At 70.4% G+C, this 113,767-nt stretch carries 109 protein-coding genes, 1 pseudogene and 1 CRISPR repeat array (2 of these 111 only partly in view); of the genes and pseudogenes, 65 read left to right on the top strand and 45 right to left on the bottom strand.

The genetic code is table 11. The annotated features are described in order from the left end of the window. Positions 1-336: the end of an aminotransferase class V-fold PLP-dependent enzyme gene (locus DP939_RS19430; protein WP_113982130.1), read on the top strand. Its footprint begins 1,377 nt before the window's first position; 336 of the gene's 1,713 nt are visible here — the last part of the coding sequence; its start codon lies off the left edge, out of view; the stop codon is at positions 334-336. Positions 337-567: 231 nt separating this feature from the next. Next, positions 568-786, top strand: a complete 219-nt coding sequence (locus DP939_RS19425; RefSeq protein ID WP_113982219.1) for a hypothetical protein — start codon at positions 568-570, stop codon at positions 784-786. Between the two features lie 191 nt (positions 787-977). On the opposite strand, the gene DP939_RS19420 is transcribed toward DP939_RS19425, so the two are convergent. After that, complete coding sequence (locus DP939_RS19420; protein ID WP_147268048.1) at positions 978-1,514, bottom strand: hypothetical protein; 537 nt, start codon at positions 1,512-1,514, stop codon at positions 978-980. A gap of 161 nt (positions 1,515-1,675) precedes the next feature. On the opposite strand from DP939_RS19420, the gene DP939_RS19415 reads away from it, so the two are divergent. From DP939_RS19415 to DP939_RS19405, 3 genes are all read left to right on the top strand, one after another. Next, on the top strand, positions 1,676-2,287 hold the full coding sequence (locus DP939_RS19415; protein ID WP_113982128.1) for a cadmium resistance transporter: 612 nt from the start codon (positions 1,676-1,678) through the stop codon (positions 2,285-2,287). 212 nt (positions 2,288-2,499) lie between these two features. Then, positions 2,500-3,114: a DUF6461 domain-containing protein gene (locus DP939_RS19410; protein WP_113982127.1), complete on the top strand. Its 615-nt coding sequence runs from the start codon at positions 2,500-2,502 to the stop codon at positions 3,112-3,114. An 85-nt stretch (positions 3,115-3,199) separates the two neighbouring features. Further along, a complete protein-coding gene (locus DP939_RS19405; protein WP_113982126.1) occupies positions 3,200-4,069 on the top strand; it encodes an LLM class F420-dependent oxidoreductase in 870 nt (289 codons plus the stop codon). Here the strand turns inward: DP939_RS19405 and DP939_RS19400 are convergent. Continuing rightward, positions 4,047-4,784, bottom strand: a complete 738-nt coding sequence (locus DP939_RS19400; protein WP_113982125.1) for a carbon-nitrogen hydrolase family protein — start codon at positions 4,782-4,784, stop codon at positions 4,047-4,049. The genes DP939_RS19405 and DP939_RS19400 overlap by 23 nt on opposite strands. Positions 4,785-4,966: 182 nt before the next feature. On the opposite strand from DP939_RS19400, the gene DP939_RS19395 reads away from it, so the two are divergent. From DP939_RS19395 to DP939_RS19370, 6 genes are all read left to right on the top strand, one after another. Beyond that, positions 4,967-5,296: a PadR family transcriptional regulator gene (locus DP939_RS19395; protein ID WP_113982124.1), complete on the top strand. Its 330-nt coding sequence runs from the start codon at positions 4,967-4,969 to the stop codon at positions 5,294-5,296. After that, entirely contained in the window at positions 5,293-5,502 is a 210-nt protein-coding gene (locus tag DP939_RS19390) for a DUF1048 domain-containing protein (protein ID WP_113982123.1), read from the top strand. Before DP939_RS19395 ends, DP939_RS19390 begins: the two co-directional genes overlap by 4 nt. A gap of 224 nt (positions 5,503-5,726) precedes the next feature. Then, entirely contained in the window at positions 5,727-6,428 is a 702-nt protein-coding gene (locus tag DP939_RS19385; protein WP_199565264.1) for an XRE family transcriptional regulator, read from the top strand. Continuing rightward, complete coding sequence (locus tag DP939_RS19380) at positions 6,425-7,627, top strand: M20 family metallopeptidase (protein WP_113982122.1); 1,203 nt, start codon at positions 6,425-6,427, stop codon at positions 7,625-7,627. The genes DP939_RS19385 and DP939_RS19380 overlap by 4 nt, the downstream gene beginning before the upstream one ends. A gap of 143 nt (positions 7,628-7,770) precedes the next feature. Next, the gene (locus tag DP939_RS19375) at positions 7,771-7,959 is read left to right on the top strand and encodes a hypothetical protein (RefSeq protein ID WP_113982121.1); all 189 of its coding nucleotides are present in this window, start codon (positions 7,771-7,773) and stop codon (positions 7,957-7,959) included. Between the two features lie 99 nt (positions 7,960-8,058). Further along, positions 8,059-9,627, top strand: coding sequence for an asparagine synthase-related protein (locus tag DP939_RS19370; RefSeq protein ID WP_113982120.1), 1,569 nt, complete (start codon positions 8,059-8,061; stop codon positions 9,625-9,627). Here DP939_RS19370 and DP939_RS19365 read toward each other — a convergent pair. Continuing rightward, a complete protein-coding gene (locus DP939_RS19365; protein WP_225878360.1) occupies positions 9,618-10,046 on the bottom strand; it encodes a GNAT family N-acetyltransferase in 429 nt (142 codons plus the stop codon). The genes DP939_RS19370 and DP939_RS19365 overlap by 10 nt on opposite strands. A gap of 193 nt (positions 10,047-10,239) precedes the next feature. Between DP939_RS19365 and DP939_RS19360 the strand changes: the two are divergent. From DP939_RS19360 to DP939_RS19330, 7 genes and pseudogenes are all read left to right on the top strand, one after another. Further along, positions 10,240-10,896: pseudogene (locus DP939_RS19360) on the top strand (serine hydrolase domain-containing protein); the annotation flags it as partial. A gap of 251 nt (positions 10,897-11,147) precedes the next feature. Continuing rightward, on the top strand, positions 11,148-11,762 hold the full coding sequence (locus tag DP939_RS19355; protein WP_199565263.1) for a transglutaminase domain-containing protein: 615 nt from the start codon (positions 11,148-11,150) through the stop codon (positions 11,760-11,762). A gap of 254 nt (positions 11,763-12,016) precedes the next feature. Then, the gene (locus tag DP939_RS19350; RefSeq protein ID WP_113982118.1) at positions 12,017-12,544 is read left to right on the top strand and encodes a hypothetical protein; all 528 of its coding nucleotides are present in this window, start codon (positions 12,017-12,019) and stop codon (positions 12,542-12,544) included. A 407-nt stretch (positions 12,545-12,951) separates the two neighbouring features. Continuing rightward, positions 12,952-14,745 carry a phosphoenolpyruvate carboxykinase (GTP) gene (locus DP939_RS19345; protein ID WP_113982117.1) on the top strand — a complete coding sequence of 598 codons (1,794 nt, stop codon included), beginning with the start codon at positions 12,952-12,954 and terminating at the stop codon, positions 14,743-14,745. 102 nt (positions 14,746-14,847) lie between these two features. Next, complete coding sequence (locus DP939_RS19340; protein ID WP_147268047.1) at positions 14,848-15,720, top strand: TIGR04222 domain-containing membrane protein; 873 nt, start codon at positions 14,848-14,850, stop codon at positions 15,718-15,720. A 158-nt stretch (positions 15,721-15,878) separates the two neighbouring features. Next, on the top strand, positions 15,879-16,640 hold the full coding sequence (locus tag DP939_RS19335; RefSeq protein WP_111171153.1) for an isoprenyl transferase: 762 nt from the start codon (positions 15,879-15,881) through the stop codon (positions 16,638-16,640). 320 nt (positions 16,641-16,960) lie between these two features. Then, on the top strand, positions 16,961-18,229 hold the full coding sequence (locus DP939_RS19330; RefSeq protein ID WP_199565275.1) for a PhoH family protein: 1,269 nt from the start codon (positions 16,961-16,963) through the stop codon (positions 18,227-18,229). Positions 18,230-18,244: 15 nt separating this feature from the next. Here DP939_RS19330 and DP939_RS19325 read toward each other — a convergent pair whose 3' ends face one another. From DP939_RS19325 to DP939_RS19315, 3 genes are read right to left on the bottom strand one after another with little or no spacing between them, the layout of a single operon-like run. Next, positions 18,245-18,793, bottom strand: a complete 549-nt coding sequence (locus tag DP939_RS19325; RefSeq protein WP_113982114.1) for a hypothetical protein — start codon at positions 18,791-18,793, stop codon at positions 18,245-18,247. A gap of 5 nt (positions 18,794-18,798) precedes the next feature. Then, positions 18,799-20,253: a sensor histidine kinase gene (locus tag DP939_RS19320; RefSeq protein ID WP_225878357.1), complete on the bottom strand. Its 1,455-nt coding sequence runs from the start codon at positions 20,251-20,253 to the stop codon at positions 18,799-18,801. After that, complete coding sequence (locus DP939_RS19315) at positions 20,250-20,924, bottom strand: response regulator transcription factor (protein ID WP_113982112.1); 675 nt, start codon at positions 20,922-20,924, stop codon at positions 20,250-20,252. Before DP939_RS19315 ends, DP939_RS19320 begins: the two co-directional genes overlap by 4 nt. Positions 20,925-21,254: 330 nt before the next feature. Between DP939_RS19315 and DP939_RS19310 the strand changes: the two genes are divergently transcribed. Next, positions 21,255-22,031: an aggregation-promoting factor C-terminal-like domain-containing protein gene (locus tag DP939_RS19310; RefSeq protein WP_225878356.1), complete on the top strand. Its 777-nt coding sequence runs from the start codon at positions 21,255-21,257 to the stop codon at positions 22,029-22,031. A 139-nt stretch (positions 22,032-22,170) separates the two neighbouring features. Continuing rightward, complete coding sequence (locus tag DP939_RS19305; protein WP_113982111.1) at positions 22,171-24,144, top strand: glycosyltransferase family 2 protein; 1,974 nt, start codon at positions 22,171-22,173, stop codon at positions 24,142-24,144. Between the two features lie 168 nt (positions 24,145-24,312). Here DP939_RS19305 and DP939_RS19300 read toward each other — a convergent pair whose 3' ends face one another. Continuing rightward, positions 24,313-24,696 carry a peptidase inhibitor family I36 protein gene (locus tag DP939_RS19300; protein ID WP_113982110.1) on the bottom strand — a complete coding sequence of 128 codons (384 nt, stop codon included), beginning with the start codon at positions 24,694-24,696 and terminating at the stop codon, positions 24,313-24,315. Between the two features lie 396 nt (positions 24,697-25,092). Here DP939_RS19300 and DP939_RS19295 point away from each other — a divergent pair, with 396 nt between their 5' ends. The 6 genes from DP939_RS19295 to tmk all read left to right on the top strand — a co-directional run bounded on the left by DP939_RS19295 (position 25,093) and on the right by tmk (position 29,195). Continuing rightward, a complete protein-coding gene (locus DP939_RS19295; RefSeq protein ID WP_113982109.1) occupies positions 25,093-25,329 on the top strand; it encodes a hypothetical protein in 237 nt (78 codons plus the stop codon). Positions 25,330-25,334: 5 nt separating this feature from the next. Continuing rightward, complete coding sequence (locus DP939_RS19290) at positions 25,335-25,880, top strand: DUF6879 family protein (protein ID WP_225878355.1); 546 nt, start codon at positions 25,335-25,337, stop codon at positions 25,878-25,880. Further along, positions 25,795-26,712, top strand: coding sequence for a helix-turn-helix domain-containing protein (locus DP939_RS19285; protein ID WP_113982107.1), 918 nt, complete (start codon positions 25,795-25,797; stop codon positions 26,710-26,712). Before DP939_RS19290 ends, DP939_RS19285 begins: the two co-directional genes overlap by 86 nt. Before the next feature lie 132 nt (positions 26,713-26,844). After that, positions 26,845-28,002, top strand: coding sequence for a radical SAM protein (locus tag DP939_RS19280; RefSeq protein ID WP_113982106.1), 1,158 nt, complete (start codon positions 26,845-26,847; stop codon positions 28,000-28,002). A gap of 19 nt (positions 28,003-28,021) precedes the next feature. Then, positions 28,022-28,576 (top strand): 3'-5' exonuclease, encoded by a 555-nt coding sequence (locus tag DP939_RS19275; RefSeq protein ID WP_199565262.1) that lies wholly within the window; start codon positions 28,022-28,024, stop codon positions 28,574-28,576. Further along, entirely contained in the window at positions 28,554-29,195 is a 642-nt protein-coding gene (tmk, locus tag DP939_RS19270; protein WP_113982104.1) for a dTMP kinase, read from the top strand. The genes DP939_RS19275 and tmk overlap by 23 nt, the downstream gene beginning before the upstream one ends. Before the next feature lie 935 nt (positions 29,196-30,130). Here the strand turns inward: tmk and DP939_RS19255 are convergent. From DP939_RS19255 to DP939_RS19240, 4 genes are all read right to left on the bottom strand, one after another. Then, entirely contained in the window at positions 30,131-31,531 is a 1,401-nt protein-coding gene (locus DP939_RS19255; protein WP_113982101.1) for a class II fumarate hydratase, read from the bottom strand. 42 nt (positions 31,532-31,573) lie between these two features. Beyond that, positions 31,574-33,460, bottom strand: coding sequence for a serine/threonine-protein kinase (locus DP939_RS19250; RefSeq protein ID WP_113982100.1), 1,887 nt, complete (start codon positions 33,458-33,460; stop codon positions 31,574-31,576). 35 nt (positions 33,461-33,495) lie between these two features. Continuing rightward, positions 33,496-34,659, bottom strand: a complete 1,164-nt coding sequence (locus DP939_RS19245; protein ID WP_113982099.1) for a serine/threonine-protein kinase — start codon at positions 34,657-34,659, stop codon at positions 33,496-33,498. Positions 34,660-34,988: 329 nt separating this feature from the next. After that, on the bottom strand, positions 34,989-36,101 hold the full coding sequence (locus DP939_RS19240; protein ID WP_113982098.1) for a winged helix DNA-binding domain-containing protein: 1,113 nt from the start codon (positions 36,099-36,101) through the stop codon (positions 34,989-34,991). A gap of 307 nt (positions 36,102-36,408) precedes the next feature. On the opposite strand from DP939_RS19240, the gene DP939_RS19235 reads away from it, so the two are divergent. Continuing rightward, the gene (locus DP939_RS19235; RefSeq protein ID WP_158578621.1) at positions 36,409-37,296 is read left to right on the top strand and encodes a pentapeptide repeat-containing protein; all 888 of its coding nucleotides are present in this window, start codon (positions 36,409-36,411) and stop codon (positions 37,294-37,296) included. 44 nt (positions 37,297-37,340) lie between these two features. On the opposite strand, the gene DP939_RS19230 is transcribed toward DP939_RS19235, so the two are convergent. Beyond that, positions 37,341-39,014: a fumarate hydratase gene (locus DP939_RS19230; RefSeq protein WP_199565261.1), complete on the bottom strand. Its 1,674-nt coding sequence runs from the start codon at positions 39,012-39,014 to the stop codon at positions 37,341-37,343. 100 nt (positions 39,015-39,114) lie between these two features. After that, complete coding sequence (locus tag DP939_RS48740) at positions 39,115-40,008, bottom strand: DMT family transporter (protein WP_263972332.1); 894 nt, start codon at positions 40,006-40,008, stop codon at positions 39,115-39,117. A gap of 107 nt (positions 40,009-40,115) precedes the next feature. On the opposite strand from DP939_RS48740, the gene pdxR reads away from it, so the two are divergent. Both pdxR and DP939_RS19215 read left to right on the top strand, forming a co-directional pair. Then, entirely contained in the window at positions 40,116-41,483 is a 1,368-nt protein-coding gene (pdxR, locus tag DP939_RS19220) for a MocR-like pyridoxine biosynthesis transcription factor PdxR (protein ID WP_113982096.1), read from the top strand. 115 nt (positions 41,484-41,598) lie between these two features. Beyond that, positions 41,599-42,459, top strand: a complete 861-nt coding sequence (locus DP939_RS19215) for a TIM barrel protein (RefSeq protein WP_113982095.1) — start codon at positions 41,599-41,601, stop codon at positions 42,457-42,459. Between the two features lie 12 nt (positions 42,460-42,471). Here the strand turns inward: DP939_RS19215 and DP939_RS19210 are convergent, their stop codons facing one another. From DP939_RS19210 to DP939_RS19195, 4 genes are all read right to left on the bottom strand, one after another. Next, entirely contained in the window at positions 42,472-43,191 is a 720-nt protein-coding gene (locus DP939_RS19210) for a TetR/AcrR family transcriptional regulator (protein WP_158578620.1), read from the bottom strand. 116 nt (positions 43,192-43,307) lie between these two features. Next, on the bottom strand, positions 43,308-44,513 hold the full coding sequence (locus tag DP939_RS19205; protein ID WP_113982093.1) for an FAD-dependent monooxygenase: 1,206 nt from the start codon (positions 44,511-44,513) through the stop codon (positions 43,308-43,310). Positions 44,514-44,656: 143 nt separating this feature from the next. Further along, a complete protein-coding gene (locus DP939_RS19200) occupies positions 44,657-44,962 on the bottom strand; it encodes a hypothetical protein (protein WP_113982092.1) in 306 nt (101 codons plus the stop codon). A gap of 121 nt (positions 44,963-45,083) precedes the next feature. Then, positions 45,084-45,743 carry a TetR family transcriptional regulator gene (locus DP939_RS19195; protein ID WP_113982091.1) on the bottom strand — a complete coding sequence of 220 codons (660 nt, stop codon included), beginning with the start codon at positions 45,741-45,743 and terminating at the stop codon, positions 45,084-45,086. A 73-nt stretch (positions 45,744-45,816) separates the two neighbouring features. Between DP939_RS19195 and DP939_RS19190 the strand changes: the two genes are divergently transcribed. The 3 genes from DP939_RS19190 (at position 45,817) to DP939_RS19180 (ending at position 51,072) form a co-directional block, all read left to right on the top strand. Then, positions 45,817-46,209, top strand: coding sequence for a nuclear transport factor 2 family protein (locus DP939_RS19190; RefSeq protein WP_113982090.1), 393 nt, complete (start codon positions 45,817-45,819; stop codon positions 46,207-46,209). An 8-nt stretch (positions 46,210-46,217) separates the two neighbouring features. Continuing rightward, on the top strand, positions 46,218-47,087 hold the full coding sequence (locus tag DP939_RS19185; protein WP_113982089.1) for an LLM class F420-dependent oxidoreductase: 870 nt from the start codon (positions 46,218-46,220) through the stop codon (positions 47,085-47,087). Between the two features lie 712 nt (positions 47,088-47,799). Then, on the top strand, positions 47,800-51,072 hold the full coding sequence (locus tag DP939_RS19180) for an FG-GAP-like repeat-containing protein (RefSeq protein WP_147268045.1): 3,273 nt from the start codon (positions 47,800-47,802) through the stop codon (positions 51,070-51,072). Positions 51,073-51,165: 93 nt separating this feature from the next. Here DP939_RS19180 and DP939_RS19175 read toward each other — a convergent pair whose 3' ends face one another. Beyond that, complete coding sequence (locus DP939_RS19175; RefSeq protein ID WP_147268044.1) at positions 51,166-52,539, bottom strand: helix-turn-helix domain-containing protein; 1,374 nt, start codon at positions 52,537-52,539, stop codon at positions 51,166-51,168. A gap of 196 nt (positions 52,540-52,735) precedes the next feature. Here DP939_RS19175 and DP939_RS19170 point away from each other — a divergent pair, with 196 nt between their 5' ends. Continuing rightward, positions 52,736-53,227, top strand: coding sequence for an ATP-binding protein (locus DP939_RS19170; protein WP_113982086.1), 492 nt, complete (start codon positions 52,736-52,738; stop codon positions 53,225-53,227). An 8-nt stretch (positions 53,228-53,235) separates the two neighbouring features. On the opposite strand, the gene DP939_RS48735 is transcribed toward DP939_RS19170, so the two are convergent. The 3 genes from DP939_RS48735 to DP939_RS19155 form a co-directional block, all read right to left on the bottom strand. Next, positions 53,236-55,662, bottom strand: a complete 2,427-nt coding sequence (locus DP939_RS48735) for a serine/threonine-protein kinase (protein ID WP_158578619.1) — start codon at positions 55,660-55,662, stop codon at positions 53,236-53,238. Between the two features lie 167 nt (positions 55,663-55,829). Beyond that, a complete protein-coding gene (locus tag DP939_RS19160) occupies positions 55,830-56,627 on the bottom strand; it encodes an ABC transporter permease (protein ID WP_113982084.1) in 798 nt (265 codons plus the stop codon). Next, the gene (locus DP939_RS19155; protein WP_113982214.1) at positions 56,624-57,577 is read right to left on the bottom strand and encodes an ABC transporter ATP-binding protein; all 954 of its coding nucleotides are present in this window, start codon (positions 57,575-57,577) and stop codon (positions 56,624-56,626) included. Before DP939_RS19155 ends, DP939_RS19160 begins: the two co-directional genes overlap by 4 nt. Before the next feature lie 226 nt (positions 57,578-57,803). Here DP939_RS19155 and DP939_RS19150 point away from each other — a divergent pair, with 226 nt between their 5' ends. Continuing rightward, a complete protein-coding gene (locus DP939_RS19150) occupies positions 57,804-58,481 on the top strand; it encodes a DUF1707 SHOCT-like domain-containing protein (RefSeq protein ID WP_158578618.1) in 678 nt (225 codons plus the stop codon). A 35-nt stretch (positions 58,482-58,516) separates the two neighbouring features. On the opposite strand, the gene glpX is transcribed toward DP939_RS19150, so the two are convergent. Then, positions 58,517-59,560, bottom strand: coding sequence for a class II fructose-bisphosphatase (glpX, locus tag DP939_RS19145; protein WP_113982082.1), 1,044 nt, complete (start codon positions 59,558-59,560; stop codon positions 58,517-58,519). 95 nt (positions 59,561-59,655) lie between these two features. Here glpX and DP939_RS19140 point away from each other — a divergent pair, with 95 nt between their 5' ends. Continuing rightward, on the top strand, positions 59,656-60,261 hold the full coding sequence (locus DP939_RS19140) for a TetR/AcrR family transcriptional regulator (RefSeq protein WP_113982081.1): 606 nt from the start codon (positions 59,656-59,658) through the stop codon (positions 60,259-60,261). Positions 60,262-60,323: 62 nt separating this feature from the next. Continuing rightward, entirely contained in the window at positions 60,324-60,851 is a 528-nt protein-coding gene (locus DP939_RS19135; RefSeq protein ID WP_113982080.1) for a DUF4245 domain-containing protein, read from the top strand. An 18-nt stretch (positions 60,852-60,869) separates the two neighbouring features. On the opposite strand, the gene DP939_RS19130 is transcribed toward DP939_RS19135, so the two are convergent. Genes DP939_RS19130 through DP939_RS19120 form a run of 3 tightly spaced genes read right to left on the bottom strand, consistent with a single transcriptional unit; the run spans position 60,870 to position 63,199 of the window. Beyond that, the gene (locus tag DP939_RS19130; protein ID WP_111166552.1) at positions 60,870-61,097 is read right to left on the bottom strand and encodes an exodeoxyribonuclease VII small subunit; all 228 of its coding nucleotides are present in this window, start codon (positions 61,095-61,097) and stop codon (positions 60,870-60,872) included. Between the two features lie 9 nt (positions 61,098-61,106). Then, the gene (gene xseA, locus DP939_RS19125) at positions 61,107-62,330 is read right to left on the bottom strand and encodes an exodeoxyribonuclease VII large subunit (RefSeq protein WP_113982079.1); all 1,224 of its coding nucleotides are present in this window, start codon (positions 62,328-62,330) and stop codon (positions 61,107-61,109) included. 23 nt (positions 62,331-62,353) lie between these two features. Then, on the bottom strand, positions 62,354-63,199 hold the full coding sequence (locus DP939_RS19120) for a hypothetical protein (protein ID WP_113982078.1): 846 nt from the start codon (positions 63,197-63,199) through the stop codon (positions 62,354-62,356). A 122-nt stretch (positions 63,200-63,321) separates the two neighbouring features. Here DP939_RS19120 and DP939_RS19115 point away from each other — a divergent pair, with 122 nt between their 5' ends. Further along, positions 63,322-64,293: a 4-hydroxy-3-methylbut-2-enyl diphosphate reductase gene (locus DP939_RS19115; protein WP_113982077.1), complete on the top strand. Its 972-nt coding sequence runs from the start codon at positions 63,322-63,324 to the stop codon at positions 64,291-64,293. A 42-nt stretch (positions 64,294-64,335) separates the two neighbouring features. Here DP939_RS19115 and DP939_RS19110 read toward each other — a convergent pair whose 3' ends face one another. Then, positions 64,336-64,917: a DUF6542 domain-containing protein gene (locus DP939_RS19110; RefSeq protein WP_113982076.1), complete on the bottom strand. Its 582-nt coding sequence runs from the start codon at positions 64,915-64,917 to the stop codon at positions 64,336-64,338. A 109-nt stretch (positions 64,918-65,026) separates the two neighbouring features. After that, on the bottom strand, positions 65,027-66,346 hold the full coding sequence (gene rmuC, locus DP939_RS19105; protein ID WP_199565273.1) for a DNA recombination protein RmuC: 1,320 nt from the start codon (positions 66,344-66,346) through the stop codon (positions 65,027-65,029). An 84-nt stretch (positions 66,347-66,430) separates the two neighbouring features. On the opposite strand from rmuC, the gene ychF reads away from it, so the two are divergent. Continuing rightward, positions 66,431-67,519, top strand: coding sequence for a redox-regulated ATPase YchF (gene ychF / locus DP939_RS19100; RefSeq protein WP_113982075.1), 1,089 nt, complete (start codon positions 66,431-66,433; stop codon positions 67,517-67,519). Here ychF and DP939_RS19095 read toward each other — a convergent pair. Further along, on the bottom strand, positions 67,471-68,670 hold the full coding sequence (locus DP939_RS19095; RefSeq protein WP_113982074.1) for an MFS transporter: 1,200 nt from the start codon (positions 68,668-68,670) through the stop codon (positions 67,471-67,473). The genes ychF and DP939_RS19095 overlap by 49 nt on opposite strands. Before the next feature lie 99 nt (positions 68,671-68,769). On the opposite strand from DP939_RS19095, the gene DP939_RS19090 reads away from it, so the two are divergent. Beyond that, positions 68,770-69,228 carry a winged helix-turn-helix transcriptional regulator gene (locus DP939_RS19090; protein ID WP_113982073.1) on the top strand — a complete coding sequence of 153 codons (459 nt, stop codon included), beginning with the start codon at positions 68,770-68,772 and terminating at the stop codon, positions 69,226-69,228. Positions 69,229-69,264: 36 nt separating this feature from the next. Further along, the gene (locus DP939_RS19085) at positions 69,265-69,834 is read left to right on the top strand and encodes a GNAT family N-acetyltransferase (RefSeq protein WP_113982072.1); all 570 of its coding nucleotides are present in this window, start codon (positions 69,265-69,267) and stop codon (positions 69,832-69,834) included. A gap of 243 nt (positions 69,835-70,077) precedes the next feature. On the opposite strand, the gene DP939_RS19080 is transcribed toward DP939_RS19085, so the two are convergent. Further along, positions 70,078-71,496, bottom strand: a complete 1,419-nt coding sequence (locus DP939_RS19080) for a M4 family metallopeptidase (protein WP_113982071.1) — start codon at positions 71,494-71,496, stop codon at positions 70,078-70,080. A 289-nt stretch (positions 71,497-71,785) separates the two neighbouring features. On the opposite strand from DP939_RS19080, the gene DP939_RS19075 reads away from it, so the two are divergent. From DP939_RS19075 to DP939_RS19065, 3 genes are read left to right on the top strand one after another with little or no spacing between them, the layout of a single operon-like run. Next, complete coding sequence (locus DP939_RS19075) at positions 71,786-72,556, top strand: ArsR/SmtB family transcription factor (protein WP_225878353.1); 771 nt, start codon at positions 71,786-71,788, stop codon at positions 72,554-72,556. Further along, positions 72,553-72,852 carry a DUF1905 domain-containing protein gene (locus tag DP939_RS19070; protein WP_199565260.1) on the top strand — a complete coding sequence of 100 codons (300 nt, stop codon included), beginning with the start codon at positions 72,553-72,555 and terminating at the stop codon, positions 72,850-72,852. Before DP939_RS19075 ends, DP939_RS19070 begins: the two co-directional genes overlap by 4 nt. Continuing rightward, positions 72,849-73,223 carry a VOC family protein gene (locus tag DP939_RS19065; protein ID WP_113982069.1) on the top strand — a complete coding sequence of 125 codons (375 nt, stop codon included), beginning with the start codon at positions 72,849-72,851 and terminating at the stop codon, positions 73,221-73,223. The genes DP939_RS19070 and DP939_RS19065 overlap by 4 nt, the downstream gene beginning before the upstream one ends. A 36-nt stretch (positions 73,224-73,259) precedes the next feature. On the opposite strand, the gene DP939_RS19060 is transcribed toward DP939_RS19065, so the two are convergent. Continuing rightward, on the bottom strand, positions 73,260-74,501 hold the full coding sequence (locus DP939_RS19060) for a helix-turn-helix domain-containing protein (protein ID WP_113982068.1): 1,242 nt from the start codon (positions 74,499-74,501) through the stop codon (positions 73,260-73,262). A 480-nt stretch (positions 74,502-74,981) separates the two neighbouring features. Here DP939_RS19060 and DP939_RS19055 point away from each other — a divergent pair, with 480 nt between their 5' ends. Both DP939_RS19055 and DP939_RS19050 read left to right on the top strand, forming a co-directional pair. Next, positions 74,982-75,737, top strand: a complete 756-nt coding sequence (locus DP939_RS19055; RefSeq protein WP_158578617.1) for a S1 family peptidase — start codon at positions 74,982-74,984, stop codon at positions 75,735-75,737. A gap of 101 nt (positions 75,738-75,838) precedes the next feature. Further along, the gene (locus DP939_RS19050) at positions 75,839-76,684 is read left to right on the top strand and encodes a S1 family peptidase (protein WP_158578616.1); all 846 of its coding nucleotides are present in this window, start codon (positions 75,839-75,841) and stop codon (positions 76,682-76,684) included. Here DP939_RS19050 and DP939_RS19045 read toward each other — a convergent pair. After that, positions 76,665-77,264, bottom strand: a complete 600-nt coding sequence (locus DP939_RS19045; protein ID WP_113982065.1) for a TetR/AcrR family transcriptional regulator — start codon at positions 77,262-77,264, stop codon at positions 76,665-76,667. The two genes, DP939_RS19050 and DP939_RS19045, sit on opposite strands and share 20 nt — an antisense overlap. An 84-nt stretch (positions 77,265-77,348) precedes the next feature. On the opposite strand from DP939_RS19045, the gene DP939_RS19040 reads away from it, so the two are divergent. The 5 genes from DP939_RS19040 to DP939_RS19020 all read left to right on the top strand — a co-directional run bounded on the left by DP939_RS19040 (position 77,349) and on the right by DP939_RS19020 (position 79,861). Continuing rightward, complete coding sequence (locus DP939_RS19040; protein ID WP_113982064.1) at positions 77,349-77,810, top strand: nuclear transport factor 2 family protein; 462 nt, start codon at positions 77,349-77,351, stop codon at positions 77,808-77,810. A gap of 182 nt (positions 77,811-77,992) precedes the next feature. Further along, positions 77,993-78,754, top strand: coding sequence for a S1 family peptidase (locus DP939_RS19035; RefSeq protein WP_113982063.1), 762 nt, complete (start codon positions 77,993-77,995; stop codon positions 78,752-78,754). Between the two features lie 131 nt (positions 78,755-78,885). Continuing rightward, positions 78,886-79,101 (top strand): helix-hairpin-helix domain-containing protein, encoded by a 216-nt coding sequence (locus tag DP939_RS19030; protein ID WP_113982062.1) that lies wholly within the window; start codon positions 78,886-78,888, stop codon positions 79,099-79,101. Positions 79,102-79,122: 21 nt separating this feature from the next. Further along, positions 79,123-79,407: a putative quinol monooxygenase gene (locus tag DP939_RS19025; RefSeq protein ID WP_113982061.1), complete on the top strand. Its 285-nt coding sequence runs from the start codon at positions 79,123-79,125 to the stop codon at positions 79,405-79,407. A 43-nt stretch (positions 79,408-79,450) separates the two neighbouring features. After that, positions 79,451-79,861 (top strand): integrase, encoded by a 411-nt coding sequence (locus tag DP939_RS19020; RefSeq protein ID WP_113982060.1) that lies wholly within the window; start codon positions 79,451-79,453, stop codon positions 79,859-79,861. Between the two features lie 134 nt (positions 79,862-79,995). Next, positions 79,996-80,816: direct repeats of the CRISPR family, unit length 28 nt; unit sequence GGATCACCCCCGCGCGTGCGGGGAGCAC. Positions 80,817-81,403: 587 nt separating this feature from the next. On the opposite strand, the gene DP939_RS19015 is transcribed toward DP939_RS19020, so the two are convergent. Beyond that, positions 81,404-81,721 (bottom strand): ArsR/SmtB family transcription factor, encoded by a 318-nt coding sequence (locus tag DP939_RS19015; RefSeq protein WP_199565259.1) that lies wholly within the window; start codon positions 81,719-81,721, stop codon positions 81,404-81,406. 98 nt (positions 81,722-81,819) lie between these two features. Here DP939_RS19015 and DP939_RS19010 point away from each other — a divergent pair, with 98 nt between their 5' ends. Continuing rightward, complete coding sequence (locus DP939_RS19010) at positions 81,820-82,989, top strand: MFS transporter (protein WP_199565258.1); 1,170 nt, start codon at positions 81,820-81,822, stop codon at positions 82,987-82,989. Here the strand turns inward: DP939_RS19010 and DP939_RS19005 are convergent. Continuing rightward, positions 82,969-83,799 (bottom strand): thioesterase family protein, encoded by an 831-nt coding sequence (locus DP939_RS19005; RefSeq protein WP_113982057.1) that lies wholly within the window; start codon positions 83,797-83,799, stop codon positions 82,969-82,971. The two genes, DP939_RS19010 and DP939_RS19005, sit on opposite strands and share 21 nt — an antisense overlap. Positions 83,800-83,860: 61 nt before the next feature. On the opposite strand from DP939_RS19005, the gene DP939_RS19000 reads away from it, so the two are divergent. The 11 genes from DP939_RS19000 to DP939_RS18950 all read left to right on the top strand — a co-directional run bounded on the left by DP939_RS19000 (position 83,861) and on the right by DP939_RS18950 (position 99,490). Next, positions 83,861-84,574, top strand: a complete 714-nt coding sequence (locus DP939_RS19000) for a TetR/AcrR family transcriptional regulator (RefSeq protein ID WP_113982056.1) — start codon at positions 83,861-83,863, stop codon at positions 84,572-84,574. 362 nt (positions 84,575-84,936) lie between these two features. After that, a complete protein-coding gene (locus tag DP939_RS18995; protein ID WP_113982211.1) occupies positions 84,937-85,953 on the top strand; it encodes a conjugal transfer protein in 1,017 nt (338 codons plus the stop codon). A 109-nt stretch (positions 85,954-86,062) separates the two neighbouring features. Continuing rightward, the gene (locus DP939_RS18990) at positions 86,063-86,329 is read left to right on the top strand and encodes a hypothetical protein (RefSeq protein WP_113982210.1); all 267 of its coding nucleotides are present in this window, start codon (positions 86,063-86,065) and stop codon (positions 86,327-86,329) included. 131 nt (positions 86,330-86,460) lie between these two features. Further along, a complete protein-coding gene (locus tag DP939_RS48730; protein ID WP_113982055.1) occupies positions 86,461-89,871 on the top strand; it encodes a TcpE family conjugal transfer membrane protein in 3,411 nt (1,136 codons plus the stop codon). Between the two features lie 43 nt (positions 89,872-89,914). Further along, positions 89,915-92,401, top strand: a complete 2,487-nt coding sequence (locus tag DP939_RS18980; protein WP_113982054.1) for an ATP-binding protein — start codon at positions 89,915-89,917, stop codon at positions 92,399-92,401. After that, the gene (locus DP939_RS48725; RefSeq protein WP_263972331.1) at positions 92,398-94,842 is read left to right on the top strand and encodes a type IV secretion system protein; all 2,445 of its coding nucleotides are present in this window, start codon (positions 92,398-92,400) and stop codon (positions 94,840-94,842) included. Before DP939_RS18980 ends, DP939_RS48725 begins: the two co-directional genes overlap by 4 nt. A 3-nt stretch (positions 94,843-94,845) precedes the next feature. Next, a complete protein-coding gene (locus DP939_RS18970; RefSeq protein ID WP_113982052.1) occupies positions 94,846-95,499 on the top strand; it encodes a hypothetical protein in 654 nt (217 codons plus the stop codon). 53 nt (positions 95,500-95,552) lie between these two features. Next, positions 95,553-96,587, top strand: a complete 1,035-nt coding sequence (locus DP939_RS18965; RefSeq protein WP_225878352.1) for a C40 family peptidase — start codon at positions 95,553-95,555, stop codon at positions 96,585-96,587. A 14-nt stretch (positions 96,588-96,601) separates the two neighbouring features. Further along, positions 96,602-97,003: a (deoxy)nucleoside triphosphate pyrophosphohydrolase gene (locus DP939_RS18960; RefSeq protein WP_113982050.1), complete on the top strand. Its 402-nt coding sequence runs from the start codon at positions 96,602-96,604 to the stop codon at positions 97,001-97,003. A gap of 30 nt (positions 97,004-97,033) precedes the next feature. Beyond that, positions 97,034-97,933 carry a hypothetical protein gene (locus DP939_RS18955; protein WP_147268043.1) on the top strand — a complete coding sequence of 300 codons (900 nt, stop codon included), beginning with the start codon at positions 97,034-97,036 and terminating at the stop codon, positions 97,931-97,933. Between the two features lie 246 nt (positions 97,934-98,179). Then, positions 98,180-99,490: a hypothetical protein gene (locus tag DP939_RS18950; protein ID WP_147268042.1), complete on the top strand. Its 1,311-nt coding sequence runs from the start codon at positions 98,180-98,182 to the stop codon at positions 99,488-99,490. A 3-nt stretch (positions 99,491-99,493) separates the two neighbouring features. On the opposite strand, the gene DP939_RS18945 is transcribed toward DP939_RS18950, so the two are convergent. The 8 genes from DP939_RS18945 to DP939_RS18910 all read right to left on the bottom strand — a co-directional run bounded on the left by DP939_RS18945 (position 99,494) and on the right by DP939_RS18910 (position 107,736). Further along, on the bottom strand, positions 99,494-99,775 hold the full coding sequence (locus DP939_RS18945; RefSeq protein WP_113982047.1) for a hypothetical protein: 282 nt from the start codon (positions 99,773-99,775) through the stop codon (positions 99,494-99,496). A 67-nt stretch (positions 99,776-99,842) separates the two neighbouring features. Further along, entirely contained in the window at positions 99,843-100,601 is a 759-nt protein-coding gene (locus tag DP939_RS18940; protein WP_113982046.1) for a succinate dehydrogenase/fumarate reductase iron-sulfur subunit, read from the bottom strand. Then, positions 100,601-102,499, bottom strand: a complete 1,899-nt coding sequence (locus DP939_RS18935) for a fumarate reductase/succinate dehydrogenase flavoprotein subunit (protein ID WP_199565256.1) — start codon at positions 102,497-102,499, stop codon at positions 100,601-100,603. The genes DP939_RS18940 and DP939_RS18935 overlap by 1 nt, the downstream gene beginning before the upstream one ends. A 51-nt stretch (positions 102,500-102,550) precedes the next feature. After that, positions 102,551-103,354, bottom strand: coding sequence for a hypothetical protein (locus DP939_RS18930; RefSeq protein ID WP_113982209.1), 804 nt, complete (start codon positions 103,352-103,354; stop codon positions 102,551-102,553). 223 nt (positions 103,355-103,577) lie between these two features. Beyond that, positions 103,578-104,027 carry a response regulator gene (locus tag DP939_RS18925; RefSeq protein ID WP_113982044.1) on the bottom strand — a complete coding sequence of 150 codons (450 nt, stop codon included), beginning with the start codon at positions 104,025-104,027 and terminating at the stop codon, positions 103,578-103,580. Then, complete coding sequence (locus tag DP939_RS18920) at positions 104,020-105,561, bottom strand: sensor histidine kinase (RefSeq protein ID WP_113982043.1); 1,542 nt, start codon at positions 105,559-105,561, stop codon at positions 104,020-104,022. Before DP939_RS18920 ends, DP939_RS18925 begins: the two co-directional genes overlap by 8 nt. Next, the gene (locus DP939_RS18915; protein ID WP_225878351.1) at positions 105,558-106,775 is read right to left on the bottom strand and encodes a PP2C family protein-serine/threonine phosphatase; all 1,218 of its coding nucleotides are present in this window, start codon (positions 106,773-106,775) and stop codon (positions 105,558-105,560) included. The genes DP939_RS18920 and DP939_RS18915 overlap by 4 nt, the downstream gene beginning before the upstream one ends. Before the next feature lie 22 nt (positions 106,776-106,797). Then, a complete protein-coding gene (locus tag DP939_RS18910) occupies positions 106,798-107,736 on the bottom strand; it encodes a LysR family transcriptional regulator (RefSeq protein ID WP_113982042.1) in 939 nt (312 codons plus the stop codon). A 178-nt stretch (positions 107,737-107,914) separates the two neighbouring features. Here DP939_RS18910 and DP939_RS18905 point away from each other — a divergent pair, with 178 nt between their 5' ends. From DP939_RS18905 to DP939_RS18895, 3 genes are read left to right on the top strand one after another with little or no spacing between them, the layout of a single operon-like run. Next, complete coding sequence (locus DP939_RS18905; RefSeq protein WP_113982041.1) at positions 107,915-108,679, top strand: succinate dehydrogenase cytochrome b subunit; 765 nt, start codon at positions 107,915-107,917, stop codon at positions 108,677-108,679. Continuing rightward, positions 108,676-110,601, top strand: a complete 1,926-nt coding sequence (locus DP939_RS18900) for a fumarate reductase/succinate dehydrogenase flavoprotein subunit (protein WP_113982040.1) — start codon at positions 108,676-108,678, stop codon at positions 110,599-110,601. Before DP939_RS18905 ends, DP939_RS18900 begins: the two co-directional genes overlap by 4 nt. Further along, complete coding sequence (locus DP939_RS18895; protein WP_113982039.1) at positions 110,598-111,332, top strand: succinate dehydrogenase/fumarate reductase iron-sulfur subunit; 735 nt, start codon at positions 110,598-110,600, stop codon at positions 111,330-111,332. Before DP939_RS18900 ends, DP939_RS18895 begins: the two co-directional genes overlap by 4 nt. 42 nt (positions 111,333-111,374) lie before the next feature. Here DP939_RS18895 and DP939_RS18890 read toward each other — a convergent pair whose 3' ends face one another. The 4 genes in view from DP939_RS18890 to DP939_RS18875 are tightly spaced (at most 26 nt apart) and all read right to left on the bottom strand, a layout consistent with a single transcriptional unit that may run on beyond the window. Continuing rightward, positions 111,375-111,947, bottom strand: coding sequence for a hypothetical protein (locus DP939_RS18890; protein ID WP_199565255.1), 573 nt, complete (start codon positions 111,945-111,947; stop codon positions 111,375-111,377). Further along, on the bottom strand, positions 111,944-113,095 hold the full coding sequence (locus DP939_RS18885; RefSeq protein ID WP_199565254.1) for a hypothetical protein: 1,152 nt from the start codon (positions 113,093-113,095) through the stop codon (positions 111,944-111,946). The genes DP939_RS18890 and DP939_RS18885 overlap by 4 nt, the downstream gene beginning before the upstream one ends. Before the next feature lie 26 nt (positions 113,096-113,121). After that, positions 113,122-113,571, bottom strand: coding sequence for a hypothetical protein (locus tag DP939_RS18880; protein ID WP_147268041.1), 450 nt, complete (start codon positions 113,569-113,571; stop codon positions 113,122-113,124). Further along, on the bottom strand, positions 113,568-113,767 hold the 3' end of the coding sequence (locus DP939_RS18875; RefSeq protein ID WP_113982037.1) for a hypothetical protein. 1,240 nt of this gene lie beyond the right edge of the window; 200 of the gene's 1,440 nt are visible here — the last part of the coding sequence; its start codon lies off the right edge, out of view — the gene reads right to left on this strand; it ends in the stop codon at positions 113,568-113,570. Before DP939_RS18875 ends, DP939_RS18880 begins: the two co-directional genes overlap by 4 nt.

The raw sequence follows: 113,767 nt of genomic DNA, 5'->3' as shown, positions 1-113,767 counted from the left end.
CAGGCGGTGCACATGATCGCCGCGCATGGGTGGGCGCTGCTGCCCGAGTACCGCTTCGACGCGCAGAGCGCGCTGTGGCGGCACAAGTCGGGGGCGGCCGAGCCGCCGCCGGGGTTACGCGAGGTGCGGTACGACGCGGACGGTTCGCTTCACTATCCGCGCCGCCACGCGCGACTGCCGGAGGGCGCGCTGGGCGGCCACCTCGACGAGGCCGAGGCCCTGTTCGCCGCCGCAGGGGCGGGGTTCCACGCGGCCCATCGGGCCGAAGCCCACGTCTCGGCGGACTTCGACGAACTGCGCTGGTTCGAACTGCCCGCCGAATGCCTCACCGCCTGACCTCGGCCCGCTGCGGGGGGCATGGCGGGCGCCGTTCTCTGTTGTTCCGTACGGCAGGGCCCAGTAGACGCCGCCGCGCCGTGCCCGGTCACGCCCTGATCCCCGGCGTTTCGCATGCGCCATGGCGACTCGCCGTTCCCCACACCGGGATGACGTCCCCTGGAGGGTGGTGAGTCGCCGATCTGATCATATGGGTGGCCTTCAGTGGCTCTTAGGGCGATCGTGAAGCCTATGACTTCAAGGCAGTATGAGTTCGGCGTTATCGAGTGGTTATGGGACATCGAGCAGATCTGGATCCACCTGCCCGGTAGCGGAAGGTACGAGGAGAGGGGCGGCCACGACAAGATCACCGAAGTCCTCACCAGGCTCGGCGCTGGGGGGTGGGATGTGGCCACGTGCGCCGCATCCGGCAACTGGCTGCTATGGACGGTGCGGCGCCCGCTCGGTTGATCTGTAGCGTGGCTTTACCGCTCTGTCGGGTTCATGCCGGGCCGTGCAGATGTTCCGCCGTCCGAATCCGGGCCTGATTCAAGGACCGCGCCCACCGCCGCTTTCATGGCCGCGGGCGCGGCGCGGGCCTTACCGTGGTAGCGACGGGGGATGCCTCGGTACGGCTCCCATTGCGCCCGCCCCCAGCGAGGTCAGGGGTTGGCGCGCCAGATGGCCACGTTCGTGGCCCAGTAGCCGCCGTTGTCCCAGGTCTCCGCGTCGTTGACGTAGAAGAGGAAACGCACCGGGTAGCCGCCGTTCCACGTCTGGCACCCCTGGAAGGCCGTCGCGTGGGCCGGGTTGCCGACCCAGCCGCCCGGGTTGTTGTTGAATCGCAGGACCTCGGCGAACTGGTTGAGCCCCTGGAAGGGCCAGGTGCCCCCCTGGGCGAGGGTGCCGTTGCCGTCCGGGCCGACGTTGTAGCCCCACAGGTCCACGCGGACGCGGTCGCTGATCAGTGGACGGACCTTGAAGGCGTCGCCCGGCATGAGGACGTTCGGGGGATTTGTGCCGGTGGGGATGCTGCCGCCACCGTTGCCCAGTACGTTGGTGGCCGCGTTGTAGTCGGCCGGGGCGCCGTACTGGCAGCGGTTGAGGGCTCCGGCGGGGTCGGCCGCGGCGGCGGGGGCGGTTGCGGTCGTGAGGAGGGTGGCGGGGAGCAGCAGGGCGAGGATTGCGGAGATCTTCATCATTTGCCTCCTGGGGACACAGCCTTGATGGTGCGTATCGCCACGGAGCGCGAGAAGCCGGGGCGAGGAAGTCCGTACAAGTCCGTACAAGGCCGTACAGACAGAATCCGGCATCGGAAGTCACTGAACGGTGCCATCCGGGCGAAGGAGCATCCCCCCACATGAACTTGGGCATCATCGGGCAGGCCACCGGCCTCTTCGCCGTCACCAACATCGACGACATCCTCATCCTGGCCCTGTTCTTCGCCCAGACCGCCGGTCGGCGCGGGGCCGCGCTGCGGATCGTGGCCGGTCAGTATGTCGGATTCGTGGGGATCGCGGTGGTGGCCGTGGCGGCGGCGTTCGGTGCCACGTTCCTGCCCGCCCAAGTCGTCCCCTACCTGGGGCTGCTGCCGATCGCGCTGGGCCTGAAGGCGGCCTGGCAGGCGTGGCGGTCCTCGCGGGACGGCCGCGACGACGCGGGCGACGTGCCCGCCGCGCAGCGCCCGAGCGGGCCGGGGGCGTTGCAGGTGGCCGCGGTCACCTTCGCCAACGGCGGTGACAATATCGGGGTCTATGTCCCTGTATTCGCCACGGGCGGGGTCGGCGCGACGAGCCTCTACGTCGTCGTGTTCCTGGTCCTGGTCGGCCTCTGGTGCCTGGCCGGGCGCTACTTCGCCACCCGCCCGTTCGTCGCCGCGACCCTCAGCCGCTGGGGGCACGTCGTGCTGCCGCTCGTCCTGATCGGCGTCGGGCTGCTCATCCTCGTCGAGGGCGGTGTCATCGGCCTGTGACGCCGCTGCCCACGCCTTCTGTTCGGCACGCCCTCTTTACGGCACGCCCTCTTTACGGCACGCCCTCTTTACGGCACGCCCTCTTTACGGCATGCCCCCTCTCGCGAAGCCCCCTGCCCGGTCACCGCCCGGTTTCCAGTCTTTCGCGGGTGTCGTGGCCGGCCTGCTGCGACTCACCCCTCACAAGCTGTCCATCATTTGGAGAGGCGGCCATGCGGTCACGGACCCACCTGCACGACCTTCTGGTCTCGACGATCTTCACCGAAGGGCTCGACGCCGAGCCGGACCTGTGGGCGCTGGGCTTCAGCGCCATCTGGATCAAAGGCGCGGACCTCGACACGCTCGCCACAGAATGGCACATGGACCCCACCACCCGGACACCCTGCCACTTGAGCGAAATCCTCGATCGCAACATCGACGACGGATCGAACTGGGTGGCCGAGGTCAACGGCTGGATCGCCATCGTTCCCGGGCATGCCGATGGCGAGCGGCTGCGCGCGGCCAGCGAAGGCGGCCGGGAGGTCCTGGGAATCCGGATGGACATCACCGGTCACGAGCACTTCGAGTACGCCCGCGACGGGCGCATGGTCGCCTCCTTCGAGCCGACCTTCCCGGACCAGCGGTATGGCGAGGACCCGCACGCGCTCGACCACCTGATGGCGGGGTTGCGTTTTCAGCTCAGCGAGGAGGGCGGCCCGGACGATCGGGTGGAGCAGGATGAGAGCGTCAGTTCGGCGTTGGCGCTGATCGGACGCCATACGGGCACCGACATCGCCACCGACTGGATTCAGGCGCGGCATTCCGCCTTCAGACCCGCCGCGCAGTGAGTCGGCTTGCCTTGACGCCGGTGTCAACGTTCTACCTTGACACCTGTACTCGGCCGCCGCACCCGTCGCGAGAGAAGAGAACCGGATGAAGTTCGGGATCAGCTACAGCACGCCCTACTACGGCGTCGATCCGGAGAAGATGACGAACTTCGCCAAGCTCGCCGAAGAGTGCGGGTTCGAGTCGCTGTACGTGCCCGAGCACATCGTGTTGCATCCCGGCGCCACCGTCGGGGCGTTCGAGCTGCCCCCCGCCCTCCCTTACGCCGACCCGCTCGACTGCCTGACCTTCATGGCCGCCGCCACCGAGCGGATCCTGCTCGGCACCGCCGTACTGCTGCTGCCCTACCACCACCCGGTGACGCTCGCCAAACGGCTGGCCACCATCGACGTCCTGTCCAAGGGCCGGATGCGGCTGCTGACCGTGGGCCTGGGCAGCCTGCCGCGTGAGGCGCAGGCGATGGGGGTGGACTTCGCCCGGCGCGGGCGCAGGGCCGAGGAGGCGATCCGCGTACTTCGGGCGCTCTGGGCGGGCGGGGAGCAGGGGGCGGACCACGACGGCGAGTTCTTCTCCTTCGAGGCGGTGTGCAGCTTCCCGAAGCCGTTCGGGGTCACCACGCTGCCCGTGCACGTCGGCGGATCGAGCCAGGCGGCGGCCCGCCGGGCGGGGCGGCTCGGTGACGGCTTCTTTCCCGGGGGTGCGCTGACCGCGGAGGAGCGGGCCGTTCAGTGGGAACTGGCCCGATCGAGTGCCGCCGAGGCGGGACGCGATCCGGACACACTTGAGTACACCCGGTTCGGGTCGCTGGACATGCCTGTCGAGCGTGTGCAGGAACTGGCCGGGCAGGGTGTCACCCGTGTCGTGGTCAGTACCGCCGCCACCGAACCGGACGACCAGCGCCGGGAACTCTCGGACTTCGCCCAGCGGTTCGGGCTCACTCCCGGCGGCTCGCACTGACCTTGGCCACGACGAAGGTCCCGGCGTCGGGACCGGCCTGGGTGACGAGGCGTCCGTCCGGTGCCCAGACGCCCGAGCCGCCCGAGGTCACGGGGTACGCGCTGGTCGCCCCGGCGTAACTCGCCACGGCCACCCACACCCCGTACTCCGTCGCGATCTCGGGCATGCGCACGTCGCGTTGCGCCGCGCCCCCAGGGCTGAACAGGGCGCCGACGAGGTAGCCGTCGATGCCCAGGGCCGCCGTGTCGGCGGCGTGCCGCGGGATGCCCGAGTCGCGGCAGACCGCCAGGCCGAGCCGCCGGCCGCCGACCTCGATCGCGGCCGGGGCCGGTCCGGGCGTGAAGCGGCGGCCCTCGGCCTCGTCCGGCCACATCTTCCGGTACGCGACCCGCGCCGCCGTGCCGTCAACAGCGAGCATCGCGATGTACTCACGGCCGTCCTCTTCGACCGGCGCACCGGCCAGCGCCAGTGCGCCGGTGGCGGCGCACGCCTCGACGATGAGGGCAAGGGCACCCAAGCCGTCCCCGCCCAGGCTGATCGGCGGCGCGTCCAGTTCGTAGCCGGTCAGGGAGAGTTCGGGGAAGAGCACGATGTCGGCGCGGGCGGCGCGGATCATCTCGGCGTGCGCCGCGACGTTGGCCGGGACGTCGGCGGGCGCGCAGACGGGCTGGGCGACGGCGATGGTGATCACGCCACCTTCGGCGGAAAGGATCATGCCACCCTCCTCGGGAGTCCGTGGGCCCCACGATAGGGGGGCCACGCGGCACGGAACAGCCGGTGCAGCGGGTCCAGCCGCCCCAGCCGGCGGCCCGAGCTATTCAGTGTTGCTATATACCGCTGATCGGTATACTGTCTATCCCGTAGTCAGTATTACTGAGTAGCTAGAGAGAGTGGTCCATGGGCAAGCAGGCGACCGAGATGCTCAAGGGCACCCTGGAGGGGATCGTCCTGGCGGTCCTGTCCCAACGGCCCGCCTACGGCTACGAGATCACGGCGTGGCTGCGGGACCAGGGCTTCACCGACATCGCCGAGGGCACGATCTACGCGCTGCTGGTCAGGGTCGAGCAACGTGGCCTCGTCGATGTGCAGAAGGTCCCGTCCGACAAGGGTCCGCCGCGCAAGGTGTACTCCGTCAACGTTCAGGGCCAGGAATACCTCCAAGAATTCTGGAGGACGTGGAGCTTTCTCGCAGAACGGCTCGAACGGCTCCGCAAAGGAGACAGGTGACCATGTCCGATGCTGATGAAAAGGGCGGCCTTCTCGCAAAAGCGATCGGGCCCACGCGGCGCTGGCGGGAGTACAAGGCGCGCGTGAGGCGACTTCCGCCGGATCATTGCGCGGCGGTCGAGGCGATCGAGCAGTACATGATGCACTTCGTGCCGACCGGCGGCGACCGCGACGCGGCACACCGTGCCGCACCGGAACTAGCCTGACGAGCGAGTTCATATCGGAGGCTCGTCGGGGCTTTCTCAAGCCGTCTTGCCGCGACCGGTGATCGGACGCGCCTTGGATTTGTCATGATGGCGTCCTGGGAAGCTCCGGAATGCATTGCCAAAGGCAGAGGTGTTCGGTCATGCCTCGTCGTCCGCCGAGAGGTGAGGGAGAGGCGTCCCCGCTACGGCTGGCGCGGCTGGCGCGGAATTGGACGCTTGAGAACGTGGTCGAGGAGATCGACCTCCGGACGGCGGGGGGCCAGTCCGGGGTGACGCCGAGCATGGTCAGTGGATGGGAGCTGAACCAGCACGCCACGAGCATGGGGCACCGCAAGACGCTGTGCGAGATCTACGGGCAGCCGCCCGAGGTGCTGTTCGCCCACCAAGACCAGGGTTTGATGCGGTCGGCGCCGAAGCTGCTGGCGAGTGTGCCGGAACTACGGCGTGCGCTGCTGGCGACGGTGCAGGGCGCACGGGATTGCCTGGTGGTGATGGGGTCCCGGTCTCGCGATCTGGCGTATCTGAAGGCGATCGAGGAGGCGCTGGAGCAGCGGCCCACTCTCGTCCATTACCGGGTCCTATTCGGCCCCCCTTTCCATCAGGTCCTCGCCGATCACCTGGTCCGGCTGCTGGAACTTCGTGATCCTGCTGACCGCAGTCATGGCCTTAAGACGCTGAACATCGGGCTTGTGGACGACTTGGGGACGCCGGAGCGGTTCTTTTGCGCGAGCGAGCGGAGCGCGGTTGTTCCGATACCATCGCTCACCTCATTGGAGGCGTTCGACTCGGGGATCAGCCTGGGCCGGGCGGAGGCGAGCCGGCTGCTGGATCACGGCAGGCAGGCCTACGCCGCCGCCCGCCGCATCGAGACCCCCGAGGCCGTCGGTGTCCTCGAAGTCGTACGGAAGCGAGAGGCGACCTCATGACCCGCCAGACCGTCGCCGAAGCTCTGAAGTTCGCCGCCGACGATCGTGACAGCGTCATTGCCCTGACCCACGACCTGGTGCGCCTGCCCAGCCGCGGCGGCATCGACTCCTACGGCCCGGTGCTGGAGTGCATGGAGGCTTGGCTGCATGGGCATGGCCTGCCTACCCGCCGGCTCACCGGCACCGGCGGCGAGCCCGTGGCGTTGGTCAGCGAGGTCGTCGGTGACCCGGCCGGTCCCCGCTATGTGCTGGACGCCTGCCTGGACACCGCCCCGTTCGGCGACGAGACGGCCTGGAGCCGTCCACCGACGTCCGGTGACGTGGCCGGAGGGTGGATGTACGGCCGCGGGACCAGCGATTCCAAGGTCGGCGCGGCGATCTTCGCCCACCTGGCCGCCCGCTGGAACACCAACGTCGGCGCCCTGGGGGGGAGCCTGGTCTTGTTGTTCGACGTCGATGAACACACCGGCGGGTTCGGCGGCGCGAAGGCCTTCTTCGAGGACCCGCAGGGGCCTCAGCGGGTGGACGGCGTGATGATCGGCTATCCCGGGATCGACCATGTCGTCATCGGCGGACGCGGCGTCCTGCGAGCGCGGATCAGCGTGCACGGCGTTGCCGCGCACTCGGGCTCCCGGTCGGCGTCGCCCAGTGCGATCGCCAAGGCCGCGCAACTGGTGTCGGCGCTGCACGCCCTCGACCTTCCGGCCACGGCCGGCGAGGCGTTTCCGCTGCCCGGTAAGCTCACCGTCACCGCCATCACCGGAGGCCAGGGCTACTCCACCATCCCGGACCTGTGCGTCCTGAACGTCGATATCCGCCTCACGCCGGCCTTCACCCAGCGGCAAGCCGCCGAGGTGCTCCAGGCCCAAGCGGTCGCCATCGACACGGCATGGCCCCAAACCCGCAGCACGAGCATCGACTTCACTACCCGCTGGCCCGAATACGCCCTCCCGGCGGCCTCTGCGCTACGAGCCGCTCTCCTGGACGCGGCCCATGCCGTCCGGCTGGCGCCGACCGCGAAGATCGCCGGACCGTCGAACATCGGGAACTATCTCGCCGGCCTGGGCATCCCCGCCACGGCTGGCTTCGGCGTCGACCATGCCGGCCTGCACGCCACCGACGAGCGGATCCGCCTGGACACGATCGAACCTGTGCAGGCTGCCTACCACCTCGCCCTAGACGCACTTTTCCGTCCCTGACCGCGTGACCAGCGGGGATGGGACTGCTGACGGCAAACGGCCGCAACATCGCCGGTAAACGACCGGCAACCGGACCGCTGGAGGTTTCCGCAGGGGCGGGCGATCGTGCAGATGACAGCCCCTGACTTCCCCGGGAGGAAGTGATGAGCAGTCTGCTGCTCGACCCCGCCTTGGACGACCTCGCCCCGCCGGAGGCCACCTCCGGCGTCGCCGACGCTCTGTTCGCCGGCCCGGTCGTTCTGATCGTCCAGACCCCCATCGACGCGCACCAGACCAAGAAGCGGTCCGGTTCCTCCGATGGCGCCCAGACCTACGACACCCCCATCACCTGATCGATCCGTCGTCAACGCCCGTCGTCAACGCTCGTCTGGAGAGCGCGGGCCCGGTCGCCCCACCGGCCGGGCCCGCATCCCCTGCTTGGAGGAACGCGCGTGCTCACCTTTCGCCTCACCCCCTACGCCTCGGCCAACTGGGCCTGGACCGGAACCGCATACACCACTGCGGACCAGACCAGCCGGATCGCCCCGTTCATCCACCCAATGCTGGAGCATCTGGCCGTCACCGACGGCACCCGCACCCTCATCACCGTGCGCGAACGACTCAGCGGCCGCGGCCCGGCGCATCCCGCCCCGCGGGCCGTCGAGCCCCGCGCTTACGACCAGGCCAGGTCCCTGGCCACCAGGTGGCCCGCGGACGTCGTCCTGGTCGAGACCCGTTCCGAGCATCCTGTCGAGGTCACTGCCGGAGCCGCCCGGACCACACCTTTGTACCTCGCCGAGGACGGCGGAGTGCTGCACGGCTCGTGGGAGATGGCCGACCTCAAACCGTTCGTGACCGGGATCAGCCCGCGCGAGGCGGCGAGGCTGCTGATCTACCAGCCGCGCTACGGCTCCGAGACGCTCTTCACCGGCATCGGCCGGCTCACCGAGCGCGCAAAGGCCGTCTTCGGCGGAGCACTGCACCTGCATTACCCCGAACCGGCCCTGCACCTCCGGCCCCGCGATCTCGCCCCGGACGGCGACGTCCTGGCCGCCCTCACCCAGACCATCGATGCAGCCCTGGACCTGCGCCCGCTCGACCCGGCGGCCACCGTCTTCCATCTGAGCGGCGGGTTCGACTCCGGCGTTATCGCCACCCGCGCGGCCGTCCGCCGCCCCGGCCAGATCACCACCGCCGCGCTCCAGGTCATCGGTGCCGGCCGCGCCCAGCAGGACCGGCGCCGTGCCCAGATGCGCGCCGCTTTGCCGTTCGGCGAAACCGACCTGCTCATCGACTGCGCCGACGCCCCACCCCTGCACCCTGACTGCCCGCGCGTCCGAGGCGAGGCGATCAGCCCGTACGAGGAGCCGCTGTTCCTGCCCTTTCATCGCCTCACCGGCCTGATAGCCGATCACGGAAACGCTCTGGTGACCGGGCTCGGCGGGGACGAGATGGTCGCGCTGTCACCCGAGGAGTCCGAGGCGGTCGCCGCGGCCAACGCCCATATCACCGACCAACTGCCCTGGCTCGGCCCCGATGCCCGTACGGCCCTGCGCTACAGCGACGACGCCATCGCGCCGCCCGCGATCGTGAACGCGATCACCCTGCTGTCCCTGGAGACCACGGCGCCCCCGCTGCTCCGCGCGGGGGTCTGGCCGATCCACCCGTTCACCCACCCTGCCATGATCGGCCTCGGTGAGCAGCTCCCGCTGCACTGGCGGGAGTTCAAGAACCTCCAGCGCCGCCAGATGGCGGCACTCGGCCTCAGTGACGAGGTCTGCAACCCGGTCGAGCGCGAGTCGTTCGTCTGGCTCGTTGAACACTCCCTCAAGACCTACGGAATCCCGCTCCTGGAGCGGATGCTGGCCGACGGATCCCCGCTCATCGACGCTCGCCTGATCGACCCCGACGGGCTGAAGGCCACCATCTCCGCCGTCACCGACGAGCCCTACGACGAGGAGTTCCACGCCAAGCTCCTTCAGGTCGTCGACCTGCACCTGGCCGCGGCCGCCTATGTGTGAAGCAGCTCCGAGAGGTCGAGCCGTCCGGCCTCGCGGGCCATCATGAACAGCCGGTGGCCCTTGAAGTCGGCTTCGCGGACCAGGTCATAGCCCTGGGTCAGGTAGTACTTGGCGAGCTCGGGGAGCAGGCAGTCGCGCCGTACCCACGTGAGCCCCAGCTCCGCCGCGCGATCTACCGCCCACCAGGCCATCAGCCTCCCCGGCTTGATAGCACGAAAGGCCGGGTCCGTCACCGAGGTGCTCATGTACAGCGACGGCTCGGCCTTCTCTTGTTCTGTCCAGCCCCACGGGGGCCCGTGCTCCTGCAAGGTGGTCCGCCCGATGATCCGCTGGCCGTCCTTCTCCAGCACCCACACATCGCCGTACCGGTTGTCGCAGTGCGACACCAGGTCGTCCAGCCGTGCTCGCCACGATGGCATCCCGCGCTCCTCCATCCACGCGCACCGCGCAGAGATCATCTCCCGCGCCGCAGGACGATCAGCAGCAGTCGCGGGCCGCATCACCAACACGAACTCCATCCTGCCGTGCGGCCCGGCCGGGCACTCGCCAAACACGGTCCGGGCCCAGACCGGCGGTCGCATCGTGCGGGGAGACGAACACGCTGCCGCGGGCGAGCCGACGCCCGAGCCGGACGAGTGGATGCGCCACCTCGGCACGCTGCCGCTGATGTCTCAGCCCGAAGAGCAGTGGCAGTACCACATCAGCAACGACCTGCTGGGCGTGCTCGCCGCCAAGATCGACCGGCTGCCGCCCAGCTACGCGCCCGACCCGCGGGCCGGCGAAATGATCATCTGGGGCGAGGCCGTGGGCGGACGCTACAGTACGCCCCCGGCCTTTCAGTCGGGCGGCGGCGGGCTGACCTCGACCGTCGATGACTATCACGCGTACTTCCGGATGCTGCTCAACGGAGGGCGGCACGGACGCCAGTGGATCCTTTCCCGGCCTGCCGTCGAGTTGATGACCACCAACCGCCTCCCGGCCGAGCAACTGGCGGCCCGCGAAACCTTGGCCCGCAACTTCGTTCACGTGTCATATGGCACGGGGCAGCACGGCGGCTGGGGGTTCGGGATGGCGGTGCGCACGTACCGTGGCGACTTCGCGCTGATCGGCCAGTTCGGCTGGGACGGCGGTACGGGCACCTCCACTTACGCCGATCCGGACAACAGGCTCATCGGCATCCTGCTCACCCAGGTCGGGATGTCCACCCCGGATTCGGCACGGGCCATGCACGACTTCTGGACCACGCTCTACCAGGTGGTAGACGACTGATCCGCCGCTCGGCTCGGGGTTCTTTAGTACGGCAGGGCCCACTGCTCACCATCCCGAGCGCCGGCTACCACCATTCGCGATGCACAATGAAGGCCGGAGTTGAAAAGCCCATTGGATGAGGTGGTCTTGTGACCTCGCGATTACTCGGGCCCTGGTGTCGGCGGCGCGAGGCGGCGGCGCCCCCGACGACGGCCCAAGGCGGTATTACTCCTACCCCGATCCTCAACTGGCACCATCCGCGCGTTCGTGATTTGGCGGCCTGCGCGGAGAAGACCGCCCAGCTCGCCACGCAGGCGAATGCGTGCCCCTCTCAGCGCGACCTGCTGAAATCCGCACACCGGCTGATCGGCGAACGAATCCGCCCGGTGTATGCGGTGAACGACGAGCAGCCCGCCTCCGTGACGCTCGCCCGTGGGCGGGGCTCGTGCAGCCAGCGCATGGCCGTACTGGAAGCCGTGGCCCGTGCGCACGGTATGGCGACCCGAGTACGCGGGCGGGTCATCGACGGGACGTTCTGGTACCCGCGTTTCCCACGGCTACGAGCCGTGGTCCCGGCCGATGTCATCCTGGCCTGGCCGGAGTTCCTGATCGAGCGGACCTGGGTCCCGATCTCCGAGCTTTACGACGGTCTCTGCCTGACCACCGGCTTCACCAACAGCGGCGCCGAAACCCTCTTCGAGGCCATCACCCGAACGGCCGTGGACTGGGACGGCGCTTCCTCACCGAGCTGCGACCTGTCCGCCAACGTCCGCGCTGACCTGGGCTACTTCAACTCCCGAGACGAACTGTTCCGCACCCACGGCCAAACCCTGTGCCCACCCGCCCGCTGGCTGGCCGACCCCGTACTCAGCCTCCATTCAGCGTGATCCCTCGACAAAGAAGGCCTCCGCAGATGGCGGAGGCCCGATGGGTCTGGTGACCATGTCTTTAGTCGATCCCTAGGGCGGTCCCGGCGCGGATCGCCTTCAGGAAGGTGTCCCACTGGGCTGACCCCACGCCGGCCGCGCCAACGCCGTGCGGGCGTGCTGGCTCCCCTCGGCCATTCGCGGTAAAGCCCTCCTCTGTTCGCCATCAGCGTTGCGGGCTACCGCTTTCCGGAAAGCGATGTAATCTCGATTACATGGAAAGCGACGAAGCAATCAGTCAACTACGTGGATGGTTCACCGGCCGGTTGCCCGGCGACTGGTTCACCAGTGCGCCGGAGATCGTGCTCGATCGTGAGGAGATCACCGTCATCGGCCCGCTCGCCGTGCCGGCCACCCCCGACGGCGCTCCGGACGCTGAGCGGGCCGCCGCCGCCGAAGGGCTGGTACGGCGGTTCCGGGAGGAGACCCGGGAGCGGCGGATGGCCATCGCCCGCGAGGTCGAGCACCGGTTCCGCAAGAAGGTGTCGTGGGGGGTCTCCATCGACGGCGAGACAGTGATGTTCACCACACTTTCGGTGCCGGTGATGACCCGCCTGCGCCAGTCCGAGCGTCAGGTCCTGGACACCCTGGTGGCCGCCGGAGTGGCCAGGAGCAGGAGCGACGCCCTCGCCTGGTGCGTGCGCCTGGTCGGCCGGCACACCGATTCGTGGCTGGCCGAACTGAGGGACGCGCTCCAGCATGTGGACCGGGTCCGCGCGGCCGGTCCCGACATCGATTCCTGACCCCCTGACGACGTGCGCCGCCCCCGCGTCACCCCCCGTTCACCCTCCCGCCGAACGGCCGGTGCGCAGGCGAATCGGTGAGTCGTCTGGACTAAACCTCTTACCGGATTGGTTTAGACCGCAGCCACTGGTTTATACCAATTACTCAGCGGCTTTTCTTTAACTCGCGGACAACTGGGTAGAGTCCCCGGATCACGGTGAGGACGCCGCCGGTTCGGCGTTCTGACCTCCTGCGATGCAGGGGATGTGGCAGGAATTCGACCCAGGCAGGTTTATCGATCGACAAGGCGTTGCGAAACCCGCTGGTCGTTCCTGGCCAGACCAGGCACTGGTCTAAGCCAATTGGATCGACCGCGGAATTGTCGTTGATGATGTCTTGGCCACGCGAGTGTAGAGGAGCCGTCGCTGTGACCCTTTCCGTTGAGGCACCCGCCCCGACGACCCACGCCGAACTGGTCGCGTGGGTCCACGAGATCGCCGCGCTGACCGAGCCTGACCGCATCGAGTGGTGCGACGGGTCGGAGGCCGAGTGGACCCGCCTGACCAACCTGCTGGTCGAGCAGGGCACCTTCACCAGGCTGGCCAAGCGGCAGAACAGCTTCTACGCCGCCTCCGACCCGACCGACGTGGCGCGGGTGGAAAGCCGCACGTTCATCTGCTCCGAACGCGAGGAGGACGCCGGGCCGACGAACAACTGGGTCGCCCCCGGCGAGATGCGCCGCACCTTCGGCGAACTGTTCCAGGGGTGCATGCGCGGCCGCACGATGTACGTCGTGCCGTTCTGCATGGGCCCGCTGGGCGGGAACATCTCCCAGCTCGGCGTGGAGATCACCGACTCGCCGTACGTCGTGGTGTCCATGCGCGTCATGACGCGCATGGGCGAGCCGGCGCTGCGGCTGATCGAGGAGCGCGGCGACTTCGTCAAATGCGTCCACTCGGTGGGCGCGCCGCTCGCGCCCGGCCAGGCCGACGTGCCGTGGCCGTGCAGCGACACCAAGTACATCAGCCACTTCCCCGAGACGCGCGAGATCTGGTCCTACGGCTCGGGCTACGGCGGCAACGCGCTGCTCGGCAAGAAGTGCTACGCGCTGCGGATCGCCAGCGTCATGGCCCGCGACGAGGGCTGGCTGGCCGAGCACATGCTCGTCCTGAAGCTGACCCCGCCGAGCGGCGAGGCCCGGTACATCGCGGCGGCCTTCCCGAGCGCCTGCGGCAAGACCAACCTCGCCATGCTCGCGCCGACCATCCCGGGCTGGAAGGTCGAGACGATCGGCGACGACATCGCCTGGATGCGCTACGGCGAGGACGGCCGGCTGTACGCGATCAACCCCGAGGCCGGGTTCTTCGGCGTCGCGCCGGGCACCGGCGAGACCACCAACGCCAACGCGATCAAGACCCTGTGGGGCAACAGCATCTTCACCAATGTCGCCCTGACCGACGACGGCGACGTGTGGTGGGAGGGCCTGACGGACGAGCCGCCCGCCCACCTCACCGACTGGAAGGGCCGCTCCTGGACCCCGGAGAGCGACGAGCCCGCCGCCCACCCCAACGCCCGGTTCACCACCCCGGCCGCGCAGTGCCCGACGATCGCCCCCGAGTGGCAGGACCCGGCGGGCGTGCCGATCTCGGCGATCCTGTTCGGCGGCCGGCGGGCCACCGCGGTGCCGCTGGTCACCGAGGCGCTGAGCTGGCAGCAAGGCGTGTTCCTGGGCGCGAACGTCGCCTCGGAGAAGACCGCGGCGGCCGAGGGCAAGGTCGGCGAACTGCGCCGCGACCCGTTCGCGATGCTGCCGTTCTGCGGCTACAACATGGGCGACTACTTCGCCCACTGGCTGGAGGTCGGCCGCCGCCAGGGCGCGGACCTGCCGCGGATCTACTACGTCAACTGGTTCCGCAAGGGCGCGGACGGCTCGTTCCTGTGGCCGGGGTTCGGCGAGAACAGCCGGGTGCTCAAGTGGATCGTCGAACGGCTCAACGGCGAGGCCGAGGCCGTGAGCACGCCGATCGGGCTGGTACCGGACCGGCTGGACACCGACGGGCTGGACATCTCCGAGCAGGCCCTCGACACGCTGCTGTCGGTGGACCCGGAGGCGTGGAAGGAGGAGGCCGCGCTGATCCCGCCGCACTTCGAGACCTTCGGCGACCACCTGCCCAAGGAACTGTGGGACGAGTACCACGCGCTGGTGAAGCGCCTGGGCTGAACCCACGCCGCCGTTCTTTGTCCCGCAGGCGAACTTTTCCGTCTGCCGTGGCGTCTCACTGAGCTGTAACCGGTCCTGGCCTTTCAACTCAGGGAGACGTCGGTGATTTGGGTGTCCGCGATGCTCGCCCTCGCCATGGCGGCGATGACCTACGTCGCCACGGTGTCCACCAGGACGAAGATCCGGCGGCTGCTCCCCGCCGCCGACGTCCGCCAGGCACGGGGCGACCTGAACCACTACCAGATCGCCTTCCTGGCGGGCGGGCCGCGCAGGGTCGTGGTCACCGCGCTGGCGACGCTGGCCATGACCCGGGCGATCGAGATCGCCCGGGGCGGCCGGGTCGGTCTGGCGCGCGGCGCGGCGTCCTACGATCCGGTCGAGCTGGCCGTGCTCGACGCGGTCGCCGCGCGCCCCGGCCGGATCAAGGTGGCCGCGATCCGCGGCGAGGTGGCGCGCGGGCCGGTGCTGGAGGGCCTGCGCCACGACCTGGCGGGCCGCGGCATGCTCATCTCCGAGCAGGTGTACGCGCCGGTCGGCCGTGCGCTGCGCAGGCTGGGCAGGATCTCGCGGGCGGCTCTGGTGGTCGCCGTGATCGTCGCGGGGCTGGGCGGCGTGTCGGTGCCGTCCGTCGTGCTGGGGGTCGTCGTGCTGGGCTTCGCGCTGCACGCCCACGCCGTCGCCTCAGAGGCGAACGGCGACCGGCGCAACGCGGTGAGCGCCGCGGGCGACGCCGAACTCGCCGCGGCGCGGGACGTCTACCGCGAGGGCGGCCCGCCGGTCGCGCCCGGGGTCGTCCACGAGGTGGGGATGCCGGTCGCCCTGTACGGTCCGGGCGAGCTTCGTGACGCGAGTCTGCGCCGTGAGCTGACCCGCGACGGGCGGGACAAGTCCGGGGACGGTGACGAGGTCGGTGGCTGGAGCGACGGTGGCGACGGCGGCAGCGGCGGAGACGGGGACGGCGGGGGCGGCGAGTGACCCTTCCGGTTCCCCGCCGGGGGTGGCGGATCTCCGTCACCTGACCGATTGTGGGGACAGGAGACCCCCGGAGGCGGCGATAATTGCCTGTGTCGTATCGCCTGTCATCCGGGCGTGGCTCCGCGCGGTGAGGGCGGTGGCCGGAGGGGAGGATTCCCGTGGGCGTGCGTGATCTGCTCTACCGCCTGTACGAACGCAGGCTGGGCACCAGGCTCGCGCCTGACATGATCCCCCGGCATGTGGGCGTCATCATCGACGGCAATCGCCGCTGGGCGCGCTCGATGGGCCTGGACGACGTCAGCCGCGGCCACCGCAAGGGCGCCGACAAGATCTCCGAACTCGTCACCTGGTGCCGGGACGCCGGTGTCGAGTTCGTCACGATCTGGATGCTGTCCAGTGACAACCTGGCCCGTCCCAAGAACGAACTGGAGCCGCTACTCAAGATCATCGAGGACGTGGTGCAGGAGCTGGTCGCGACCGGGTGGCACATCAAACCCGTGGGCGCTTTGGACCTTCTGCCGGATCACACCGCACATGTCCTGAAAAATGCAAAAGAAGTCACCTCCGACCGCCCCGGGCTGATTGTGAACGTGGCGGTTGGGTATGGAGGAAGACGTGAGATCGCTGATGCGGTGCGCTCTCTCCTCCAGGAGCACGCCAGCACGGGGGCGAGTATCGAGGATCTCGTGGAGGTTCTCGATGTCGAGCACATCGCGGAGCATCTCTACACGCGCGGACTGCCCGACCCGGATCTGGTCATCCGGACCTCGGGGGAGCAGCGGCTCTCCGGCTTCCTGCTCTGGCAGAGCGCCCACTCGGAGTTCTACTTCTGCGAGGCCTACTGGCCCGATTTCCGTAGGGTCGACTTCTTGCGGGCACTCCGCTCCTACGCCGCGCGGCACCGGCGGTACGGCTCCTGAGTCGGCGTCCGTGCCGGAAACGGCACGTGAACTGCCCCTTTCAGTCCGGTTCGGCATATTGGGAACCGGCTGTTCAGGACGTACCGTAGAAGGCGGGCGGCAGCGTCCGCCCGCTTCGGAGAGGGCCCGCTGTTGCGCAACACACCTGCTGAGGGGGCCGGACTCCGGCTTCGCCGGCGGTGGAGCGCGGGGCCGGGTCCGGTACGAATCCCACCTCATCTGGTCAGGGCGTCGACCCCAAGAAGGCGCCCGGGGGAGATCGCGTGGCAGTGTCCTCGACCCATCTACCCAACGGCAGCCGCCCCGCGCGGCGCACCTACGTGCTGGACACCTCGGTCCTGCTCGCCGACCCGGCGGCGATGACCCGCTTCGCCGAGCACGAGGTAGTCCTGCCGATCGTCGTCATCACCGAGCTTGAGGCCAAGCGTCACCATCCTGAACTGGGCTACTTCGCCCGCAAGGCGCTGCGCTACCTCGACGACCTTCGGATAACGCACGGCAGGCTGGACGAGCCCATGCCGATCGGCGAGGGCACCGTGCGGGTGGAGCTCAACCACAGCGACCCGTCGATCCTGCCGGCCGGATTCCGGCTCGGCGACAACGACACCCGCATCCTCACCGTCGCGCGTTCGCTCGCGGCCGAGGGATGCGATGTGGTGCTCGTTTCCAAGGACCTGCCGATGCGGATCAAGGCCGCGTCGATCGGTCTGGTCGCCGAGGAGTACCGCGCCGAGCTGGTCGCCGAGTCCGGGTGGACGGGCATGACCGAAATACAGGTGACCGGCGAGGACATCGCCGCCCTGTTCGAGCACGGCACGCTGGAGCTGCCCGAGGCGGCCGAGCTGCCCTGTCACACGGGCCTGCGGCTGCTCGCCGCGCAGGGCTCGGCGCTGGGCAGGGTCGCGCCGGACAAGTCGGTGAAGCTGGTACGCGGCGACCGCGAGGTGTTCGGGCTGCACGGCCGTTCCGCCGAACAGCGGATCGCGCTCGACCTGCTGATGGACCCCGAGGTCGGCATCGTGTCGATGGGCGGCAGGGCCGGTACCGGCAAGTCCGCGCTGGCGCTGTGCGCGGGCCTTGAGGCGGTCCTGGAGCGCCGCCAGCACCGCAAGGTGGTGGTCTTCCGGCCGCTGTACGCGGTGGGCGGGCAGGAGCTCGGCTACCTCCCCGGCACCGAGAACGAGAAGATGGGGCCCTGGGCGCAGGCCGTCTTCGACACGCTCGGCGCGGTGACCACGCCCGAAGTGATCGAGGAGGTCATCGAGCGGGGCATGCTGGAGGTCCTGCCGCTGACCCACATCCGCGGCCGGTCGCTGCACGACGCGTTCGTGATCGTGGACGAGGCCCAGTCGCTGGAGCGCGGGGTGCTGCTGACCGTGCTGTCGCGGATCGGCGCCAACTCCCGCGTGGTGCTCACCCACGACGTCGCCCAGCGCGACAACCTGCGGGTGGGCCGGCACGACGGCGTGGTCGCGGTCGTGGAGAAGCTCAAGGGCCACCCGCTGTTCGCGCACGTCACGCTGACCAGGTCCGAGCGTTCGCCGATCGCGGCCCTGGTCACCGAAATGCTGGAGGACCTCACCGCCTGAGCGGCCGGAGGGTCGTCACGGGGGGAGCTGCGTGTCCGGCGAGGCCAGGTCTCTGAAGTCGCTGCACACGTACTCTCCCCGGGGGTGCGGGGCGCCGTCGGGCTCCATCTGGGTGATCTGCACGAGCCAGATCTCCCGGCTGCGCAGCCCGGCGGTGGTGCAGGTGAGCTGGGCCTGCGCGGTCCGGCTCAGCTCGCCCTCGCCGACGACGAAGATGTGCAGCCGGAACCCGCGCGGCATGTCGGGGTCGTTCCTGGCGACCTGGCCGTACCTGCTGAGCTGGCTGTCGCGCAGGGTGAACCCGCGCAGGTCCGAATCCATGCCGGGCGGCAGCCGGTCGCTCGCCTTGAACAGCGCGGTCACGATGTCCTCGATGGTGTTGGAGGCCGCCGACACCCTGGCGGGCGCGAGGCGCTGCCCGCGCAGCAGGTAGACGGTGATGAAGGTCGGCTCGAAGCTGACCACGGGCGCGTGCCCGTGGTCGGCGACGCCGCCCGCCTCGATGCCGCACCCCAGCGGTGCGGCCAGCAGCAGTGCCGCCGCCATCCACCGCGCCCGTTTCATGAGCCTCATGCGTTCGGCAGCCAGACCGTGAACAGCGTGCCGGGGTCCTGCCGCCGTACCGAGATCGTGCCGCCGTGCAACCGGGCGTTGGCCCTGGCGATGGACAGCCCGAGCCCGCTGCCCTCGCTGCGCGCCCGCCCCGCCTCGGCCTTGAAGAACCGGTCGAACACGTGCGGCAGGTCCTCCACCGAGATCCCCTTGCCGTGATCGCGCACTTTGACCTCCAGCCCGTTGGGCGTGCCACGGGCGCTGAGCAGTACCGGGGGCGCGCCGTGCCGCAGCGCGTTGCCCACCAGGTTGGCCACGATGACGTCGAACCGCCGCGGGTCCAGGGTGAACGCCAGCCCCTCGGAGACGTTCACCCGCACCTGGTCTCCCCAGCCGCGCACCTCCAGGCAGTCGGCCAGCACGTCGGCGATGTTGACCCGCTCGACGCGCAGGGTGGCGGTGCCCGCGTCCAGGCGGCTGGCCTCGATCAGGTGCTCGACGAGCACGCGCAGCCGGGCGATCTCGCCGAGGACCAGCCGTACCGCCTTGGCCGGTTCCGGCGGGAGGCGTTCGGCCTCCTCCTGGAGCATGTCGGTGACCGCGGTCATGGCCGCGAGCGGGGTGCGCAGCTCGTGGGAGACGTCGGCGACGAAGCGCCGCGAGATGGCCTCCAGCGAGCGGAGTTCGGTGACGCTCTTCTCCAGCGCCGAGGCCGACTCGTTGAACGTCGCGGTGAGCCGCGCCAGCTCGTCGCTGCCGTGTACCGGCAGGCGGGTGTCCAGGCGGCCCTCGCCGAGCGCGCGGGCGGCCAGGCCGAGCCGGCGGACCGGCAGCAGTACCCGCCGGGCCGACAGCAGCGCGCCGGTGAGCCCCACGATGAGTGTGATCGCGCCCGCCTTCGCCAGGCCCTCGCGCAGGTCGGCCAGGATGCGCTGCTCGTCGGCGAGGGAGACGAAGACGTACACCGTCATCCCGGTCGGCAGGATCGCGCCGTTCCTGGCCAGCCGCTGCACCTGGGTGCCGATGACCAGCCACGTCCGCCCGTCGATCATCTTGCGCTGGGACACGATCCGGTGCCTGGCCCGCACCTCCAGCTCGTAGGGCACGTCGTCGAGCGTCATGTGCTCGGCCGAGTAGATCGCCTCCTGGTAGGTGAGGATCACCTCGCGGCCGGGGGCGCGCAGCGACCTGTGCACGGCGCTCAGATCCTCGCCGGCGGGCGGCAGCTCGCCCGGCCACAGCGCGCCGATCGGGACCGAGATCTGCTCCAGGGTGTTGGACACGTCGGACACCGCGGCCCGCTCGGTGCGGTTCACCAGCGCGGTCTTGACCAGCGTGTACCCGATCCCGGCGACCAGCGCGGAGGCGCTGATCGCGACCAGGGCGAAGGTGATCACCAACCGGCCGCGCAGCCCGGTCGGCCGTTGCCGGGCCCGCCTGAGCACCCCCAGCGCGTGCCGGAGGTTCTTCACGGCGGGCTGAAGCGGTAGCCGAACCCGCGGACCGTGTGGATGAACACCGGTTCGGCGGGCACCGGCTCGATCTTGGCCCGGACCCGCTGGACGCAGGCGTCCACCAGGCGTGAGTCGGCGATGTGGGAGTGGTCCCACACCACGCGTAGCAGGTGGCGGCGGTTGAGGACCTGGCCGGGGTGGCGGACGAGTTCGAGCAGCAGCCGCAGCTCGGTGGGCGTCAGGTGGATCTCCCGCCCGGCGCGGGTCACCTTCAGCGCGCCGCGGTCGATCACCAGGTCGCCGAACGCGATCCGGTCGGAGGAGGCCGACTCCGCGCGGCGGAGTACCGCCCGGATGCGGGCGTCGAGCACCCGCGGCTCGACCGGTTTGACGACGTAGTCGTCGGCCCCTGCCTCCAGGCCCACCACCACGTCCAGGTCGTCGCCCCTGGCGGTGAGCAATATCACCGGGAGCTGGTCGAACCTGCGGATGCGGCGGCACACCTCGACGCCGTCGATGCCGGGCAGCATCACGTCGAGAATGGCGATCTCGGGGCGGCGGGCGCGTATGTGGTCCAGGGCCTCTTCGCCGGTGGTGAAGGCGGTCACCGAGTGGCCCTGCCGCGACAGGGCCAGCTCCAGCGCCGTGCGCACCGAGGGATCGTCTTCAACGAGGAGGATGCCAGCCACGCGGTCATTATGGTTCGCCGGTCAGTGCCGCCGTCGTGTGTCACGGAACTGTGACATATCACCCATGCAATGCGGATAGAGGGCGGCAAGTCTGGTGGGGGGTCCGTCCTTCGGGCTCGGGGGTTCCGAAGGGGGGACCGCTTTTCGTGCATCGGGCAGTGTTTCCTGGCGGCAGGGTAAGCATAATGTGGCGAACATCACACTCGCCGGGAAAGTCCATGTCATCGCGCGACTAGATCATCCAAGCGGTGAACGGTCGCTTGCCCGGGCGGCCCAATTCCGCCGTTCCGGTTGCGGAGTACCCCCTGGTTCACGGCATGCTCATAGGTCGTGAGTTCAGGTCCGGAGTTGAGAGAGCGCGCCGCGTCCCAAGGGACCCGGGGCCGCCGCAGGAGCACCCAGCGCTCCGGTCGCGGCGCCGCCTCCCCCGCCTCCCCGCCGCCCCCGAAACGTCCGCGCGGCGCGTCATGGCTGTCCCCGAAGCGCGTCATCATCCTCGGCGTCACCCTGGTGGTGATCGTCGGAGGCGGCGGCTTCGTCGCCTACACCGCCTACGAGAACTCCAAGCGCCCGGTGTCCGCGCCGCCGCCGCTGGAGGAATGGGCCAAGCTGTTCGGCGGCGACCCGTTCGCCCCCGACGCCGAGGCCGACGTCCAGAAGGCCGCCGCGGCCCAGGCGATGCGCCGGCGCGTCCTTGAGGACCGCAGGAAGGGCCGCGACCCGCTGGACAACGTCAAGATCGCCGAGGAGGCCCCCGGCGGCGACGGCTTCCTGCCGAAGAACTTCCCGCAGGGCTCCAACCCCGACCCCGGCAGCAACAAGGCCATCGGCAAGGAGATGAACGCCGCGGCCGGGTTCGGCGCCGAGTGGGGCTGCCTGGAGAAGCTCTGGCACAAGGAGAGCGGCTGGAACGAGCGGGCGATGAACCGCTACAGCGGCGCGTACGGCATCCCGCAGTCACTGCCCGGCTCCAAGATGGCCAGCGCGGGCGGCGACTGGCAGACCAACCCGGCCACCCAGATCAAGTGGGGGCTCGGCTACATCAAGGGCCGGTACGGCTCGCCCTGTGGTGCCTGGGGCCACTCCCAGTCGGTGGGCTGGTACTGAGGGCCGGTACTGAGTGCTGAGGCCCGGTACGCGCCGGGGGTAATTCACGGCCCAAGGGCGGGTATGCACACGCCGTGCTTCCCGCCCGGGTCGGCAAGCCGCAGTGCGCCGGGCCCCGTGCGCGCGCAGGCTTGCCGGCATGGGTGTGAAGGTCAGCGTGGTGATGCCGGTCCGCGATCCCGGGCAAGACGCGGACGCGGGCATCCGCTCGGTGCTTGAGCAGACGTTCCCACCGGACGACTACGAGGTGATCCTCGTCGATGCCGGATCGGCCCCCGGTGTGGCGTCCCGGCTCGACGCCATGGCCGTGGGCCGGCCCCACGTACAGGTACTGCACCTGCCGCGGGCGGGCTGGCCGATGCGGGCGCGCAACGCGGGCCTGGCCGCCGCCCAGGGCGAGTACGTCTACCTGATCGACCAGGGCGACCGGATGCCGCCCGGGGTGGTGCGGCTGATGTACGAGCGGGCGGTGGCGGCCGAGGCCGACGTACTGGCCGGGCGGGTCGTCAAGGACGGCGGCCTGCCGCCCGCGGTGGCCCAGGTGGACCGCGACCGCGCCGACATCCTGCGCGACCGGCTGCTCACCCAGCTCACTCCGCACAAGCTCTACCGGCGGGCCTTCCTGGAGGAGCACGGGCTGCGCTTCGACGAGCGCGGCGGCCCGCTGGCCGAGGAGACGTTCGTGCTGCGCGCGTACCTGGCGGCCAAGGTCGTCACGGTGGTCGCCGAGTCGGTGTGCTGCCGGGTCACCCCCCGGCCGCGCCGCGAGCAGCGGCCCGCCGACGCCGCCGCCGAACTCGACGCGCTGCTCGACATCGTGGACGACCACACGCCGCCGGGCAGGCAGCGCGACCGCATGTACGCCCACTGGTTCCGCACGGTGGTGCTACGGCCGTTCTCCACCGGCAGGTTCCTGGCCTCCTCCAAGGACCGGGCCGAGATGTACGGCGCGATGCGCGAACTGTCCGTACGCCGCTTCCCGTCCCGGCTGGACCCGCTGCTGCCGGTCCACCTGCGCGCGGTGGCCGTACTGCTGCGGGCCGGACGCCTGGACCAGCTCGCCATCCTGGCGGGCATCACGCGCGGCGTCGGCATGCGCGTGGCGCTGCGCGAGGCCCGCTGGGAGCACGGCGTGCTCAACCTGTCCCTCGCGGGCGAACTGACCCAGGCCGACGGGTCGCCGCTGTGGTTCCAGGTGGCCGACGAGCGGCTGTACTGGGTCCCGCCCGCCGACATCGACCCGCTGCTGCTGCCTCCGGCGCTCACGGAGGTCGGCGACGCGGTGGCGCGGGCACGGATGCACGTCTTCGTGCGGCACGAGGAGACGGGGGAGATGTTCGCGGTGCCCACGACGAGCGAGATCCACGTCAAGGGCGACGGCGACGAGGTGCGGCTGGTACTGGCCGGGGAGGCCCGCCTGGACGTCTCCACGGTCGCCGTGGGGCATCCGCTGGACCGGGGCATGTGGGAGATCCACGCGAGGATGCAGGGCGGCTCCTACCACGCCAGGGCCCGCGTCACGGGGGGCCGCCCCGGCGGGGCCACCGGCCGCCCGCACGGCACGGACGCGGGGCACGCCTGCGCGGGCGCGGTCGCCGACCACCCCAAGCGGCTCATCGTCCCGTTCTGGTCGGATAAGGGGACCCTTCAGGTGTGCGTGGACCCGCGCTCGTATGCCGAGTCCATCGCCCTGGTGTCACCGGGGTCCTCGGTCGTACGGCGGGACGGGCACCTGTTCGTGGTCGTACCGGTGCCGTACGTGCCGCCGAGCGGCGGCCCGCCCGTGGAACTGATCCTGCGCAACGGCTCCCGCGAGGTCACCGCCCCCGGCCTGGTCGAACCCGGCGAACCCGGCGAACCCGGCAGACTGGCGGGTCAGCTCGCCGCCCGCGTCCCGATCCGCCGCCTCCCGGCCGCGGGCGCCCTCGGCCCCGGCTCCTGGACCCCGGCCCTCCGCACCTCCGAACGCGAGATCCCCCTCCACTTCACCATGGACATCACTCGCACCGGCCGCCCCGCCATCCGCCCCGCCGGCACCCCGCCCCCCACCCCTTTCCACCGCCGCGTCCTCACCACCCTCAACGACCCCCGCCGCCTCCTCCGCCGCTTCTGAGCGGGGCCGGCACGGCGGCCGTCGATACGAAAGCGGCCACCGCCTGACCTTTCAGCGCCCTCACGCCTCAAGAACCAGAACGGTGGCGGCGTCTCGGTCACCCAGGGGCCTTCTACGGCACGCTATGACACCAGGCCCGAAAACGTCCGGCAGATAGCGGCGCGGCCATCAGCAAACCGACATGTATGTGGTCCATGAGCTGATACGGTCATTGAGCTCGTAAAGCCTGTCCGCCCAGCGACCCGGATCCAAGATAATCCTCACCCCGTCAAGGTTTCTGTGCTCGTAGAAGCAAACCGTCATGCTGCTGCGATTCCAGATGGAAGACGTCCTGTCGTTCCAGTCGCTGCCGACGTTCAATACCTCGCGGTCGCGCTCACCCCACGCCTTCATGGCTCCCTTGCCTTCGACGTGCTGATAGAGGCATATCATGCCCGGGTTGCAGAAGTCCCAGGCCGTGGCCTTGGCCTGAGCCGGTGCCGCGGTGCCCAAGGTGGTCATCGCGCAGGCCACCGCTATCGCGCCGGCGAGCAGGGTCTTTCGCTTTTTCACTTTTCACCATTCGCTCGTGTCCGTGCCGCATGTGGCTGGGCCATGGCTCGTGGGTGCGGGAAGTGCGCCTCGTTCATGCGTACCTACCGGCATCGTCCCGATCCTTGGGGCGCGCTCACGCCGCACGGCGCCTGTGGAGTGCGGAAAGAATGCACCCGGTGGATATCCAGCGGCAAGCCCATTTTCTGTCCATTTGATATCCACACACACTTCCTGGTCCCGTACCGGCCATCCGGCGCACGGCCCGTCGCCTCGCGTTCGTGCTCCACGACTCCTTCGGGGCCGTGGCCCGACCTCGTTCGCCCCTTTTCCGCCGTCCTGGCCATGCTTGACGCTCCCAGCTCTAGGGGGCACCATGCGGAGAACGGTTCGCTAGGTTTCTAGCAAGGAGGCTCCATGCGCGCCACCTTCCTCGGCAAGGACCCGGAGTCCCAGGAGGGACAGTCACCCACTCTGTTCGCCACCGATCGCACCGACCGCGTCACCTACATCGCGCAGGGTTGGAAGGTCATTGACCCGCAGGCACTCGCAGACGTGGGTGAGGTACCCGACCACGAGGCTCTGATCGAGATTCCGGAAGAGGTGCTCAAGATGTACGTGCTCCGCTACCTGGACGACGAGGGTCGGGGCTGAGTCGGATGATCGAGCCCGGCCCCGAGTTCGGTCGGCTCTTCCGGAGGTTCGAGCACACCGCCTTCCGATTGGAGACGCGCGACCTCTACAAGTCCGCGAACGAGGCCGAGGCGCTCGACCAGTTCACGGCGGGTGTGCCCGTGGACATGGGGTGGTTCCAGAACTGGTTGAGCATGATTCGGGAGGCGACTGCGGCGGGTCGGCGGTTCTCACGAGTCCGAGTCGTGAGTACACCACTCACCGACTACAGCCGCTTCGGCATCTTCTGCTCGGAGTACACCAACGAGGCCGGCGAGGACATCAGGTACTTGAGGCGTGACGACGCCTCTGGCCTGCCGGACTACGACTACTGGTTGTTCGACTCGTCCAAGCTGGTGCGGATGCACTTCGACGACGACGAGAACTTCCTGGGCGGCGAACTGATCGAGGATCCCGCCGAGATCGTGCAGCACAACTACTGGCGAGATGCGGCTTGGCACCGAGCCGTACGACGGGACGACTTTGCCGCCGAAGCGAACGACCAGCATCACCAGCGTTCACGAGGCACGTGATGCTCTCGGCAAACGACTCCGCGAACTCCGCACCGCCGCAGGACTCAGCGGTCGTGCGCTCGCGGAGTCCTTGTCGTGGCCACCGTCCAAGGTGTCGAAGCTGGAGAACGGCAAGCAGACGCCGACCGACGACGACATCCGTGATTGGACGCGGGCCACGGGTAGTGAGGGTGAGACCGAAGCCTTGCTCGCCTCCCTGCATACCCTCGAAGTCCAGCACGCGGAGTGGCAACGACAGCTTCGCGTCGGTCTGAAGCCGCACCAGCAAGAGATCGCGGAGATCAATGCCGAGACGCGGCTGTTCCGGGTGTTCGAGTCCACCTTCATCCCTGGCCTGCTTCAGACGGCGGAGTACGCCCGTTACCGCTTCGCGCAGAGCATCACGGTCTTCAAGGTCAGAAACGACATTGACGAAGCGGTGGCCGCGCGTGTGCGGCGGCAGGACATCCTGTACCGACCTGACAAGCGCTTCCATTTCGTGCTGACCGAGGCGGCCCTCCGATACCGGTTGTGCCCACCAGAGATCATGCTCGGCCAGCTCGATCGCCTCGTGTCGCTGTCGGCCCTGCCGAACGCGAAGCTCGGCATCGTCGCGTTTGAGACGGCCTATGTGGTCGCGCCTGCCCACGGCTTCTGGTTGCTGGACAACGACCGCGTGATGGTCGAGACCTTCTCGGCCGAGTTGAACCTTGCCCAACCGCAGGAGATCGCGCTCTACGGCGGCATCTTCGAAAGCCTGGCCGGAGCCGCCAGTTACGGCCGCGGTGCCCGAGCGATCATCAACCGGGTCATTGACGATCTCGCCTCTGAACCCCGGGAAGATGGCGACTGATTTCTGGCCATTCACCAGCCTCGAGTATTTCGAGAAACCCGAAGAAATTTTCTATCCACTACGGCCTTTTCTTCCTACTCTGCCGGTAGGGACGCCGAACCGCGTCCGCCCTCGAGGGACTTGGAGTGGCCAGTGGTGCCCCGTGTCGCCCTGCTGAGCAAGGACCAGATCGACAAGCTCCCCAGGCGTGCCCGTGAAGTCGTGGAGTACCGCAAGAGCGGTCTCAGCCTGAATCACATCCAGGGCTGCCCGCTGGACTGCGCGTACTGCATCCGGCACACCTACGGCCTGTGGGATCAGCGGGTGCCACGGGCGCTCATGTCCGACGCCCAGGCCGTTGAAGAGCTGGTCGCTCATCAGTACTTCCAGCCGCACGTGACCCCGGTGCAGGTCTTCAACCGGGCGACTGACCCCTTCCTCCCGGCCGTCCGGCCGCACACGCTGGCCGTGCTGGAGGACCTGGACGAGCGCGAGCTGACCAACCACGTCCTCGTCATCACCAGGCACCAGATGAAGCCTGGGGACTTCGAGCGGCTGAACCGGCTCCGGCACATCAAGCTCACTCTGCTGTTCACGTACTCGGGCATCGACAACAAGGACATCGAGCCCTACCCGTCGTCCGTGGCGGCTGAGTCCTTGAAGCTCATGAGCAGGCCGACGCGCCGCCGGTATCGCACAGTTCTCTACTGGCGCCCGCTGGTGCCGGGTCTGAACGACTCACCGGAACACCTGGACGCGGCCTACCAGCTCGCCCAGCACGCCGACGCCACGGTGTTCACCGGTCTGTTCTACCGGGATGAGATCGCGGGCTACTACAAGGCCAACGGCCTGCCCGAGCCGTACGAGGACACCGCCCGCCGCAAGATCGTGCCCGAGACGCTGGAACAGCGGGTGCTGGCCACGTTCGACGCTACGACACCGTTGTTCCGCAAGACCTCGTGTGCCGTCGCCTACGCGCATGGCCTGCCGGACTACAACGGGCACATCGGCATCCCGGGGCTGTGCGACATCTGCCCGCTGAGCCAGCTCGAACTGTGCCGGACCGCGCACAAGGTGCCGACACCCGACCGGTTCCGGGAGGTCGCGGCACATCTGCCTGAAGCTCGTGGTCTTGTGGTCGTGGACATCACCGAGCGGGCGGCCGTGGTGTCCGGCCTGGAGACCGAACAGCCGCGTTACCACCTGCAACACGCCCTGGGCTTCCAGGTTCACGACGTGCGCCACCCGCACCGTGAGCGCTGGCATGGTCGTGCCGACATCGGCTGGGAGGGCGAGAACGAAGATGACTGATTGGACGAGCCTGAGTTTTGTGGTGGTCGATGTCGAGGGCAACGGCCACCAGCCGCCCGACTTGGTGGAGCTGGCCGCCGTGCCGGTGATCGGTGGCATCATCGGGGAGCCGATGAGCTGGCTCGTGAAGCCGGAGACGTCCATCAAGCACTTCGCCACCCGCATCCACGGGCTGACCAACGAGGACGTGGCCGACTGCCCCACGTTTGAGGACATCACCGGCAACGTAGTGGCGGCACTGGACGCAGACATCCTTGTTGCGCACAACGCCCACGTCGATCTCGGTGTGCTCCAGCGCAAGCTCACCGGCTGGGAACCGCCCGAGGTGTTCGATACGCTCAAGCTCGCCCGCCGCTTGGTGCCGGGGCAAGACAGCTACCGGCTCGGCAATCTGACCGAGGTATTCGGTCTGGCCGAAGGGCTGCCGGGCGACCTCACGCCCCACCGTGCGACCTATGACGCGCTGGTGGCGGCCCGGCTGTTCGTCCTACTCGCCACCAAGGCGTACAGCCTGGAAGAGCTGCGCGGCGAGTCACCAGGAGGGGGCGAGGATGAGCCTCCGGCCCTTTTCTGAGCGTCAGCGGGGCCGGTTCGTCAGCGTGGACGGACCGAGCGGCGCAGGAAAGTCCACGATCGTGCGACACCTGGCACAGTTACTCGTTGCCGCTGGCGAAGACGTGCATGTCACGGCCGAACCGTCCACCGGCCCCATCGGCGCACTGTGCCGAGAACTGACCGAGACGACCACACGTCACGCGCTGGCCTGCTTGTACGCGGCCGACCGGTACCACCACCTTGAGGCCGAAGTCCGGCCCAACCTTGAAGCGGGTCGCGTGGTACTGAGTGACCGCTACATCCCGTCCGGTCTGGTGATGCAGCGCTTCGACGGCATTGACCCAATGTTCCTCTGGCGACTGAACGCCGAGGCTGACCGGCCCGACCTGGCCGTGATCCTGGAAGCCGACCCCGAGGTCATCTCCGAACGACTCCGGGAGCGTGGGCCGCACAACCGCTTCCAGCTCTCGTCCGGCAGTAGCCACGCCGAGGTTCACTTCTACCGGCAGGCCACCGAGCGGCTGATTCAGGCGGGCTACGACGTGCTGCGCGTGGATGTGAACCGCCGGCCTCCCGAGCGGTCCGCGGCACTGATTCGTGATCGGCTGCTGGCCTTCTTCGCTCCGGCTGCGGGGTGAGCCGTCCTGGTCGAAACGATCGAACTGGGGGCCGAACCCGGTTATGACTCCTGGCTGTTGGTGGGCGACACCTCGCCGGTGGGCACGGCGGTGTGGGTGAGCCGGGCCCGATGGGATCTGTTCCTGGCGCGGGTCGGGGATGCGGTGCCCGGGGTGTGGCTGCCGGTGCTGACGGCCTGGGATCACTGGAGGGAGTTTGAGGATGGGGCCAGAGGTGGCCGGTTCGACCAAGTGTAGATGCGCTCGGCGGGGGGTGCGATGGACGGTGTGATCGGGGCGAGCCATGGTGCGGGCCTGGCGGTGGAGCCGTCCGGCATGGGTAGCGCGTGGCTGCGGTCTTGGGAGCGGGCCGACCGGATGAGCGGTGCGGTTTTGGTGTCGGGCTGGGGTTCGTGGGGTTCGTCAGAGACGTACGGGCCGGGCATCTGGTGCCGGTGGCGCGCGGCGGGTTGATCGTCGTGACGGTGGGCGATGCCGATCCGGAACGTCTGGGGCAGGGTGGTGACGACGGTGGATTCGTGGCGGGCGTTCGTCACTCGCGTTCATGCAAGGGAGTTCGATCGGTTCTGCCGGATGCGAGACTTCGTGGCGGACGTGACTCTGCGACGTCCCCACTTCGGCCGGGCGATGCAGGCGGCGTCACGATTTGGCCGGCCTTCCCGGATACAAGGGAGGGTTCCCGTTTTGGGTGCTTGGACCGGCGTGTATGCGAGTTAGTCGGTGGCGCGAGCGTCGGGCGGAGCCCGACACAAGAGAAAGCGGCTGAGCGAAGCGAAGGCGATTGCGGGCGTATGCGCGGTCCCCCCCGCGCGGAGCGCGGTTCTCTACACGCGTGTAAGCGCGGGGCCTGCATGTGTGTGAGGGCGGGCCCGCCGGAGGTGGGGTGGGGCTCCGGCGGGTACGGCGGGAGGGGCCTGCAGGCCCACGGGGGTGGGTCAGTTGCCTGGGGGGCGGGTCATGGAGAGGACGTCGAGGATGGCGTCGAGTTGTTCTTCGGTGAGGGTGCCCTTGGCGACGTGGCCGCGGTCGAGGACGGCCTGGCGGATGGTCTTGCGTTCGGACAGGGCCTCCTTGGCGATCTTGGCGGCCTCCTCGTAGCCGACGTGCCGGTTCAGCGGCGTGACGATCGACGGTGAGGACTCCGCGTACTCCCGGCAGCGCTCCGCGTTGGCGGTGATCCCCGAGATGCAGCGGTCGGCGAACAGCCGGGAGACGTTGGCCAGCAGGCGGATCGACTCCAGGATGTTGCGGGCGATGACCGGCATCATCACGTTCAGTTCGAAGCTGCCCGCCGCGCCCGCGAAGGCGATGGCCCCGTCGTTACCGATGACCTGGGCGGACACCATGCACACGGCCTCGGGTACGACCGGGTTGACCTTGCCCGGCATGATCGAGGACCCCGGCTGGAGGTCGGGGAGGTTGATCTCGCCGAGCCCCGCGCGCGGGCCGGAGCCCATCCAGCGCAGGTCGTTGGCGATCTTGTTGAGCGCCACCGCCGTGACCCTGAGCTGGCCCGACAGTTCGACGATCGCGTCCCGTGCGCCCTGGGCCTCGAAGTGGTCGCGGGCCTCGGTGAACGGCAGGCCGGTCGCCTCGCGCAGTCCTGCGATGACCTTCCTGGCGAACCCCGGCGGCGTGTTGATCCCGGTGCCCACGGCAGTACCGCCGAGCGGCAGCTCGGTCACCCTGGTCAGGGCCGAGTTGATCCGCGCCACCGCGTTGTCGATCTGCGTCGCGTAGCCCGCGAACTCCTGGCCCAGGGTGACCGGCGTCGCGTCCATCAGGTGGGTCCGTCCCGACTTGACCACCTGGGCGAACTCGATCGACTTGGCCCGCAGCGCGGTCGCCAGGTGTTCGAGGGACGGGATCAGGTGGAAGACCGTCTCGGTCGTCGCCGCGACGTGGATGGAGGTCGGGAACACGTCGTTGGACGACTGCGAGGCGTTGACGTGGTCGTTCGGGTGGACCTTACGGCCGTCGCCCAGCCGGGACTCCGCCAGGGTGGCGATCACCTCGTTGGCGTTCATGTTGGAGGAGGTGCCCGAACCCGTCTGGAAGACGTCGATCGGGAACTCCGCGTCCCATTCGTTCTCCGCCACGTCCGTGGCCGCCTGCGCGATGGCCTCGGCCAGGTCCTTCTCGATCACGCCCAGCTCGCCGTTCACCTCGGCGGCGACGGCCTTGATCAGGCCCAGGGCCGCGACATGGGCGGGTTCGAGCCCTCGGCCGGAGACCGGGAAGTTCTCCACGGCCCGCTGGGTCTGGGCCCGCCACTTGGCGTCAGCGGGAACGCGTACCTCACCCATCGAGTCATGCTCGATCCGAAACTCGCTCATGTGCTTAGTCTGCGCTGCCGCCCCGAGCGAGGATTCACCGGCTCAGGTGAATGCCCGCACCACGAAGATCAGGACCACCGCGAGCAGCAGCAGACCGGCACAGACCAGGATGAACTTCCGCGCCCGGCTCTTGGAGTCACCGACCTCGGGGGGCGGCGGACCGGCGATCGCGAACAGGTCGGTGCCGAGACCGCCCCCGCTCAGCGTGCCCTCGTCGCCGCCGGGGCCCCGGCCGGGCCTGCCGGTGCCGGGGACACCGGCCACGGGGATGCCGGGATAGGAGGACGCGGGCGGGCCGGAGACGGCATTCGGCGGGGCCTGGGGGACGGGGGGGGACGGCACGCCGCCAGGAGCGCCGGGGCCGCCCTGGGGGGCGTAGGGGGGCATGGCGGCGTGGTCGCCGGTGCGCGGCATGGCCTCGTACGGCCCGGTACCGGGACCGGGGGCCTGCGGCGGCAGGCCGCCGGGAGCGCTGAACGGGCCGGTGCCGGGCGCGCCGTGCGGCGGCATGGGGGCCTGCGGGTACTGGCCGTAGCCGTTCTGTGGCGGCTGCGGGTGGGCGTTGGTCTCATGGCCCTGCGGGACGGCGGGCTGTGCGGGCTGCTGCGGCTGTGCCGGTTGCTGTGCCGGTCGCTGTGGCTGTGGCCGGGGCGGCACCGGCGGGCCAGGGGTCTTCGCCGGCGGCAGCCTGACGCCGGACGGCCTCGCCACCGCGATGGTCCGCTCCGGGTCGAAGGGCCGCTCCTCCCGTTCGTCCCGCTTGGGCCGGGTCTGCTCGGGATCGTACGGCGAGGCGTCCCGCTTGGGCCGGGTCTCCTCCGGGTCGTACGGCGGGGCGTCCCGCTGGGCCGCGGCGGCGGGCCGGGCCGCCGGAGGTTCGCCCGCGCCCTGGTCCGGACGCCCGGCGCTCGGCGCGGCCGGGTACCCCGGCGGCGGGGCCGGTGCCGAGAACGGCTCCGACAGCGCCGCGGGCAACCGCGGAACCCCCGCCCTGGAAGCACTCCCTGCCCCGGAACCAGCCCCGGCGGCGGGGCCTGCCGGTGGACGGTGGGCGGGGGAGGGGCCCCGATCGGCCCCCGAAGGGCCGGGAACCGGTTCGTCCGAGGGGGTGTCCGCCACCGCCCGTAGCATTGTCGCCGCCTTTCCGGCCGAAAGCCGTACCTTGTGGTCCTTCTCCAGCAACGCGTCCAGCACCGGCCGCAGCGGCCCCGCCTGGGTCGGCGGGTCGGCGCTCTCGGTCATCAGCGCCGCCAGCGTCGCCGCCACCGACGAACGCTCGTACGCCGGCCGTCCCTCGACCGCGAAGTACAGTGTCGCGCCCAGCGACCACAGGTCCGACTCCGGCCCCGTGTACTCGCCGCGCGCCCGCTCCGGCGCCGTATACCCCGGCGACCCGATCACCATGCCGGTCCTGGTCAGCTTGGCGTCACCCGCCGCCTTGGCGATGCCGAAGTCGGTGAGCACCACCCGCCCGTTCTCGGTGACCAGTACGTTGCCCGGTTTGACGTCACGGTGCAGGATGCCCTGGGCGTGCGCCGCGCGCAGCGCGCCGAGCAGGTCCGAGCCGATCTCGGCGACGAGGCGCGGCGGCAGCGGCCCCTCCTCGTCGATCACCTGCTCCAGCGAACGGGCCTCCACCAGCTCCATGATGATCCACGGACGTCCCTCCGCCTCGATGGCGTCGTAGACGACGGCGACGGACGGGTGGTTGATCCGCGCCGCGGAGCGGCCCTCGCGGAGCATGCGTTCGCGCAGCTCGGCCTGCTGCGGGTCGCTGAGTCCGGGCTCCTGGCGGATCTCCTTGACCGCCACGTCGCGACCGAGGGAGTGGTCGCGGGCTCGCCAAACGGTTCCCATGGTGCCACGGCCGATGGGCGAGATCAGCTCGTAACGATCGGCGAGCAGGTGGCTCTGACGATGGGGCGGCATGTGTAGACGATAGCCATTTCTGGTTACGAACCGCTTTAGCCTCGCTTGCGAAGTTCGCGCGGCCAGAAGCGGCGAGGCAGGACCATTCTGATGATCGTGGACATACGCAGCACCAATGGCCTGGGCGGCGGTGGCTCGGCCGGTTTGCGATGCACTCCCTCCGTGGCCCGGCGGTGACCGCCGCGCTGCGCTTGCGACTGGGGCGGCACGGCGGGCGCGCCGCCGGGACGATGCGGGGCCACCGGCGCGTCGCGCGGCGGCGCGGGCCGCGACTCGGCCCGGTGCACGCCGCGGTGGCCGGGCCTGCGCGCGGCCGGCGGGACGGGGATCGCCGCGCGCACGGGCTTGCGGGCGGCCTGGGCGAGCGGCTCCTCGGCCGAACCGCCCGCCGCCACCCTGGCCAGCATCAGCGACGCCCTGGCCGCGTCGAGCCGGGTGTCGGGGTCGATGCGGAGCAGGCCGCGCAGCACCGGGGCGAGCGGCCCGGCCTTCTCCATCGGGATCGGCGCGCCGCTGGTGAGCGCGGCCAGGGCGGCCGCCGCGGTACGCCGTCCGTGCAGGCCCTTGCCCTCCACCGCGGTGTACAGGGTCGCGCCGAGCGACCACAGGTCGGCGGCGGGGCTGGCCTTGTCGCCCAGCACCCGCTCGGGCGCGATGTAACCGGCGGAACCGAGCACGATGCCCGCCTGCGTGATCGACGCGTCACCCTCCAGCGCGGCCAGCCCGAAGTCGGTCAGCACCGCCCGATCGTGGGTGACCAGCACGTTGCTCGGCTTCACGTCGCGGTGCAGGATGCCCTTGGCGTGTACGGCGCGCAGCGCGCCCAGCACCTGCCTGCCGATCTCGGCCACCTTGCGCGGCGGCAGCGGCCCCTCCTCGCGGATGAACTGCTCCAGCGACCTGGCCTGCAGCAGCTCCATCACGATCCAGGGCCGGTCGTCCTCGGTCACCACGTCGAACACGGTGATCACCGAGGGGTGCGCGACCATGGCCGTCGCCCGTCCCTCCCGCTCGGTCCTGGCGCACAACTCGGAGCGCAGATCCTCGTCGAGAACGAGCGGCAGACGGACCTCCTTGACAGCCACTTGACGGTCCAGGAGCTCATCGCGTGCTCGCCAAACGGTGCCCATGCCGCCGCGGCCGACAGGTTCGCTCAGCCGATAGCGCGCGGCAAGAAGGTATCCCGAGGGCGCACGCATGGGTGGCAGCTTACCGATTTGCGTAATGCGACCTGTAGAGACAGGGCCGCTTTTTTGTCGAGATCTTCGGTCAGAGCAAGCCGGCGGGGGTGCGTCCCCTGCCCGACCATGGTCTCAGACATCGCTCGCGGCTGGTAGAGCGGGCCACTATTGCAAGTAGGTTGCATTTACGTCATCCTGGCAAGTGTCAGTTTGGTCCCAGGGGGCCTCGTGGCATACGGCCTGGTCGCAGCCGCCGCTTACCCGGCGGAGGCGACCGGCCAGGCGTTCGCCGCAGTGTTCGCCCGGCCGTGCGCCACGAGGCTTCCGACCGACTCCGACGCCCCTGGTCACTCTCCGGTGACGGATCGGGGGGCGGCGAATCGGATGTCGTGGGCGTCGCCGGGGGCCAGGAAGTTCAGCAATCGGGCACCCTCCTTGGTCAGGTCGTCGGCGTCAGGGTCGGGCAGCGGGGAGTACGGGCGCAGGGTGAGCACCGAGGTCCGGCCCTGCCTGGTGACCCGCCAGTCACCGGCCGTGAAACCGTCGATCAGGAACGAGGAGACGGCCCAGCCGTGCGGATCGTAGTTCTGCGCGTAGTAGGCGTCGGTGATGACGCGCGAGCGGTCCGCGTGTGAGCGCAGCAGGTTGTCGTAGTCGTACAGGAAACGCGCGGGGGCGGGGACGTCCGGGCCGGGGCGCGGGGCGCCGGGGAGGTCGAACAGCCGGCCGCCGTCCTCGGTGCGGAACTCGGCCAGGTCAAGGCCGGTCATCACCTCCGTCAGCCGGGTCAGGCCGGACCACTGCTGCACGTCCTGTACCGACGCGGGCCCGAACGCCGCCAGGTAGCGCAGCACCATCGTCTGCGGCGTCATCGCGTGCACGTCGCCGGCAGGACCGAGCCAGCTCTCGGCCGTGGTGTGCGCGACCGGGCCGCTGCGCCCCCACAGGCCGCGCGGAGGCACCTGGACCAGGGTGAGCCAGGCCCGCGCGCCCTGGCCCAGCGCGTGGGGGTCGTGGTCCGGCCACTCCTCGGCGAGCAGCCTGCCCAGTGCGGCGAAGGTCAGCGGGCGCTCGGCCAGGTGCGCGCGGGCGGCGGCGGCCAGCCGTACCGGATCGACCCCGGCCAGCCGCCTGCCGAACGTCGTCATCGTGGCCCGCTCGATCATCGGCTGCACCAGTGGCCGCAGCGCCAGGCAGTCGCGCGCCGAGACCAGGTGGATCGTGCCGCGCATCAGCGCCGCCCTGACCAGCTCCCGCTCGCCCAGCGGCCCCGCGGCCGACTCGCCACGGAACCCGTGCAGCCGCGACCACAGCCCCACGTACCAGGTGTGCGGGGTCTGCGCCTGCAACCCGGCCAGGTGCTCCACGGCGTCGATGACCGGCATCTCGGCCTTGTCCAGCAGCAACTGCCGGGCGAGGGTCGCCCGGTTGACCGCCCGCCTGCTCAGCACGTTCTCCATGCGCCCCACGGTAGAGGTGGTGGCGGACACCTCCTGTCACCCAGGTGACCAGTGATTGGACAGTGAATGGAGGGGCGAATGGACAACGCCGGGGTGCATGGTGGTGTGGGAGATCTCGGCCAGCGGACGACCGTTCCGCGATCAACAACAGCCATGGCAGGTACCTTCCCGAATGAGCACTCCCGACGAGCCTCTGAGCCCGTTCTCCCAGGCCGCGAGGCGACCCCGTCGATGGCGGAGGGCGGCCCGGGTCACCCCGCCCACGCAGGAGGAACTGGACTCCTTACCGATCGACAGACGGCAGGAAATGTACGAGGCCCGCCGCCAACGGCCCTGGCAGGCCCTCAACTCGATCGGGATAATCCTGGGCCTGGTCTTCACCGGCGGCGGTCTGTACTACACGGCGCTGACCTGGCAGACCGGGCAGGAAGAGCTCCGGGTCACCCAGGAACAGCAGATCACCGACCGCTACACCAGGGCCGTCGAGCAGATCGGCCCGGGCAGGTCGCTTGAGGTCAGGGCCGGCGGGGTGTCCGCGCTGGCCCGCATCGCCAAGGACTCGGCCCCCGACGCCGGGACGATCCAGAACGTCCTGACGGCGTTCATCCTGGAGCACGACCGTCCGGGCAGGCTCAAGGGCCGCGACCGCCCGGGCACGCCTAAGGGCATGGCCACCTGGAAGCCGGGCGCCGACCTGAACGCCGCGCTGCGCGCCCTCGGCGACCTCACGCGGCGTACCACGAAGGAGTTCCCGCGCCTGAAGGACGCCAGCTTCACCGGCGCTCAGTGGGGCTCCGTGGACCTGGCCGGCGCCTACCTCGCTGACGCCGAACTCGTGCAGGCCGACATGATGTACGCCGACCTGCGCGGCGCGGACCTGCGCTCCGCCAATCTGAACGGCGCGACCCTGAACGCCGCTGACCTCACCGGCGCCGACCTGCGCGGCGCGCAGCTGAAGTACACGTCCCTGTACCGGGCGAACCTGACGGGCGCACGGCTCACGGGCAAGGTGCTCTTCCCGGGAACCGACTTCACCGACGCGAATCTGACCGGCGCCGACCTCAGGGGTGCCGAGATCGGCGCGGCTGTACTGGCGGGCGCGAACCTGAGCGGCGCGGACCTCAGAGGGGTCAAGGGCATGACCCCCGACGAGATCCGCAGAACCACCAAAACCGACGCGACCACCAAGTTCTGAACCAGTGGGCCCGGTGATGGCCGGGCTTGTAACTTGTGACTCATTTACGTGCGGGGGCGGGTGGGGATGCCCATGAAGGTGGCTCCGCCGTCCTGCCGGCGTCGGTCGAAGAAGTCGTTGCCCTTGTCGTCGACCACGATGAAGGCCGGGAAGTCTTCCACCTCGATCTTCCAGACCGCCTCCATGCCCAGCTCCTCGTACTCCAGCACCTCCACCTTCTTGATGCAGTCCTGGGCCAGCCGGGCGGCCGGGCCGCCGATCGAGCCGAGGTAGAAGCCGCCGTTGCGGCGGCAGGCCTCGGTGACCTGGGTCGAGCGGTTGCCCTTGGCCAGCATGACCAGGGAGCCGCCTGCGGCCTGGAAGCGCTCGACGTAGGAGTCCATCCGGCCGGCGGTGGTCGGGCCGAAGGAGCCGGAGGCGTAGCCGGTGGGGGTCTTGGCCGGGCCTGCGTAGTAGACCGCGTGGTCCTTCAGGTAGGCGGGCATCGGCTCGCCCGCGTCGAGCCGCTCGGCGATCTTGGCGTGGGCGATGTCGCGGGCCACCACCAGCGGGCCGTTGAGGGACAGCCGGGTCTTCACCGGGTGCTGGGACAGCTCCGCCAAGACCTCCCACATCGGACGGTTGAGGTCGATCCGCACCACGTCACCGCCAAGGTGCTCGTCGGTGGTGTCGGGCAGGAACCGCGCCGGGTCGGTTTCCAGCTTCTCCAGGAACACGCCCTCAGGGGTGATCTTGGCGAGCGCCTGCCGGTCGGCGCTGCACGACACCGCGATGGCGACCGGGCAGGACGCGCCGTGCCTGGGCAGCCGGATCACCCGCACGTCGTGACAGAAGTACTTGCCGCCGAACTGCGCGCCGATGCCCAGACCCTGGGTCAGCTCGAAGACCTTCTTCTCCAGCTCCAGATCGCGGAAGCCGTGCCCGCTGGCGGACCCCTCGGTGGGCAGCGCGTCGAGGTAACGGGCCGAGGCGTATTTGGCGGTCTTCAGCGCGAACTCGGCGCTGGTGCCGCCCACCACCACCGCCAGGTGGTAGGGCGGGCAGGCGGCGGTGCCCAAAGAGCTGATCTTCTCCTCCAGGAACTCCAGCATGCGCCGCTCGTTGAGCACCGCCTTGGTCTCCTGGTAGAGGAACGACTTGTTGGCGCTGCCGCCGCCCTTGGCCATGAACAGCAGCTTGTACTCGTCGGGGTGCCCGCCGGGGTCTTCGGCGTACAGCTCGATCTGGGCCGGGAGGTTGCTGCCGGTGTTCTTCTCCTCCCACATGGTCAGCGGCGCCATCTGCGAATAGCGCAGGTTGAGCGTCGTGTAGGCGTCGTAGACCCCGCGCGAGATGTGCTCGGCGTCGTGGCCGTCGGTCAGCACGTGCCGGCCGCGCTTGCCCATCACGATCGCGGTGCCGGTGTCCTGGCACATGGGCAGCACGCCGCCGGCCGAGATGGAGGCGTTCTTCAACAGGTCGAGCGCGACGTAGCGGTCGTTGCCGCTGGACTCGGGGTCATCGACGATCTTGCGGAGCTGGGCCAGGTGGGAGGCGCGCAGGTAGTGCGAGATGTCGTGGACCGCCGCCTCGGTGAGCCGGCGCAGCGCCTCCGGCTCGACCTCCAGGAAGGACCGCCCGGCGGCCTCCACCCGCCGCACCCCCTCCGTGGTGATCAGCCGGTACTCGGTCTCGTCGGGGCCCAGCGGCAGCAGGTCGGTGTAGTCGAACTCGGGCATCGTCGCGTCGTCCTCCTCAGTGGTCCCTTTGCGAGTCGAGATTAAGCCCGCGCCGCCCTCCCCGTGTCACGGGATCGGCCACCTGTGGATAACTCGCGGTTCACCCGACCGGCTGCCTGTGGATAACTTCGGGTTCCTCAACGGACTCCCCGCCGGCCGCAGGACGAGGACGCCTGCCGTACAGGCCGATGACGATGCCCGTTATAACCAGCCCCGCCCCCACAAGGTCGGCGGGAGTGGGCGTGGCCAGGCCGAGTACCGCACCCGTGACGATCGCGCCCACCGGGATCAGCCCCGCGAACAGCCCCGCCCGCGCCGGGCCGAGCCTCGGCAGCGCCGTGTACCAGAGGAAGAACGCCCCCACGGTCACCGCGATGGACAGGTACGCGAAGCCCAGCCCTTCGGCGACCGTCGGAGTCCGCAGCATCCCCGCCGCCCCGTCCGTGACCAGCCCCAAGGTCAGGAACAGCGGCACCGCCAGCGCCGTCGTGTACGCCGACACCCGCACCGCCCCCAGCCTGGGCAGCAGCGGCAGGGCCAGCAGCGAGAAGGACACCTCGCAGGCCAGCGCCACCAGCGACCACAGCAGCCCCGGCAGGTTGCCGGTGCCCAGCCCGGTGGCGATGGTCGCCCCCGCCACCACCACGGACGCCCCCACCAGAACGTGCGGAGCCGGACGGCGCCCGCCGACCAGCGCCAGCGCCAGAGGGACCGTGCCCAGCACCGTCCCGGCCAGAGCGGGCCCCGCGTGCCTGGTGGACTCGATGACCGCGACGTTGAACAGCACCAGCCCGGTCAGCGTGAGGAGCACCAGCAGCACGGTCTCGCGCAGGCCGAGCCGTACGAACCGCTGCCCGAGCAGCCGGGCCATGGCCAGCAGCACCAGCGCGCCCACCGCGTAGCGGACCGCCTGCCCGCCGTACACCGGAAACTCGTTGATCAGGTCGGACACCCCGGCGAGCGTCCCCACCATGAACATCGCGACGGAAGCCATCACGACGTTCCGCCCGTTAGCACCCCCCATGGAACTCATAGGGGGAGATACTAGAAACCGATTGGCCCGCCTGGATGGTCCAATCGGCGACCAGAATCGAGGACCATTTGGCGGATCTCCACCTCTCCGTGGACCGTACGGCGGGCGGCGTGACCGCGCAGATCGCCGGTGAGCTGCGCGCCGCCGTACGCCAGGGCAGGCTGGCCCCCGGCGCGCGCCTGCCCGCCAGCCGCGACCTGGCCAGAGACCTCGGCGTCTCCAGGGGCGTCGTGGTCGAGGCGTACGAACGGCTGGTCGCCGAGGGCTTCCTGATCTCCCGCGTGGGCGCGGGCACCCGCGTCGCGCCCGCCGCCGTGGCCCGCGGCCCCGCCCAGGACACCATGCCCCCGCACGCCTACCACGGGGTGCGCGCCACCACCCCCGACCTGACGGAGTTCCCGCGCGAACGCTGGCTGGCCGCCCTGCGCCACGCCCTGTCCACGATGACCAGCGACGCCTTCGACTACTCCGACCCCGGCGGGGTGCCGCCGCTGCGCCGCGAACTGGCCGCCTACCTGGGACGGGTCCGCGCCGCCGACATCGCGCCCACGGACCTGATCGTGGTCGGCGGGGTCGCCCAGGGCCTGGCCATCACGATCCGGCTGCTGGCGGGGGAGTCGCCCGGGTCCCGCGTACGGCTGGCCGTGGAGGACCCGACCGCCGCCCGTCAGGTCCCGCTGCTGACCTCGTCGGGCGCAGACCTGGTGCACGTCCCGGTGGACGACGAGGGCATCGACGTCGAGGCCCTGGCCCGTACACGGGCACGAGCCGTACTGGTGACCCCCGCCCACCAGTACCCCACCGGAGTGGTGCTCTCGCCCGGACGCCGGGCCGAGCTGATGGCCTGGGCCGCCGAGACCGGCGCGCTGGTCCTGGAGGACGACTACGACGCGGAGTTCCGCTTCGACCGCGACCCCGTCGGCTGCCTCCAGGGCCTGGACCCGGGCCGGGTGGCGCTGTGCGGTTCGGTGAGCAAACCGCTGGCGCCCGGCCTGCGGCTGGGCTGGGTCGTGGCCCCGCGCGGCTTCAGCGAGCGGGTCAGGCAGGCCCGCGCCGACCTGGACCTCGGCTCGCCGGTGATCGAGCAGTACGCCCTGGCGCACCTGCTGGCGAGCGGCGAGTACGACCGTCACCTGCGGCGGATGCGCCGGGAGTACCGCAGGCGCAGGGACGCGTTCGTGGCGGCGGTCGCCGCCCACCTGCCGGAGTTCCGGGTGCGGGGGGTGGCGGCGGGCCTGCACGTCTACGTCGAGTTGCCGGACGGGATCGCCGAGGTGCGCGTCGCGGACGCGGCCCGCGACGCGGGGATCATCGCCGAGCCCGTCGCCCCGATGCGGGGGCGGCCCGGCGGCGTCGGGGCCGTCGTGGCCGGCTTCGCCCGCCTGCCGCCGCACCGCGCCGACCCCGCCGTACGCGCCCTGGCCGCCGCGCTCTGACCTCCGGCGCGAACGGGTTTCCGCGCGCCGGAAACGGGGAGAGGAAGGGATCGGGCACAATCGAGGACGCGTCGTGCGTGCCCGGATGTACGGGCCGCGTCACGGAGGTGAACCGATGAAGACCGCGGGGGCTCCCATCGCGTGGGGCGTCAGCGCGATGCCCGGCTGGGGGTACCAGCTCGACCGCGCCCGGGTGCTCGCCGAGATGCGCGATCTCGGGTTCGCCGCCACCGAGCTGGGCCCGCCCGGCTACCTGCCGCCCTCGCCCGCGCGCCGCGCCGCGCTGCTCGCCGAGTACGGCCTGCGCGGTCTGGGTGGATTCACCCCTCTTGTGCTGCACGATCCCGCGTTCGACCCGGTGCCCGACGTACGTGCGACGCTGCGCGGATACCGCGACGGCGACGTCGAGATCGCCATCTTCGCCGCCGTCGCCAACGGCCCCGACTACGACCTGCGCCCCCAGCTCGACTCGACCGGCTGGAAGACCCTCCTGACCAACCTCGGCAAGATCGTCGAGGAGGGCGAGCGGTTCGGCCGCACGGCGGTGCTCCACCCGCACGCGGGAACCGCCATCGCGAACGCCGACGAGGTGACCCGCCTCCTCGACGAATCCGACATACCGCTCTGCCTGGACACCGGCCACCTGCTGCTCGGCGGCACCGACCCGGCGGCGCTCGTCCGCGCGGCCCCGGAGCGGATCGCGCACGTCCACCTCAAGGACGTGGACGCCGAGCTGGCCGCCCAGCTCAGAGCGGGCAACCTGACCTACACCGAAGCCGTGCGCGCCGGCCTCTTCCGGCCCTTGGGCGAGGGCGAGCTGGACACCGCCGCCGTCGTGGCCGCCCTCTCCGGCACCGGATACGACGGCTGGTACGTCGTGGCCCCCGACACGGCCCTCACCCGCGAGCCCCCGCCCGGCGAGGGGCCCATGACCGCCGTCCGCGCCTCCCTCGACCACCTGGCGGGCCTCACCTGAAGCCAAGGCGGCTCACTGCTGGGGGGTCTGGCTGCGGTCGATGAGTTCCAGTACCGCCTCCCGGATCTCGCGCATCACCTCGATCGTCTCGGCGCCGGCCGCGGCGATGGCCGGTCCCTCCGGCGCGGCGGGCGGGTCGAGCAACTGGGCCAGGGTGTCGGCGAGGACCGCGTCGGGGTCGGCCGGACCGGGCGGGGCGGCGTCGGGGTCGGCGATGGCGGTGAGAAATCCGGTGGTCACGGCGTGCACCATGTAGGTCAGGTCCAGCAGCGGGCGGTCCTGGCGGATCAGCCGGTGCCGGTGCAGGATCGGCATGCCCGCCTGGCACATGGCGCTGGGCGTGGTGCGGTCGAGGAGTTCGCCGTAGCCGTCCTGCTGCGTGAACAGCCGCAGCAGGTCGGCCTCGCTGCGGTACAGGCGGCGGGCCAGCGGGAGCCTCAGCCCCGTGCGGATCAGCAGCGGCCCGAAGCGGCGCGGCAGTACGGCGGCCGGGTCGGCGACCACGCTGGCGATGGCGTCGTCCAGGAAGGTCAGCAGGTCGCGCGCGAACAACCCGAGGATCAGGTCTTCCTTGGTGGGCCAGTACAGGTAGACGGTGCCCTTGCCGACCCCGGCCACCCGGGCGATCTCGGTGACGGTGACCTTGCGCACGCCATGGTCGAGCACCAGTTCGCGCGTGCTGTCCAGGATGCGGGCGGCTTTTCGCGACTGGTGCTCGATCAGTGGGGTCACCTGGGCTCTTCCTCTGCTTTCGCGGCCGGGTGCGTGCACGGCCGAGTACATGCACGGCCGAGTGCGTGCGCGACCGAGTGTTCGCGCGGCCGAGTACTTTCGCGGTCGAGCCGGAGTCACACGGCGGCTACGTCGAACTCCTTGTTCCTCATGTCTATTATCTTGGTCACGACCGGCCGGGTGGCCGGGTTGCGCATGAGGTTGATCATCAGCTTGCGGGTGAACTGCTCCCTGCGGTCGTGCGGCGTGAACAACGTGCGCATGGCCAGTACGCCGCTCTGCTCCTTGTGAATGAACGGCCGCATCCGGTTCTCCCACGCCCGCAGTGCGCCCGGAATGTCCGCGGAGTGCCGCCGCAGCAGGGTGCCCAGCGCTTCGCCCCCGGCGATGGCGCTGGAGGCGCCCATGCCCGAGTACAGGGTCAGGCACCAGGCGGCGTCGCCGACCAGGACGACCCGCCCGCGGTGCCAGCGCGGCATCTTGACCTGGTTCACCGAGTCGAACAGGTGCTCCGGGGCATTGTCGAACGCCGTGAACAGCTTCTCCAGCAGGGGGCCCGGCCGCTGCGGGCCGAACGCGGCACGGATGGACTCGATCGCCGGCCGGCCGAACTCGGCGTCGATGTCGTTGGTGCGATAGGAGAACAGCAGGCCGGGTCCGTGGTCGCGGAACGCGAACGCCCACACCGAACGTCCCGGCTCTGCCAGGACCAGGCCGTCGTTCAGGCCGAAGCCCTCGATCGGCCCGTCCGCCACGGTCGCGCCGATCATGTAGTTCAGCGGGTGCAGGTACTTCTGCGGCCCGAAGACCAGCTCCCGCACGGTCGAACGCATCCCGTCCGCGCCCACCACCAGGTCGAACCGCTCGGTGACGGTGCCGCCGGAGACGGTGTTGCGCAGGGTGACCTCGGCGCCGGATTCGTCCTGGGTGATCTGGGTGGGCATGGTGGCGTACCGGATCTCCACATCGTCCGGCAACGCGGAGAACAGCGCCTGCTCGATGTCGCCGCGCATCAGCACCTTGGGCCTGCCGGGCAGGCCCGCCGGGCTCAGGCCGGGGGTACGCCGCCCGGCCCGGTCCACCTCGTAGGAGGCGAGCGCCGGGCTGCTGCGGTCGCCGATCCCCTCCAGCACGTCCAGCCGCCGGGCCGAGGTGATCCCGGTACCGAAGAGCATGACGAAGTACCCGCTTGAGCGGCGTTGCGGGGAACGTTCGATCACCACCGGCTCCCAGCCGATCCGCCGTAGTCGCAGCGCGGTGGCGAGGCCCGCGATCCCGAGCCCGACGACCAGCGCACGACCGCGCCCGCTTGTGTCCGCCATGACGCTTCCCTTCATCGACGTCTGTTTAGACGAACTGACCATATCGGTCACTTTGGTCAGCCGCCGACGCGGGTACGCGTAAAACGGCCGGGCCTGCCGCGCGTGCTGGTCGGCGGCACGCCCGGCAGGCCCGGCATATCGGGTTATGGGTTGTCGTAGCCGATCCAGTTGATGTGCCAGCCGTACTGCTGCGCGTGCGCGGGCGTCAGCCCCGCCCCGTCACGCCACTGCACGTAGACCCGGAAGCCGGTGGCGGTGGGGGAGTAGATCGCGCTGGGCCCCACCAGACCCCACTGGGTGCCCGTGCCGCCCACCGAGCTGACGTAGATCGGGGCGCCGGTGAAGCGGCCGGAGGTGGTGTCCACGTCGATGTAGATGCCGTTGGCCCCATAGGGCTGCCAGCCTTGCCCGGGTGCGGTACTGCCTGCGGCGATACGTGCGGTCGGCATAGCGGTCCTCTCGGATCGGAAACGACTTCGCTCACGAAGAGTGTCCGTACCATCGCCGCCTGTGTCGATACGTTAAATCCTGCCCCAGGGGCCACCTAAGCCAGGCGAAGCGGTAAGAGGGTCACTGCGATGCGGCGGCCGGCTTGATGGCGTAGTCGCGCAGGCCGTGTTCGAGCAGGGCGAAGGCATGGGTGCCCGCCCGATGCACGTCCGTGGCGATCATGCGCGGGTCCTCCAGCGAGGCCGCCCGGCGGCGGACCTCGCCGATGAGCGTGCGATGCACGCCGATCAGGGCGTTGGCCGCGACGCGCGGGCCGATGTCGTCCTCGTCCGCGCCGACCTCCTCGGCCAGCAGCCCGGCCAGGTCCTCGGTGTACCCGGCGATCACCTGCTGCTCGCGGGCCCGGAGGGTGGGACTCTCGGTGATCACCCGGTTGATCGTGCGCAGCCGGTCGAGCGCCTGGGCGTCGCCCCCCTCGATCCGGCCGAGCAGCCCGCCGACGCCGTTGAGCAGGAAGCGGCGGCAGGCGACGAGCGCGGATTCGCCGGGCTCGCGCTCGCGCACGGCCGCGATCAGGCGGTCGCCGAAGTCCTCAAGGCCGGAGAAGAACAAGCCCTCCTTGGTGGGGAAGTACTTGAACACGGTGGCTTCGGAGACCATCGCCGCGCGGGCGATCTCGGCCACCTTCACCTGCTCGAAGCCCCGGTCGGCGAACATCCGCCAGGCCGTCTCGGCCAGCAGCCGCCGCGTCTGCTCCTTCTTGAACTCCCGAAGTCCCATGCCCAATAGAGTAGCAAAGAAGGTAGAGTTACCCTATATTCAGAGTCACCCTACAAATTCTGAGGAGTGTGTGATGACCGCAGCCACCGACGTACTCGACCTCGTCCACCGCTGGGCCGCCGCCGAAGAGGCCAACGACCCCGTCGCGCTCGACGCCCTGCTCGCCGACGACTTCGTGGGCGTGGGGCCGCTGGGCTTCGTCCTGGGCCGCGACCAGTGGCTCGGCCGATTCGGACACGGGCTGGTCAACCGGTCCTTCGTGATCGAAGACCCGAAGGTGCACGAGTACGGCACCGCCGCCTATGTCGTCGGCGTGGACGTCCAGGAGACCACCGCCAAGGGCCGGGACGTCTCCGACCGCTTCCGCGTCTCCATCGCCGCCGTCTGCCCTGACGACCGCTGGCTCATCGCGGGCGTCCACCTCGGCCCGCTCAAGCCCCCCGCCGGCCACACGTCGGGCTGGTGAGGAGCGTCATGCGAGTCAGCATCAACGTCACCAACTACTCATGGCCGGGCGGCCCGGCGCGCATCCGCGAGGAACTGATCCGGCTCGCCGAGGCCGCCGACGAGAGCGGCATCGACACCCTGTGGGTCTCCGACCACCTGATCCAGGCCGACCCGAACGCCGGTCCCGATGAGACCGACATGCTGGAGGCGTACACCGTCCTCGGCTTCGCCGCCGCCCGCACCGAGCGGGTGAGGCTCGGCACGATGGTCACCGGCGTCACCTACCGCCCGGCCACCCTGCTGGTCAAGGCGGTGACCACGCTCGACGTACTGTCCGGCGGCCGCGCCTGGCTGGGCATCGGCACCGGCTACCACCAGCGCGAGGCCGACGCGATGGGCCTTCCCCTGCCCCCGCTCGCCGAACGCTACGAACGCCTGGACGAGACCCTGCGCATCGCCCTGCGCATGTGGTCCGGCGACGATTCCCCCTTCGAGGGCACCCACCACCACCTGACCGGCCCCTCCACCGACCCCCGCCCCCTCGCCCCTTCGGGCCGCCCCAAAATCCTCATCGGCGGCACCGGCGAACGCAAAACCCTCCGCCTCGTCGCCCAGTACGCCGACGCGTGCAACCTCTTCGACGTCCCGGACGGCGGCAAGACCATCCGCCACAAACTCGAAGTCCTCGCCCGCCACTGCGACGAACTCGGCCGCCCCTACCACGAAATCGAGAAAACCCTCTCCACCCGCCTCGCCTCCGGCGAATCCCCCGACTCCTTCACCCACCGCTGCACCGAGGCCGCCACCCTCGGCATCGACCACATCACCGTCATCACCCCGGGCCCCTGGACCCCGGCCCACCTCACCACCATTTCCACCGCCCTGAAGTCCCTCTGACTTGAGCGCCCCCCGGTGGTCAGAAAGTGGGCACCGGACGGACTGGTGAGTGATCATCGGCAGGCGGCAGCCGGCTCGGCCTCGTGCCGGTAAAGCCCGAAGTGCAACGGGTGCGGTGGGCGAGGCCGCTGAGGTCACTCGAATTCGTTCTGGCGTGCCCGCTGGCACGCCATCTTTCAGGGGCACTTCATGACAGGACGGTTATTGGCCGTGTCCGGCCCGCGGAAGACCCCGGCCAGGCAGGCCGGCGTTGAGCGCGGCAACTCAACCGCAGCGCGGTCGAACGGCATCCGGGGCCCTCCCGGCACAACGTGGGCAAAAAGTGAATACAAAACGGCATAGTGCATGGTCAATGAGATGGTGAACACTCGCGTCGGGTGATCGACCCACGAGGTCGTGTACGGGTCCCGCCAGAAAGGCCGGGATCAACGGCCCGATCAGAAGTTCGCACCTGTTCACCCGATCACCGTCAGCGTTCCGACTCGCGTCCCCACTCGGCTCGCCCGTGCCGTCATTTGATGGACGACCGGCGAGTACGTCTCCTGTAGCGGTCGCCGACAGGGGGGTGAACCGGTACGCCCTGGCCGGGCGAGGCTCCGCCCCGTGCCATTGACACATGATCTGTGCTGAAGGGAACGTCGTGAACCATCGTCCATCCCCCTTACCACCCCGTAGCGGGCGGGCCCGGCAAGCGACCCGGCTCATCGCGATCGTGGTCTCCGTCGCGTTGATGCTGACCGGTGTCGCCGTACCCGGGCACGCGCAGGCGAGACCCTCGCTGAACCCGTGCGAGGCACCGGCCGGCGCCACCGCACTGCCGGCGGGTGTCCTGCCGCCGGTGACCGGGCAGAAATCCGCGATACGCCTGGTCTGCGCGGCCGATGCCCCGGCCGACCTGGCCGCCCTGACGACGGCCGACGACGATGTGGTGGTGACCTTCGAGGTGGCCGGGGCCAACAGGGCCCATCTGGAGGAGGAGGCCGCCAAGATCCGCCGGGCGCAGGAGAATGGTCAGTCACTGGGCGACTACATCATTTCCAGCGTCGAGTCGCACAAGCTGGGCGTCTATCACCCCTCAACGGCGGGGTTCGGGTTCAACGGGTCCGTCAGGGTGATCGACAACGGGCTCGCGCTGGTGATACCGGCCGACCAGGTCGGCACGGACGCCAACTGGTGGCAAAAGCTCGCCGCCTTCTGGGTGGCATTCGCCGCAGGCGTCTTGATGGCGTCGTTGTGCCTGCTCACGTTCGGGGCGACGGTCCCGCCGGCCGCCGGGCCGATCTGCGGGGCCTTCGGCGGGTTCACCAAGGGCCTCACCAGCGAACTGATGTTCGCCTACTTCGACAACAGGCAATTCGACAAGGACGTCTGGACCGAGGCGTTCGCCGTGGCGCTCTCCTACGCCGTCGAAGGGGCCCTGCTGGGGAGTCTGCTGGGCTGGGTGGAGGTGTACGGGAGCACCCTGCTGACGCGGATCGCTGATGCGGTGCGAGCGACCGGGGGATGGATCGGCAAGTCGTTCGTGGAGGCGCTGATCTACGTGGGCGTGGGCGTCGTGGCCGTCGGCGTGCGAGTCGCCCGCAAGCTCAAGGACCTGCTTGAGGGCGTGGGCGCGCGTGATGAATTGCGGAAGCGGGATCTCAAGATCATGCCGCTGGGCGACTCCATCACCTACGGCATCGGCAGCTCGACCCAGTCCAGCTACCGGGCCGACCTGTGGCGGAAACTGAACGAGGAAACCGCCGCCGAGACGAAGGCCAAGGTGGCGGCGGCGCAGCGGGTGGACTTCGTCGGCTCCCAGCAGTCCGGGCAACTACCCGACCGCGACAACGAGGGCCATTCCGGCGCGATGATCGGCCAGATCGCACAGTGGGCCGACGACGCGGTCCCCGCGTGGCGGCCCAACCTCGTGCTGGTGCACGCCGGGACCAACGACATGGACCGCGGCGACGCCGGCGCGGCACCGGCCGCGCTGGGCTCGCTAATCGATGAGGTCCTGAAGGACGCGCCCAAGGCGGCGGTGGTCGTGGCCACCCTCGTGCCCTCCAAGACCCCGGCCGTCAACGCCAGGATCACCACGTTCAACGGGCGCGTCCGCGACCTGGTCGCCGAGCGGGCGCGGGCGGGCAGGCACGTCGTGCTGGCCGACATGTCCGCGGTCACGCCCGCTGACCTGGTCGATTCGCTGCACCCGAACGACAACGGGTATCGCAAGATGGCCGACGCCTTCTACGACGGCCTGCTGGAGGTCGCCGAGAACGGCTGGATATCCGATGTCGAGAAGGTGACGTGCGATGACACCCGGGGCCGGTGGATCGCGCGCGGGCAGATCGCCTCCGGCACCCGCGAGGCCAAGGACGAGTTCGTCACGTTCGCCGACATGGACGGCGACAAGCGGGACGACTACCTCAAGGTGGACATGAAGACCGGGGCCGTGCAGGCGTGGCTCAACCGCGACCAGGACGGCAAGCCCGGCTGGCATCCCCGCGGGCAGATCGCCTCCGGCACCTCTCCGGGCCAGGATGAGTTCATCCGATTCGCCGACATCGACGGCGACGGCCGCGATGACTACCTGCTGGTCAACAGCGACAATGGGTCGGTGAAGGCGTGGCTGAACAAGGGCGGCGACGTCGATGGCCGGCCGGGCTGGGAACCGCGCGGGCAGATCGCCTCTGGTACGCCGGGCAAGGGGCGGCTGGTGTTCGCCGATGTCGATGGCGACAAGCGGGCCGACTACCTGCGGGTGGACATAGACACGGGGGCCGTGCACGCCTGGCTCAACAAGGGCGGGGATGCGGGCGGTGCGCCCGGCTGGGTCGATCGGGGGCAGATCGCCGCCGGCGGGGTACTCGAGGACGGGGACTACGTCGAGTTCGCCGATGTGGACGACGACGCCAAGGCGGATTACCTGACGGTCAACGGCGAGACCGGGGCGGTCAAGGCGTGGCTGAACAAGGGCGGCGACGCCGATGGCGAGCCGGGCTGGCAGCCGCGCGGGCAGATCGCCTCCGGGATCGAGAAGGGCGAGGGCCAGGAGCGGGCGTTCGCCGACCTCGACGGCGACGGGCGTGATGACTACCTGGTCTATGGCCTCAAGGGCGGCCGAGCTCAGGCGTTCCTCAACCGGGGCGGCGACTCCGGCGGCGAGCCCGGCTGGAAGTCGCTCGGACAGATCGTTGACCGCCTCGACGAGGAGTACGTCACCTTCGCCGACATCGACGGCGACAAGCGCGATGACTATCTGAAGGTCGATCAGGCGACCGGGGCCGTGCAGGCGTGGCTGAACCGGGGCGGCGACGCCGATGGCAAGCCCGGCTGGCACCACCGTGGGCAGATCGCCTCCGGCACCTCTAGAGGTGAGGAGGAGTACATCCGTTTCGCCGACATCGATGGTGACGGCCGCGATGACTACCTGGTGGTCACCAACGGCAACGGGTCGGTGAAGGCGTGGCTGAACCGCGGCGGCGACGCCGATGGCAAGCCGGGCTGGGAGCCGCGCGGGCAGATCGCCTCGGGTACGCCGGGCAGCGGCATGCCGGTGTTCGCCGACGTCAACGGCGACAAGCGGGACGACTACCTGCGGGTGGACCAGCAGACCGGTGCCGTGCACGCCTGGATCAACTCCGGCGGCGACCAGGACGGCAAGCCCGGGTGGATCGATCGCGGGCAGATCGCCGCAGGTGTAGGACACGGGGATCTGGAGTCGATCGAACTCGCCAATGTGGACTGCGACGCCCGGGCCGACTACCTGGTGGCCAATGTGAGGACCAAGGCCGTGCGGGCGTGGCTGAACCGTGGCGGCGACCAGGACGGTAAGCCGGGCTGGGTCGAGCGCGGGCAGATCGCCTCGGGTGTCGATGTCGGCGAGGGCAAGCTGCTGACGTTCGCCGACATGGACGGCGACGGGCGGGATGACTACCTGGTGCTCGATTTCGACAAGGGCAGCGTCCAAGCCTGGATCAACAAGGGCGGCGACCCTGCCTGACGGCCATCTGACCGATGACACATGCCGGGGCGGCGCTGTCAAGGCCGCTCCGGCATGCCGGGGCAGGGCGGCGCGCCCTGCTTGGTGGCGTCGTCAGGATGCCAGCTCTTCGTGCAGGTAGGCGTGGAATTCGCGGACGTGGATGGTGGTGGCGTGGGGGTGGAGGGTGGTGGCGAAGTGGGTGAGGCGGTCGCGGAGGCGGGTGGAGGAGAGGGTTTTGGTGGCGGGTACGGCGGTGCGGGCGGAGTCGATGGCGTGGTCGAGTTCGCCCATGCCGAGGTAGGCTTCGGCGGCGCTGATCCGGGTGAGCTGGGCGGAGCGGGATCGGGCCTGGTCGTAGGCGGGGAGGATGCCTTCCAGGAGTTCGGCGGCCTTGCGATGCCGGCCGATCAGTGACCAGCAGACGGCGGCGTCGGCGACCGGCTCGGTGGGGAGGTACCAGGCCACCCAGTGTGGGTCACGGTTGGTGGTGCCCTGGGCGTAGGTGTCTTCGGCCGCGTGCAGCAGGTGGGCTACCTCGGCGCTGGTGTGCGAGTCACGCGTGTCGGACCGGGCGGCGCACAGGGCCGTGGCCCAGGCTTCGCGGTTCAGCAGGAGCGCGATCACGCGGGGTGGGGCCTCGGCGGATCTCGCCGTCGCGAGGGCGGCGCGGGCCAGGCGACTGGCCCATTCCGGTCGGCCGACATAGATGGCCTGGTGGGTCATCGCGGTCAGCAGCCAGGCGGCGGTCAGCGTGTCGCCGCCGATCTTGGCGAACTTAAGCGCCTGGCCGTAGTAGTGCTGGGCCTGTCCCTGGTGGCCGAGATCGAAGGCGGTCCATCCGGCGAGCTGGGTCATCGCGGCTGCGGCGGTCATCAGGCGGGCGCCCACCCGGGCGTCGTACCGGCCGCGTAGAAGTGGGGCCACGGTGGTGTGCAGATAGTCGATGATCGCCGGTCGTACCAGGCCCGCGCCGAACTGATGGTCCATCAGGTTGAACGCCCGCCAGGCTTCCATGATCCGATCGGCGTCGGAGACGCCCACCGCCGGGCCGCCGCCCTCGTGCGCGGCCACGGTGACCGTACGGCCGTAGGCCCACTCCGACAGCCAGCCGCCGAGCGCCGCAGGGACGAACGGCAGCGCCGCCAGGGTGTGGCGCCGCTCGGCATCCATGTCGCACCTCCACAGACGCGCGGACGCCACCACCGTACGTTCCACCGATAGGTCGGAGAAGTCGGGAATTGGGCATATCTCCGTTTCGACCGCATCGCTCGGGAAGCCGTCGTCACCGTCGAGCCAGCGTTCGATCTGGGCCGGTGGTACGTCGAAGACCTGGGCCATCCGCGCCCGGTACACCGGCCGCACCCCCTGAATCCCGCGCTCCCAGCGGCTCCACGTGGTCATCGACACCCACAACGCCTCGGCCGCCTCCTCCTGCGTCATCCCCAGCCGCCGCCGAGCCCGCCGCAACTCCACCCGCTCGCCCACCGCAGACCCCTTCGCTTCAAGTCATCGATCGATCACTCATTGTCAACGAGTGCGGGGATGGCCGGGCGTGACGACCAGAAAACGCCTACCGCCGTCGGGGTGACCGCTGACGGCGTGGATTCCTTCTGCCGTTCACGCGGCGCGCGGCGGTTTTCTGCTGCGGCCGGGACTACATACGGTCACAGGGAGAACACGCATGAGCCAGTACCTCCACGTCACCCCGCTGCCCCCCACCGGAGCGGCGGTCGGCCGGGCGCGTGCCGTACTGCGGGAGGTCCTGCTGGAGGCGACTCCAGGCGACCTCTACGACGCCGAACTGGCCCTGGCCGAGATCGCGGGCAACGCGGTGCGGCACGCCTGCCCGCCGTACGTGCTGCGCATGGTCATGGTCGGCGGCCATCCCGTGTGGTGCGAGGTCGTGGACGGTCGCCCGGCCGGGCTGGCGACGATCCTCGACGGGCTGAGCCCCGCCGACGCGCCCGGCTGTGACGAACTGTTCGCGGACGGCGGGCGGGGACTCCTGCTTGTACGGGAGCTCAGCGACGGCTGCTGTGGCGCCTATGCGCTCCGCTCCGGCCGGGCCAAGGCGGTGGGGTTCGCGCTGCCGGTGGCCGTCGGAGCGCACGGGCCGGTACGGCTGCCGCCCGGGCGGTTCGGGTGGCTCGCCCATTTCGCGGTCATGTCTTGAACCGGGCGTCACTTCGGGAGGCTGCGGCCCTCGAACTGGGTCATGCTGAGGGTGCCGGTCGTGCCGCGCAGGCCGAAGCCGTAGCGGTACTGCTGCCGGGCCTGCGGGGTGGCGAACAGGTCGGCGATGAAGGCGGTGTGGAGTCGTCGCCAGGTGCCCGCGTGCTCGACGTAGGACGTGACGCGGTCGCGGGTCAGCAGGACGGCGAGGCGGTCGCCAGGGGACAGGCCGAGCGGGATCTGATCGGGCGCGGAGCGCAACTCGCCGCCCACCCGCAGGTCGAATCCTGTGGTCTTGCGGGTGTTGTTGTACCAGGCGGTGATGTAGTCGTCGTGGTCCTTCACCCAGCCGACGAAGACGCTGTCCTCGGGCTGGCCGGTGCTCGCGAACGTGCCGATGGTCAGCACGCTGACGGCCTGGTCGGAGGGCAGGCGTGCGGGGCCTGCCAGCAGGCTGAAGTACGGCTGGGTGCTGCTTCCGCTGAACCGGCCCGCGCCGACGTTTATCTGCGGGCGGACCTCTTTGGGGTACGGCTGGTGCGCGGTGTACCGGGCGGTGGTGTCGGCGGTGAAGGCGTCGTCGAGATCGACCTGGGAGAGTGCGGTGAGGTCGAGGGTCGCGTCCGGTTCGAGGCGGACGGCCTGGGCCCGGACGCCGAGCAGCGACGGCGCGATGAGCACGCCCGCCGCGACGAGCAGTACCGCCGCCACGGCCACGATCGCGATCTTCAGCGTACGGGAGTGACCTCGGGGCGGGGTGTCCGCCGCCCCGCCCGGCAGCCCGGTGGGCACGCCGTCCAGCGCCCCGGGTGTCGGCCCCGCCCCGCCGGGCGCGACGAGCGTACCGCCGCCCGGTTCCGCCACAGCCGCCGAGCCCGGAACCGAGCCCCCGGCTCCTGGGGCCGCCGACCCCGCCGACGTCCATGCGACGGCCGGATCCGACGGCCCCGAGATCCCTGGAGTCCCCGAGGCCCACGGCCCCGAGGACGCCGCCTCGTGAGGAGGCCCAGGCGTACCGGGCACTGCCGAGATTCCCGGAGCTGCCGAAGCCCACAGCCCCGAGGGGGCTGGTGTGTCGGGACCCGCCGAGACCCCTGGCCTTGAATTCGCCGGACTTGCCGGGCTCCGTGGATCAGAGGTGGGGGGCAGTGGGACTTCGGACTCTGGAGTCGCCGGGGTCCATGGGTCCGAGAGGTTTGGTGTGTTGGGGCCCGGTGGGGCCTCTGGTGCCGAAGTCGATGGGCTTGCTGGATTCCATGGGCGTGAGGCCGGTGGTTCTGCCGAGGTCGGCGGCGTGTGGGGGGCTGCGGGGGGCTGGGGACCGGAGGCCGCCGCCAGGGCGGGGGCGCTTGCCGCGTGGGAGATGGCCGGGACTGAGGACTCCGGAGACGCGGGGCTCATTGGAGCGGCCGGAGTTGCCGAGGGCTGTGATCCGGAGAGGCGTGACTCCGCCGATCTCCCCGGGGTGTCCCGGTTCGCCGGGGCCCATGGGGCGGGGGTGGCCGCTGGTGAGTTGGGGATCGACGAGATTTCGGGCGCTGAAGCCGCCGGATTCCACGGTCCGGCGGGAGCGCCGGGGGTGCTCCATGGCTCCGCGGGCCCGGAATCGCCCGGGGGCGGTGGGAGGGGGAGGGCGGGGTTGTCGTGGCTGGTCAGGGATTGGAGGAGTTGGGTGGCGGTGGGGCGGGCCGCGGGGTCTTTGGCCAGGCAGGCGGCGACCAGGGGGAGCAGGCGGTCGGGGACGCCGGTGAGGTGGGCCTCGTCGTACGCGATGGCGTGCAGTACGGCGGGCACGCCCGCCCCCGGGAAGGCGGGGCGCCCCGTGGCCGCGTAGACCATGGTGCCCGCCCAGGAGAACAGGTCGGAGGCCGGGGAGACGGGGGAGCCGGTCAGTTGTTCGGGGGACATGAACGACGGCGTGCCCATCAGGCCCCTGGTGCTGGTGGTGTGGCCGGAGGCGCGGGCGATGCCGAAGTCGATGACCACCGGACCCTCGGGGCCGAGGATTACGTTGCCCGGCTTGAAGTCGCGGTGCAGCACCCCGGCCGCGTGGATCGACGCGAGCGCGGTGAGGGTGGCCACCGCCAGGCGTTCGAGGCCGCTGCCGGTGCGCGGGCCCTCGGTCTTGACGAACCGCTCCAGCGACGGCCCCGGGACGTATTCGCTCACGATGTACGGCCGGCCGCCGACCAGGCCGGTGCCGATGACCTTGGCGGTGCAGAAGGTCGCGACGCTCGCCGCGACCTCCGCCTCGCGCCGGAACCGCCGCCGGGTCTCGTCGTCGCCCGCGAGCCAGGAATTGAGGACCTTGATCGCCACCTGGCCCCCGGCGGCGGACTCGCCCAGGTAGACCGTGCCCTGACCGCCCTCTCCCAGCCGAGCCGAGATCCGGTATTCGCCGATCTCCGGGAACTCGGGCGCGCGGTGGTCGCTCACGGCGTCACTCCGTGTGGTCGGCGGTCGTGGTGGCCCGTGCTCAGCGTAGACCCGCGCGGGGATCCGGCACGAAGACGGCACCATATTTCACGATGTCGGATATTAACTTGTTCCGGCTGCGGAACTTTCCGTCATTTCGCTTACAGGCCGGAATTTCGTTTAATTGCTCAATCGATGAGCCGGGCGCGCATCTTCCACAGCGCCAGGCACCACATCGCGGCGGCGAAGGCGGCCAGGACGCCGACGTGGAGTAGTGAGTCGAGGCCGAGCCTGCCGAAGACCGCGCCCCGGACCAGCTCGACGCAGTGGTAGAGCGGATTGAACTGCGCCAGCGTGGCCGCCCACCCCGGGAGCTGGGCGATCGGGAAGAACGTGCCCGCGACCAGGAACATCGGGGTCAGCGCGCCGGTGATGATGTAGTCGAAGGTGTTGATCGACGGCACGATCGCCGAGACCCACATGCCGAACAGCGCGAACGCCAGCCCGGTCAGGAAGCCGATCAGCGGCACCAGCAGCATCCCCCAGCTCGGGTCGAGGCCGAAGGCCATGCCGACCAGCATGGGCGCGCAGCCGTAGACCCCGGCCTTGGCGGCCAGCCAGGACGCCTCGGCCGTGACCAGCTCGTGGACGTCTACCGGGGCGGCCAGCATCGCGTCGTAGGTGTGCTGGTAGCTGCGCCGGATGAAGGTGTTGAACATGCCGCCGAACGCGCCGATGAACAGCACGGCGGTGGAGACCACGCCGGTGGCGACGAAGTCGCGGTAGGCGTAGCCGTACATGGTGCCGATGATGGAGCCGAAGCCGTAGCCGAACGCCAGCAGGTAGATCGTCGGCTCGACCATCGCGGCGAACGACGTGGACGGCCAGTAGCGCCGGTAGAGGGCCAGCTCCCTGCGCCACACCGCGCGGACCGGGGCCCACTCGAACAGGCCAAGGCGACCACGGGCGGATGGGGTCGTGCTCATTCGACGGACTCCCCGGTGAGGACCACGAAGACGTCTTCGAGGTTGGCCGGACGTTTGATGCTGGGCGCGCCCAGCCGGTCGGAGACGGCCGCGGGCAGCCGCTCGGCCTGGAGGACCGACACCGAAGGCCCGGTACGCCGGGTCGGGAAGCCCGCCTCGTGGGCGATCTCCTCAAGCCCGGCCAGCCGCTCCGGCGGGCCGTAGTGCTCGTGGACCTCGGCCCCGGCGTGCTCGGCGATCAGCTTTTCGGGGGTGCCCCTGGCCACCACCCGGCCGTGCGACATCAGCGCGCACTCGTCGGCCAGCCGCTCGGCCTCCTCGATGTAGTGGGTGGACATCAGCGTGGTCACGCCCTCGTCGCGCAGCCGGGCCACCAGTGCCCACAGCTCCTGGCGCACCTGCGGGTCGAGCCCGACGGTGGGCTCGTCGAGCAGGACCAGGCGCGGCGTGTGGACCAGGCCGCGGGCGATCAGCAGGCGGCGGCGCATGCCGCCGGAGAGCTTGACCGTCTTGGTGTCGAGCCGGTCGGTGAGCTGGGCCAGCGCGACCGCGCGCCGCACGGCGGCCCGGCGCTCGGCCTTGGGCACCCGGTAGAGGTGGGCGAACACCTCCAGGTTTTCGCGGACGGTCAGCTCCTCGTCGAGGTTGTCCATCTGCGGGACCACGCCCATCAGCGCGCGGGCCTGCTTGGACATCTTCGGCAGGCTCAGCCCGAGCACGGTGATCTCGCCCTCGTCGGCCCTGGACTGGGCGGTGAGCAGGCGCATCGTGGTGGATTTGCCCGCGCCGTTAGGGCCGAGCAGACCGAGACAGATGCCGGTGGGGACGTCGAGATCGAGGTGGTCGACGGCGGTCACGTCGCCATAGCGCTTGACCGCGCCGACGATGCGGATGGCCGGAGCGGAATCGGTCGGTGGATCGGGCGCGAGCGGTGCGCGGAGGGTGCCCATGAAGCCAACTCTAGGGGTTTTCACCGACATTTTTTCAAACGCTTTTTCGGCAGTCGGGCGGCAGTCGGTGGAGAACACGATCTTTCAGCGACCTGGTACGCCAGCTTTTACGAAATTTCGTGACATAACTTTCCGTTACGGTGATCTAGCACCCCAACAGATGGTCAGCGGAGCCCGAGGAGTCTGCTACGGCCCTACCGAGGCGTGCGGGGCTTATTGTCGAAGCATGGAACAACGTCCGGGGGCATGGCTCCCTCGCCTGTCCGAGGTCGGAGAGCGGCTGGCCGAGGAGTGGCACGCCGTACGACGTGCGCGCGAAGGCGCGTCCGGCGCGCCGGGCGGCTCCACCCGGACGCCCGCCCCGCACGAGATGCGCGCCTCCGACGCCGACCGCGAGCGCATCGCCGAGGTCCTGCGCGAGGCGCTGAGCGACGGACGGCTCGGCATGGCCGAGTTCGAGGAACGGCTCGACGTCGTCTACAAGGCCCGCACGCTGGGCGACCTCGCGGGCATCACGGCCGACCTGCTGCCCGCCGACCAGCAACCGCTGAAGCTGGACGGCGGGCAGGTGGCGGCGATCTTCAAGAAGGAGAACCGCGAGGGCCGCTGGGTGGTGCCCGCCGAGCTACCGGTGACGGCGATGTTCGGCACCACCAAGCTCGACCTTCGCGACGCGATCATGCAGAGCCGCCGGGTGGTCATCAACGCCACGCTGGTGTTCGGCGGGCTGGAGATCCACGTCCCCGAGGGGGTCGAGGTGATCCGGGTGACCAAGGACAAGACGGTCACCTTGACCAAGAACCCGGCCGCCCCCGACGCCCCCGTCATCGAGGTCCGCACCCAGAACTTCCTGGGCGAGGTCAAGGTCAAGGAGCCCCCGCGCCGCCGCCGCGGACGCTGGTGACCAGTACGGGCCAGTAGAACCAGTACGAAAGGGCCTCAGCCCGCCGTGTCGAAGTTGATCGCGCTGTAGGCGCGCAGCTTCCACAGCCGGTGCTCGCTCTCGATCTTGCGTACCGTGCCCGAACGGCCGCGCATCACCAGCGAATGGGTGACCGCCGCGCCGCCCTGGTAGCGGACCCCGCCCATCAGCTCCCCCTCGGTGATCCCCGAGGCGGCGAAGAACACGTCGTCGGAACGCACCAGGTCATCGGTGGTGAGCACGGCGTCGAGGTCGTGGCCGGCGTCCAGGGCCCGGCGGCGTTCGGCGTCGTCCTTGGGCCACAGCTTGCCCTGGATCACCCCGCCCAGGCACTTGAGCGCGCAGGCCGCGATGATGCCCTCTGGAGTGCCGCCGATGCCCAGCATCAGGTCGATGCCGGTGCCCGGGCGGGCCGCCATGATGGCCCCGGCCACGTCGCCGTCGGTGATGAACTTGATCCGCGCCCCGGTCTCCCTGATCTCCTTGACGATCCGCTCGTGCCGCGGACGGTCCAGGATGACCACCGTGACGTCGGACGCGCTGGCGCCCTTCGCCCGCGCCACGGCGGCGATGTTGTCGGCCACCGGCGCGTTGATGTCCACCACGGACGCCGCCTCCGGCCCCGTGACCAGCTTTTCCATGTAGAAGACCGCCGAAGGGTCGTACATCGACCCGCGTTCGCTGACCGCGATCACCGAGATCGCGTTCGGCATGCCCAGCGCGGTCAGCCGGGTGCCGTCGATCGGGTCCACGGCCACGTCGCACTCCGGGCCACTGCCGACGCCCACCCGCTCGCCGTTGAACAGCATGGGCGCGTTGTCCTTCTCGCCCTCACCGATCACCACGACACCGTCCATCGACACGGTGTTGATGAGCTGGCGCATCGCGTTGACCGCGGCGCCGTCCGCGCCGTTCTTGTCCCCGCGCCCCACCCAGCGGGCCGCCGCCATGGCGGCCGCCTCGGTGACGCGGACCAGTTCCAAGGCGAGGTTGCGGTCGGGCGCGTGCTCGCCCGTGGCGAGTGCGGATGGTACGGGCGGTTGAGGTGTTTGTTCGGACATTCCGGCGAACCCTCCTGTGTTAGCACCATTCCCGGCAACTGCCTCGATCGTAGTTGGCTGCCTTCCGCCGCCCGGCGGAGGATAATGGCGCCACCATGAGCGACGACGACGAACGGCCGGTGACCGGCGTGACGGTACGCACCTCGGAAAGGGGCGCGGCGACGCGCGGCGCGATACTAGAAGCCGCCAGAGAACTGTTCATCGCCAGCGGCTTCGCCGAGGCCGCGGTCACCGAGGTCGTCGCGCGGGCGGGCGCGAGCGTCGGCAGCCTCTACCACCATTTCTCCGGCAAGGCCGACCTGTACCTCACGCTGTTCGAGGAGTTCCAGGCCCGGCAGACCCAGCGGACCAGACAGGCCGTCCAGAGCGCGCGGGCCGAGGGCGTGGACGACCCGATGCGGCTGTTCACCGCCGGGGCGAGCGCCTACCTGGCCGGGTGCTTAGCCGAGCGGGAGCTGTCGGCGCTGTTCCTGCGCGGCGACGGACCGCCCGGCTTCGACATGATCATGCGGGACCGGCTGCGCAAGTGGACCGAGCGCAACGCGGCGCTGTTCGAGCCGTACGAGCGGGCGTTGGTCGTCGTGCTCACCGGTGCGCTGGCGGTGGCCGTGTCGGAGGTCTCGCTGTCCGACGACGAGGACGCCTCGCGCCGCCTGTCGGACGAGGTCCTGGCCATCGTGGAGGCCATCCCCCGGCCATGACACCTCATGCGCGGGCCGGTCGGGAACGAGACCGGGCCCCGCAGCGGGTAATCTCGCCAACTGTGCAGCGCTTCGCCCAGGGATTCTACGGATACGCCTTCGCCGTCATCGTGTGTTTGGGGATGGTCGGCATCTTCCTGCTGATCACGCCGACCGGGCGGTCGGAGCACATTCCCCAGGTCGACTACAGGATCGACCTGTCCAACGCCCGGCGTACCGCGTCCTACCAGGTGTGGGCCCCCGCCGCCGCGCCGAAGGGGTGGATCCCCACCAGTTCGCGCATGGTCCCGAACAAGGGCACGGTGACCTGGCGGCTGGGCTTCGCCACCGCCGCGCGCGCGCACGCGATGCTGGCGCAGAGCGACGAGAAGCCGCTCGCGGAGTTCGCCGACCGGATGGCGGGGATCGCCAAGTCGGAGGGCACCCAGCGGATCGGCGAGGCCACCTGGGAGCGCCGCTTCCGGCCGGACAAGAAGCAGCGTTCGCTGGTGCGGGTGCTGCCGGAGGCGACCATCGTGGTGACCGGCACCGCCGACTGGCCCGAACTCACCACACTGGCCGCCAGCCTCAAGCCCCAGCCCGCCGCGTAAGACCGCCGCGTAAGACCGTCAGAAGGGCGAGTCGTCGGCGTCGGGCTGCCTGCGCTGGGCCATCGCGGCGGCGAGCTTCACCCGGGCCCCCTGCAGCCACTCCTCGCACAGAGCGGCCAGCTTCTCGCCGCGCTCCCACAGCTCGATCGACTGCTCAAGGGTCAGCCCGCCCGCCTCAAGGCGGCGGACCACCTCGGTCAGCTCCTCGCGGGCCTTCTCGTACGAGGGTGCGTTCTCTTCTGCCACGTGCCTACCCTAGGGCTCCTCATCGGGCCCATGGCCGTCCGCGCGGGCGGTCACCCGGGCGTCGGTGAACCTGATGGTCAGCGCGTCGCCCACCGAGACGTCCGCGGCCCGTCGTACGACCTCGCCCTCGGGGCGCTGCACGATGGCGTAGCCGCGTTCCAGCGTGGCCGCGGGGGAGAGGGCCACCAGGCGGGCGCGCAGGTGTCCCAGGGAGTCTTCCGCGCGATCCAGCGAGCCGCCCAGGCTGCGGCGGACCCGGTCCCTGAACTGGTCCACCTGCTCGGCCCGGCGCTCGATCTCGCGTACCGGATCGGCCAGCGACGGACGCGAGCGTACCGAGGACAGCCAGGCCAGCTCCCGGTCCAGCCAGCCCTTGACCATGCGGCGGCCACGGTCGCGGAGCTGGCGTACCAGGGTGAGCTGTTCGCCCACGTCGGGGACGACCTTCTTGGCGGCGTCGGTCGGCGTGGACGCCCGTACGTCGGCGGCCAGGTCCAGCAGCGGGCTGTCCTGTTCGTGGCCGATCGCGCTGACCACCGGAGTACGGCAGGACGCGACCGCCCGCACCAGCGACTCGTCGGAGAAGGGCAGCAGGTCCTCGAACGAGCCGCCGCCCCTGGCCACCACGATCACCTCGACCTCGCGGTCGGCGTCGAGCCGGGCCAGCGCCTCGGTGACCTCGCCGACCGCGTAGGGGCCCTGGACCGCGACCTCCTCCACCTTGAACCGCACGGCGGGCCAGCGCCGCCGGGAGTTCTCCAGCACGTCGCGCTCGGCGGCCGAGTCACGGCCGCAGATCAGCCCCACCGTGCCCGGCAGGAAGGGCAGCCGCCGCTTGCGGTCGGTCGCGAACAGGCCCTCGGCGGCGAGCAACTGCCGCAGGCGCTCCAGCCGCGCCAGCATCTCCCCGACGCCGACCGGTTTGATCTCCAGCGCGGTGAAGGCGAACGAGCCGCGGTTGACCCAGAAGTCCGGTTTGACGTGGACGACGACGCGCGCGCCGTCCACCGGGCGCGGGACCGTCGCCTCGTACACGCCGCGCGGGCAGGTGACCCGCGCCGAGACGTTCGCGACCGGGTCGCGCAGCGTCATGAACACCGTGCCGCCGCGCGCGGTCAGCTCGGCGATCTCGCCATCGACCCAGATCGTGCCGAGTTTGCCGATCCAGCCCGCGACCATCTGCAGCACGGTCCTGACCGGGATCGGCTGCTCGGGGGAGGTCTTCTGCGCCATGCCAGGAACCTATCGGGCGATGGCTACTCGGCTCCCGCTTCGGCGATCTTGGCGAGGCGGTTCTCGTACATCTTGATGATGTTCGGGCGGTTGGTGGTCGCCTGCTCGTAGGCGAGCAGCGCACGGACCTCATCGGCGGACCTGCCGCGCAGGCGGGCGCGCAGGGACGCCATGCTCAGCTCGGCGTAGTTGGGCATGGGCTCGATCAGGTCGGCACCGGCGGCGGGCGCGGCAGGCTCAGCAGGTACGACGGGTTCAACGACGGGTTCAGCCGCGGGTTCGGCGGCCTTGGCCTTGGCGGCGGGCTTCGCGGGCTCCGCGGGCTCCGCGGCCTTGGCGGGCTCTGCCTTGGCGGCCTTGACGGGCTCTGTCTTGGCGGGCTCGGCAGGCTCGGCGATCTCGGTGACCACCGCGGCCTTGGCGGGCTCCGGCTCCTGCGGCTCTTCGGTCTTTTCCTGCTTCTCCGGAGCCTTCTCTGCCGCCTTCTCGGGGCGCGGCGCGAAGATGACCGGCTCGCGGCGGGCCGGCTTGGGCTCCTCCGTGGCCACGGAGGTCTCCTCGCCGACGGCCGTACGGGCCGCCTCGGCCTTCACGCCCTCCGCCGTGGTGTCGGGCAGCGCCTCCTGCCCCTCGGTCTTCTCCTGCTCCTTGACGGCCTCCTGGCCCGTCTCGGCCTCGTCCTTCGTGCCCAGGCGCTTGAGCCTGGTACGCAGCCGATCGCCGAACAGCAGCGCCTGGCCGACCCCGCTGAGCGTGGTCTGGAGCACGTTCATCGGAAGGTCCTTGGCCTTCGCCTTGAGTCCGTCACGGTCGGAGAACACGTCGCGGACGGACTTCGCGACGTTACGGACGACGTCGGGTAGGGACATAACGGCTCCTCGGGAGGTCTGTCTACTGGACGGCTAGTCTGGCAAAAGACTGGCGCGTCGGGTACGCGAACGCTCGGGTACGCGAGCGGGCGAGCTCCCTCACTCCACGTAGCATGGAGACCATGACGAGAGAGACCCCTGCGAACCGACGTGTGCTCGTTGCCAAGCCTCGTGGCTACTGCGCGGGGGTCGATCGCGCGGTGGAGGCCGTGGAGAAGGCCCTGGAGCGGTACGGCGCGCCCATCTACGTGCGCAAGCAGATCGTCCACAACACCCATGTCGTGAAGACCCTGGAGGAGCGCGGGGCCGTCTTCGTCGAGGAGACCGACGAGGTGCCCGAGGGTTCCATCGTGGTGTTCTCCGCGCACGGCGTATCGCCCGCCGTACACGAGCAGGCCGCCGGCCGTAACCTGCGCACCATCGACGCGACCTGCCCGCTCGTCACCAAGGTCCACAACGAGGCCAAGCGGTTCGCCGCGAAGGACTACGACATCCTGCTGATCGGCCACGAGGGCCACGAGGAGGTCGAGGGCACCGCGGGTGAGGCGCCCGCGCACGTCAAGCTGGTCGACGGGCTCGACGCGGTGGCCGACGTGGAGGTCCGCGACCCGCGGCGGGTGGTGTGGCTGTCGCAGACCACGCTGTCGGTGGACGAGACGACCGAGACGGTCACCCGGCTGCGCGAGCGGTTCCCCAACCTGATCGATCCGCCGAGCGACGACATCTGCTATGCGACCCAGAACCGCCAGGTCGCGGTGAAGGAGATCGCCGCGGAGGCCGAGCTGGTGATCGTGGTCGGCTCGACCAACTCCTCCAACTCCAAGCGGCTGGTGGAGGTGGCGCTCGACGCCGGGGCCGACGCGTCCTACCTGGTCGATGACGCCTCCCACATCCAGGATTCCTGGCTGGAGGGCGTCACCACCGTCGGCGTCACGAGCGGGGCGTCGGTTCCCGAGTCGCTGGTGGACGGGGTGCTCGCCTACCTGGCCGCGCGCGGGTTCGGTGACGTGCGGGAGGTCGAGTCGGTGCAGGAGAGCGTGCGCTTCGCGCTGCCCCACGAGCTGCGCCGCGAGTTGCGCGCCCCGGCCCGGTAGCGCCCGGCCCGGTAGCGCCCGGCCTGGTGGTGCGGCGGCCGGTCAGGTAGTGGGCGGCTGCTCGGCGGAGTCGCGCTGCCTGCCGTACACCTTGGGCTCGAAGTAACCCTCCGGCTCGGGCACGAAGACCTGGGCCGCGGGGGCGGGCGGCTTACGCGGCTCCTCGCCGCCACCACCCCCACCGCTGTCGCCACCGCCGCCGCGGGCGGCGCGCAGCTCCTCGCGCAGCATGCGGACGTTGGCGGGCAGGCCGCGCCGCCAGGCCACGCCGAGCACCAGCGCCGACCCGGCGAACAACCAGGGCGCCCCCGCCGACAGCGACGTGAACAGCCCGAGCCCGAGCGCCTGGATCATGGACGCCGCGCCCAGCGCCCGTACCACCTCGGCGATCAGCGTGGCCGCGAAGAACAGCAGCGGCGGGGTCACCACCAGGGAGAGCAGGTCGCGCGGGTTGATCAGCAGCGCCGCCGCCAGGCAGCCCGCCACGAAGGCCGCGCCCACCGCGAACGACCAGCCGAACAGGCTCGCGAGCAGCTCACCCGCCAGCGTGGCGGCCACGACGGCGGCGATCGCGCCGCGGGCGGTCAGCCGTACGCCGGCCCGCTGCGCGGGTGTCGCGCTCATGGTCGCCCCCCTTGAGCCAAACCGCTTGCCCCCTTGCAGTCTGCACCTGTCCGGCTGTACGGACAGGTCGATGGCCAATTTACCGTCAGGGGACGGGAGGACGCGGAGGTTACGCCCTCTTCCGCCACCAGGCGTGATCCATCGCACCTACTTCGTCCGCAAGGCCCGTTTCGTCGCTCGGCCCGGGTGCGTCGGGCTCGTTCACCAGCTCCGGGCTGGCGAGCGTGCGGGGCAGGTTCTCGATCATCTGCGGCTGGTCGAGGTCGCCGTTCACCACACCGAGGTCGTTCAGGCGGCGGGCGCTGACCATGACCCGGCTCTCCAGCGAGCCGACGGTCTTGTTGTAGGCGTCCACGGAACGGGCGAGCGCGCGGCCCAGCGACTCCACGTTGCGGCCCATCGAGCCCAGCCGTTCGTACAGCTCCTTGCCCAGCTCGAACACCGCGCGCGCGTTCTCCGTCAGGGCCGCCTGCTGCCAGGCGTAGTGCGCGGTGCGCAGCATGGTGATCAGCGTGGTCGGGGTGGCGATGTGGACCCGCTTGCCCATCGCGTACTCCAGCAGCCCCGGATCGCGCTCCAGCGCCGGGGCCAGGAACGCCTCGCCGGGGATGAACAGCACCACGAACTCCGGCGTCGGGCTGAACGCCTGCCAGTACGCCTTGGCCGCCAGCCGGTCCACGTGCTCGCGCAGGTGCCGGGCGTGCGCGTCCAGCCGTACGGCCTGGGTGCCCGTGTCCGCGGACTCGGCGGCCTCCAGGTAGGCGGCCAGCGACACCTTGGAGTCGACGACGATGTTCTTGCCGCCGCTCAGCCGTACCACCATGTCCGGCCGTACCGTGCCACCGGGCGTCACCGCGCTCGCCTGCTCGTCGAAGTCGCAGAACCGCTGCATCCCGGCGATCTCGGCGACCCTGCGAAGCTGCAACTCGCCCCACCGGCCCCGGGCCTCGGGGCGTTGCAGGGCACGGACCAGCGCGTTGGTCTGGGCGCGGAGCTGGTCGGAGCTCTGGCGTACGAGCTCGATCTGCTTGCCCAGCTCCGCCTGCGACGCGCGGTGGCCGAGGTCGCTGTCCCGAAGCTGCGCCTCCACCCGCGCCAGCGTCTCCCGCAGCGGCTCGATCATGTGCTCCACGGCCTGCTTGCGCTGCTCCAGCTCGCCCGCGGCCTCGGCCCGGGAGGTCGCCAGGCGCGCCTCGGCCATCTCCAGGAAGCGCAGGTTGTTAACGTCGAGCGCGCGGGCGGACAGGGCCTGGAAGCGTTCGGCGAGCTGTTCCTCGACGTAGGTCAGCTTGCCCTCGGCCACCTTGGCGCGGGCCTCGGCGTCGGCCGTACGGGTCGCGGCCTCGGCCATCGCCCGCGACCTGCCGAAGGCGTAGCCGATCGCGAAACCGGCGGCGGTGCAGGCGATGACGAGGAGGGCGGTAGCCATGACGTCCACGTCGGCAATGATCCCAGGCCCGCTCCGCGCAGCGGCGGGCCGACACGCCCCCGGGTCCGCGTAGACTCGGCGAACGTGAGCTTGAGCATCGGCATCGTCGGGCTGCCCAACGTCGGCAAGTCCACCCTGTTCAACGCGCTTACCCGGAGCGGTAACGCGCTGGCCGCGAACTACCCGTTCGCCACCATCGACCCCAATGTGGGCGTCGTGGGCGTCCCCGACGACCGCCTGCCCAAGCTGGCGGAGATCCATGGCTCGGCCAAGATCCTCCCGGCCAAGGTCGAGTTCGTGGACATCGCGGGCCTGGTCCGCGGAGCCTCCGAGGGGCAGGGGCGGGGCAACCAGTTCCTCGCCAACATCCGCGAGACCGACGCGATCTGCCAGGTCATCCGGGTCTTCACCGACCCGGACGTGACCCATGTCGACGGCGACATCTCGCCGCAGCGCGACATCGAGACGATCAACACCGAGCTGATCCTGGCCGACCTCCAGACGCTGGAGAAGGCCGTGCCGCGGCTGGCCAAGGAGTCCAAGGGCAACAAGGACCGCAAGGCCGCCCTGGACGCGGCCGAGGCGGCGGTCAAGGTCCTCGACGCGGGCACCACGCTCTACGCGGGGGCCAAGGCCGCCGGGATCGACCTGGCCGACCTGCGCGAGCTGCACCTGCTCACCGCCAAGCCGTTCCTCTACGTCTTCAACCTCGACGCCGACGAGCTGGTGGACGAGGGGCTGAGGGCCCGGCTCGCGGGGCTGGTGGCCCCGGCCGAGGCGGTGTTCATGGACGCCAAGATCGAGTCGGAGCTGGTGGAGCTGCCCGAGGAAGAGGCGCTGGAGCTGCTTCAGTCGGTGGGGCAGGAGGAGTCGGGGCTGAGCCAGCTGGCCCGGGTCGGGTTCGACACGCTGGGGCTCCAGACGTACCTCACGGCGGGGCCCAAGGAGACCCGGGCCTGGACCATCCGCAAGGGCGCGACCGCGCCGGAGGCGGCGGGGGCCATTCACACCGACTTCCAGCGGGGGTTCATCAAGGCCGAGGTCGTCTCCTTCGACGACCTGGTGGAGGCGGGCTCGATCGCGGCGGTCCGGTCGGCGGGCAAGGCCCGTATCGAGGGCAAGGACTACGTGATGCGCGACGGCGACGTCGTGGAGTTCCGCTTCAACGTCTGAACCGTGCGGCGGTCGACGGCCCAGACGGTCAGGGCGCCGAGGGCGAAGGCGGCACCGAGGACGCTGGAGCCCGCCCATCCCGCGGCGGAGTAGATCGCGGTGGTGGCGGTCGCGCCGACGGCGGAGCCGAGGGAGTAGAAGAGCATGTAGCCGCCGATGACGCTGCTCGTCCGGTGCGAGTGGGCGGCGGTGAGCAGGTGCTGGTTGCTGACGTGGACGGCCTGCACCGCGAAGTCGAGAACGACCACGCCCGCGACGACGAGCCAGAGCGACCATGTCGCCTGGCCGGTCGCCGCCCATGAGGCCGCGAGGAGCGCCAGCGCGCTTCCGGTGACGATGCTGCCGCGTCCGGCGTCCGCCCACCGCCCGGCGCGGGCGGCTCCCAGCGCTCCGGCGAGGCCGGCGATTCCGAACAGCCCGATCTGGGCCGTGCTCAGATGCCATGGCGCGGCGGCGAGCGGCAGGGTCAGCCCGCTCCACAGCACGCCGAAGGACGCGAACAGGAAGAACGCGATCAGCCCGCGCGAGACGAAAAGACGCTCGCGGAACAGGCCGCCGAGTGAGAGCAGCACGGCCCCGTAACCACCGCGGGCATCGCGCGGGTCGGCCGGCAGGAGCCGGAGGACGAGGTACGCGAGCGCGAGCAGGAGCGCGGCGAGCGCCACGTAGATGCTGCGCCAGCCCCAGAGGGCGGCGAGCGCGCCCGCGAGCACCCGCGCTCCGAGGATGCCGAGGATGACCCCGGAGGTGACGGCCCCGAGGGTGCGGCCTCGTTCGGTCTCCGCGGAGAGGTCGGCGGCGAAGGCGACGGTGGTCTGCACGACGACCGCGAACAGGCCGGTGAGAGCCAGCCCGGCCAGGAGGAGCCACAGGTCGGCGGCGACCGCGGCCAGGGCCATGCCGGTCGCCGCCAGCAGGAGATGCCCGGCGATGAGCTTGCGCCGGTCGAACATGTCGCCCAGCGGCACCAGAAAAGCCAGGCCGATCAGGTAGCCGATCTGCCCGGCGGTGACGATCCACCCCAGGCCGGCCTCGGCCAGGCCGAGGTCGTCGCCGATCTGGGTGAGGACGGGCTGCGCCACGTAGACGGTCGCGACCGTGACGGCGCAGATCGTGGCGAGCAGCATCCTGCGGTCGAGTGTCGGCTTCATAGGACGCTCTTTCATGGAACGCTCTCAATCAGTAGCAAATTGCAACTGTTCTGACCGTAAGGCAGAATGGTTGCAATCTGCAACTCATCAGGAGGAGCGATGACCGACACGGCGACCCGCGGCGACGGCATGACCTGGACCGACCCCGGCTGCCCCGTCGCGCGCACACTGGATCTCGTCGGGGATCGCTGGACTCTGCTGATCGTCCGCGACGCGATGGACGGCGCGCGGGCGTTCACCGACTTCCAGCAACGGACCGGCATCGCGCGCAACATCCTCACCGACCGGCTGCGACGCCTGGTGGAACGGGGGATCTTCGAGCGGCGTTCGGCCCCGTCCGGACGGCGGCAGGTCTACGACCTCACGGAGGCGGGCCGCGACCTGTTCGCGGTCATCGTGGCCGCGCGCCAGTGGGGGGAGCGGCACGCGTTCGCGCCGGACGAGGCCCATTCCGTTCTCGTCGACTCCGCCGGCGGCCCCCTCCCGGAGATGCGTCCGGTCGATTCACGGGGACGGTATGTTGGTGTGGAGGAGACCTCTGTGGTCAGGCGGTCCTGAGGGAGGCGAGTGCGGATACCAGCTCGACGTTCGGACGTGAGACACCATGTTCGTCCTGCGCGGTCCTCGGATCTGGCCCCTGCGGCGGGAGTCCTCGCCGAGGCGTTCGCGGAACACGCGTGGACGCGCTGGGTTCTGCCCGCCGACGGATACGCGGAGCGCCTCGAAGAGATGCAGCGCCTGTATCTCACGCACGCGCTCGCGCATGGCCTCGTGCTGGTGGACGAGCAGGTACGAGCCGTCGCCGCATTCCTGCCGCCGGACGCGCCGGAGCCCGCCGCCCCGATTCGGCAGCGGCTGGCGGAGCTTTACGGGTCACGCCTGACAGCGCTCGCGGAGCTGGCGCTTCCTGATGCCCCGGCGGGGTCCTGGGCTCTCGAAACGGTCGGCGTGCGTCCGGCCCACCAGGGGACGGGGCTGGGAACGGCCGTGACCTCCGAAGGGCTCTCGATGATCGACGAACGAGGCGAGGCCGTCGCCCTCCGTACCTCGGATGAGCGGAACGTGCGGCTGTACGAACGGCTCGGGTTCACCATCGTCGCGACGACCGAGATTCCCGACGGGCCCATCGTGTACTCGATGGTCCGCGCGGCGGTGCCCCGGTAGTCGGCAGTGCCCTCTGTGCCGGGTATGCGGCTTCGGTTCCTTTACGGCATGGCCTCGTGCCGGCCGCTGCGCCGTACCGGGTCGCGCTCTGGTGCCCGGCGTTTCGCGTGTGTCGTGGCCGCCCGCCGTTCCCAGCACCGGCTAAGGACGGCCCTTCCAGCCCATCGCGCTCTTCGACGGCTACCGGCGTCGGGCTTGGCTCGACGCCGGTGTACGTCGTGTGCCGCGAGTTCTGCTCCTGAATCAGTCGTCGTCCCCCATGACCGTGAGGGCGAAATGGGTTGACCTGGTGGAGTCGCCGGAGGTCGCGGTGAAGGTGATGGGGTGGGTGCCCTGGGGAGCGCTGGTCAAGACGGTGATGGTCGCCGTGATGGATGGATCATTGCGGATGATGTTGACGGTCATCCCCGCAGGGAGGGGGCCGGTGGACAGGGCCACCCGCTGGACCGTCTCAGGCGACAGCTTGATCTGGACGGTGGTGGATCCGCCGGGGCTGACCGTGGCCGAGGGCGGGACGACCGTGATCCCGCTGAGAGCGGGGCCGGAAGGAAGGGGAGTGGGAGTGGGCATCGAGCAGGTCGGCTCGCCGGCCTGGGCGGGGACGTTGATGGCGGTCCACGCGGCCTTGGTCGCCTGCATCTCGGGGCAGCCGTAGAAACTCAGGGCGGCCTGTACGGTGGCCATGCGTGCCCTGCGGTACGACCAGCCATAGGATTTGCGCTGGATCCCCAGATAGAAGATCCGGGCGGCCTTCTGGATGCCGATGCCGACCAGCGGGGACGGGCCCGTGCAGACCGGGCTGGCGGGTTTGCCCGGCGGGTTGGTGCCCTCGGCGAGCAGGTAGAACCAGTGGTCCTGCGGTCCGGGGTCGACCGTTCCCCCCGGGGTTTGGACGTAGCAGTTCTGGTTACCCGTCAGTGAGGGTTTGTACATGTGAATGAGCGGCCCTCCGCCGACTATGTTCACCTCCTCGCCGATCAGATAGTCCGGTTCGTCCAGAGCAGGGGGGTGGTTGACGTAGTGCTCGGTCACGGTGCCGAAGATGTCGGAGGCCGACCTGCGGAGGGACTGCGCCTCCAGGCCGTTCCCGTCGTCGGTACCGGATTTGGCGTAGACGCCGAGGCCGTAGTGCGCGCCGACCAGGTCGAGTGAGGTGAGCTGGTTGGTGCGGGCGCTGTTGTGGCCGAAGACGGCGCGGGCGCCGTCCCAGTAGGCGTTGATGGAGTTCAGGCCGACGGACGCCGGGTAGGAGTGGCCGACCGCGTCGATGCCGTTGCGTCCCAGCCAGTTGCGCAGCATGTCCCAGTGTTTCTGCGCGGCGAACATGACGTCGACGCAGGCGGTCTCCAGGTTGGTGCCGGTTCCGTTGCCCCAGGTGTCGGTCGACTTGGTGTAGGCGGGGCCGCCGAAACCGCCGCAGCTCAGGCCGGGGCGGGTGGGGTCGTTCAGGGAGTACTGGCTCCCGGATCGGGCGGTCTGGATGGTCACCGGGTTGCCGTTGAAGTAACTGTTGCCCGAGCCCAGGAGCGCCCGGCCGGTGCTCGTGGACACCGAACTCGTGGAGACCGTGCTCATGGTCTGCGCGCCGCTCGCCGGCGCCGTCGCGCCCATGGCGACGACCGTCATGAGAGCGAACGCTCCCAGCGTGCTTTTGGGGTACATACGCGATGACTCCTTGTTCGCAAGCGCAAGGAGCCGTGGCCGGCCAGGGCTGCCCCAACGGTGACACCGACACGAGGGGCGCAGAAGCCTATGAATCCCTCATATTTCGGGCGTATGGCGTGTATGGCACTCTCGGCGGACGTACGTGCCGGGGGCCGAAAGGCGTGTTCCGGCCCTGGTGAGGGCCCGCACGGGCGCGGTCGTGGTCCTTGATCAGGAGATCCCGAAGCGGTGAGCTGCCGCCGCCGACCCGATCACGGGTTGACATGAAACCAAAAGGTTTCCTATTGTGAGTCGTGTGGAACTGGTCTTCAAGGCGTTGGCGGATCCGACGCGCAGGGAACTGCTCGACGAGCTGTTCCGGCGGGATGGGCAGTCGCTCAACGCGTTGGCGAGCCGGTTCGCGATGACGAGGGTGGCCGTGGCAAAGCACCTCCGGCTGCTCGAAGAGGCCGGCCTGGTCGTTTCGGACCGGCGGGGAAGGGAGAAACTGCACTTCCTGAACCCCGTGCCGATCCGCATCATCCACGACCGCTGGGTCAGCAAGTACACCGAGACGTGGGCCGCCGGCCTCGTCGACCTGAAACGACATCTGGAGGAACGGGTGGAGAAGATGTTCGAGATCTTCATCCGCACCACGCCGGAGCGGCTGTGGCAGGCGATCACCGATCCCGAGACGCGGGCGCGGTTCCAGTTCGGCGCGCGGGTGGAGTCCGACTGGACGGCGGGCTCCGCGTACCGGGTCACCCACCGTGGGGCCGGTGGGCTGATCGAGGGCGAGAACATCGAGGTCGACCCGCCCCGGCGGCTCGTGCAGACGTACCACGCCATCTGGGACGACGACATCGCCGCCCAGGGCACCAGCCGGGTGACCTGGGAGATCGAGCAGGTCGGCGACAGTTGCCGGCTCCTCGTCCGGCACGACCAGCTCGCCGCCGACGCCGACGCCCACCTCTACGGGGGCTGGCCGATGATCCTGTCCGGGCTCAAGACCTGGCTGGAGACCGGCACCGAACTCACCACACCCGGCTCGCTCATGTACGGAGGAGAACAATCATGACCGCCCTACACAACACCGATACGAAACTGGACAAGACCTTCACCACGACGCTGCGCAAGAGCCCGTGCAAGGGCGGCTGGACCTATGTCGTGATGCCCGGCTCCGCCGAGTTCTTCGGCACTCGTGGCCTGGTGAAGGTTCGGGGCCGGGTCGATGGCGAGCCCTTCCAGGGTTCGTTCATGGCGCTCGGGGACGGCACGCACAAGCTCGCGTTCACCGCCGACACCCGCGCCCGCATCGGCAAGCAGGCCGGCGACACCGTCACCGTCACCCTCGACGAGCGGATCGCCCGATGAGCGCGTCGGCGAAGGTCATCACCGGCATCCGGACCGTGAGCGTGCCGGTCAACGATCAGGACCAGGCGCTGCGGTTCTTCGTCGACACGCTCGGCTTCACCGTGGTGCGCGACATGCCGATCCCGACCGGCCGGTGGATCGAACTGGCGCCCGGCAGTGACGATGTCGTCGTGACTCTGGACAAGGCCACCGGCGACGTCACCCGCGGCTCGATCATCATCCGCTTCACCACCGACGACGCGGCGGCGGCGCACGCGGCGCTCACCGGCGCCGGCGTCGACGCCGACGAGATCATCGCGTGGCCCGGCGTGCCACCGATGTTCGCTTTCCGCGACCCCGACGGCAACACCTTCTCCATCACCGAGCCCTGACCCTGACCCTGACCTTGACAGTAGGGTGCGGGGCGGTCACCGCCCGCAGAACTCCCGGTAGGCGTCGCGGAGTTCGGCCGCGCTCGCGAGCCGCCGGGCCTCCACGGCGGCGATGATCTCCGCGGCACGCCAGTGGTTCGACGGCACGAGACGGCCGCTCGCCATCGATTCCATGGTGACCGCCACGGCCTCGTCGGGCTCGTCGGTGGCGAGCAGGGCCAATGCGAGATCAAGACGGGCGGACGCCGCGCGCCGTGGCCGGTGCTCCAGCCGGGCCAAGACCTCCCGGGCGTACTCCACCGCGGCCGGGTCGCCCACCCAAGCCAGGGTGGTCGCGGTGTATGCGTCGCTTTTGGCCGGGTCGTACCGGTAGTGATGCTCGGGCCGGTCCGGTACGGGCATCGGGGAGACGAGCCGCGCGACGCGTGTGAGGGCGTTCCGGGTCTGCGGCCCATCCCCGAGACGTGCCCACACGCGGCCCTCCTGGGCGGTCGCCTGAACATAGGCCGAACTTCCGCGCGGCGCGGCCTCCCGCGCGGCCTGGGCCAGGGCGAGGGCACCGCGGTGGTCCGCGTGGGTCAGCGCCTGCCACGCCCGGGTCTCCAGGCACCAGGCCGCGAGTTCCGCATGGTCGGCCTCGCGCGCGAGCCGCGCGGCGGTACGCAGGCGCGCGGCCCCGGCGGCACGCTGATCCAGGTCAATGTGGCAGGTCGCCGCGAGGAGCGATAGCCAGCCGCCCGCCACCACGAGCCGCCGGTGCTCGGCCAGTGTCTTGCGGGTCTTGTGGCCGTCGAGCAGCCGCCCCACGTAGCCGAGATGCCGGCGGGTGCGGTCCAGCAGTACGCCCGGCGGCGTCCCCTGATAGGCGGTGGCGAGGTCGTCGAATGCCGCTTCGAGCCGGTCGAGGGTGTCGGCACCGACATCACTGGCCGCGACCCTCCGGGCGAGTTCGAGTGCGTCCAATTCGTCGTCCATTACGGAATCGGTGCCCGGAGCGGTGCCGAACAGGTCCGGTACTGAGACGCCGAGGGCGCGGGCGAGCAGGGGGCGGTACTTGCGTCCCGGCATGTGCTGCCCGCTCTCCCATTGCTTGATCGAGGCGACCAGGCTTGCGACGTGGGGGATCTCGTCGCCGGGATGCGCGGCCTCGCGGATACGGCGGGCGAGGTCGGATCGGGACCAGTACGGGGGAGCCTCGCGTAGTTCGCGCAGGCGGGCGCCGAATTCGTTGGCCGCAGGATCGGTGGAATCGATGGAATCGGTGGAATCTGCGGACATGTCGCGATGTACCTCTCGCCGAAGGCGGGTGGGGCCGCAGGCTCTCCCCTTGTTCTCTCATCCTTCCTCTCGTGCGCCGTTCACCGCCACCGATTCACTCAGAGTGACCATTCTGAGGGTTTCGCTGGGTTGTGTCTGATGACTTGCATATCCGAGAGCTGTCACAGAGCGTTGTCGTGGCGTTAACGCCTTCGGCATCCCTATCTGATATCGAACCGTCATCGCAGGTGGCAGAGGCGCTACCCCGAATTCAGGGTTGGGCCGCGATATTGCGCGATCTGATCGCAGCACAATTCAGGTCGTTGCTCTCGGTCGCCGCCCCGGGGATGTGGTCAGAAAATGAACAGCGAAATGGACTGTCCTTTGGCGCCCATCTGATGAAGGATTCTCGGTGCGGAGCTTTTGTGGTTGTGAAGATCCACAGGACGTACGACCGGCCGGTCTGGTCCTGCCATGTCCCCGACACGAAAGACGATGCCGATGCGTAGACTCGCGCTGTTCGTGACCTTATGCATCTCCGCGTTCGCCGTCGCGCTGAGTGCCGCCTTGCCGGCCCAGGCGATCATCGGCGGGCAGGATGCGGCCAATCCCTATTCCTTCATGGTGTCGCTCCAGAATGAGGTGGACGGCCACTTCTGTGGCGGCAGTCTCATCACGCCCACGTGGGTCGTGACGGCGGCGCACTGCGTCCGGGGCGACGAGCCTGCGGACGTCGACCTGCGGATCGGCAGCCTGGACACCGACAGTGGCGGAGAGACGCGCGGGGTCAGCCAGATCGTGCCGCATCCGGCGGGCGAGGAGACGTACGACATCGCGCTGCTCAAGCTGGACGAGCCCGCGAGTGGCGCGCCGATCCGGATCGGGACGCGTCCGGCCGAGGGGAGCCCGGCCCGGCTCATCGGCTGGGGATGCACCACTCCGACGATGGGCCTGCCCTGCTCGCCGCCCGACGTACTTCAGGAACTCGACTCACAGATCCGGTCGTCCAGTGTCTGCGCCTCCGGTGCCGGGCCGATCGATCCGGTCTGGGAGGTCTGCACCGGCAACCCGGACACCAAGGCCGGCCCGTGCCGGGGCGACTCCGGCGGGCCGCTGCTGGCCCCGAGCGGTGACGCCTGGCTGCTGCTCGGCGCGTTCAACCGGATGGCCCTGTACTGCGACCAGGGCCCCGGGATTTACGCCGACGTGCCCGCCCACCGGCCCTGGATCGAAAGCATCACGGGCCCGCTTCCCTAGCCTTCCAGGCCACCTTCGCTTTTCTTTCCCCCATGGACGGGCTCGGCCGCCGGCCGCCCTGGCCGGCCCCCAGCGGCCGGTGGCCGGGCCCCCTCTCCCGAATGCCGGAAGACCTCGAAGGTCCACGACAGTCCACGACAGTCCACGACAGTCCACGGAATTCATCGGAAGAAGAAGGTGTCATGCGAAAACTCAGGCTTGCCATCGCGGTCTGTGTCTCCGCGCTCGCCGTCTTACTCGGCGGCGCCATGCCGGCACAGGCCATCATCGGCGGGCAGGACGCGACGAGCCCCTATTCATTCATGACCTCCCTGCAGAGCGGTGGCGAACATTTCTGCGGCGGCAGTCTTGTCGCGCCGTCGTGGGTCGTCACCGCCTACCATTGCGTCGCGAAGTACGAGAACGCGCCGCAAGACCTCACCCTCCGGATCGGCAGCCTGGACTGGGACAGCGGCGGCAGTACCCGCGGAGTCAGCCAGGTCGTCCTGTATCCGGGCGGCGCGCCGAACGCGCATGACCTGGCATTGCTGAAGCTCGATCGGCCGCTGGCGAATGTCCCGGTCCGAATCGGCACCCGTCCGGCCCAGGGGAGCACGGTCCGGCTCATCGGCTGGGGCTGCACGAGTCCGGGGCAGGCGTTCTGCTCGCCTCCCGAAGTGCTCCAGCGGCTGAACTCCACGGTGCGGCCGGCGAGCGACTGCGCCGCCGCGGAGAACCCGATCGATCCCGCCTCCGAGATCTGCACCGGAAATCCGGAGACCCAGGCCGGGCCTTGTAAGAACGATTCCGGCGGGCCGCTGCTCGTTCCTGGCGGTAATGGCACCTGGCGGCTGCTCGGCGCGTTCAGCCGGATGTACGACACCTTCTGCCAGGAGTACAAGGGCATCTACACCGATGTCCCCGCCCACCGCACCTGGATAGAAAGCATCACCGGGCCGCTTTCCTGAAAGCGCTCGGCGATTCAGGGTTTGTGAGGAATTTTTCGACTGCGGCGCGCGCGTGCCGGGCGTGGGCGGGGTCGCCGGTGATTCCGGCGGTGACGATGGCCCCTTCGGCGAGCAGGGCGACCGGCTCGGAGTCCGGCAGCCCGGCGGCGCGCGCCCAGGCGTGGATCTGGTCGTGGAACGCCTGCTTGTGCGCCCGGACCTCGGCCGCGATCGGCGCTGAGGTGGAACCGAGTTCGCCGTGTACGTTGATCCAGGCGCAGCCGCGAAAGCCGGTTTCGGCGAACCAGCCGGCCAGCCAGTCGAAGACGGCGAGCAGCCGCGCGCGTGGTTCGGCGACCTGGTCCACGTAGGCGGACAAACGTGCTCGCCAGTGCTGGTCCCGGCGCCGGAGTACGCCGACCACCAGGTCTTCTTTGGTGGCGAACAGCCGATAGATCCGCTTCAGCGGCAGGCCGGACGCCGTCCGGATCTGATCCATTCCCACGGCCTGGACGCCCTGCGCATAGAACAGCGCCTCCGCCGCCGCAAGGAGCGCTTCGCGATCCCGGCGTTCCTGCTCTTCGGTGATCGGGGCGGGCACGCGGGCCTCCTTGACGTTGAGAACGTGCGTTCTCTAGGGTAGTGGACATAACTGGAGAACGTTCGTTCTCAATAGGGAGTCGTGATGCCCGAAGAACGTCCGCCCTTCCCGCCCTTCACCTGGGACACCGCGTTGCGGAAGGTCCAGGCCGCCGAGGACGCCTGGAACACCCGCGATCCCCGGCGCGTGGCCATGGCCTACACGACCGACTCCGTGTGGCGGAACCGGGATCAGTTCATCGAGGGCCGGGAGGCGATCGTCGCCTTCCTGACCGCGAAATGGGCGCGCGAACTGGACTACGCGCTGCGCAAGAGCCTCTGGGCCTATTCCGAGGACCGCATCGCCGTCCGGTTCCAATACGAATGGCACGACGCCGACGGTCAATGGTGGCGCAGCCACGGTAACGAGATGTGGGAGTTCGACGAGCACGGCTTGATGAGCCGCCGTGAGGCGAGCATCAACGACGTCGCCATCACCGAAGCCGACCGGCGCATCTTCGGACCTCGGCCGGAAAGCGAGAGCGGAACCGACATCCCGCTCCGATGAACTTCGGAACCGGCTGGCCCTGCCCCTGCGCCCGTTGCGGACAGAAACTGAGCAGTTTATGGCCTGTCCGCCGGACACCTGATCAGTGAAGAGTCGTTCGCGCAGTTCTTTTGTGGTTGTGAAGTCCTACCTGGCGGATCGATCCCGCCACCACGACCCTCCGACATGAAAGAAGTGACCGCGTGCGAAGACTCGGGTTATTCCTGGCCTTCTGTATCTCGACCATCGGCCTCGTTCTGACCGGCCCGCCGGCCGCACAGGCCATCGTGGGCGGCGCGAACGCCCCCGCGCCCTATTCGTTCATGGTCTCCATCCAATCCGTGGAGGACGGCGCGTACAAGCATTTCTGCGGCGGTAGCCTCATCGCGCCCTCGTGGGTGGTGACGGCGAGTCACTGCATCGACGGCGACCAGCCCGCGGACCTCCGGCTGCGGGTCGGCGGCCTGAGGTGGGACAGCGGTGGCACGGTACGCGCGGTCACCGAGATCGTCCCGCACCCCGACGGCACCGCCGTACGCGATATCGCGCTGCTCAAGCTCGACCGGCCGGTGTCCGGCACGCCCATCCGCATCGGCACGAGCCCCGCGGAAGAGAACCCGGCCCGGCTCATCGGGTGGGGTTGTACGAGTTCGTGGCAGGCGTTCTGCTCGCCTTCCGATGTGCTCAAGCAGCTCGACTCCGCGATACGACCGGTGAGCGTCTGCAGTGGCTCCGGCGGTCCAGTGAAGCCGGGCTGGGAACTCTGCACGGGCAACCCGGATGATCTCGCCGGGCCCTGCAGGGGTGACTCCGGCGGCCCGCTGCTGGTGCCGAGCGACGGTACCTGGAAGCTGGTCGGCGTGTTCAACCGGATGAGCGCCATGTGCGAGGTGGGCGCGGGCATCTACGCCGACGCCGCCGCACACCGGCCCTGGATCGAGAGCGTCACGGGGCCCCTTCCGTAGGGGTGTCACGATCACGAGGAGGGGCCCGATTCCCGGGGCCCTCCTCTGCCTGTGCGCGGGGCACCGGAAATTGTCGGTGCGGCCGATTAGACTCGAAGGGCTTCAAGATCGTTTATGGATGGGAGGGCCGGATGTCCGCCGCAGATGTTCCGCAGGAGACCGAGTACCCGCAGCGGATGGGCAAGGTCTCGCGGCGGGAGCTGGCCCTGCACGGCTACACACGGTTCGATCAGCTCACCACGGTGACGCCGGCCGCGCTGCTGAAGATCCATGGTGTCGGTCCCAAGGCGATCCGGATCCTCGAAGAGGAGCTGGCGGCCAGGGGGCTGGCTTTCGCTGCCGGGTGAAGTAGCGGATCGGGGGATCACGTGATCATCATTTCCGGGAGGCTGTACGTCGCGGCCGACGCCAGAGACGCCTACCTGGCCGGGTGCGCCGAGATCGTCGAACAGGCCCGCGCGGCTCCTGGGTGCCATGACTTCTCGCTGTCGGCCGACCTGGTCGAGCCCGGCCGGATCAACGTCTACGAGCGCTGGGAGTCCGACACGGATGTCGAGCGCTTTCGCGGCGCGGGACAGAACGAAGACCAGACCGTCCAGATCCAGGCGGCCGAGGTGCGGAAGTACCGGATCTCGGGCATAGAAGATCCCTGACCGAAGTGGCCTGCTCGGTCCTGCCGGTCGGGAGGGCGGTGGCATGAAGGGCAGATTGCGAAAGCTGCGTACGCCTGGCCGCGAGTTCGCCTGGACCGCCGATATCCGGCACATCCCCGGCTCCACTGACTGTCACCGAGGCTTTCGCCTGCGGGTGTGGGGTGGCGGAAAGAACGGCTGTCTCCTGCAGGCGGACCTGCTGTCCACGAGCGGCCCGTCGCCATGGGGATTCTGCACGACCGATGTCGCCCATCCGCTTCCCCGCGACGTGCGGGCGCTCGTGACGCGCGCACTGGCAGCGGGCTGGGACCCTGCGGCAAAGGGCGGGACATTCGTGCTGACCGAGCGGGAGCACGCCGCAGGGTGGGAACTGCCCGGCTTCCTGGTGACCGACCGGCTGCGTAACCCGAAGGCGGCCGACCCGACCCGGCGAGTGCTGCACAGCCTGGCATAGCGCCCACTTGGATGCCGTACCGGCAGATGACGCCGTGATGGTGCGCTTTGCATCGTCGACCATGCCTCGCTCCCGATGGGAAGATGACCGACCCGCCGTACTGCTCAAGGCCACCTCGGCGTATCCGCCGCGCGGGATCACCCCCGCGTACGCGGGGAGCACGTTTCGGGGAGGCGGGCGATGGGGTGGCCGAGCGGATCACCCCCGCGCGTGCGGGGAGCACCACGGTGTAGCTGCACATCTGCCGCCTACCCGAGGATCACCCCCGCGCGTGCGGGGAGCACATCAAACTACCGCTCGGCTCAGGTTGGAGGTCCGGATCACCCCCGCGCGTGCGGGGAGCACCAAGGACAGCTCCCACTCGATCTCAAGGTCAAAGGATCACCCCCGCGCGTGCGGGGAGCACGGGCCTGATGTGGGATGCCAGACGCTGATGGCAGGATCACCCCCGCGCGTGCGGGGAGCACCTCCTTGGGGTGGACGTCCCCCTCGATCGGCAGGGATCACCCCCGCGCGTGCGGGGAGCACACGTCCAAGGGGGGGAGGACCAGCCGCCCGTCTGGATCACCCCCGCGCGTGCGGGGAGCACCACCGGATCGACGGAGTTGTCGTCGAGGTGGGCGGATCACCCCCGCGCGTGCGGGGAGCACCCTAGAGCGCCAACTCTGGGAACCCGGTGGGGCGGATCACCCCCGCGCGTGCGGGGAGCACGCCGATCTCCAGCGCGACGATCCGATAGACCGCGGATCACCCCCGCGCGTGCGGGGAGCACCGCGCCTCAGCCTCCACCCGAACCCGCTCCGCTGGATCACCCCCGCGCGTGCGGGGAGCACCGGCATTGGATCATCCTATGCTGCGACCTATGAGGATCACCCCCGCGCGTGCGGGGAGCACTAATGCAGAACGAAAGTGGAGATGAAAGTACCGGGATCACCCCCGCGCGTGCGGGGAGCACACTTGTTGACCTGCGGGTTTTCCGGGCGGTGGGGGCGATTTCATTTAGTTCGAAAACGATGACCTCGCTGGCTGGGTATCGCGATTCGGCGACGGTGGCCCTCTCTACGACTGTGAGGATGCAGTCACTAACGCAGGAACGATATCTCGCAGGGGAGCGCAGGTTGAGGACTTGCCTGGGTCATGGTCCGAAGGCCGTGTGGATGGGTTCTGAGGGCTTGGGCGTGGTTGGTGGGTATGGGGGTGTGCTGGTGGCGGTAGCGCCGGGCGGAGCCCGGCTTTGGGAAAAAGGCCGAGCGTTAGCGAGGGCGATTGCGCGCGGTAGCGCGTACTGGGCGGGGTGCCGGTGTGGGTGGTAGCGCGTACTGGGGCGACGTGTGTAGTGCGGGGGCGGGGAAGCATAGGCCGAGCGTCTGGTTGGGGCGGTTTGGTGGTGGCCGGCCGTGGGGCCGGGGCGACGCAGGTCGGTAAGATCGTTGGGCTTTGGTGGGGCCGATGGCCCGCCGGGTCTTGGACGCCTGCCTGGGCGGGCCCGGCCAGGTCGCCCAGGTAGGCCGCACAGCCGCCCCCGTGAAGCACGGGCAGGGGTCAGCCGGTGCGTGGGGGTTTGGCGGCGAGGATCGAGGCGAGCAGGCCGGGGAATCGGCGTTCCAGTTCGGCGCGGCGGAGTCTGCTCGGGCGGGCGTTGCCGTCCAGGCGGGTGGAGACCAGGCCGCTGTGTCTGAGGATGTTGACGTGGTGTGACACCGTCGAGACCTTGACCGGCAGGTCGAGGGCCGTGCAGGTGGACTCGCCGAGCACGTCGAGCAGGCGCACGATCTGCAGCCGTGTCGGGTCGGCCAAGGCGGATAGGACCGTGCCGACGTCGATCTCGTCGAGGTCCGGTTGTGCCAGCCAGGTCTCCATGCTCGCTCCTTCGATGACCATCCCACTCTACGATACCCATCGGACTTCTATTACGATGAGTGTCGTAACTAACGATGGCTATCGGAAGGCTTCTCCTCGTGACCAGCTCACTCACCCCAACGGCCGTCCGGTGGCGTCCGCATGCCGCCGTGCTCGCGTTCGGCGCGTTCGCGGTCGGCACGGACGGATTCGTGATCGCCGGGCTGCTGCCCTCTGTGGCCGCGTCGCTGCACGTCAGCGTGGCGGCGGCCGGGCAGCTCGTGACGGTGTTCTCGATCGCCTACGCGGTGCTCGCCCCCGTGCTCGCGGTGCTCACCGCCTCGTGGTCGCGGCGGACCGTACTGGTCGCCGCGCTCGCCGTGTTCGCCGTCGGGAACGCGATCACCGCGCTCGCCCCCGACTACGGCCTCGTACTCGTCTCGCGGGCCATCGCCGCCGCAGGCGCGGCGCTGTTCACCGCGACCGCCAGTGCGACGGCGGCGCTGCTGGCCGGGGAGCGCGAGCGCGGCCGGGCCATCGCGATCGTGATGTTCGGTATGACGTCGTCGCTGGTCCTGGGCGCGCCGCTGGGCACGGTGGTCGGCGACCGGCTGGACTGGCGGGCCACCATCTGGCTGGTCACCGCGCTCGGGATGCTCGCCGTCCCGCCCATCGCGCTGCGCCTGCCCGCCGTCGCCGCGGGGGCCACCGCGGGCCTGCGCGCCTTCCTGGCCCCGCTGGGGGACCGGCGGGTGCTGGGGGTGCTGCTCACCACGGTGGTGGCGTTCACCGGGATCTACATCCCGTACACGTACATCAGCGAGATCTTCGCCCCGGCCACCGGGGGTGGGGCGCTGCTGGCCGTACTGCTGCTCGCCTTCGGCGTCGCCGGTACGGCGGGCAACCTCGCCGCCGGGAAGCTGGCCGACCGGCGCGGGCCACGGGAGGTGATCATCGCCGTGACGCTGATCCTGGCCGTGGTCTTCGTCCTGATGCCGCTGGGCCGGGGGACGATCGCGGCGGCCGTGGTGACCACGCTGGTGGCCGGGTTCCTGTCCTTCTCGGTCACCACGCCGCAGCAGCACCTGCTGATCACGCTGGCCCGGCACGGCGCCGGGATGGTGACCTCGCTGTACCAGTCCGCCGTGTACCTCGCCGTCTCCCTGTCCGGGGCGGTCGGGGCGCTCGGCCTGGCCGGGTGGGGCGCGGCGGCCCTGCCGTACATGGCGGCGGCCCTGATGGCCGTCACGGCCGGGCTGACGTACCTGTCAGGCCGTGGCGGCCACTGATCGGCCGGGCAGGCGTACGGCGGCGAGCTGCATGGCCTGGGCGACCGGGCGGTCCTTGGCGTCCCAGACCTGGGCCACCTCGTGCATACGGTCGCCGCCGAGGTCCGTCGCGCCCAGCCGTACGCGGACCGGGCCGGACGTGGGCAGCCGGTGGACGTACGCGGTGAGCTGGACCGTCGGGGTCCACCCGGGGATGCCGAGGTCGTAGGACGCGGGCGGAACGGGGTCGAGGGCGACCAGGAGGCTCAGCGGGTCCCAGTCGGAGCCGTCCTTGAGCCGCTGCCAGGAGTGCGTGACGCCCTCGCGGCGCGGCGCGCCGAACATGAAGGCGAGGTCGCCGGGGGCGATGCGCTCTTCGAGCACGTCCATCAGCGGGATCGTGAACCCGGCCACGGGAGGGTCGGTGGGCACCAGGAAGCACTCGTCCTCCGGCGGGATGGTCGGCGGCTCGACGGCCGACCACTCGGGGCCGGAGTCGTCCAGCAGCCCGAGGGTGAGTACGGCGTCGACCATGGGCCTGCCGTCCTGGGACAGGCGGGCCCGCGCCTGGGTGAGCGTACGGCCCGAGCGCAGCAACTCGACGGTGACCTCGGCCGGGCCGGGGGCCGGCGGCTCGATGAAGGTCGCGCCGACCGAGGTGACGTGCGGGTGGCGGTCGTTCGCCGCCGCGTCCAGGGCCGCCCGGCCCATGATGGCCAGCATGTAGCCGCCCTGCGGCCGGACACCGACCGCCCACAGCGGATCCAACTCGGCCGCGTAGAGACCCGCGCCGCGCGCGGACACCGCGGTCGCCTCACCGAATGTCGACATATGACCCCTTCCTCCGGGAGTCAGGTTGACATCGTTAACCTAACGGCGTCAACCTGTATGCATGGCGACCACGAGGCGAGTGCGGGCCCGCCGCGGCGAGGGTGTGCTGCTGCGCGAGGAGATCCTGTGCGCGGCCGGCGACCTGCTCGCCGAGACCGGCACCGAGGACGCGCTGACGGTCCGCGCGGTCGCCGTCCGGGCCGGTGTCACCACGCCCTCGGTCTACCTGCACTTCGCCGGTAAGGAAGAGCTGGTCGAGGCCGTCTGCCTGCGCGCCTGGGACGAGCTGGGCCGGATCTTCGCCGAGAGCCGGGGCGGTGACCCGTTCCTGGCCCTGGGACGCTGCGGCCGGGCGTACGCGCGGTTCGCCCTGGACCACCCGGCGCAGTACCGGGTGCTGATGATGCGGCCCACGGCGGGCCCGGGCGTGCCCCCCGCCGCCGCCGCGGCCTTCGGCCACATGGTCGCCGCCGTCGCGGCCTGCGTGCGGGAGGGAGTGCTCCAGGGCGACCCAGAGACCCTCGCCCTCGGTCTGTGGTCGGCCGTGCACGGCTGCGTCTCGCTGCTGATCGCCCAGCCGTCCTTCCCGTGGCCCGAGGACCGGGAGGCGCTGATCGCCCACATCGTGCACATGGCGGGCTTCGGCGCGGCAATGCAGTCCCGCCTGCCGCGGGCGCTGCCGCCGAGTGCCCGGCTGGCCGCCGAGCTGGACGACTTCGGCGTACGGCTCGCGGACGCGGGCGGTACGCAGAGCTGCCAGACCGATTCGGTGTGAGTCAGGTGTGACGCACCTGACGCGCTCCGGTGCTGCACCAGTGACAAGATGTCGCTGAATGGCCACATATGCGCAGGTCGCGACAGTCCCGGAGCGGTGGGGACAGCAACACGTAGCTGTTAGGTAATTAAGGGGCCTCTGGCCTGGTATAACCCGCTTTGTCCGATGGGCAGAGCCCCTCATGCGGGGGCATCGGGGACGAACACCCGGTTTGCTCGGTTACGGTGATGGCTGCAGCATGGGCGTGGCTTTCCTGGAACAATTGGCAGGGCCGCTAGGGTGATTGCTTCACCACCGATAACGGGATCGAGAGTAAGACGACACCGCGCCATGCCGTGGGGATCGGCGCGAGCGGAGGCGTGATGGCTCGAAGGTCGATCGTCCACCGGGACCCCTCGGTCCCTGGCGATCAGGAGCTGTCGGCGTTCCCGGACCCCGGCGGGACCGAGACTCCTGCCGCCCGCGGGCGCGGCGGCCCCCGGCGCGGCCGATGGGCCGGCGGCGGTGGGCGGTGGCTGGTGTGGGCTGGCCGCGCCGTGCTGTGGGCCCTCATCATCGTCATCGTGTTCAACGGCGTACGCGCGCCATTCGAGCGTTTCACCCAGGGCGATTCGCTGTCCGGCCAGGCCGCGCCGTCCGCCGGGACCGGTTTCCCCACCGACCGCGCCGCGTCGTTCGCCAATCAATTCGCCGCCGCATATCTCAATATGAACGCCTCCCAGCCGCAGGAAAGAGCAGGGCGGCTGGCGCCGTTCCTGCCGGAAGGCACCTCTGACGGGCAGTTCGGATGGGACGGCGCGGGCCAGATGTCGGCCGGGGCCATTCAGCCGTACGGGGTCGACGTGACCGACGCCCAGCACGCGAAGGTCAACCTGATCTTCCAGTCCGGCAACCGGCGGATGCTCCTTTCGGTGCCGGTCTTCTACACCGAGGGCAGGTTCGTGGTCTCCGAGCGACCCGCCATACTCCCCGCGCCCGCCAAGGCCGACCTGCCGCAGGAGGCCGAGCCCGACCGTGACGAGACGACCGCGGGCGAGCTGCGCCAGCAGCTGGGGGCGTTCTTCGAGGCGTACGCCAAGGGCGACACCGTCGCGCTGCAGCGCTATGTGACCGGCAAGAGGCTGGAGAGCTTCGGAGGGGCCTTCACCTTCGTCAAGCTCCAGGACCTGGTGGTCCCGCCCGGCGGCACCATCAGGGACATCACCGCCGTCGTCGTCTGGGGCCTGGTGCCCGCCGCGCCGCCGACCGCCGAGCCGACGTCGAACGGGGGCGCGGAGGGGAGCGGGACGCTCGTCCAGTCCTACCGGCTCACCGTCGAAAAGCAGGGCGAGCGATGGTACGTGAAGGACATCCGCGGCGCAGACCGCTCCGTGGGGTGAGAATGATGGCCGCCGTCCGACGCCACTCGTCCGTGGCCGATCCATCTCCCCGGGAGGACAGGAATTGAGTCTGCATAGCGTTGTGCTGCACGCGATCGACGTCGCGACGCTGCCACTCCAGGCGGCGTCGCCCTCGCCGGCCGCTCCCGCAGGTGTGGACACCCAGGGGCTCGCCGACTTCCTGCGCCAGTTCTTCGGGCCGTTGTTCCTGGTGATCGTCTCCGTCGTCGCGCTTTTCTTCCTCTTCACCAGGGAAATCACCAGGTTCGTTCAGTTCATCATTCTCGCGGTGGCGATCGGGGTGATCTTCTACGTGCCCAACATCATCGAGGTGACCGCCCGCGCCATCGCGGGCGCGCTGGGCATCGGCAATTGAAGGATTGAGAACGGGTCGCCGCGGTCATTGATGATGAAGCGGATGAAGCGGCCCCCGGCACACGAGAGTGAGGCGAGCAGAGTACTGCCCGCGCGAGCGCGACGGATCTAAGGTGCGGAGAGGAGGAGCGCGTGGACCTGCCCACATATACCAATATCTGGCGTATCGAGAAACGGCTCTACAAGCTGTACGACCTACGGCTGCCGATGCCGCTTCCGATCGTGTGGATCGGTGTCTTCATGGGCGTCCTCGTGCCCTGGTCGCTGTTCCTCTGGCTGGTCGGCCTGGACTTCGTGACTCCGTGGCACGTCGTCTACCTCGTTCCGCCCGGCATCGTCACCTGGCTGTCCACCCGGCCGGTCATCGAGAACAAGCGGCTCAACGAGCTGATGCAGTCCCAGATCCGCTACCTGGGCGAGCCGCGTACCTGGTGCCGGATGGCGCCGAGCGCAGAGCCCGCAGAGATCGTCTTCCACGCGCGGGTGTGGCGGGTCGCGCCGCTGCCCGAGCCGGTCAAGGGCAAGGCCGCCCGCAAGGCGCGGCACGCCGCCAAGTCGCGCGGCCGGGCCCAGCGGGCCACACCGGCCCGTCAGGTACGTCCGGCCGTGGCAGCAGCGGCCGCGGCGGCCTCCACCGCGCCGGTCGCGCCCGAGGCCGCACCGGCGGTGTCCGGGACGCGTGAGGCACCCGCTTTGGGCGCGGGCCGTACGCCGCGCAGAGGCGTGGCCCCGGCCCTGTCACCGTCCCCGGGCACGGCGGTCGCGCCGCCGGACCGGGCGTCGGTGGCGCTGCCGTCGGTCGCCTTCCGCGCTCCGGGGCAGGAGGCTCAGGCCGAAGGCCCTCAGGACGGGGCTGAGCGGCCGGCTGCGCCGCCTTTGGGGGGTGGGCGGATAGGGCGGCTGCATGTGGTGCCCGATCGTGGTGAGGAGGCGGAGGAGGGGCTGCGCGAGTCCGGCGCGGGGGCCGAGAACGGCGGTTCGGCGGATTCGTCTGGCGCTGCTGCTGCTGCTGCTTCTGCTTCGGCTTCGCCTTCGCCTTCGGTCGAGCGCCGTGAACCGGCTGCTCCCGTCGCGCCGATCGGGGCGGACGCGCTGCGCCGCCTGCGCAGGCTCGCCGCGTCCGTCGAGGGGCCCGGTGGCGGTGACCCTTCGTCGTCGTCCTCGTACGGCGGGGCGGGCAAGGCCGCCTACAGCGGGATCGGCGGGGGCGAGCAGGAGTCCACGCCGGAGTCCGGCGAATCGGCCCGCGCCAGCCACCGCCGCGGCCAGCCCCCACTCCCGGACGCTCGCCGCGTCTGGCCCCCCGACCCTGCGGAGCCCACTCCCCAGGTCAAGGCTGAGCAGGAGGAGCACGGGACGGCACCCGAGCCCCCGACCCCGGCCGCACCGAACCGTGCACGCCGACACGCGGCCGGGAAGGGTAAGGAGGCCGCCGCCCACGGTCAGGCTGAGCCGGAGCGGGGCGCGGAAGAGCGGGAGCAGGTCGAGCCGGGGCGGTCGGAGGCTGTAGCCGCAGAGTCGGCGGAGCGGGTGCCGGATGCCGCTCGGCGGGATGAGCAGGAGGAGTCCGCTGCTCGGGATGAGGCGGCACGTGAGGCTGCCGCCCGAGAGCAGGTCGAGCGGGAACTGCAGGAACAGGAGCTCGCGGCGCTGGAGGCGGCCCGGCAGAAGCGCGAGGCGCGAGAGGCCGCTGCCCGGCAGCAGGCTGAGCGTGAGGCCGCTGCGCGGGCAGAGGCTGAGCAGGAAGCGCGGGAGCAGGCGGACCAAGAGGCGCGGGAGGCTGCTGCCCGCGTACGGGCTGAGCAGGCACAGGCCGAACGGGCAGAGCGCGAGGCCGCTGCGACGGCAGAGGCTGAGCAGGCAGAGCGGGAGGCTGCCGCCCGCGTAGAGGCTGAGCGTGAGCGGGCTGAGCAGGCGGAGCGTGAGGTTGCTGCTCGGGTAGAGGCTGAGCGGGAAGCCGGGGAGGTCGCGGCCCGGGAGCAGGCGGAGCGTGAGGCGGCTGAGCGGGAGCGGGAGGCTGCCGCTCGCGTACAGGCTGAGCAGGAACGGGCCGAGGCGGAGCGTGAAGTTGCTGCTCGGGTAGAGGCTGAGCGGGAAGCGCGGGAGGTCGCGGCCCGGGAGCAGGCGGAGCGGGAGGCCGCTCGCGTACGGGCTGAGCGGGAGGCTGTTGAGCGGGAGGGTGTGACTGCTGAGGCGGTGCGGCGGCAGGAGGTCGCGGCGCTGGAGCGGGCTCGGCGGCAGCGGGTGGAGCGGGAGGCCGCCGCCGCGCGGGAGCGGGCGCGGCGGGAGGCCGCCGAGCGGGAGGCCGCGGCGCGGGAGGCGACAGAACGGCAGGCGGCCGCGCGGCGGCGGGCCGCAGGGCGTGGCGTCGAGGGCGGTCCCGCGGGGCGGGAGGCCGCGGAGAACGGCGTACCCGCGCTCCCCGGCCCCAAGCGCCAGGGTCCGCAGCGCGAAGGCCGTCAGGGGCCGTTCAGGGAGGCCGCCGAGCAGGAAGGGCAGCGGGAAGGGCAGCCGCGGGTCTCGATCAGGGCCGTGCAGGAGCCGCCCGCGCCGGTCCCCGTCGCGCCCCCCACCGAGGGCGGCGGAAAGGTACGCCGGGTCGAGTCGGTCGTCGGCCGGGACGGTTCCGGCGGCGGCTGGCGGCGGCTCGCGCAGGTCGTGATCGGTTCCGGCGGGAGCCGTACGGACGGTTCGGAGATCGACGAGGCCCGCGCCAGGGCCGTGTTCAACGGCAGCCGCCGCGTGGTCGTGCTGGGCTGTACGGGCGGCGCCGGGCAGACCACGACGGCGCTGATGCTGGGCCACGCCTTCGCCATGCACCGCGACGACGGCGTGCTCGCCCTCGACGCCAACCTCGGCGACCACACCCTGACCAGCAAGATCCAGGCCGATTCCCCCGAGACGCTCAGCTCGCTGCTGGCCGGTCTCGACGACGTCGGCGGCTACCTCGGGATGCGCGCCTACACCACCCGCACGCCGTCCGGCCTGGAAGTGGTGGGCGCGGACACCGACGCGGGGGCCGAGCAGCGGATGGCGGACCGCACGCTGTTCTCCGACCAGCGGATCGGCCAGGCGATGGACATGTTCGACCACTACTACCGGCTGGTGGTGGTCGATCCGGCCGCGGCGCTGGCGGCGCGTTTCCTGCCGTACGCGGACCAGCTCGTCCTGGTCGTACCGGCCAGCGAGGACGGTCCCGACGCCGTCGCGATGACCTACGAGTGGCTGGACGGCCACGGCTGCGCCGAGCTGCGCCGCCGGGCGGTCATGGTGGTGAACGGCGTGAGCCGGCGCAGCATGGCCGCCGTGGAGCAGGCCGAGGCCGTGGCCCGCGGGCGCTGCCGGGCGATCGTCCGGGTGCCCTGGGAGGACGACCTGGCCCCGGGCGGCAGCGGGCCGATGGAGCCGGAGCGGATGCGCGCGGCCGGCCGGAGGGCCTATCTGGCGCTGGCGGGCGTGGTGGTCGCGGGCTTCGCGGTCCCACCGCACACCGGCGACCAGGGCAACCAGGGCAAGCGGAGCGAGGAGGAAGTGGCGCAGTGACCGTGGGACGGATCGCGGTACGACACGCGATGGCGGGCGGGCGATGAGCGGCCGATCGGCCCGGGCCCGCAGCCGCCTGGCCGTACGGTACTTCGATGATCGGGTGCTGCTGACCGACTCGGCGGCCTGGGCCTACTTCCGGCTGCCCACCGTGAACTACGAGTTCGTCACCCCCGAAGAGCGCGAGGCGCTGGCCACCAACATCACCATCGCGCTGGCCGCCATCCGGATGTCCGACGCCGAGGTCCATCTGCGGGTCGCGCACCGGGCCTACCCGGCCGCCGAGTGGGCGATGGCCCTCAACGCCACCTCCGACGAGGGCGCGGGCTGGCGGGAGTACCTGGAGGAGATGTACGGCCACGTCTGGGCGAAGGACTTCTGGTCCAAGGAGGTCTACCTCGGCGTACGCCTGGGCCCGCGCGGCGCGCAGCTCGGCACCGGCGTGCTGGCCCAGCTCTTCGGCTACTACCAGCGCGGCGAGAAGGCCCTCGGCCTGGACGACGACAACGTGCCCGACGGCGAGATCACCAAGTGGACCGAACAGGCCGAACGCCTCGGCAGGGCCCTGGCCGCCAGCGCCCTGTACGCCAGGCACGCCACCTCCACCGAGATCGCCTGGCTGTTCCAGCACGCCGCGACCGGCGCGCTCGGCGACCCGCCGCCGTCGGCGAGCCCGAAGCGGCGCTGGGGCCGCGGCGAGATCGAGGCGCTGGTCGAGGGCCAGATCCACAACGGCAGGTCGCTGCTGCGGATCGAGCAGACCGCCGGTGACTCCTACGTCGCCCACCTGTCCTTCGCCAGGTTCCCCGACCTGATGCCGTTCCCGGACGGCGAGCCGTGGAGCCACTTCGCCGACCAGCTCCCGTTCCCGGTGGAGCTGTCCAGCCGGATGCGGCTGATCCCGCCGGTCAAGGCCAGCAAGGACGTCGCGCGCAAGCTCGCGCACGCCCGCGACATGGACATCCACATCCGCGAGGCGGGCGCGGAGGCCCCGATCGCGCTGGCCGAGCAGATCGACGCGGCGCGGATGCTGGAGCACGGCATCACCAAGGAGCGCCTGCCGTTCGTGTACGGCTGGCACCGGCTGATCGTCGCCGCGCCGACCGAGGAGGTCTGCCTGCAACGGGTGGACGCGGTCATCGAGCACTACCGCGACATGGGCATCGACATCGTCAACTCCACCGGCGACCAGTTCTCGCTGTTCTGCGAGGCGCTGCCGGGGGAGCGGGTACGCGTCAACGCCTACGCCCAGCGGCAGCCGCTGCGCACGATCGCGGGCGGCATGGCGGTGGCGACGGTCGATGTCGGCGACCGCATCGACGAGACCAGCGCGGGCTGGGCCGGGCCGTACATCGGCGAGTCGGTGGGCAGGGCGCGCAGCATCGTGCACTTCGACCCGCTGGTGGCGGCGGCGCGCAACCGCCCGACCGCCATCGCGATCACCGGTGAGCCGGGCGGCGGCAAGACCACGCTGGCGCTGCTGCTGATCTACCAGATGGCGCTGCGCGGGGTGACGATCGCGGTGATCGACCCCAAGGGCGACGCCGAGTCGCTGGTCGAGCTTTTGCGCGCGCGGGGCCGCAAGGCGCGGATCATCCCGCTGGGGTCGGCCGCGCCGGGTCTGCTCGACCCGTTCTCGTTCGGCGACGACATCGCGGCCAAGAAGACCATGGCGACCGAGACGCTGCGGCTGCTGCTGCCCCGGATGTCGGAGGAGCGCGAGTCGGCGATGATCCAGGCGGTGGCCGCCGTGTCCAACGGCGAGGACCCCTCGCTCGGCAAGGTGGTCGACTACCTGGAGCAGGCCGACGACCCGGCCTCGAAGAACCTCGGCGCGGTGCTGCGGTCGATGTCGGAGATGCACCTGGCCCGGCTGTGCTTCGACCCCTCGGGCGGTGACCAGGTCGATCCCGAGGGCTGGACGACGGTCTTCACTCTCGGCGGGCTCACCCTGCCCGATGTCACCACGGCCCGTGATGACTACTCCTACGAGCAGCGGCTCTCGGTGGCGCTGCTCTACCTGGTCTCGCAGTTCGCCCGCCGCCTGATGAACGGGCTGGACCGCCGCGCACCCAAGGCGATCTTCCTGGACGAGGCGTGGGCGATCACCTCCACACCTGAGGGCGCCAAGCTGGTGCCCGAGGTCAGCAGGATGGGCCGGTCGCGCAACACCGCGCTGGTGCTCGTCTCCCAAAATGCCGGTGACCTGCTGAACGAGCAGGTCACCAACTGTCTTTCCTCCGTGTTCGCCTTCCGCTCCACCGAGCGGGTCGAGGTCGATCACGTCATGTCGCTGCTCGGGGTGGAGCCCCTTGAGGAGCACAAGGCGGTGCTGCGCTCGCTGGGCAACGGCGAATGCGTCTTCCGGGATCTGGACGGCCGCGCGGGCCGTATCGGGGTGGACCTTATCTCGGAAGAGCTGCTGCGCTGGCTTGACACGAATCCGACACACGATAAGCCCGGCCAGAACGGGCATGATCCAGAGGAAATCGGCAGGCCGGAGACGGCGGCGCGGGAGGTTCGGTCATGAGTGTCCCCTCGCAGGGGCCGGTGATGGGTGTCCTCGCAAGTGTCCTGACCAGAGGCAGGAGACTGCTCGGGCGCACCCGTAAGGCCCCCGGCGCACCCGGCCGGAAGGCGCGGCGCGGACGGCGTATCCGGAAGGCGGTCGGCATCGCGCTGATCGCCTTCGTCGGATTAGTGGCGGTTCCGTTCGCCGTGCCCACGACCGCGTCGGCGGCGGTGCCGATCTGCGACCTGTCGCCCGATCTCGCGCCCGAGATCGTCGGCGGCGGTGTCGACGGGCTGCTCCAGCCCCCGCCGCCCGGTGGCGTCCCGCCCGTCGGGCAGGGCCCCGCGCCCACCCCGCAGCCCGCTCCGCCGCCGCCGCCCGAGCCGGGCGCGCAGACCAACTACGGCGCGTACGGCATGGCCGGCCTGTACTGGCACACCCACGACCTGGGCTGCGACGACGTGGTGGCGGTGCTCGGCAACGCCTGGTCCAACATGATCTTCACGCTGGCCAAGGCGGTGGACCGGCTCACCATCACCACCTACCAGGCCGCCGCGACCGAGGGCCCGCTCCAGTCGATCAAGGACGTGGTCGACGACGTCGTCACCAACCTCGCCAACGCGATGTACTGGCCCTACCTGCGCCCGCTGGTCATCCTGGGCGCGATCTGGCTGGCCTGGTACGGCCTGATCAGGAAGCGCGCCACGACCACCGCCGAGGGCGTCATCTGGATGGTGCTCGCGGTGACCGTCGCGGTGTGGTTCTTCAGCCGCCCCGGCGACTTCACCGGCGTGGGCAAGGTCGTCACCGACAAGACGGCCGAGGTGGTCAACTCGGCCTTCAGCGGGCTGCCGGGCGCGGGCGGCGCGTCCTGCCTGCCGCCCAAGGGCACGCCCGCCACGCAGGCCATGCCGCAGTCCGGCGGCTACGGCCAGGGCGGTACGGCGGGCGTCGAGCAGAACGCCGACGCCCTGTGGTCCACGCTGGCCTGCAAGCCGTGGCTGATGGGCATGTTCGGCACGGCCGACCCCAACGCGCCCGTCGTACGCGACTTCGGCGCGCTCATGCTCGACATCCAGGCCATCGACCGGCAGGAGCAACTGGCCGAGAAACAGCCCGCCGCCTCGGCGCACCAGAAGCGCTACGAGGAAGAGGTGGTCAAGCAGCTCAACGGCACCTCGATCTACCCGCTGCTCAGCGGCCATGACTGGACGAGCAGGCTGGGCATCTCGCTGGGCGCGCTGATCGCGGCCATGGTCGCCGGGTTGCTGATCTTCCTGGTGGCGGTGTCGCTGCTGGTGCTGAAGGTCGGGTTCCTGCTGTTGCTGATCCTGGCGCCGATCTTCCTGCTGATCGGCGTGCATCCGGGCTCGGGGCGGATCATCGCGCTGCGCTGGCTGGAGATGGTGATCGGGACGCTGTTGCGGCAGGCGGTGCTGGCGCTGGTCCTCGGCGTGCTCGTGTACGGGTACGCGCTGATCATCTCCACCGCCATGCCGTGGGGCATGCAGATCCTGTTCATCGCGCTGCTGACCATCGCGGTGTTCTTCTACCGAAGGCCGTTCCAGCACCTGTTCGCCTCGATGGACGGGCACACGCTCACCACCCGGATGCTCGGCGAGGCGGCGTCCGCGCCGTCGTTGTCGCGGGCGGCCAACGTGCTGCCCCCGGTCGCGGGCTACCGGGTCGGGCGCTGGGGGATGCGCAAGGCCGAGCCGCTCATCCAGGCCGCGGCGATGGCGAGCGGCGGCGCGGCCACGGCCGCGGCGGCGGCCGTCGCCCAGGGCAAGGTACGCGGCGAGGAGGGCGCGGCGCAGGGCGGCGCCTCCGGCACCCGTGTGCCGGTCGCGGGCCAGCCCGCGCCCCTGGACACCGAGGGTTCGGCGGGCGCGCGGCGCAAGGCGGGCACGTCCCGTACGACGCTGCCGCGCACCGGCTCCGCCCCGCCGCTCGACCTGTCCGGCAAGCGGCCGGCGGGCACGCCGGTGCGCGGCGGGCGGACCGGCGGCACGCCCAGTGTGTCGGGTTCCGGCACTTCGGGCGGCTCGGGCGGCTCTGGTGGCCGCGGCGGGTGGTTCAGCGGCCGGTCCGGCGGCGGATGGGCGCGCGGCGGTTCGTCGGGCTCCGGGTCCGCGGGCCGTACATCGGGCGGCCGGTCCGGCGGCGGCCTCTTCGGCGGCGGCGGCAGCGGCCGGTCGAGCAACGGCGGGTCAAGCGGTCGCGGTTCGAGCAGTGGTGGTTCGAGCGGTGGCGGCCTGTTCGGCGGGAACGGCGGCGCGTCCCGGCGCTCGGGTGGTTCGGCGGGCGGTTCGGGCAGGGGCCCGGCCGCGCGCGGCGGAGGCGACGGGGGGCGGCGGGCCGAGGCCCCGCCGCTGTGGCTGTCCGGCGGCGGCGGCCGTTCGGGCGATGAGCCGGACGTGCCGTTCTGGCTACGGCCGTCACGGCACGACAAGGACTGACGGATGGCCCCAGCAGGTGACCGGCGCAAGCTGGTGTTCGGTGCGCTGGTCGTGGTGCTCGCGCTGGTCGGGGTGTACCTGACCATGTGGCCGGGCGGCGAGCAGGAGCCCGCGGCCACGGGCAGGTACGAGCCCGGCCGCACGCCGAGCGTGCCCCCGGTGACGCCGCGCCCGCCGCTCGCGACCGCCAGCGATGCCCCCTTCGACATCTACACCTACCTGCCGATGACCAAGGAGGAGCTGGCCGCCACCGCCGACGTGGCACGCCGGTTCACCGCGGCCTACGGCACGTTCCGCTTCGACGAGGCGCAGGGCGCCTACGCCGACCGCCTCAAGGGGTTCACCACGGCCGACCTGGGCGCCGAACTGGCCCGCTCGGTCGCCGCCCCCGGCGTCATCGAGCAGAGCATCGCCGAGCAGCGGATCTCCGAGGGCTCGGCCACCGTCAAGCAGATCAGGCAGATCGACGAGACGTCCGTGACCTACGTCGTGACCGGTTCCCGCAAGGTCACGGTCCGGAACGTACCGTCCCAGAGCAGCGAGGACTTCGCCGTCACGCTCGTCCAGGTGGGCGGCGACTGGCGGGTGCACGACCTGCAACCCGCCGCCGCCGGACAGGAAGGTGACCCGAACACCGTCCCGGAGGGGGTGACATGAACACCTCCCGTGCCCGGATCGCGGTCTTAGTCTGCGTGGCGGGGTTGGTTCTGATGACACTGGTGATCGCGCCGATGCTGATGAGCACGTTCCCCTCGATCCTGGGGGGCAGCGGCACGATGCCGGACTGCTCGGAGCCCGTCTCCGAGGGCGACGAGGACCAGTCGGGGACGGCGTCCTCCGACATCCCCGCCGAGTACCTGGAGCTGTACAAGGAGCACGGCAAGAAGATCGGCGTGCAGTGGAACGTCCTGGCCGGGGTGGGCAAGCGGGAGACCGATCACGGCCGGTCCCGCCTCCCCGGTGTCCAGAAGGGGACGAACTCGGCGGGCGCGGCCGGGCCGATGCAGTTCCTGATCAGCACCTGGGGCGGCAAGTCCAAGATCAAGATCCCGTCGCAGTTCAACGGGTACGCCTCCGACGGCGACGGCGACGGCTGGGCCGACATCTACAACCCGGCCGACGCCATCCTGGGCGCGGCCAAGATGCTCAAGCGCAACGGCGCCCCCGAAGACCTGCGCCGGGCGCTGTTCACCTACAACCGCGCCTGGTGGTACGTGGACCAGGTGCTGGCCATCGCCCGCGGGTACGCCAAGGACGGCGAGGTCAAGCGCCCGCCGGAGGCCGACCCGATGTGCGACCAGACCCTCGTGGACGCGGCTCCTGGCGACGTGGTCAAGAAGATCATCGACTACGCGCTGGCGCAGCGCGGCAAGCTGTACCGCTGGGGCGGCACGGGCCCCGACGCGTTCGACTGCTCGGGCGTCATCTACATGGCCTACCGCAACGCGGGCCTGACGATTCCGCGCACGACGTTCGTCCAATGGCCGTTCGGTGTTCGCGTCAAGGACGGCGACGAACAGCCCGGTGACCTGGTGTACTTCAATGCCGGGCCCGGTACGCGCGCCAACAGCCCCGGGCACGTCGGGCTGGTGGTGTCCAAGGGCAAGATGCTGGAGGCCAGGTGCACGCTGTGCGGGCCGATCAAGGTGACCGGTTATGCGAACCGGCCGGGCCGGGTCGGATTCACCCGCCCGCTGGGCACCGACTCGGTCAAGAAACAGCTCGAACGGCTGGAGCAGGGCTGACATGATGGCTTTCCATGGCTGAGCAGGCTGAGCAGATCGTCGTGGGGGCCGCGATCGTGGCCGGCGGGCGGTTGCTCGCGGCGCAGCGCGCCGAGCCGCCCGCGCTGTACGGCGGGTGGGAGTTCCCCGGTGGCAAGGTCAACCCGGGCGAGTCCGAGGTGGCGGCGCTGATCCGGGAGTGCGACGAGGAGCTGGGCGTGCTCATCAAGGTGGGCGCGCGGGTGGGCGGTGACTGGGCGCTGGCCGACGGCTACCTGCTGCGGGTGTGGCTGGCCGAGGTCGTGGCGGGCGTGCCCGAGCCCAAGGAGCACCTGGAACTGCGCTGGCTGGCCCGCTCCGACCTCTACACCGTGCCCTGGCTGCCCGCCGACCTGCCGATCGTGCACGCCGTGGAGAAGCTGCTCGACGAGGGTTGAGCGGCCACATAGCGCGATATAACCACTACCGTGGGTGTTGGTTGCGGGAGGTCGCGTGCGCCGGGTGTCCGCTCGGCGGGCGCCTGCCTGGCCGGGGTGTGCCTGGTGGGGCTGCTCGGTATGTACGGCGGGGCCGCCGCCGACTCCGGGTGGGGGCGCTGGGTGCGGGTCGAGTTGCGCGGTCCGGCGGCGGGGGCGCGGCTGAGCGTGGTCACCGATCCGCCTGGGGCCGCGTTGATCGACTGCCCCACCCGTGACGGGGAGCCTGACGAGTGCGCCTTCGGGGCCATCCCCGAGTCCCGCCACGCGGACGTGTGGGTGCGATCCGCGGAGCCCGGGGAGATCCGCCTGACCGCACGGGCCGACACCCTCCTGCGCGACGGCCGCTGGACGGCCCGCAGCGCCACCCTGGTCCTCTCCGAGGCGGGAGCCGACCTCGTTCCGGGGTCGTCAGGGCGGGGCGATCCGGACGGGTTGATCGAGCGTGTCTGGACTCCGTCCGTCACACCTGCGGGATCGTCGGAAAAGACGCGCAATGAGGAAGTAAGCGACGAACCGAATTCCATGCAGAGCGGCGAACCTGACGACAAAAGTCATGACAAGCCTGGTGGCAAAGCCGCCGAAAAGCAGTCGGACGCCGCGCGGCCCGCCGCCCCGCCGGTACAGGCCCCGCCGCCGGTCGATCCGGTGCCGGTGCAGGAGCCGCCGCAGATGCCGGTGGTCGCCGACGCGCCCGGTCCCGCGCCGGTCCCGGCGCCGCTGCCGATGCGGCTGACCACGGTGGCCTCGACGGCCGAGAGCGACGAGGCCACCCGTCCGGAGCTGCGCGGACTGCCCGCCGTACTGGTCGCCGTGGGTGCGCTGCTGGGGCTGTTGTGGGCGCTCGCGGCGGTAAGGGATCGCGGCAAGGGACGCGGCGAGCCGGATTGACGGCCTGCTGTCCGGCGGCCTGCTCGGTTCCCCTGGTCAGAGGCGGTGGCCCCGGTCACGCGGATTGCATCGGCCCCGGCCCGAGCCCGATGGAGACGCACCTGACCTGATCCAGGCGACCGGCTGGAAAAGGTTCAGTGGCCGCTGGTCGGATTAGCGGCAAAGCGGTGTTGCCCGCACTGGTTTGCTGTTAGTTTTACCCATCTAGGGTTTTCCTTGACTTGGAAGTGTTCGGGGAGGACACGGGTGTCGCGACAAGGGCGAGCCAAGGCCGTGTCCGTGCTGGTCGTCACGATCGGCCTGTGCGGTGCCGGAGTCCTGGCGGCGGCTCCGCTGATCGGTTCGAGCGCGGTCGCCGAGGCGCGAGGCGTACACGCCGCCGCCTCGCCGACGAAACCGGAGCCACCCGAAAACGCGGGCCCCGAGGTCCCCGAGGACTCCGACCTCGAACCGGAGGTGACGGTCACCGTCACCGAGACTCCAGAGGAGCCGGTCGAGGTCACCGAGACGGTCACGGTGACCCCGAAGAAGCCGAAGAAGCCCAAGACCACCAAACCGGTCAAGACGCCGCCGCCCGCGCCCGACCCGACGACGCCCGCGCCGCAGCCGCAGCCGCTGCCCAGCCAGGACATCCCGGAGATCCCCAGCAACACGTCGACCGCCGAGGTGCCCGTCCCGTCGGTGGGGGAGTCCTCGTTCTCGCTGCCCGCCGCCACGGGCACCGCGCTCGATCCCACGCCGTCCGGCCAGGCGCCGGTGGTCTCGCAGGCGCAGAGCACCGAGGTCATCGCGGCCGAGCTGCGCGAGGGCATCCCGGAGATGGACCGCGTCACGCTCAGCCGTCAGCTCGCCATCCCGGCGCTGGTCCTGACCCTGCTCGCGCTGTTCGCGGTGCTGTTCTACGAGAAGAGGCTGCGCCGCATGGTGCACGCCGCGGCCGTCCGTACGGCGGGCCCCGGCGTGGCCGGCGACCCGGCGGCCTACCCGGGTTACCCAGGTTACCCGGGCTACCCGGCGGGTCCGGGCTACGTCGCCAACTACGTCCCCGGCGGCTACCCGGCCGGTCCGGCGTACACGACCGTCGTGAGCTTCGTGCCGGTGCCGCAGCAGCAGCCCGTCCCGCCGTACGACCAGCAGCCGGTGCTCCAGCTACAGCCCGAGGCCGACGCCGGAGCGCCCAAGCCCACTGAGACCCCGGCCGCTCCGGCCACCGGTACGGTGCGCGGCCCGCACGACCTGCCCCCCGAGTCCTACCTGGAGGGCCCGCACGACCGCGGCGGCTTCGACGACTTCAAGGAGCCGGGCGAGCCCGGCAAGAGCGCGTCCACGTGGTTCTCCCCGTCCGGCAAGGACACCCCGTCCCCGCCGTACCGGATGCCCGCCGACACCCCGCGCTACGGCCCCGAGCCGCCCCCCGCGACGCCCGACACGACGGCGGTCTACGTCATGCCCGAGCTCCCCAAGGACGCCCCCAAGCCCCCTGAGCCCGCCCCCGAGGTCCAGGAGGGCCCCGGCGGCGCCCCCAAACGCGGCCTCTTCAAGCGCCGCAAGCCCTGAGGCTCATCCCGCCAGGGCGAGCGTGCCGAACCGCCACAGGGGCAGTACCAGGGCGAGCGCCAGCCACCACGAGATCACTGGCCGCCGCGTGGCCACCCGGACCGCGGTGATGGCGATCAGCCCGCAGACGAGCGAGGCCGCCAGCCCCGGAAGGGCGGCGACGGCCTTCGCCAGACCCGGTGGAGTGATAGTGGCTTCGGCCCACCCGGCGAAGACGATCGCCCAGTAGCCGAAGAAGAGCACGCCGGCGGTGCCGAACAGCGCCGCCGCGATCCGATCGCTCATGGCCACTCCTTGGCTCACGGTGTACCGGGTGTCCCGGGGCGGCTTGAGGGCCGCCCCGGGGAGGAGGTCACTTGGTGGCGGAGCGCTTGAAGATCTTGTTGCCGAGCCAGACCAGGGGGTCGTAGCGGCGGTCGACGACGCGTTCCTTCATCGGGATCAGCGCGTTGTCGGTGATCTTGATGTGTTCCGGGCAGACCTCGGTGCAGCACTTGGTGATGTTGCAGTAGCCGAGGCCGTGCTCGTCCTGGGCGGAGTCCTGGCGGTCGGCCACGTCGTAGGGGTGCATGTCGAGTTCGGCGATCCGCATCAGGAAGCGCGGACCGGCGAACGCCTGCTTGTTCTCCTCGTGGTCACGGATCACGTGGCAGACGTTGTTGCACATGAAGCACTCGATGCACTTGCGGAACTCCTGGGACCGCTCGACGTCGATCTGCTTCATCCGGTACTCGCCGGGCTGGACGTCCGACGGCGGCGTGAAGGACGGGATCTCCCTGGCCTTCTGGTAGTTGAAGGACACGTCGGTGACCAGGTCCTTGATCACCGGGAAGGCGCGCATCGGGGTGACCGTGATGACCTCGTCCTCCGAGAAGGTGGACATCCGGGTCATGCACCCCAGCTTGGGCTTGCCGTTGATCTCCATGGAACACGAGCCGCACTTGCCCGCCTTGCAGTTCCAGCGGACCGCGAGGTCGGGCGCCTGGGTGGCCTGGAGGCGGTGGATGATGTCGAGGACGACCTCGCCCTCGTTCACCTCGACGGTGAAGTCCTCCAGCCGGCCCTCGCCGCCCTCACCGCGCCACACGCGGAACTTGGCCTTGTAGCTCATCATGACTCCTTGACCGCGAGGTCGTACTCGGCCATCTCTTCGTCCGTGAGGTACTTGCTCAGCTCCCCGCGCTCGAAGAGGGTGATCAGGTCCGCCCGCATGGACGGCTGGGGCTGTTCCTGGACGTTCACCGCCGTGCCGTCCGGCGCCGCCGAGCAGACCAGCAGCCTGCGCCGCCACTCGGGGGTCATGTCCGGGTAGTCGTCGCGGGTGTGACCGCCGCGGCTCTCCTGGCGGGCCAGCGCGGCCCGCGCCACGCACTCGCTGACCAGCAGCATGTTGCGGAGGTCCAGGCACAGGTGCCAGCCGGGGTTGTAGATCCGGCTGCCCGCCGCGCCGACGCCCTTGGCGCGCTCGCGCAACTTCTCCACCGCCGAAAGGGCCTCGGTCATCTCCCCGGCCTTGCGGATGATCCCGACCAGCTCGTTCATCGTCCGCTGCAGCTCGTGGTGAACCTCGTAGGGGTTCTCGCCGGGCCGTTCGAGCGGAGCCAGTACCTCGGCCTGGGCCGCGGCCACCGCGTCCTCCGGTGCGACCGGCCGCCGCTCCAGGCCGTCGATGTAGGCGGCGGCTCCGGCGCCCGCGCGGCGGCCGAAGACCAGCAGGTCCGACAGCGAGTTGCCGCCGAGCCGGTTGGAGCCGTGCATGCCGCCGGACACCTCGCCCGCCGCGAACAGCCCCGGCACGGACGCCGCCGCGGTGTCGGCGTCCACCTCGACGCCGCCCATCACGTAGTGGCACGTCGGGCCGACCTGCATGGGCTCGGCGGTGATGTCGACGTCGGCCAGCTCCTTGAACTGGTGGTGCATCGACGGCAGCCGGCGGCGGATCTCCTCGGCGGGGAGCCGGCTGGAGACGTCCAGGAACACGCCGCCCTGCGGTGAGCCGCGCCCGGCCTTGACCTCGGAGTTGATCGCCCTGGCCACCTCGTCACGGGGCAGCAGCTCGGGCGGGCGGCGGTTGCCCGCCTGGTCGGTGTACCAGCGGTCGGCCTCCTCCTCGGTGGTGGCGTACTTGTCCTTGAACACCTCGGGGATGTAGTCGAACATGAACCGCTTGCCCTCGGAGTTGCGCAGCACCCCGCCGTCACCGCGGACCGACTCGGTGACCAGGATGCCGCGCACGGAGGGCGGCCAGACCATGCCGGTCGGGTGGAACTGGATGAACTCCATGTTGATCAGCTTGGCCCCGGCCAGCAGCGCCAGCGCGTGCCCGTCGCCGGTGTACTCCCAGGAGTTGGAGGTCACCACGTAGGACTTGCCGATGCCGCCGGTGGCCAGCACGACCGCCGGGGTGTCGATCCGCAGCAGCCGCCCGGTCTCCCGCCGGTAGCCGAAGGCCCCGGCGATGGCGCCCTCGTCGTCCTTGAGCAGGCGGGTGATCGTGCACTCGGCGAAGACCTTGATGTAGGCCTCGTAGTCGCCGTGGACGGCGTAGTCCTCCTGCTGGAGGGCGACGACTCGCTGTTGCAGGGTGCGGATCATCTCCAGGCCGGTACGGTCGCCGACGTGGGCCAGCCGCGGGTACTCGTGCCCGCCGAAGTTACGCTGGCTGATCTTGCCGTCCTTGGTCCGGTCGAACAGCGCGCCCCACGCCTCCAGCTCCCACACCCGGTCGGGGGCCTCCTTGGCGTGCAGCTCGGCCATCCGCCAGTTGTTCAGGAACTTGCCGCCGCGCATGGTGTCGCGGAAGTGGACCTGCCAGTTGTCGGCCGGGTTGACGTTGCCCATGGCGGCGGCGGCGCCACCCTCGGCCATGACGGTGTGCGCCTTGCCGAACAGCGACTTGCACACGATGGCGGTCTTCTTGCCCTGCTGACGCGCCTCGATGGCGGCCCGCAGCCCCGCTCCGCCGGCGCCGATGACGACGACGTCGAATTCGTGACGTTCGATATCCATGATCTGGGCTTCCTTAACGGGCTTTCTGAACGGGCTTCCTCATCAGGCTTCCTAGAAGAACGTGATGTCGGTGACGATGCCCTTCGCCACGAGCCGTACGTAAAGGTCGGCGAACAGCACGGTGTACATCGACACCCAGGCCAGCAGCATGTGCCGGGCGTTCAGCTTGGAGACCAGGCCCCAGAACCGGTACCGCAGCGGGTGGCGCGAGAAATGGTTGAGCCGTCCGGCGACGATGTGCCGGCAGGAGTGACAGGACAGCGTGTAGGCCGAGATGAGGACCGCGTTGACCGCGAGGATCAGCGTCCCCACGCCCGCGTGTCCCCATTCGCCGTTCGCGTCGCGGAAGGCCATCACGGCCTCATAGGTGAGGACCGCGGAGATCAGGACCGAGCCGTAGAAGAAGTAGCGGTGGACGTTCTGCAGGATGAGCGGCAGCCGGGTCTCGCCGGTGTACTTCCCGTGCGGCTCTGCGACCGAGCAGGCGGGCGGCGACAGCCAGAACGAGCGATAGTAGGACTTGCGGTAGTAGTAGCACGTCAACCGGAACCCACCGGGCAGCCCCAGCACCAGGACACCCGGCGGCAGCGGGAACCAGTCGCCGATCGGTGCGAACCCGAGCACCCGCGCGCCCTCCGGGCACGCCTCAAGCAGACAGGGTGCGGCGAAGGGGGCGACGTACGGGGCGATGTAGTAACTGGGGTCGAACATCGCCCAGAAGCCGTACACGAGGAAGGACGCGAGGGCGGCGAAGGTGAGCACCGGGGCCAGCCACCATCGGTCCGTGCGCAGCGTGCGCGCCTTGAGCTGGGCGCGTTGTCTCCTGGCCGGGTTCTCGGCCGTTGTCTGGGTCATCAGTGACCTCTCCATGTCCCGCGGACCTCGCCGGCGGGGTCCGGGTCTCGTTCATTCGTGCGCGCACGACTCGTGGCAGGGACAAGACACACACGCAGCGGCACGCGTTGGTGGCAGATACGTTACGACCACTGCATCGGCTTGTGTGAGCCGGGTCACTCACTTTTTCGCGGTCCTGGTGTGATTCCTGTCACGTAGCCGGTCAATGATCCCGTCTGAAGTGTCAGGAGTGGAGTCCGGGACGGGCGAGTTTCCCCACTGTTACGAAAAAGTCGTCGATCTGCCGCACTACCTGGATAAATCGCGTGAAGTCCACTGGCTTGGACACGTACGCGTTCGCATGTAGATGGTAGCTCCGTAGGATGTCCTCCTCCGCCTCGGATGTGGTGAGGACCACAATCGGGATGCTGCGCAGCTCGGCGTCCTGTTTGACAACGGCGAGCACCTCCAGCCCGTCCATGCGCGGCAGGTTGAGGTCGAGCAGCACGAGGTCGGGGCGCGGAGCGCCGGAGTAGGGGCCCTCGCGGCGCATGAAGGCCACGGCGTCCTCGCCGTCCTCCACCACGTGCAGCCGGTTGCGCAGCTTGTTGTAGGCGAACGCCTCCCTGGTCAGCAGCACGTCGCCGGGGTCGTCCTCGACCAGCAGGACCTCGATCGGGTAAAGGTCAGCCATCGTCGTCGGCTCCTGATCCGGGGAGGGGGGCGACCGGTGGGTCCGCGCGAACGGTCCACCGGAACGTCGTGCCGGGGGTCTCCGTGTCTCCGTGCTCTACCCAGATCCGGCCGCCCAGATACTCGGCGATCCGCTTGGCCATCGCCAGGCCGATTCCGGTGCCGGGGTACGCCTCGCGCGAGTGCAGCCGCTGGAAGATCAGGAAGATCCGGTCGGTGTGCCGGGGGTCGATCCCGATCCCGTTGTCGGAGCAGGAGAACACCCACATCTCGCCGTCCCGCTCGGCGCCGATCCGGATGTGCGGCGGCTCGGCCGAGCGGAACTTCACCGCGTTGCTCAGCACGTTCTGCCAGAGTCTGGTGAGCAGCGGCCCGTTCGCGTACACCTGCGGCAGCCCGCCGTACTCGATCCTGGCCCCCGACTCCTCGACCGCGGCGGCCAGGTCGCGCAGCGCGGCCCGCAGGGCCTCGCCGGAGTCGGTCATCTCCAGCGCGCCGCCGACCTTGCCGACGCGGGAGAAGTCGAGCAGGTCGTTGATCAGCTTCTGCATGCGCTTGGCGCCGTCCACGGCGTAGGCGATGTACTGGCGGGCGCGGTCGTCCAGGTCGGCCGCGTAGCGCTGTTCCAGCATCTGGGTGAAGCCCGCCACCTTGCGCAGCGGCTCCTGCAGGTCGTGGCTGGCCACGTAGGCGAACTGCTCCAGGTCGCTGTTGGACCTGCGCAGTTCGGCGGTCTGCTGCTCCAGCCTGCGCCGGGCGTGCTGGGCGGTGCGCCACTCGGCCAGGATGCGCCCGCGCATGTCGTCCACGTCGGCGGCGAGCGCGGCCAGCTCGGCGGGGCCGCGGACCCGCACCCGGTGGTCGAAGTCGCCGGCAGCGACCGTGCCGACCTGCGCCGCCAGGTCGTTGACCGGGCGCAGCACCGCCGTGCGCAACACCACGGCCAGTACGCCGAGCGCGGCCACCAGCAGCGCCGTCCAGATCGCGAGCGCCACGTAGACCCGGCCCGCCCCGGCGTTGACCGCCGCCCCGCCCGTCCGGTGAACGTCGGCCAGCCGCTCCCGCAGCGCGGCCAGCTCGGCGTGGACCGCGGCCTGCCGTACCTCGCCCGCGCGCTCGTCGCCGGACCCGCCCGCCGCGACCGGGTCGGCGTACTCGGCCCGCCACCGCGCGGACGCCACGCCGAGGCGGGTGAGCGCCGCGGTGACCGGCTCGCCGAACTCCTGCCCCGCCACCAGCCGGGCGATCTCGCCGGACGCGGCGCGCTCGGCGGTCACCGCCGCCCGGTAGGCGGTGAGGCGCCCCGCGCCCGGTTCGGCGCGGTGGGCGGCGATGGCGGCCCGCTGCGCGTCCTGCGCGGTGGCCAGGTCCATCGTGCGCAGGATCGCCGGGTCGATCACGTCCAGGATGGTGTGCCTGGCCTTGCGTCCGTCGCCGAGCGCGATCGAGGTGAGCACCGCCCCGGCCACCAGCAGCACCGCCATCAGCGCGGCGGTGAGCAGCAGCAGCCGCCCGATCGTCAGCCGGGCGATCATCGCTCTGCCGGAGGCCGGCGAACCAGTACCAGGGCGAGATCGTCGTTGAGCGCGTACCTGTGCCGCCCGGTGACCCCGCCGACGATCCGGTCCAGGTCGAACCCGCCGTGCTCGCGGACCATGCGCAACAGCCCCTCCAGGCCGAGCAGCGAGCCGCCCACCGACGCCTCGATCAGCCCGTCGGTGTAGAGCAGCATCGCCCAGTCCGCGCCCAGCGCGACCTCGATCGCGGGCCACTCGGCGTCCAGGAAGATCCCGAGCGGCGGCCCGGACGGCGTGCCGTTCACGAACTCGATCGACCCGCCGCGCAGCACCAGCGGCGGCGGATGCCCGGCCACCCACATCAGCGCGGAGTCCAGCGCCGGGGCGATGGTCGCCACGCAGACCGTGGTGAAGATCTCCGGGGCGTTGCGCTCCTGGCGCAGCAGCGCGTCCAGGATGCGCAGCATGCCGGTGCCGGTGTGCCCGGCCAGCACCAGTGTGCGCCAGGCGATCCGCAGCGCCACGCCGAGCGCCGCCTCGTCGGGGCCGTGCCCGCTGACGTCGCCGATCAGGACGTTCACCGCGCCGTCCACGCCCTGCACGGTGTCGTAGAAGTCGCCCGCCAGCAGGGCCTCCTGCCGTCCGGGGAGGTAGCGGGTCTGGTGGTCCAGGTCGCCGGTGTGCAGCAGCGCCACCGGCAGCAGGCCGTGCTCCAGCCGGGCGTTCTCCTCGGCCACCCGCTCGGCCTCGCGCAGCCGCTGGGTGGTCAGCACGGCGTGTTTGCGCTCCACCGCGTAGCGGACGGCCCGGTCCAGTGTGCGGGTGTCCACCTGACCCTTGACCAGGTAGTCCTGGGCTCCGGCGGCCACCGCGGCGGCCCCGGCCGAGGCGTCGTCGAGCCCGGTCAGCACCAGCACGGGCGCGTACGGGGCGCTCGCGATGACCTGTTCCGGCGCCTCAAGCCCGGTCGCGTCGGGCATGGACAGATCCACCAGCACGCAGTGGATCTCGGGGGTGAGCCTGCTCAGGCCGTCGGCCAGGGTACGGGCCCAGAAGATCTTGGGCGGCGTGCGGGTGGCGCCGAGCAGTTCCTGGACCAGGTACGCGTCGGCCGGGTCGTCCTCGATCAGCAGCAGGGTGAGCGGGCTGGGCTCCTCCTTCCGCGGGCCGACATGCCGATCGGGGGGCTCGCCTGCGGTGGACGTGCCGGGGGGCAGCGAGATCACGGACACCTCGTGGGTTTTCGGGACCGGCCTATGCCAACCGGCCGGCCAACTCAACTCCCTGGGGAAGGCTGCCGTCCTGCGCGGCCTGGGTGAGGAACCGGAGCAGCGTCGCGCGAAACGCCTGCGCGGCGCGGATCGGTTCGACGTCCTTGCGGTGCGAGAGCGCGATGGTGCGGTGCAGGCCCGGCGGCACCAGCGGGGTGCCGGTCAGCCCGGGGCGGGCGTCCAGCACCATCGAGGGCACCACCGCGATGCCCAGCCCCGCCTCGACGAACCTGAGCACGGCGTCCATCTCACCGCCCTCGACGGAGAACCGGGGCTCGAAACCGGCCTGCCTGCACGCGTTGAGCGTCGCCTCCCGAAGGTCGTAGCCGCGCCGGAACATCACCATCGGCCGGCCGCGGAGATCTTCGATCCGCAGATGGTGCCTGCGCGACGGCGGGGAGTGCGACGGAGAGGCCACGACCAGATTTTCGCTGAGGATTTCCTCGGTGACCAGAGAGGGGTCGCTGCTGTGCAGCGGCAGAATGATCAACGCCAGGTCGAGCTGCCCCCTGGCGAGGTCCTTCACCAGGTCGCGCGAGCCGCCCTCCTCCACCAGCAGCTCGACGCCGGGATAGTCGATGTGGAATCTGGCCAGGGCGTCGGCCAGCAGCCCCGCGCACAGTGACGGGGTGGCGCCGAGGCGTACCCGCCCGCGGCGCAGCCCGGCCAGCTCGGCGACCTCGCGGCGGGCGGTGTCGGCGTCGGCCAGCATCCGGCGGGCGAGCGGCAGCAGCGCCTCGCCCGCGGGGGTCAGGGTGACGTTGCCGCGGGCGCGGTTGAGCAGCGGCGCGCCCAGTTCCTCCTCCAGCGCCCGCACCTGCTTGCTCAGCGACGGCTGCGCCACGCGCATGCGCTCGGCGGCATGCGTGAAGTGCCTGGCCTCCGCCACGGCCACGAAGTAGGCGAGCTGCTGAAGCTGCACAATTCAATAGCGTAGGGCTATCGATTCCGGCGGCTTCATGCGGTGTGAGTTTGGTCGCAGAACGCGTGCCTGCGCGCACCGCCACGGGCGCGGACGCAGAGTGAATAGCTGATGGCTATGGAAACCAGGCAGTTGCCGACTTGGACGCCTCACGCGCGCGGTTCGTAACGTCGGGGGCGTGACAGCCACGATCGAGCGCGGTGCGGCCACCGCGCCAGTCGCCTCCCACGAGCCGCCCCGGCCGCCGACGGCCGCTCGCAACCGCAAGGGCGGGTTCTTCCGCTCGTCCAATGGCAAGAAGGCCGTGATGGCGGTCACCGGCGCCGTCATGGTGCTCTACCTGATCGCGCACATGGCCGGAAACCTGAAGATCTTCTTCGGCGCGACCGACTTCAACGAGTACGCGGCCTTCCTGCGCGAGATCGGCCACCCGCTGGTGCCGTACCGGACCGTGCTCACCCTGGTCGAGGTGGTCCTGGCGGTGTCGGTCGTGCTGCACATGTGGTCGGCGGTGTCGCTGGCCAGGCGGGCCTCCCGGGCCAGGCCGGTCAAGTACGCGGCCAGGCCGAAGTCGCAGGCGTCCGGGTACGCCGTCCAGACCATGCGGTACGGCGGCGTCATCATCCTGCTGTTCGTCATCTGGCACCTGCTGGACCTGACCTTCGTCGCGGTGAACCCCGCCGGTCCGAACAGCGAGCCCTACCAGCGGCTGGTCCAGGGCTTCGCGATCGGACGCTGGCCGGTCACCCTGTTCTACGTCGTCGCGCTGCTGATGGTCGGCCTGCACCTGCGGCACGGCCTGTGGAGCGCCTTCCAGACGCTGGGCCTGGCCGGAGGGCGCAGGGAGCGCCCGCTGAAGCTGGCCGCCGCGGGCATCTCGGCGCTGCTGGTACTCGGCTTCCTCTCCGTCCCGCTGTCGATCACGATCGGACTGGTCAAGTGACCCACACCGTCGGCGAGCCCATCAGGGACACCAAGGCCCCCGAGGGGCCGATCGAGGAACGCTGGAGCAAGCGGCGTTTCTCCGCCAAACTCGTCAACCCCGCCAACAAGCGCAAGCTGCACGTCATCGTGGTCGGCACCGGCCTGGCGGGCGGCTCGGCCGCCGCGACCCTGGGCGAGCTGGGGTACAACGTCACGTCGTTCTGTTACCAGGACTCCCCGCGCCGGGCGCACTCGATCGCCGCGCAGGGCGGGATCAACGCCGCGAAGAACTACCGGGGCGACGGCGACAGCATCTACCGGCTGTTCTACGACACGGTCAAGGGCGGCGACTTCCGGGCCCGCGAGTCGAACGTGTACCGGCTGGCCGAGGTCAGCGTCAACATCATCGACCAGGCGGTCGCGCAGGGCGTGCCGTTCGCCCGGGAGTACGGCGGGCTGCTCGACACCCGCTCCTTCGGCGGCGCGCAGGTCTCGCGTACCTTCTACGCGCGCGGCCAGACCGGCCAGCAGCTGCTGCTCGGCGCCTACCAGGCGCTGGAGCGCCAGATCGCGGCGGGCACGGTCACCATGCACACGCGGCACGAGATGCTGGACCTGATCGTCTCGGACGGCCGCGCCCGGGGCGTCGTGGTCAGGGACATGGTGACCGGCGAGATCGAGACGCACCTGGCGGACGCGGTGGTCCTGGCCACCGGCGGCTACGGGAACGTGTTCTTCCTGTCCACCAACGCCAAGGGCTGCAACACCACGGCGATCTGGCGGGCGCACCAGCGCGGGGCGTACTTCGGCAACCCCTGCTACACGCAGATCCACCCGACGTGCATCCCGGTCAGCGGGGAGTACCAGTCCAAGCTGACGCTGATGTCGGAGTCGCTGCGCAACGACGGCCGGGTGTGGGTGCCGGTCAAGGCCGGCGACACGCGGGAGCCGGGGGAGATCCCCGAGGCCGAGCGCGACTACTACCTTGAGCGGATTTATCCGGCCTTCGGAAACCTCGTCCCCCGGGACATCGCCTCCCGCGCCGCCAAGAACGTCTGCGACGAGGGCCGCGGCGTCGGCCCCGGCGGACTCGGCGTGTACCTCGACTTCGCCGACGCCATCGCCCGGCTGGGCCGCGACGCGGTGGAGAAGAAGTACGGCAACTTGTTCGAGATGTACGAGCGCATCACCGGCGAGGACCCCTACACCCGGCCGATGCGAATCTACCCCGCCGTCCACTACACGATGGGCGGACTGTGGGTGGACTACGACCTCCAGTCCACGATCCCGGGCCTGTTCGTGATCGGCGAGGCCAACTTCTCCGACCACGGGGCCAACCGGCTGGGCGCGTCCGCGCTGATGCAGGGCCTCGCCGACGGGTACTTCGTGCTGCCCACCACCCTTGGCGACTACCTGGCGGGCGGGCCGTACGGGGAGATCGACCAGAAGGCCGTGGCCACGGCCGAGAACGGGGTCCGCAACAAGATCCAGAAGCTGCTGGCGGTCAACGGCACGCGCACCGCCGACTCCTACCACCGCGAGCTGGGCAAGCTCATGTGGGACTACTGCGGCATGGAACGCACCGAGGAGTCGCTGCGCAAGGCGCTGGCCCGGATTCCGGAACTGCGGAACGAGTTCTGGGAGAACGTCAAGGTGTCCGGGCACGCCGAGGAACTGAACCAGGCGCTGGAACGTGCCGGTCGGGTCGCCGACTTCTTCGACCTGGCCGAACTGATGTGCATCGACGCCCTGCACCGCAGCGAGTCCTGCGGCGGGCACTTCCGGGCCGAGTCCCAGGACTCGGACGGCGAGGCGCTGCGCGACGACGAGGACTTCGCGTACGTCGCGGCCTGGGAGTACAGCCCCGAGGGCGGGCCGGTGCTGCACCGTGAAGACCTCAAGTACGAATACGTGAAGATGACCCAGCGGAGTTACAAGTGAACCTGACCCTGAAGGTCTGGCGCCAGGACGGCCCCTCGGACCAGGGGCGGATGGTGACGTACGAGGTCAAGGACGTCTCGCCGGACATGTCGTTCCTGGAGATGCTCGACGTCCTGAACGAGCGGCTGATCCTCGAAGGCGACGACCCGGTGGCGTTCGACCACGACTGCCGCGAGGGGATCTGCGGCATGTGCGGCATGGTCATCAACGGGGTCGCGCACGGCGAGCAGCGCGCCACCACGACCTGCCAGCTCCACATGCGGCACTTCAAGGACGGCGACACCGTCACCATCGAACCGTGGCGGGCCGCGCCCTTCCCGGTCGTCAAGGACCTGGTGGTGGACCGGTCCGCGTTCGACCGGATCATCCAGGCGGGCGGGTTCGTCTCGGTGCCCGCGGGGTCCGCGCCGGACGCGCACGCCATCCCGGTCAAGAAGGACGACGCGGACTCGGCCTTCGACGCGGCCACCTGCATCGGCTGCGGCGCCTGCGTGGCGGCCTGCCCGAACGGCTCCGCCTCGCTCTTCACCGCCGCCAAGATCACCCACCTGGGGCTGCTGCCCCAGGGGCAGCCGGAGCGCGACAAGCGCGCCAAGGCCATGGTCGACCAGATGGACCTGGAGGGCTTCGGCGGCTGCACCAACACGGGCGAGTGCACGGCGGTCTGCCCGAAGGGCATCCCCCTGAGCACCATCGCCCAGATGAACCGCGACTACCTCAAGGCAAAATAGGGGGGTGCCGAGGGGCGGGTCAGCGCTGTCCACAGGGGCTGTCTACAGGGGGAGGGCGCCCGCGCGGCCGGGCGTCGCCAGTGCGAGCCGGCCGTTGCGGCGCCAGCCGATCACCAGGAAGGCGACGATTCCGGCCAGGGGCAGCACGCTGACCCCCCAGCTCAGCGGCAGCGGCGGCCCCGGCTGTTCGAGCACGGCGAGGTTGCGCAGCACCCCGGTGGCCGGCCCTTGCGGACCGTCCATCGTGAAGCGCAACGCCCAGTTCCCTTCGGTGTTGAGCGCCAGGATGTCCAGGCCCCACACCTCACGCTTGCGGGGATGCCGGGACAGTTTCCCCGACTCCGCGGTGGCGCCGGTCGGCGCGACCCAGTCGAAGCTGCCCCTCTTACCCGTGATGCCGCCGTCGGGGACGAAGGTGAAGTCCAGCGACCGCATGGCGCGGATCGGCCAGGTGCTGAAGCCGACGGTCACGCCGTACGGGCCGACCTGCACGCGTTCGGTGTGGACGGTCTCCACCGGCTGGTACTCCTCGGCGGCGGCCGGAGGGGCCGCGAGGAAGAACATGAGCCCGGCGGCCAGCGCCGCCATGGCCGTACGGGCGAGCCGGCGCGTCATTTGACCACCGCCAGTGGCCCGGAGGCCCTTCTGAGCAGCGTGCCGACCCGCCACCCGAGGTGACCGGCGAGGAAGCCCGCCACCGCGCCGGCCACGGCCGACGCGAGCAGGTGGGCCACGCCGGGAAACGGCGCGTCCATCGTGATCGCGTCCTGCACGGGGCTCAGCAGCGTGGTCAGGACCCCGCCGAGCGCGCCCACGACGGCGACCGTCCGCCGCGGGGTCCAGCTCGCCCGCCGGGCGAGCAGCAGCGCGCCCTCCATCGCCAGCGCGACCACGATGATGCCCATGGGCATCAGCCCAGGGAGGGTCGGGTCGCCCGTCGCGCCGTCCCGCAGCGGAAGGCCGATGCTCGCGGCGTACGCGCGGGCGGCCCAGGGCGCGAAAAGCCACAGCGCGGCATGGATGACGGTGTGCGCGGCGGCGGTGGCCACGGCCGTGCCGGAGCGGCCCGTGAACGTGGCCGTCGCGACCATCACGGTCACCGCGAGGAAGGCGATGCCGGCGCTGACGGCGTTCACGACGCCGTTGAGGGGGGCGAGGGCGAGCATGGGCACCGCGTTGAACGCGAGCAGCAGCGCCCCTGAGACCACCACGCCGATCCGGCCCCACCGATGTTCGCGGCCCGCCGCGCAGATCATCAGCGAACCGATCATGGAAAGGCTGATCGACAGCAGCAGCCCGATGTGCGGAGGGGACTCCAGCACGGCGTCGAAGCCGTACAGGCCGTGCCACCACAGGTCCCAGAGCCCGTACACCAGGAACGACGCGGAACCGAGGCCGGTCACCAGGTAGCCGAGCGGCGCGGAGAACCGGCCGCCGAGCACCGCGACGGACCTGCCGCCGACGGCGGGGTCGGCGCTCCGGCCGACACGCGCCGCGAACGTGTTGGCCAGCACCATGAACAGGCTGGTCAGCCCGGCCATCGCGGGGCCGGAGTAGAGGATCAGGTGGGGCAGCGTGAAGAAGGTGTCGGGGCCGACCTCGCTGTGCCACTGGGTGTCGAAGGTGAGGCCGACCAGCGAGATCATCGCCCCGGCGAGCACGGCGACGGCGGCGGGCGCGCCCCTGGTGAGCGCGTGTCCCTTCGCCGGTGGCGCGAGGGGCCCGGCTCGGCGCTGCCGGGTGCCCGGTACGGAAATGTCCATGTGTTTCTCCTTGAGAGTCGGGTTGTCTAGCCGGTGACCAGCACCGGCAGGACGACTGGGTCTTCGGTCCCTTGGGCGTCGATCGTGACGGCGAGCTGCCATGGACCGGCCATCGGCAGCACGACGCCGGGCAGGCGGAACCGGCCCGCTCCCGCCGGGCTGGCGGTCAGCGGCGGGATCGCGTGCCCCATCTGCGTCATCACCGGCTCGACGCGGACGCCATCGACCTCGGCGGGGCCGCCCTTCACGCCGGTGACCTCGATGACCCACGTGCTGGGCCGCGCCGCCCTGGCCGGGGACATGGTCAGCCGTACGGCGTGCCGCGCGGTCGCCGCGGTGAACGTCTGGTCGCCGGCGGGCGCTGAGGGCCGCAGCAGCCAGAAGATCCCGGCCAGGAGCACCGCCACGCCCGCGCACGTGGCGACCAGAGCTCCCCGGCGTCGCGATCCCTTCGGTGGCGCCTGGATCGCCGTCATCGTCGCTCGCTTTCCCGCGCCGGGACGTCCAGCACGAACGGAATGGTCATCACCGAGTAGTCGCGCTCGGCCTGGATCCACAGCCGGTAGCGGCCCGGCGCGGTGAAGGTGTGGGTGAAGGCGAGGCCGGGCCCGAACGCGGCCACGGTCTCGTCCGGGGGGCTCTGCGCGGCGTTGCTCATGATCGGCATCGCGT

Source organism: Spongiactinospora rosea (genome assembly GCF_003315795.1).
Taxonomy (GTDB): domain Bacteria; phylum Actinomycetota; class Actinomycetes; order Streptosporangiales; family Streptosporangiaceae; genus Spongiactinospora; species Spongiactinospora rosea.
Note: the sequence above shows the minus strand (reverse complement) of the source record. Positions and strands in the feature narration are given on the sequence as shown.

Excerpts from the sequence above, each read along its gene's own strand:
- DP939_RS19420 (WP_147268048.1), bottom strand. The coding sequence starts at position 1,514 with ATGAAGATCTCCGCAATCCTCGCCCTGCTGCTCCCCGCCACCCTCCTC.
- DP939_RS19325 (WP_113982114.1), bottom strand. The coding sequence starts at position 18,793 with ATGAAACGGGCGCGGTGGATGGCGGCGGCACTGCTGCTGGCCGCACCG.
- DP939_RS18925 (WP_113982044.1), bottom strand. The coding sequence starts at position 104,027 with ATGGCTGACCTTTACCCGATCGAGGTCCTGCTGGTCGAGGACGACCCC.
- DP939_RS18940 (WP_113982046.1), bottom strand. The coding sequence starts at position 100,601 with ATGAGCTACAAGGCCAAGTTCCGCGTGTGGCGCGGTGAGGGCGGCGAG.
- DP939_RS19140 (WP_113982081.1), top strand. The coding sequence starts at position 59,656 with ATGAGCGACGACGACGAACGGCCGGTGACCGGCGTGACGGTACGCACC.
- DP939_RS19040 (WP_113982064.1), top strand. The coding sequence starts at position 77,349 with ATGCCCGAAGAACGTCCGCCCTTCCCGCCCTTCACCTGGGACACCGCG.
- DP939_RS19380 (WP_113982122.1), top strand. The coding sequence starts at position 6,425 with ATGACCCGCCAGACCGTCGCCGAAGCTCTGAAGTTCGCCGCCGACGAT.
- DP939_RS19230 (WP_199565261.1), bottom strand. The coding sequence starts at position 39,014 with ATGCCCGAGTTCGACTACACCGACCTGCTGCCGCTGGGCCCCGACGAG.
- DP939_RS18920 (WP_113982043.1), bottom strand. The coding sequence starts at position 105,561 with ATGATCGCCCGGCTGACGATCGGGCGGCTGCTGCTGCTCACCGCCGCG.
- DP939_RS19055 (WP_158578617.1), top strand. The coding sequence starts at position 74,982 with ATGCGTAGACTCGCGCTGTTCGTGACCTTATGCATCTCCGCGTTCGCC.
- DP939_RS19250 (WP_113982100.1), bottom strand. The coding sequence starts at position 33,460 with ATGCCGCCCCATCGTCAGAGCCACCTGCTCGCCGATCGTTACGAGCTG.
- DP939_RS19205 (WP_113982093.1), bottom strand. The coding sequence starts at position 44,513 with ATGGCGGACACAAGCGGGCGCGGTCGTGCGCTGGTCGTCGGGCTCGGG.
- DP939_RS19195 (WP_113982091.1), bottom strand. The coding sequence starts at position 45,743 with ATGGGACTTCGGGAGTTCAAGAAGGAGCAGACGCGGCGGCTGCTGGCC.
- DP939_RS18935 (WP_199565256.1), bottom strand. The coding sequence starts at position 102,499 with ATGGATATCGAACGTCACGAATTCGACGTCGTCGTCATCGGCGCCGGC.
- DP939_RS19365 (WP_225878360.1), bottom strand. The coding sequence starts at position 10,046 with ATGCCATCGTGGCGAGCACGGCTGGACGACCTGGTGTCGCACTGCGAC.
- DP939_RS19295 (WP_113982109.1), top strand. The coding sequence starts at position 25,093 with ATGCGCGCCACCTTCCTCGGCAAGGACCCGGAGTCCCAGGAGGGACAG.
- DP939_RS18965 (WP_225878352.1), top strand. The coding sequence starts at position 95,553 with ATGACACTGGTGATCGCGCCGATGCTGATGAGCACGTTCCCCTCGATC.
- DP939_RS19155 (WP_113982214.1), bottom strand. The coding sequence starts at position 57,577 with ATGGGCACCCTCCGCGCACCGCTCGCGCCCGATCCACCGACCGATTCC.
- DP939_RS19290 (WP_225878355.1), top strand. The coding sequence starts at position 25,335 with ATGATCGAGCCCGGCCCCGAGTTCGGTCGGCTCTTCCGGAGGTTCGAG.
- DP939_RS19425 (WP_113982219.1), top strand. The coding sequence starts at position 568 with ATGACTTCAAGGCAGTATGAGTTCGGCGTTATCGAGTGGTTATGGGAC.
- DP939_RS19050 (WP_158578616.1), top strand. The coding sequence starts at position 75,839 with ATGCCGGAAGACCTCGAAGGTCCACGACAGTCCACGACAGTCCACGAC.
- DP939_RS18970 (WP_113982052.1), top strand. The coding sequence starts at position 94,846 with ATGGCCCCAGCAGGTGACCGGCGCAAGCTGGTGTTCGGTGCGCTGGTC.
- DP939_RS18945 (WP_113982047.1), bottom strand. The coding sequence starts at position 99,775 with ATGAGCGATCGGATCGCGGCGGCGCTGTTCGGCACCGCCGGCGTGCTC.
- DP939_RS19375 (WP_113982121.1), top strand. The coding sequence starts at position 7,771 with ATGAGCAGTCTGCTGCTCGACCCCGCCTTGGACGACCTCGCCCCGCCG.
- rmuC (WP_199565273.1), bottom strand. The coding sequence starts at position 66,346 with ATGGCTACCGCCCTCCTCGTCATCGCCTGCACCGCCGCCGGTTTCGCG.
- DP939_RS19090 (WP_113982073.1), top strand. The coding sequence starts at position 68,770 with ATGACCGACACGGCGACCCGCGGCGACGGCATGACCTGGACCGACCCC.
- DP939_RS19120 (WP_113982078.1), bottom strand. The coding sequence starts at position 63,199 with ATGTCCCTACCCGACGTCGTCCGTAACGTCGCGAAGTCCGTCCGCGAC.
- DP939_RS18880 (WP_147268041.1), bottom strand. The coding sequence starts at position 113,571 with ATGACGGCGATCCAGGCGCCACCGAAGGGATCGCGACGCCGGGGAGCT.
- DP939_RS18995 (WP_113982211.1), top strand. The coding sequence starts at position 84,937 with ATGGCTCGAAGGTCGATCGTCCACCGGGACCCCTCGGTCCCTGGCGAT.
- DP939_RS19110 (WP_113982076.1), bottom strand. The coding sequence starts at position 64,917 with ATGAGCGCGACACCCGCGCAGCGGGCCGGCGTACGGCTGACCGCCCGC.
- glpX (WP_113982082.1), bottom strand. The coding sequence starts at position 59,560 with ATGTCCGAACAAACACCTCAACCGCCCGTACCATCCGCACTCGCCACG.
- DP939_RS19185 (WP_113982089.1), top strand. The coding sequence starts at position 46,218 with ATGCGAGTCAGCATCAACGTCACCAACTACTCATGGCCGGGCGGCCCG.
- DP939_RS19255 (WP_113982101.1), bottom strand. The coding sequence starts at position 31,531 with ATGAGCGAGTTTCGGATCGAGCATGACTCGATGGGTGAGGTACGCGTT.
- DP939_RS19170 (WP_113982086.1), top strand. The coding sequence starts at position 52,736 with ATGAGCCAGTACCTCCACGTCACCCCGCTGCCCCCCACCGGAGCGGCG.
- DP939_RS19215 (WP_113982095.1), top strand. The coding sequence starts at position 41,599 with ATGAAGACCGCGGGGGCTCCCATCGCGTGGGGCGTCAGCGCGATGCCC.
- DP939_RS19095 (WP_113982074.1), bottom strand. The coding sequence starts at position 68,670 with ATGAAGCCGACACTCGACCGCAGGATGCTGCTCGCCACGATCTGCGCC.
- DP939_RS19410 (WP_113982127.1), top strand. The coding sequence starts at position 2,500 with ATGCGGTCACGGACCCACCTGCACGACCTTCTGGTCTCGACGATCTTC.
- DP939_RS18960 (WP_113982050.1), top strand. The coding sequence starts at position 96,602 with ATGGCTGAGCAGGCTGAGCAGATCGTCGTGGGGGCCGCGATCGTGGCC.
- DP939_RS19235 (WP_158578621.1), top strand. The coding sequence starts at position 36,409 with ATGTACGAGGCCCGCCGCCAACGGCCCTGGCAGGCCCTCAACTCGATC.
- DP939_RS19395 (WP_113982124.1), top strand. The coding sequence starts at position 4,967 with ATGGGCAAGCAGGCGACCGAGATGCTCAAGGGCACCCTGGAGGGGATC.
- xseA (WP_113982079.1), bottom strand. The coding sequence starts at position 62,330 with ATGGCGCAGAAGACCTCCCCCGAGCAGCCGATCCCGGTCAGGACCGTG.
- DP939_RS19065 (WP_113982069.1), top strand. The coding sequence starts at position 72,849 with ATGAGCGCGTCGGCGAAGGTCATCACCGGCATCCGGACCGTGAGCGTG.
- DP939_RS19115 (WP_113982077.1), top strand. The coding sequence starts at position 63,322 with ATGACGAGAGAGACCCCTGCGAACCGACGTGTGCTCGTTGCCAAGCCT.
- tmk (WP_113982104.1), top strand. The coding sequence starts at position 28,554 with ATGAGCCTCCGGCCCTTTTCTGAGCGTCAGCGGGGCCGGTTCGTCAGC.
- DP939_RS19400 (WP_113982125.1), bottom strand. The coding sequence starts at position 4,784 with ATGATCCTTTCCGCCGAAGGTGGCGTGATCACCATCGCCGTCGCCCAG.
- DP939_RS19245 (WP_113982099.1), bottom strand. The coding sequence starts at position 34,659 with ATGCGTGCGCCCTCGGGATACCTTCTTGCCGCGCGCTATCGGCTGAGC.
- DP939_RS19200 (WP_113982092.1), bottom strand. The coding sequence starts at position 44,962 with ATGCCGACCGCACGTATCGCCGCAGGCAGTACCGCACCCGGGCAAGGC.
- DP939_RS19240 (WP_113982098.1), bottom strand. The coding sequence starts at position 36,101 with ATGGAGAACGTGCTGAGCAGGCGGGCGGTCAACCGGGCGACCCTCGCC.
- DP939_RS19160 (WP_113982084.1), bottom strand. The coding sequence starts at position 56,627 with ATGAGCACGACCCCATCCGCCCGTGGTCGCCTTGGCCTGTTCGAGTGG.
- DP939_RS19350 (WP_113982118.1), top strand. The coding sequence starts at position 12,017 with ATGGAAAGCGACGAAGCAATCAGTCAACTACGTGGATGGTTCACCGGC.
- DP939_RS19070 (WP_199565260.1), top strand. The coding sequence starts at position 72,553 with ATGACCGCCCTACACAACACCGATACGAAACTGGACAAGACCTTCACC.
- DP939_RS19005 (WP_113982057.1), bottom strand. The coding sequence starts at position 83,799 with ATGTCGACATTCGGTGAGGCGACCGCGGTGTCCGCGCGCGGCGCGGGT.
- DP939_RS18890 (WP_199565255.1), bottom strand. The coding sequence starts at position 111,947 with ATGACGCGCCGGCTCGCCCGTACGGCCATGGCGGCGCTGGCCGCCGGG.
- DP939_RS19080 (WP_113982071.1), bottom strand. The coding sequence starts at position 71,496 with ATGTACCCCAAAAGCACGCTGGGAGCGTTCGCTCTCATGACGGTCGTC.
- DP939_RS18930 (WP_113982209.1), bottom strand. The coding sequence starts at position 103,354 with ATGACCCAGACAACGGCCGAGAACCCGGCCAGGAGACAACGCGCCCAG.
- DP939_RS19285 (WP_113982107.1), top strand. The coding sequence starts at position 25,795 with ATGCGGCTTGGCACCGAGCCGTACGACGGGACGACTTTGCCGCCGAAG.
- DP939_RS19405 (WP_113982126.1), top strand. The coding sequence starts at position 3,200 with ATGAAGTTCGGGATCAGCTACAGCACGCCCTACTACGGCGTCGATCCG.
- DP939_RS18885 (WP_199565254.1), bottom strand. The coding sequence starts at position 113,095 with ATGGACATTTCCGTACCGGGCACCCGGCAGCGCCGAGCCGGGCCCCTC.
- DP939_RS19305 (WP_113982111.1), top strand. The coding sequence starts at position 22,171 with ATGGGTGTGAAGGTCAGCGTGGTGATGCCGGTCCGCGATCCCGGGCAA.
- DP939_RS19415 (WP_113982128.1), top strand. The coding sequence starts at position 1,676 with ATGAACTTGGGCATCATCGGGCAGGCCACCGGCCTCTTCGCCGTCACC.
- DP939_RS18980 (WP_113982054.1), top strand. The coding sequence starts at position 89,915 with ATGAGCGGCCGATCGGCCCGGGCCCGCAGCCGCCTGGCCGTACGGTAC.
- DP939_RS19030 (WP_113982062.1), top strand. The coding sequence starts at position 78,886 with ATGTCCGCCGCAGATGTTCCGCAGGAGACCGAGTACCCGCAGCGGATG.
- DP939_RS19000 (WP_113982056.1), top strand. The coding sequence starts at position 83,861 with ATGGCGACCACGAGGCGAGTGCGGGCCCGCCGCGGCGAGGGTGTGCTG.
- DP939_RS19190 (WP_113982090.1), top strand. The coding sequence starts at position 45,817 with ATGACCGCAGCCACCGACGTACTCGACCTCGTCCACCGCTGGGCCGCC.
- DP939_RS19020 (WP_113982060.1), top strand. The coding sequence starts at position 79,451 with ATGAAGGGCAGATTGCGAAAGCTGCGTACGCCTGGCCGCGAGTTCGCC.
- DP939_RS19015 (WP_199565259.1), bottom strand. The coding sequence starts at position 81,721 with ATGGAGACCTGGCTGGCACAACCGGACCTCGACGAGATCGACGTCGGC.
- DP939_RS19150 (WP_158578618.1), top strand. The coding sequence starts at position 57,804 with ATGGAACAACGTCCGGGGGCATGGCTCCCTCGCCTGTCCGAGGTCGGA.
- DP939_RS48740 (WP_263972332.1), bottom strand. The coding sequence starts at position 40,008 with ATGGCTTCCGTCGCGATGTTCATGGTGGGGACGCTCGCCGGGGTGTCC.
- DP939_RS48725 (WP_263972331.1), top strand. The coding sequence starts at position 92,398 with ATGAGTGTCCCCTCGCAGGGGCCGGTGATGGGTGTCCTCGCAAGTGTC.
- DP939_RS19060 (WP_113982068.1), bottom strand. The coding sequence starts at position 74,501 with ATGTCCGCAGATTCCACCGATTCCATCGATTCCACCGATCCTGCGGCC.